Here is a 96,300-nt window from a genome sequence, read left to right on the forward strand (position 1 = left end):
TAATTTATCTATTTTTGTCTAATAATCTGTATCGATTATTTAGGACTAGTCATTTATTTTTTAATCAAAAATCTCAAAATTTTCACCATCAAAACTGGCAAAAACCATACTAGGGTATGAGTCTTGATGAAACATATTTCCCAAATTATCAATAGCTATAGCACCGGCAAAACCATCGTACGGTTTTAACTCCGAAAAAGTTTTGTTGAAAGCCATTTCTAAAGTAAATCCATCGGTTACACGAGTTACGATTTTGGCTGCGGTTGCATTACTCACGATGTCCTCGCCTACTCCAGTTAAACTAACACCACAAAATTCATTGACATAATTTCCAGCTACCGTTGCAGAATCTGATATTCGACCTGGTATTTCAAAGCCTTTCCCTCCAGTAGAAGTTCCAACTGCAAGTTTACCCTCTTTATCAAAAGCCACACAGCCTACAGTTCCCGTTCCTAAAGATTTTAATTTAGCTTCATATTCTGCTTTTCGTTGAGGGATTTCTGTTGTGAATTTCTCAAAACCGTGTTGTCTTGCAAAATTTGTCGCTCCACTTCCACCCAAAATTCTATCATCAAATGGCAGTAATGTAGCAGCAACTTGAATAGGATTTTTCACTTCTTCAATATTGATTACGCCACTCATTTTTTGGGTTGAACCGTCCATTAAAGCAGCACTCATTCTGATTTTTCCGTCACTTTGGATTTGGGATCCAATTCCTGCATTGAACAATTCATCGTCTTCCAATTGAGAAACTGCAAAAACAACCGTTTCCAGGGCAGAATGTGACTTTAAATAGTCAAAAGAATTCTTCACAATTCGCTCTAAAGCCTTTTGTTTGGCTGCCTTCGTTTCAGCATTTGTAGAAGATTCAGAGAAAAAACCACCGTGAATAATTAGTTTCATAAGATATAATAATTAGTATTCTTACGAATTAATATATTGAGAACTTTGAATCGTCATTTTATAAGTATCTAAATCAAACGTGTCGTATTTACTCATAACATGCGTTACCAAATGCGAAATTGAAATGGGTTGCCCCAGTTCTACTTCTGTTAAATTGGTATCTTTAATCTCCCGTCCGTCAACCAAAATAACCAATCCAGAACCAATTGCTTCCATTCGATTATTATGAGTTATCAACAATCCTGTATCTTCTCCAAGACCAATTCCTAATACTTTTGGATTTCCCACAACCGATTGAAATAACCTTCCAATTCTTCCCCGTTGGACGAAATGGGTGTCAATTACTACGTTGTCAATAAAACCCAAGCCACTTGTAATTTTAACTTCTCCTTTTAATAATGCTTCGGAACTACTACCTTGATAAATCATAGTATTTGATGCCGCAGCAGCTCCGGCAGAAGTTCCAGCGTAAATAAATTCTTCATTTAAATATTTATCCAATAAAATATCGTGAAAAGGAGTGCCGCCAAGAATGGAGGTCAATCGAAGTTGATCACCACCGGTTAACATCACTACATCGGCAGCTTTCAAACGTTCAAGAACTTCAGGATCCATGGCTTGTTCCCTTTTTTCAATATATAAAACATCGACATTAAAAGCTCCTAACGAGTTGAATGCTTTTACATATTCGGGTCCAATTTCTTTAGGAATTTTGGAAGCTGTGGTAATTATTTCGATTCTAGATAATTCCTTATGTTTGGATTCTACTAAAATTCTTTTCAGAATTCCAGTTTCAAAAAAGTTTAAATTGATTCTCGCATTTTTATCTAATTCCGTTTCTGTGAAACTTCCTTTATCAACAGCACCTCCTATTATTATTAATTTTCCTTGTATGTTCATTTGGTAAAAATAACCAAAAAATGAAATATTGCAAATCAAAATCAACATTTAAAATTATATTTTTAAATGAAATTTAATATTACAAAGAATTATTATCGTAATTCAACAAATACTACTTACATTTAGAAAATAAATTACCAAAGCAATTAACATTCCTAAATAAATATTATGAAAATATTAAAAATACAAGCACTTCGTGGTCCCAATATTTGGAGTGTTCAACGAAAAAAACTAATCCAAATGCGTTTGGATTTAGAAGAAATGGAAGAATTTCCAACCAACAAAATTGAAGGTTTCAGAGAACGAATCGAGGCGCAATTCCCAACAATGATAGAACATCGTTGTTCAGAAGGTTGCCGAGGTGGTTTTTTTACAAGAATTGATAAAGGCACTTGGATGGGACATGTTATAGAACATATCGCACTCGAAATTCAAACTTTAGCCGGGATGGAAACTGGTTTTGGAAGAACTCGCGAAACCAAAACTCCGGGAACTTATAATGTAGTTTTTAGTTATAAAGAAGAAAATGTAGGACTTTTTGCTGCTGAATCTGCAGTTGCAATTGCCGAAGCATTAATTGCAGGAACCGAATATGATTTGCAATCCGATTTACAAAAAATGCGCGAAATTCGAGAGCGTGTTCGCCTTGGGCCAAGTACAGGAAGCATTGTTGAAGAAGCTGTTGCAAGAGATATTCCTTGGATTCGATTGGGAACTAATTCCTTAGTTCAACTTGGATATGGAATTAATCAAATGCGATTTCAAGCAACTATTACCTGTAAAACATCAAGTATTGCAGTAGATATTGCTTGCAATAAAGAGCTAACAAAGAAAATGTTAGACATGGCATCTATTCCCGTGGCAAGCGGAAGTATTTGTGTTGACGAGGAAGATTTGGCTGCGACCATAGAAAAAATTGGATACCCAATTGTTTTAAAACCTTTAGATGGAAATCACGGAAAAGGAGCTTCTATTAATGTCACCAATTGGGAAGACGCAGTTTCTGGACTGGCCTTCGCAAAAGAATATAGCAAACGTATTATTGTAGAAAAATTCATAACTGGTTTCGATTTTAGAATTTTAGTTATCGATAATAAATTGGTAGCTGCTGCCAAAAGAGTTCCTGCACACGTTGTTGGAAACGGAAAAAACAACATTCAAGAGCTAATTGACATCACAAACCTTGACCCAAGAAGAGGTTATGGACATGAAAATGTGTTGACACAAATTGATGTCGATCGGGATACCGAAGATTTATTGGAGCGATTGAATTACACTTTAGAAACAATTCCTGCAAAAGAGGAAATTGTATTCCTAAAATCGACTGCTAATCTTAGTACTGGCGGCACTTCCGTAGATGTAACCGATATGATGCATCCAGAAAATATATTCCTTGCAGAACGTATTTCAAGAGTCATTGGACTTGACGTTTGTGGCGTGGATATTATGGCAGAAAATCTAACACAACCTTTAAAAGAAAATGGTGGTGTTATTCTTGAAGTCAATGCGGCGCCCGGATTTAGAATGCACCTTGCCCCTTCTGAAGGATTGCCACGAAATGTTGCTTCGCCAGTAATCGATATGCTTTATCCTCCAGGAAAATCGTGTCGAATTCCTATAATTGCGGTTACAGGTACCAATGGAAAAACTACCACTACCCGACTTTTGGCTCATATTGTAAAAAATAATGGTTATAAAGTTGGATTTACAACATCTGATGGAATTTATATTCAAAACCACATGATGGAAAAAGGCGATACCACAGGACCAATAAGTGCCGAATACATACTTCGTGATCCCACAGTAGAATTTGCTGTTTTAGAAACCGCAAGAGGTGGAATTTTACGCTCTGGATTAGGATTTAGTAAATGTGATATTGCAATTATCACCAATATTCAAGAAGACCATTTAGGATTAAGCGATATTCATACACTGGAAGATTTAGCACGAGTAAAAGCCACAGTTGTGAAAAGTGTTCGAAAAAGTGGCTGGGCAATTTTGAATGCTGATGACCAACATTGCGTAAAAATTGGGGGAGAATTAAGTTGTAATGTGGCGTATTTCAGTTTATCGGAAGACAATCCATTAATCAAAAAATTATGTGCTGAAGGCAAAACAGTCGCCGTTTATGAAAATGGTTTCATAACCATCAAAAAAGGAGAATGGAAAATCAGAATTGAGCGAGCCACTCACGTGCCTTTAACTCTTGGCGGAAAAGCCAAGTTCATGATTGCCAATGTTCTTGCGGCAACTTTAGCCAGTTATTTGTATGGTTTCAAAACCGAAGATATTAGTTTGTCTCTTAAAACATTTATTCCAAGTGCCGCTCAAACGCCGGGAAGAATGAATATTTTTGAGTTTAAGAAATTCAAAGTATTGATTGATTTCGCTCACAATCCTTCTGGATATAGAGGTGTTGAAGAATATTTACAAAGTGTTTCTGCAACCAAAAAAATCGGAATTATTGCTGGTGTTGGCGATCGTCGTGACGAAGACATCAAAGAATGTGGCTTAATTGCGGGCAGAATGTTCAATCACATCATAATTCGTCAAGAAAAATATTTGCGAGGTAGAACCGAGCAAGAAATCATAAATCTAATACTTAAAGGCATCTCAGAAAGTGGAAAAACGGTAACGCACGAAATCATTTCTATTGAAACCGAAGCGATAAAACACGCCATTGACAATGTTGAAGACGGCAGTTTCATTACTGCTTTAAGCGATGTGGTAACCAATGCTATTGAAATTGTTCAAGATTATTTGGACAAAGAAAGTCAAGAGGGAACGTTATAAATATTAAAAAAAGTACGTATTATTTGGAGCGAATTGTCCTCTTGCATTTGGAATTGTAATTCCCGCTTTCGGCTCAATCTCTTCGCTTCGCTGCGAGGATACCGCCTTAAATGAAATTCACTGAACTCCAATTAAAATAAAAGTGTAGTGAAGTAATCGGGGCTAACGGAAGAATTGTTTTGATAATTTTTATATTTAGGAAAACAAAGCCATTTTTGAATATTTAAAACTACATTTGAAGATAAATAAAGTCTATCTGTTGTCAGACAAAGCCACCCAATTTTGGGTTGATAAGTCTGGCTTTGTCAGACCTATTAATAAGTTAGCGGTTATTCCAAAAGAAACAACTATGAAAAAAGCAATCAAAATTTTTTCTTTCTCTATTTTTCTTGTTTGCATTTTACCAATGTTTCAAACATGCGCGGATAGTACAATTCTCAAATTGCAACTTCATCATGAAGTAATTGCGGATTCCACAGTAAGCAAAGAAGTTTTAAAGCAAATGAATGATTCATTAAAAAGAAAAAATAAACCCGAAAAAGATTTACGTTTAGCAGAATTAAGAAAAGAATATACAGCTAATGCTTATGAGTTAGGTTTCTCAACTTATAAAGAATTTGAATTGAAGTATTTTAGAGATTGGACATTTTATCCATCTTTATGCTTTACAATTTCGATCATTATTTCTTTAATAATATTGGTCACTGCTTTAAAAGAAAACGTTAAGCAAGTTTTTAAACTTTCAATTCTAAACTTTTCCTTATTAGTATGCTCTATGCTAATTTTTGTATTAAAAGTTGGTATCGAAATTATTGATCAAATTAGATATGGATATTACATACTTATTCTGAACGTATTAACTTTAATAGTGTTATCTAAAATACAAATCAACAGGAACAACCGCTAACAGCCAATAAGCGCACTTGCTAACTTTTGGGTTTCGGGAACGTTTTTTTTCGTATTTTCGTTTTGCTTTAATGGAAAGATTTCTTTCCATTAGCCGCAAATCCGCCTATTGGCGGAACGTTAGCAAAGATTGCCACCAACTATAACTCAAGAAAAAATGCGAACATTATACATTCTTACGCTATTAATGATATCAAGTGTTTCCAAATCACAGAATTTAACATGTAGTGATTTTAAAATCGGTACGTTTAAGATGATATGCACAAATTATAAACTTCCTGCTTGGACAATAAATAGGACCGAAAAAATTCAAAAGGAATTAACTGAAGGTTCAGACAAAGAACTTGAAGGCTCAATTGAATGGAAATCAGAATGCAGCTATGAATTGATTTATTTGAACGCATCACCAGAAATGAATGGAAAGAAAATAACAACTTAAATAAATAAAATAGAAGGAAGAAAAGGTTTTTGCAAATCCACATTTGAAGGCTTACCTGGAATTACATTGGAACTCGAAATAGAAAAATTGAACTAGCAACGTTTGCTAACAGCTGTTTCTCGCAATTTCGAATTTTGTGGTAAGTTCACGTTTGCGTTCCACAAAATTTTTACCCGCTCTTCGAAGTATATTAATAATAGTTGGGATTGCTGTGCGAAGTCTCATATCTTTGCAATGATGATAAAATCATAACTTTACAAAGTAAACAAAAATAATTGTGATGAGATTGCCGCGTGCCTCGCAATGACATTCTAACACGATTTCGGATGCAATAACTAATTACACTCGATACTAAAATAAAAATAGAATCTGAAATAAATTCAGATTGACAAATCAAAGGTGAAATTCACATAGACAAATCAAAGGTGAAATTCAGATTGACAAGTAAAAGGTAAAATTCAGATTGACAAAACAAAGGTGTAATTCATTTGAGTTTAGACGCTTTTGGTTTAATACCCGTGGTTGGTGAAGTTGCCGATTTAACAAATGGAGTTTTATATACCATAGAAGGAGAAGGTTTAAATGCTACATTAAGTTATGCAAGTGCAATACCAATAGTTGGATGGGCAACGGCAGGAACAAAGTTTGGAATAAAAATAGCATCTACAGTAACTGGAACTACAAAATTCGTCTGGAAAGTTACTAACGGTGTTATTGAATTTGGAAATAGAGGACAATTAAGAAAAGTTCTTAATCTAGCCGTTGGTAATCCATTGATAGCACATCACATAATTCCATGGGCGAAAAGTACAAATGAAGTAGTTCAAAAAGCAGCCAAATCCGCAAACGCCTTTCACATGAATGAAGCGTTAAATGGTATTCCTTTGAGCACTGCTGTGCATAATGGAAGCCATGCTGCTTATGACCAAAGAGTTCTAGATAGACTACTTGAAATTAAAAATCAATATGGACCTAATATGACACCTGAACAAGCGTATAATGGCTTAACTATTTTAGTAAACGATATAAAAACGGCAATACTTAACAACCCAACTACGCCAATTAATCAAATAATTTTTTAGATTATGAACTTTTACTCTATAAGAACTTCAAGTAACAATAAAATAGTAGGTCATTATAATCAAGTAATTAATGCAGTTCATCATTGTGATATTTGGGAAAATCCAAAATTTATAGATAGAATTGATTTTATGAAAATTGATTTTGAGCCAATTGTTTCAAATGCAATTCTTGAAAAAAAAGCAAAATTAACAGACTTGATTAATGCAAGTTGTGTTGGTTTTGGTTTAAGGTTACTAATTAGTGATAAGTTAAAAAATATTCTCCATAATGAATCAAATAATAAATGTCAGTTTTTTAAGTCTCCAGTCATATTCAAAAATGAGACAATTGAAAATTATTGGATTTCTCATCCATATTTTTTTAATATGGAGTATATAAATTTTAACAAAAGTATTGTAAGTGTTCGTGTTAGAAATGCGGGAGGCGAAACAGAAAAAAAATCTATAAAAATTAATTCATTAACTCATTTTATTGAAGTACTCAATTTTCATAAAGAAAGAATGGAAATAGTCACAATAAGTAATATTTATATAAATGATACCGTTAGTGAAGATTTTTTCATGTTCCGTTATGTTGAAGGCGGTGTTAAATACATCGTTTCCGAAAAACTAAAAAAAGAAATTGAAGATGTCGGTTGTACTGGCGTCGAATTTCAGCCAGTTGAATTATCATTAAATGAATGGATGAGTCCCGATGGGAAAAGAGAAAAAATATATGGTAAATTGTAAATTAAAATTTAATTTACTTAAAAAGCAGTTTTGGCTTCGCCAAAACTGCTTTTTTTATTCTTTCAATTTATATCTTAAGAAAAAATTATTAAATTTGAAAATAACTTTAAATTTTAATAACCATGGCATCTGCATCAGAAGTAGGACATGCAAAAAACATTGCAAACCTGACCGCTCGGATATGTCCTCAAAAATGTCTCGTCCTAAAAAAAGTTTACATATTTATACTTAATCCTAAAATAGATTGACAAAACAAAGGTAAAATTCTGTTTGCCTAAGGGTTAATTCGGTTATTCGTTGATTTGGTTATTCGGAACATCTGTAGTCGAATTGTCCATAACTCATGATTCATAACTTGTAATTAAAATGCTGTTACGTTTTCTGCTTTTTCTTCTTAGCCGCAGGAAACAAAACATTATTCAAAATCAATCGGTATCCCGGAGAATTGGGGTGCAAATCTAAAACGGTAGGTTCGTCGCCTACTTTATGCTGGTAATCTTCGGGATCGTGACCACCATAGAACGTGAAAAATCCTTTTCCTTTTTGCCCGTGAATGTAGCGTGCCTCGCTGTTCAATAAATTTTCGCCTAAAACCAATACGTTCGTTTTGATTAATTCTCTGTCAAAAGCGGTAGTTTGTCCCATAAATCCTTTCACTAATTGCGTGTGATTTTGGCATAACATACTGGGGATTACGTCCCATTTTGCTGAAAATTCCATTAAAGTGAAATAATCTTTTTCCATAGGAAGTTGCCGTTTTTCGGTCATATCAATTGATGAGAACTCATAATGATCTGGTTTTCTATCCAAAATATAATCCTTGAAAGCAAATGTTTTAGAGTAATCAATTCGGGATTGGTAATTGCCATCGCTTGGATCTCCGTCGAACATTGGCTCACAAATGTCAACGCCATCGGCTGATAACGCAATATCAAAACTGTCTGTTGCAGAACACATGGCAAACATAAATCCTCCACCAATTACAAAATCTCTGATTTTTTTGGCTACTGCCAATTTCTCTTCTGAAACTTTAGAATATCCCAATTTAGTTGCCAATTCCTCGGCTGCTTTTTTTTGTTCTATATACCAAGGAGCATTTCTGTAGGCACCAAAAAACTTTCCATATTGTCCCGTGAAATCTTCGTGATGCAGGTGCAACCAATCATAAAGTAACAAGCCGTCAGAAAGTACTTCTTCGTCATAAATAGGGGTAAATGGGATTTCGGCATACGTCAAAACTAAGGTTACGGCGTCGTCCCAAGGTTGTTTTCCTTTGGGTGTATAAACTGCAACTTTAGGGGCTTTTTCCAAAATTACGTTTTCCATATTTTGGGAAGGACTTGAGATTTCGTCTAAAATTGATTTGGTTTCTGTATCCGAAAGTACTTCAAAACTAACGCCACGAATTTTACATTCTTTACGAATTTCTTCGGCGTCGGGTAATAAAAAAGAACCGCCACGGTAATTTAGCAACCAACTGGCTTTGTATTTTTTGTCTAAACACCAATAGGTAATTCCGTATGCTTTCAAGTGATTTTGCTGCGTGGTTTCGTCCATTGGCAACAAAATAAAAGATGCTTTTGCTGAAAAGGTGATTAAAAAAAGAAGGGCTACTATTGAATTTTTGAAGTTCATTAACATTAATATTTTTCCAAAGATAAAAGATTTTACACAAAAAAAGCACCTAAATTTGATAGTAAATTTAGATGCTTTTGATGAATTGGAAGCAAAAATGATTATTTCTTACTCCATTCTAAAATATTATCTTCGTTCATTTTTACATAATCATTATTTTTAGCCGCTTTGGCTGCTGCCAATGACAATCTAGCTGTTTCAATAGCCCCTTTTTTATCACCTAATTTTGCTTGAATTAATGACTTTAATTTAGTGTACCAATACGGATTTTCTTTATTCAATTCCAATGCTTTGTTCACATAAGTCAATGCTTTCGATAAATCTCCATTTGATTGATAATAAAATTGTCCCGCAGAAAAATAATCTCCTCCTGATGGACCAGCCAAAATTTTATCAATACTTGCCATTGTCATTTTTTGAGTAGGAACTTCAAATTTCAATGAAACTAAAGTCTTTTCCCAAGATAAATTTAAAGTGGCAAAATTATTGTCTAAATTATTAATATCGATAGTGAATGATTCTAAACTTCTATTCAACATTTCAGGTACTACTGAGGCCCGCAAAGCTACATCTGCTTCATTCCATACTCCCGGATTTCCCCAATTATCCGTTTTTGAATAAAAGATTATATCCCAACTTTCGACTTTCGGCAAAGTATATAAAGCATATTTTCCTTTCTTTAAAGTTTTCCCATCTATAACAACGTCTTCACTAAAACTAATAGTAGTATTTGAGTTGGCACCCGTTCTCCATACTTTTCCAAAAGGAACTAAATCACCAAAAATATTTCTACCTCTAGTACTTGGCCTAGAATATTCAATTTCCACATCTGTTAAACCAACTATTTGATTTAAAGTACATTTAGGACTTGGTTGTGGTGCTAAAACCTGTGCTTTAGAACCAAAAGAACTCAAAATAACGGACAATATTAAAAGTGTTTTTTTCATAATTTTATAATTTATACAAATTTACAAATTCATTATAATAATATTGTTAATTATTACTTAATTTGAATATAAACTGTTTAACTATTTAATTTAAAAGATAAACATTTGTACTTTTACAAAAAATTATTATGAAAATATATACGTATCACGCAAAGCAGAATTTACCAATATCCCTTGATGAAGCATGGGAGTTTTTGTCAAATCCAAAAAATTTAAAAGTAATAACTCCAGATTATATGGGATTTATTACGCTTTCTGGCGATGACAGACCGATGTTTGCAGGACAAATAATTCAATATATTGTAACTCCTATATTAGGAATTCCTACAAAATGGGTAACTGAAATCACACATGTCATTGACAAAAAATATTTTGTTGACGAACAGCGTTTTGGTCCTTATTCGCTTTGGCATCACAAACATTTCATCAAAGAAATTCCTGGTGGTGTAGAAATGGAAGACATTATTGATTATAAAATCCCAATGGGAATTCTCGGACAAATGGTTCATCCAATTTTAGTTAAACCAAAATTAAATGAAATATTTGAATACCGAAGAAAGAAATTAATGGAACTTTTTGGCGAATTTAAAACTGTTTAAAAATGAATATATTTTGGTTTAGACGTGATTTGAGAGTTGATGACAACAAGGGTTTTTTTGAAGCTTTGAAAAGTAAATCCGAAGTTTTACCGATATTTATTTTTGATAAAAACATATTAGACGAACTTCCAAAAGACGATGCACGTGTAAGTTTCATTCACGAACGATTAGATTTTATTGATTCTGAACTTCAAAAATTCGGAAAGAATTTGGCCGTTTTTTATGGTGAACCAATGACCATTATAGAAAAATTAATATCAGAAAATAAAGTTGAAACACTCTTTACAAATCACGATTATGAACCGTATGCTAAAACTAGAGATGCCGCAATCACTTCTTTATTAGCATCAAAAAACACATCCTTTAAAACGTTTAAAGACCAAGTTATTTTTGAAAAAAGTGAAGTCGTAAAAGACGACCAAACTCCGTATGTAGTTTTTACACCATTTTCAAAAAAATGGAAAGCATTGTTCCAAACCACAAAAGTTGAACACTTTGAATCCGAAAAATTACTCGCAAATGTTGTCTATCACTCCTACCCTTTTTTGAGTTTGAACGACATCGGTTTTGAGCAATCTAAAATTAAAGTCGCTCCTTTTAATACTTCCGAAGAATTAATTCAAAACTATGAAGATACTCGGAATTTTCCTGCTGTTGCTGGAACTTCTATGATTGGAACTCATTTGCGTTTTGGTTCTGTAAGCATTCGAAAAATAGTTGAAAAAGCAGCCTCGCAAGAACGTGAAACATTTCTGAATGAATTGATTTGGCGAGAATTTTTTATGCAAATACTTTGGCATTTTCCCCATACCAATACCAAAAGTTTCCGACCAAAATACGATGCTATAAAATGGAATAACAACGAAACTGAATTCAAAAAGTGGTGCGAAGGCAAAACTGGTTATCCCTTTGTAGATGCAGGAATGCGAGAATTAAATGCCACGGGGCACATGCATAATCGAGTGAGAATGGTGGTTGCCAGTTTTTTATGCAAACATTTACTAATTGATTGGCGCTGGGGCGAAACTTATTTCGCAACAAAATTATTGGATTACGAGCAATCAAGTAATGTTGGGAATTGGCAATGGGCGGCTGGAAGTGGCGTTGACGCAGCTCCATATTTCCGAATTTTTAATCCAACAGAACAAGTCAAAAAATTTGATAAAGATTTAATTTACATCAAAAAATGGGTTCCTGAATTGCAAGATTTCAATTATCCTCAACCCATTGTTGACCATAAATTTGCTCGTGAAAGATGCCTTCGAGTTTTTAAAGAGGCTGTTGGTTAACCAATTACAATTCTGAAATAATATCAAAATTTAAATCATTAAAGTGGTTTATAATCATATCCGCCTTTGATAAATCTTGAAGTTTGGAATGAATACTGTTATAACCAATACAATATATTTCAGCTGCTTTTGCAGCTAAAACGCCGTTAGTGCTGTCTTCAATTACGATGCAATTTTCCTTTGGTGCTATTGATAAAGAAGCAGCAAATTCAAAAATTGCAGGATGTGGTTTGGATTTTGGAAAGTCTTCACCGCTCACAATATGAGTGAAATAGGGATACAATCCAAAACGTCGAAAAACACGCTCAATAGTAACTTTTGATGCCGATGAAGCCAATATCAATTGCATTCCGTTTTGGTGCAAGTCTTTAATTAATATTTCAACACCTTCCAATAATTCTAAATCTTCTTTGTGATCAAAAGCATCATTAAAAAGTGAGCGTTTTCTTAAAATTAATTCCTCAACATCATCCTCTAAATTGAAAATTGTTTTCACTCTTTGGAATACATTTCGAGTTGAATTACCAGTGAAGGAGGTAAACATTTCTTCAGTAACGTCAATATTTAACTCGGAAAAATGTTGGAAATAGGCATATCGATGAACGGGTTCCGTGTCAACAATTACACCATCCATATCGAAAATTACTGTTTGTATCATTCTATTATCTGTATAATTATTCCTTTTTTAATAAATACCGAATCACGGTTTCTGCAGCATACAATCCAAATAATCCTGGCATATAACTGTTAGTTCCGTAAAATGATTTTTTATAATTAGAACCATCTGTCATTTTTAAACTTGCGTCGTCTTGAATTTCTGAAGAAAAAACAACTTTCAATTTGTCAATTTTCACTTCTTTCAAGCGTTTTCTTATTGTTTTCGCCAAAAAACAATTTACAGTATTCGTAATATCAGCCACTTTTACTTTGGAAGCTTCCATTTTTCCACCTGCACCCATACTGGAAATTATTTTTACTCTTTTTCGCTTGGCGCCAATAATCAAATTTAGTTTTGGTGTTACGCTATCAATGCAATCTATTACATAATCAAATTCATCGGTTACAATTTCAAAAGCCCGCTCTGGAGACAGAAATTCTTGAATACGTGTCAGTTTTAATTCGGGATTAATATCCATCAACCGATCCCCAACAACGGTAATTTTAGCTTGACCAACAGTTGAGTGTAACGCAGGTAGCTGTCTGTTAATATTTGTAATATCTACTACATCACCGTCAACTATTGTCATTGTTCCCACTCCTGCTCTCGCCAAAAATTCGGCAGCAAAAGAACCCACGCCACCTAATCCAACAACCAAAATAGTTGCGTTTTGCAACTTATTTAACCCTTCTGCTTTAAACAATAATTCTGCTCGTTCTGTCCATTTTGCCATTTTATTCTCTTTTATTTAATGCCTCGAAGCGTTGCTTATTTTTCTTTTTTTGCCACGAATTACACTAATTTTCACTAATCAATTCGTGCTAATTAGTGTAATTAGTGTTTAAAAACAGTATCGAAATTAGCATTGATTATTGCCCTCATTTCTCCCATTTCTATGTTTCTGTATTTTGCTGCCAATGCATACACAGCAGCTATTTCTTCTTCAATTGTATCGGTTTCCAAAAACAAACGCTCTTTGGGAATACTCTTAAAAACCAATTCTAATTCAGGATTTCTCAGTAAATATTTACCAAATGAAATATAAAATCCATTGGCAATCAATTGCTCCGCAGTTTCCTTGTTTTTTGAAAATCCGTGAATAAGTATCGGAACAGAAATAGCCATTTTCTTTTTGACTGCAATTACCTCTTGAAAAGCAGCAACACAATGAACAACAACTGGTTTTCTGTATTTTTCGGCTAAAGCCAATTGTTTTTCGAAAACCATTTGCTGCAAAGCCATTGGAATATCAATTCTTTTATCCAATCCACATTCGCCAATAGCAAGACAATTATCGTCCTTTAATTTACTTTCAATAATTTCTAAATCAGCGTCAATAGTATCTTCAACGATATGCCAAGGATGAATTCCAATAGAATAATTGGGAATTGACGCGTCAAATTCTTGTGGATATTGATTCACTAATTCCAAAACATCTGACTGATTTGAAAAATGATGTGTATGCAAATTGAAGTATTTCATAGTGCAAAAATAGTTTAAAAGTTACAATGACGCAAAGTTGCTATGCCACAAAGTTTTTTACCTTTGCAATAATGAAAATTCATCTATGCTAAAAACCGCTTTTTATCGCTATGTCAATAATTTCAAAGGATTCACAAGAGAAATTTGGATACTTGCCATCATCACTTTTATCAATCGTGCGGGAACAATGGTACTGCCCTTTTTATCTAAATATCTGAAAGAAAATTTACACTTTTCCTACAGCGAAGTGGGTTGGATTATGGTTTCTTTCGGATTTGGTTCCATGTTGGGATCTTGGCTTGGCGGAAAATTAGCAGACAAAATTGGGTTTTACAAAGTGATGATTTTCAGTTTATTCACCAGTGGAATTGGATTTCTGTTCCTTCAATTTGTCACTTCATTTATAGGATTGTGCATCGGAATGTTCAGTATCATGGCTTTGGCAGATATGTTTCGTCCCGCTATGTTTGTTTCGCTTGGCGCCTATGCGAAACCCGAAAACAGAACACGAGCCCTTTCTTTAGTTCGCCTTGCAGTAAATCTTGGTTTTGCCGCTGGCCCTGCTGTGGGAGGTTTAATAATTATGGGAATGGGTTATAAAGGATTGTTTTGGGTAGATGGTTCCACCTGCATTCTTGCCATTTCAATTTTTGCTTTATTGGTAAAAGAAAAGAAAAAACCAACAATTATTGGCGAATTAAATCTAGGAAAAATAGAAGTAGTTTCTGTTTTCAAGGACAAAATATTCTGGATTTTCTTATTTGTAAGTTTTGTTACGGCAATGATATTCTTCCAATTATTCACCACACTTCCACTCTACCACCACGAAATGTTTGGCTTAACCGAATTTCAAACAGGATTATTAATGACCTTAAATGGATTGTTAATTTTTGCTTTAGAAATGCCATTCGTAAGTTATTTTGAAAGAAAAAAGGTTCATAAACTAAAAATTATCCTTTGGGGAACGCTATTAATGTCGTTTGGATTCTATTTGTTGCTCATCAACTTTTGGGCAGGAATATTAATTGTCAGCATGATTTTCATTTCCATGGGAGAAATATTCGCCTTTCCATTCTCGAACGCATTTGCTTTAAGCAGAGCACCCATAGGACATGAAGGTCGGTATATGGCTATGTACACCATGAGTTTCAGCACCGCACACATAGTGAGTTCTAAAATGGGAATGGAAATTATTGGGCATTTTGGTTACCAATGGGATTGGATAGTCATGGGAACTTTTGGCGTACTTGCTGCATTTTGTTGTATTTGGATACAAAAATTATTGAAATTAGAAACCAAATCAAATACCTAATATCTTAAGAAATTGATTAGTTTTACAGTATTAAATTAAAATTGAATTACGATGGCGAAAGGAATACACACAGGAATTATAGAACTGGATGAAAACGGAAATTACTTTTGTGGTGATTTTTTACTTGATTATCAAATGGTTGCAAAGAGTTTTAAAGTAGGTGACGAAATTACAATTAAAACTGTAATTGTAAATCCAAGTGATAAATCGTATGCTACTTATGAAAAAAAATCAAGGAATTTTGCTATTTCAAATGAAAAACAAGACAAAGACTAAATGAATAGGTATAAAGTTCTCGCCAAAATCAACTCACTTTTATTACCAAGCTTCACGAAGCAACGATTGGATTTAGCCAAAGCTACCAATTGGCAAAAAGCAATAATTGGCTATCGCTACTTTGTAACTACAAGAGCATTAGGATAATGCAATTGCCATCAAATAATTTTTAGATTTATTTTAGTTTTAGATTTGCTAATTACACAATTATAGCTATATTTGCACTCACAAAAATGGCCACGTGGCGCAACTGAATAGCGCACTTGATTACGGCTCAAGAGGTTGCTGGTTTGAATCCAGCCGCGGTCACAAATTAATCCTTAAATACCAATAAAATTGGGGTTTAAGGATTTTTTATTATATTTGTGTGTCCATTTTTAGTTATCGAATGCCTTATTCATTTTTAACTTAATTTCTTCCAAACATAAATTATTTATGCTGCCTTCGTGGGTGTGTTTTGTAGCTTTTGGAGATTGGAAAGTCCCATTTTCTAGTTGTTCCGAAACCGTTTTATAAGCGTCTCTAAAAGGAATTCCAGCAACAACCAACTCGTTCAATGCATCCACCGTAAAGAGATAATCGTATTTTTTATCGTTTAAAATGTGGTCTTTTACTTTGATATCTTTAATAGCAAAAACCGCAATGTCCAAACACGCTTTTAAGTTTTCAATTGCCGGAAACAAACCTTCTTTGAGGAGCTGCAAATCGCGATGATACCCACTTGGAAGATTGTTGGTTATCAAGGTGATTTCATACGGCAAGGCTTGAATTTTATTGCATTTTCCACGAATTAATTCAAAAACATCTGGGTTTTTTTTGTGTGGCATTATACTAGATCCAGTAGTTAAATGCGATGGTAAACTAATGAAATCAAAGTTTTGGCTGGTATATAAACACACATCCATAGCGAATTTTGATAAAGTCGCGGCAAGACTGCTCATAGCAAAAGCGACGGTTTTTTCAGATTTTCCACGACTCATTTGAGCAGCAATAGGGTTGAATTTTAGGGTTTCAAATTCCAATTCTTGAGTAGTGAAAGTTCGGTTAATTGGAAAGGAACTACCATAACCCGCAGCCGAACCCAAAGGGTTTTGATTGACTACTTTTAGAGCTGCATTTAGAATGGTAATGTCGTCAATTAGAGTTTCGGCATACGCAGAAAACCACATCCCAAATGAGGACGGCATTGCGATTTGAAGGTGCGTATATCCTGGTAATAAGACGTTTTGATGTTTCTTAGCAGAAGTCATTAGCAAATCAAAAAGATCTTTTACTTGCTGTTTAAATGCGATTACAACATCTTTTAAATACAAATTCACATCAACTAAAACTTGGTCGTTTCGGGAACGTGCGGAATGTATTTTTTTCCCTGTATCGCCTAATTTTTTTGTAAGTAAATACTCAATTTTGGAATGTACATCTTCAAAACTATCTTCTATCGTGAATTCGCCTTTGGCAATATCTGATAGAATTTCGTTTAAGACATTTACTAATGAATCGGCTTCGGAAGAAGTTATAAGTCCCGTTTTTGCTAACATTTTTGCATGAGCAATAGAACCAATTGCATCGTATTTGGCTAAAACTAAATCTAATTCTCTGTCGTTTCCAACAGTGAATTGTTCGATTTTTTTGTCTGTTGGTATTCCTTTTTCCCAAAGTTTCATAGTGCTATACTTTTAATTTTAATCTAAAAAATTTCTAATTACCAAAATGCCCTAGCCCAGATAGCAGTGGAAATCCCACGGTAGTGGGAGGCACGAACACTATCGTGGATTGTAACGAATAGCTGGAAATAGCTCCAAAAACTAAGGCTTTAAAAAAGCATTTAATATATTAATATAAATTTTTATACCTTCATCAATTTCAGATAGATATATAAATTCATTTGAAGTATGAGAACGCAATGAATTGCCAGGTCCTAACTTCAAAGATTGACAATCTAAAACCGATTGATCGGACAGCGTTGGCGATCCATACGTTGTTCTCCTTAAAGCAATTCCTGCTTGAACAAGCCCATGATTTAGAGAGATAGAAGACGATTTCAAATTCATTGAACGAGGCTTTATAATGGCATTGACATTTTGATTTATGATGTCCACAATTTCTTGATTGGTGTATTTTTCATTGACACGAATATCAACCACCAAATTACATTCTGAAGGTACAACATTGTGTTGTTTTCCAGCGTTTATTTGGGTTACAGTGGCTTTTACAGGGCCTAATATATCTGAAATTTTGTTGAATTTGTAATTTTTAAACCATTCTAAAATTGCAACGGTTTTCATAATTGGATTGTCTAAATTCTCGTGGGCGGCGTGACTTGCGGTTCCAAGAACTTGAATATCAAGGACTACCAATCCCTTTTCGGCTATAGCCAATTGCATTTGCGTAGGCTCACCAACGATGGCACAATCTATTTCAGGAAGGAATTTAAGCACGCTATTAAGACCATTTTCACCACTACTTTCCTCTTCTGCAGAAGCTACAATTACAATATTATGCGATAAATTTTCTGTTTTATAGAAGTGGGTAAAAGTTGCAATCAAGGAAACCAAGCAACCGCCGGCATCGTTACTGCCAAGTCCAAAAAGTTTATCGTCTTCAACAATTGCCGAAAACGGGTCAATAGTATATCCTTGATTTGGATTCACGGTATCGTGATGAGAATTTAATAAAAGGGTAGGTTTTGATTTGTCAAAATGCAAATTATAAGCCCAAATATTATTGTTATTTCGCTCGAAAGGGATTTCATTGTTTATAAACCAAGCTTCAATTAATAGCGCCGTATTCTGTTCTTCACTCGAAAAAGATGGCGTTTCAATAAGTTTTTTTAATAACTCAATTGCCTCTATTGTAATATATTCTATTGATTTCATTAAATTTATAGTTTAATAGTAGTAAAAATTGAATTTCTATTTGAAAGCAACGATTGATTTCCAATAACAACCTTATCAACGCCCTTTTTTAAGGCATAAAAACAATTGTCCATTTTTGGAATCATTCCTGAGTAGATTGTTTTTTCTTCTAATAATCTAACGTAATCTTGTTCGTTTATTTGCTGAATAACTGAATTTTCATCTTCTGAATCTGCTAGAACACCTTGTTTTTCAAAACAATAAATAAGAGAAACTTCAAAGATTGTACTCATAGAAATTGCGATTTCACTTGCAATTGTATCGGCATTTGTATTTAGCAATTGTCCTTTTTTATCATGTGTAATTGCACTAAAAACTGGAATTAATCCTAATGAAATCAATGAAATTAAAAGCTCGGAATTGATTTTTTTTACATCGCCAACAAACCCATAATCAATAGTTGGATGGTTTCTTTTTTGGGACTGAATTAAATTCCCGTCAGCACCAGAAAATCCAATCGCATTGCAATTGTGCGCTTGCAATTTTGCGACGATATTTTTATTAATTGTCCCAGCATACGTCATTACAGCAACATCCAGCATTGGCGCGTCGGTAATTCTTCGACCATCAATTAATTGCGGTTTTAAACCAATGCTTTCCGCCATTTTTGTAGCCAATTTTCCACCTCCATGAACAACTATTTTATGACCTTCAATAGAAGAAAAATCAGATAAAAACTGATTTAATTCAGACGGATTGTCAATTATGTTTCCTCCTATTTTTATGACTGTTAATAGTGTTTTATCTTTCATTTTTCAAAATTTTTTGTAATACTAATTGAGCCGAATAGGTTCTGTTATTAGCCTGATTCATTACAATAGAATTCTCACTGTCAATTACTTCATCGGTAACAATTACGTTTCTTCTAACAGGTAAACAATGCATGAATTTTGCGTTATTGGTCAGTTTCATCTTATCGGTAGTCACAGTCCAATTTCGGTCTGAATTGGTTATTTTGCCGTATTCATTATAATTGCTCCAATTCTTAGCATAAATAAAATCGGCGTTTTCAAAGGCTTTGTCTTGGTTGTATTCTATTTTAGAATCCTTTGTGATTTCTGGGTTCAACTCGTACCCTTTTGGATGCGTAATTACAAAATCGGCATCTTGAAGTTGCATCATTTCCACAAAAGAGTTCGGAACAGCCTGTGGCAACGCTTTTGGATGTGGCGCCCATGTTAGCACTACTTTAGGTTTATGATTTGGTTTAAATTCTTCTATTGTAATTGCATCTGCAAGAGCTTGTAATGGATGTACCGTAGCGCTTTCCATATTGATTATTGGTACAGTTGCATATTTTAAAAATCCTGAAATTACAACTTCAGAATTGTCTTTTTCTTTGTCAATTAATTCCGCAAAAGCACGAATTGCAATAACATCACAATATTGAGAAACCACCTCTGCAGCTTCTTTTATATGTTCAGACGCCCCTTGATTCATTATGGCACCGTCTTCAAATTCTAATGTCCAACCTTCATTCGTAAAGTTCATAACCATAATATTCATTCCTAAATTCAAAGCTGCTTTTTGAGTACTCAAACGCGTTCTTAAACTTGGATTAAAAAACAACATTCCTAGAGTTTTATTTTTCCCTAATTTCTTATTTTTTAAAGGATTTTTCTTTATTTCCAGGGCTTCAGAAACCCATTTGCTTAAGGAATCGATGTCTTTTAAGGAGGTGAAATTCATTATTTATGATTTTAATTCTTCTAAAGCTTCTCTCAAAACTTTTATAAAATGATTGATAGCTTCTTTCGTTATTGTTAATGGCGGGAGAATTCGAAGTAGGTTCTTATTACTTGAATTTCCTGTAAATACATGCTTTTCTAAAATTAATTTTTTTCGGAGTTCACTTACATCAAAATTAAATTCCAACCCTAACATCAATCCTTTTCCTTTTATTTTTTTGACATAAGGCATGTCTTTTATAACTTCCAAAAAGTGATTGTAGATTTGCATAGCATTTTCTTGTAACTTCTCGTTTTCGATAGTCTCTAATACAGCAATTCCTGCTGCACAAGACAAATGACTTCCTCCAAAAGTAGTTCCTAACAATCCATAACTTGCTTTGATTTTTGGCGATATTAGTATGCCACCAATTGGAAATCCATTCCCCATTCCTTTCGCAATAGAAATAATATCTGGTTTTATATCGTGGTATTGATGTGCAAAAAACTTTCCGCTTCGCCCGTATCCCGACTGAACCTCATCTAAAATAAGAACTACATGGTACTTTTCACAAACTTTTTCTAATGATTGAAAAAAATCGGTTGTACCTTCATCTAATCCGCCAACTCCTTGAATTCCTTCGATTATTACACAACAAACATCACCCTTTTCGAGTTCGTTTTCAACCAATTCAATTTTATTTAAAGGTAAAAAAGTTACGCTTTGTTGCGCATTCATTGGAGCTACAATTTTTTTATTATCCGTAGCTGCAACTGCTGCTGAAGTTCTTCCGTGAAAGGAATTTTCAAACGCAATAATTCGTGATTTTTCGGTATAAAAAGAAGCTAATTTTAATGCATTTTCATTTGCTTCAGCACCCGAACTACACAAAAACAAACTATAATCTTCATATCCAGAAAGTTCTCCCAATTTTTTCGCCAATTCCACTTGAAGTGGATTTTGAATTGCATTGGAATAAAAGCCAATTTTATCCAACTGATTTTTAAGCTTATTTACATATTCAGGATGGCTGTGGCCAATGGAAATTACTCCGTGACCGCTATATAAATCTAAATATTCAACACCGTTTTCGTCTGTGATAATGCAGTCTAAAGCCTTTACAGGAGTTATTGAATATAATGGGTAAACGTCAAATAAATTCATTTTTTGTATGTTTTATAAATTAAAAACCGCTTGATTTTAATACTATTCCTTCTGTTTCATCAAATCCGAACATCAAATTCATATTTTGAATTGCTTGACCAGAAGCACCTTTCAAAAGATTATCAATTATAGAGGTAATTAAAACATACTCGCCTTTTTTCTCTATACTGATGATACATTTATTAGTTTGAACGACTTGTTTCAAATTAATTTCTGAGGTCGTAACTACCACAAATGGGGAACTTTCATAAAATTCTTCAAAGATTTTTACAAGGTTTTCTATTGATAATTCCGTTTTAGTGTAAGTGGTTACAAAAATCCCTCTGGTGAAATCCCCACGATTAGGAATTAGAAGTACTTCTTGGTCAAAATCCTTTTGAACTTCTATCAAATTTCTGTGAATTTCACCTAAATGTTGGTGCTCAAAAGCTTTGTAATGAGACATATTATTGTTTCTCCAACTGTTATGCGTTGTTGCACTTGGTTGAACGCCAGCACCCGTACTTCCTGTTGTGGCATTAATATGAATGCTATTCTGTAACTCATTTGCGGCAGCTAAAGGCAACAAAGCCAACTGAATTGCCGTGGCAAAACAACCTGGATTTGCAATACAATCAGCTGATTTAATTTCCGATTTATTTAATTCCGGCAAACCATAAATAAAGTTTTTATCTTGGAATTTAGCATCATTCAAAAATCTGAAATCGTTTCCTAAATCAATTATTTTGGTAGTTTTATCAAATTGATTATCAGATAAAAACGCTTTTGATTTTCCATGTCCCAAACATAAAAAAACAAGATTTACTTTTGGATTTATTGTGTCTGTAAACACAAGATTTGTATCTCCTAAAAGGTCTTGATGAACACTTGCAATTGATTTTCCAGCATTTGTTGTACTGTAAACAAAATCAATTGTTACCATAGAATGATGCACTAACAAACGAATTAATTCGCCTGCCGTATATCCTGAACCACCAATAATTCCTATATTAATCATAATCCAAGTGATTTATTTGAGTGTAAATATTTTGTGCATTTCCCATAATTTTTATAAATCCTTTTGCATCGTCTGCAGTCCAAGCATTGTTCATTTCGCCGTATTGCCCAAATTTAGAATTCATTAAATCGTGCTCCGATTCAATTCCATCTAAAGAAAAATGATACGGTTGAAGCGTTACCGTTACTTTTCCAGTGACCGTTTTTTGAGTATCCGCCAAAAACGTTTCTACATTTCGCATCACAGGATCTAAAAATTGCCCTTCGTGAAATAACATTCCATACCAATTTCCCAGTTGTTCTTTCCAATATTGTTGCCATTTTGACAACACATGTTTTTCCAGTAAATGATGTGCTTTGATAATAATTAATGGAGCTGCAGCTTCAAAACCCACTCTTCCTTTAATTCCAATAATGGTATCACCAACATGAATATCTCGACCAATGGCAAATGCACTTGCGATGGCCTCTAATTTTTGAATATTCACAGACGGTTTATTGAATTCGTTATTTAATGCTACAAACTCTCCATTTTTGAATTCTAAAACTACCTTTTCAGGTGTTATGTTCTTTAATTGAGATGGAAAAGCTTCTTCTGGCAAAGGAAGATTTGAAGTCAATGTTTCTTTGCCACCAACACTCGTTCCCCAGATTCCTTTATTGATTGAATATTGCGCTTTTTCCCAAGAATAGGAAACGCCATTTTCTTGTAAAAAAGCAACTTCTTCATGGCGTGTCAATTTTAAATCTCTAATTGGTGTGATAATTTCAATTTCGGGAGCTATGGTTTGGAATATCATATCAAAACGAATTTGGTCGTTTCCAGCACCCGTACTTCCATGAGCGATGGCTGTTGCCCCAACTTTTTTAGCATATTTTATAACTTCTAAAGCTTGAAAAACACGTTCAGCGCTAACCGATAATGGGTAGGTATTATTTTTCAGTACATTTCCAAAAATCAAATACTTAATCGCTTTTTCATAATATTTCTCAATAATATCAAGATTGGTGTGTTTTGAGCTTCCCAATTCATAGGCTCTGACTTCGGTAGCTTTCAATTCCAAAGAAGAAAAACCACCTGTATTTACAAGAACGGTATCCACTTCAAATCCTTTTTTTACCAAGTATTTAAGGCAATAGGAAGTGTCTAAACCGCCACTGTAAGCTAATACTACTTTTTTCATATTTATTGTTTCTTTAAGAAAAGTGCTTGTTTGATTGATTTTAATCTGTTGAAAACTTTAAGATTAAAAGGATGTTTTTGAACAACGGTTGGTTTTTCTTTCGCATCATATAACATTCCTGTACACAAACACATTTTATTTTCTTTACTTTTTAGAATTTCAAAATTGGCACATGTTTTACATCCTGACCAAAAACTTGGGTCAGTTGTTAATTCAGAAAAAGGAACTGGTTTATAGCCCAAATCAGAATTAATTTTCATTACTGCCAAACCGGTAGTTATTCCAAATATTTTGGCATCTGGATATTTTTTTAAAGAATAGTCAAAAACCTTAGATTTAATTTCTTTGGCCAATCCTAAATTTCTATAATCGGGGTGTACAATAAGTCCTGAATGGGCTACGAATTTTCCGTGTTGCCAACTTTCGATATAACAAAAGCCAACAAATTTCCCTTTGTCTAAAGCAATCATAGCATCGCCCGATTCCATCTTTTTCTGAATGTATTCGGGAGTTCGTTTTGCAATACCTGTACCTCGTAATTGCGCAGATTTTTCAATTGTATCGCAAATTTCTTGCGAATAGCAATAGTGTTTCTCTTGTGTTATTTCTATAGAAATATTCATTTCAAAGGTTGATTTTTGATTTAATTAAATTTTTAAGAATGGAATTTATTCTTTCTTGGATATAAAATCCAGTAAAATATTGTGTTGATTTCAAAATGATAATTTAATATATGAATAAAAAATACGAAAAGTGGAACTATAGTTATAGTGTCCGAACTCCGGGTGAAGCCATGGGTGTATTTTTCCGAGAAAATGAAGTTATATGTAAACTCGATTTATTCATAATGCAATAGTACATAATTTTAAAGGTATCGAAATCCTTTTTTAAAGATAAAATTTCACTTTTACGAATATCTATTTTTTTGTACTTTAAAAAAATGAGTATTACATTTTTTTTGGTATTTTTTTAATAAATTCAAAATTAAAGTTCATTGAATATTATTTATTTCAAATAAAAAAAGCCTAACAGATTGAAATCTATTAGGCTTAAATTGTATAATTATAAAATTATTTTCTAACGAATGGCGGCAATAACTTGCTTGAAACTTCTCCAAAGCCAATTCTTACATGGCTATTTTGACAAAATCCCTTCATAATTACCGTATCATAATCGTTGATGAATTTACGTTCTGTTCCATCTTTTAGTACAATAGGATTTTTGCCTCCCCAAGTTAGTTCTAACATCGATCCAAAACTGTCTGCTGTTGGTCCTGAAATAGTTCCTGAACCCATCATATCGCCTGAATTTACGCGACAACCATTGGAAGTATGATGTGCTAATTGTTGGCTCATCGTCCAATACATATATTTAAAATTAGTTTTAGAAACTACGGTTAAATGACCATTTTCAGGTTGAATCGCAACTTCTAAATTTATATCAAATGAATGTTTCCCTTTTTGTTGCAAATACGGAAGTGGTGTAGGCTCTTGCTTTGGACTTTTAGTTCTAAAAGGTTCTAATGCATCCATTGTTACAATCCATGGAGAAATTGAAGATGCAAAATTCTTAGCTAAAAAGGGACCTAGCGGAACATATTCCCATTTTTGAATGTCGCGTGCGCTCCAATCGTTTAACAAAACCATCCCAAAAATATAATCTTCGGCTTCGTGAATTGGAATATTTTCACCCATAATATTTACGTCTGTAGTAATAAATGCTGTTTCCATTTCAAAATCTATTAATCTTGATGGCCCAAAAACAGGAGAAGTTTCGCCTGCTGGCAAGGTTTGCCCCATTGGTCGGTGAACAGGAATTCCCGATGGAATAATAGTAGAACTTCGTCCGTGGTAACCAACTGGAATGTGAAGCCAATTGGGTAACAAGGCATTTTCGGGGTCCCGAAACATTTTTCCTACGTTGGTAGCGTGTTCTTTACTGGAATAAAAATCGGTGTAATCCCCAATTAATACTGGCAATTGCATTTCAACTTCATTAATATTGAAAATAATAACTTTTCTATGTTTTGGATTGTCACGCAATTTCGGATTTTCAGCATCAAAAATATCTGCTATTCGATTCCGAACCAAGCGCCATGTTTTTTTACCATCTGAAATGAAGTCATTTAAAGTGTCTTGCATGAACATATCATCGGTTAATTCTATGTCTTCAAAATAATTTAATTGTTGTAAAGCACCTAAATCAATGGCAAAATTTCCTATTCTAGTTCCAACAGTAACTACATTTTCACGTGTTAAAAAAACTCCAAAAGGAATGTTTTGAATTGGAAAATCACTTTCTTTAGAAACTTCTAACCAAGATTTTCTTTTAGGATCGTTTGCTGATATTGGCATTTTTTTTGTTGATTATATTGTTGAAAAATATGTACCAAATATATCATAAACTAAAATTTATACAAACCTTTTTTTTGTAAATTTGCATAAAAATTAACATATACAACAAGATGCAACACGACAACCAAATTTTTGACCTTATTTTAGAAGAACAAGACAGACAAATTCACGGATTAGAGCTTATTGCCTCAGAGAATTTTGTAAGCGACCAAGTAATGGAAGCAGCAGGTTCTTGTTTAACCAATAAATACGCCGAAGGATATCCAGGAAAAAGATATTATGGTGGCTGTGAAGTGGTTGATATTGTAGAGCAAATTGCGATTGATAGAGCAAAAGAACTTTTTGGCGCTGAATATGCAAATGTGCAACCACACTCAGGTTCACAAGCAAATACAGCAGTTTATCATGCGTGTTTGAAACCTGGAGATAAAATTTTAGGTTTTGATTTATCGCATGGAGGACATTTAACGCACGGTTCTCCTGTGAATTTTTCGGGACGTTTATATACACCTTCTTTTTATGGTGTTGAAAAAGAAACAGGTTGTTTTGATTATGATAAAATTCAAGAAATTGCTACAAAAGAACAACCAAAATTAATTATTGCAGGAGCATCAGCTTACTGTCGTGATATGGATTTTGAACGTTTCAGAGTCATTGCGGATAGCGTTGGTGCACTTTTATTGGCCGATATTTCTCATCCTTCTGGGTTAATTGCAAAAGGATTGATGAATGATCCAATTCCTCATTGTCACATTGTAACCACAACCACTCACAAAACATTGCGAGGTCCAAGAGGTGGATTAATTATGATGGGAAAAGATTTTGAGAATCCATTTGGTTTAACTACTCCAAAAGGTGAAATTAGAATGATGTCGTCTTTATTAGATTTAGCAGTGTTTCCAGGAAATCAAGGTGGTCCTTTAATGCATATTATTGCGGCAAAAGCAGTGGCATTTGGAGAAGCATTAACAGATGAATTTTTCCGTTACTCTCTACAAGTTCAAAAAAATGCAAAAGCCATGGCGGAAGCATTTATGAAAAGAGGTTACGATTTAATATCTGGTGGAACTGACAATCACATGATGTTAATTGACTTAAGAAATAAAAATATTAACGGTAAAGAAGCCGAAAATGCATTGGTGAAAGCCGAAATTACTGTAAATAAAAATATGGTTCCATTTGATGATAAATCACCATTTGTAACTTCAGGAATTCGTGTGGGAACACCAGCAATTACAACTCGTGGATTGGTAGAAAGTGATATGGAAACGATTGTTGAATTAATTGACAGAGTTTTGATGAACCACACTGACGAAGCTGTAATTGAGCAAGTTGCAGATGAAGTTAATGAAATGATGGGAGAAAGAGCAATGTTCGTTTTCTAAAAAAGAGTGCAGTTTTAAGGTTTAAAGTTATAGCAATTTTAAACTTTGAACTTTAAACTTTAAACTAAAATATATGTCAGTTTTAAGATTAAAATTACCAACAGATCCTCGTTGGGTTAATATTGTGGAAACCAACATCGAAGAAATCCTTTCTGACCACGCTTGGTGCGAACAAAAAGCAGCTTCAAATGCCATTACAATAATTACCATTAATTCTGAATATCCTGATTTGGTTTCGGATATGTTGGCGTTGGCCAAAGAAGAAATCGAGCATTTTCAGATGGTTCACAATATTATTAAAAAGCGTGGATTGACATTGGCACGGGAACGAAAAGACGAATATGTTGGCGAATTAGCACAATATATGAAGAAAAGCAACAACGGAAGTCGGGTTTCTGGTTTTGTAGAAAGGATGTTGTTTTCGGCGATGATTGAAGCCAGAAGTTGCGAACGATTCAAAGTACTTTCAGAAAATATTAAAGACGAAGAATTGTCTGTTTTCTACAGAGAATTAATGGAAAGTGAAGCGGCACATTATACTACTTTTATTACCTACGCTCGAAAATACGGACACGGAATTGATGTTGAAAAAAGATGGCGCGAATGGATTGAATTCGAAGCTTCTGTAATAGCAAATTATGGAAAACGAGAAACAATGCACGGATAAATCTAAATTCAATTTCTAAAATGATTTCAATATCTGAAGCCAAATCTACTGACTTTCCTGTGATTCGAGAAATTGCAAAAACAACTTGGCCTGTTGCTTATGGTTCTATTTTATCAAAAGCTCAATTAGATTATATGTTGGAGAAATTCTATTCGGATGCTGCTCTAAATGATAATTTCAGTACTAAAAACCATCGTTTTTTATTGGTTAAAGAAGAAAACATTTGCTTGGGATTTGCATCTTATGAACATCATTATTTGGGTGGAACTAAAACCAGATTGCATAAAATTTACTTACTTCCTGAATCTCAAAGAAAAGGTGCTGGAAAATTACTACTTGCCGAAGTAGAAAAATTAGCCTTTGAAAACGATGATACTATCATTTCATTGAATGTAAATCGGTTCAATACTGCTTTCAATTTCTATAAAAAATTAGGTTTTGAAAAAGTGGGCGAAGAAGATGTTGAGCTAGATTTTGGCTATTTGATGGAAGATTATATTTTAGAGAAAAAATTGAAGTGATTCCAAATAAGTAGTAAGTTTGATAAAGTGTCGTTTTCTATAAATATGAAATTGAGTATAATTATCAAATTTTGATAGTTTTTTTATAGACTTTTGACTTTACGACATTATAACTTTCGACTTACTTATCTCACAATAATATCATACTTATAAAGCAATCCTTTTACGCCTTCTAAAGAGAAAATTGCTTTCTTAATTTTAGTTTTTTCTGGATTGATTGTATAATTGTAACTCGTTTTGAAATTTGTTTTATTGGCAATGGCTTTATCAAATTCACTTCGATACAAGTCACAGTTTTCAAATACCACTTCACTTAAGTCAGTTCCCATAAAGTCAACAGCCACAAGACTTGTATCGGTAAATGTAAAACCTTTCATCTTCAAAGCATAGAATTTTGAAAAGTCTAAAATGCAATCTTTAAAGTGAATTTCAAAGATAAGCTTATCAATCATTGCAAAATTGACATCGCTAATTTTACATTTATTAAAAAACACCGTTCTCAAACAAGTGTGATTAATTTTGGCAGCATTAAAGTTGCAATTATTAAAATTACAATCTATAAAAGTCGAAGCCATAAAGATACAATTTGTAAAATCACAGTTTGTAAAAGTGCAATTTTCAAATTCTTTATAACTGATTTCGTTTTCACCAAAAGTAATTCCATTGTGCTCGACATCAAGAAAATAGTCACTCATTAAATCCTTTGGATAAATAGTAAAATTACGATGCGTTTTTTATATTTTAGATTTCAATTCGTCAGCATCAATAGCACTGTGGGAAACATCATAAACCGATTTCCCTCCAACTATTAATATTAATTGCGGCGATTGATGAACGACATCAAAACGAGAAGCAATTTCATTAGAAATATCGCGAAAAGTAATTAAATCTAAAAAATAAGGCGTGACTTGATCTGACAAATCAAATTCTTTTTCAAAATTCTTCAAAGCCATTCGGCTAATACTACAGCGGGTGCTGTGTTTGAAGATCACCACCGGTTTTTTATTTGAAAGTTGGCTGATTTCATTGAGTTGTCCCAAATCTGAGAGGGAAACCCAATTTATTTTTGAAGGATTTGTAGTGTTTTCTGAAGTTTTAAAAATTGAATTAAAAATACTCATAGTGAATTTAGATGAATTAATGATTTTGCAAAGTTATCTAAATATCTGTCAAATAATACGACTATAAATATAAATTTACAATCGAAACTTAAGAAGGTCTTCCTCTTTCATAGTAAATGTTTATTTGGTGTAAATCCATTTAACTCTTTTAAATCTCTGATAAAATTCATTCACTTTCAGCAACTGGGGGCAAAAAAAAAATCGAAAGTTAAACTTTCGATTTTTATAAGAACTATTATTTCTTTGATTTTTTCTTTTTGCTTGCAGCTTTTTTCTTAGCCTTTTTTTCTTTCAATTTCTTTTTGGCTTTTTCTTTTTTGGCTTCATCTTTTTTCTTTTTATTCGCTTTTTTCTCTTTTTCTTTTTGCTTATCTTTTGCTTTTTTCTCTTTTTCTTTCGTTTTGTCTTTCATTTTTTTTAATTTTTTAAGGTTCTTTTTATCCAATTTCTTGGAGTTTTGATAGGTAATACTTTCTACTTCAACTAATAAATCTGTTAAGAGAATTTCGCTATTCACTTCTAATTCAGTAGCAATAGTTGTAACTTCAATTGCTGGTTTTCTTACTGCTGGTTTTCGAGGAGCAACCACTTTTTTTGTTGCTGACTGATCGTTTATAACTGCTCCTTCATTTTCAGGAGTGCTATTTTCTGTTTGTTCATTCACTTCCATTTTTAAATATATTTGATTAATAGTATGTTAATTTAATGTTATACAAATGTAATTCAATTGTAAACAAATCCAATGTTAAGTTTTTAGATTCGATGAAAACTTAACATTGGAAATTAAAATTCACTACTGAAATTAGGGTTTAATCGGTTAATCGATCATTTAGTTATTCAAAATCTGTTTAAATCTGTTTTGTAAACTTATCTGAAAGGATACTATTTAAAAAAGCAATAACATTTAATTAACTTTGTTTTATCTATTAAAAGATAGATTTTCTTATTTCTCTATACACCGCTTGACTTCTATAATTTGAACACAAAAATCATCTAAAACTCCTAACAAATGTTTGTTAAAGCTAAATTACAGCGTCAATTTATGTAATAAATTTGTTGAATAATTTAAAAAAAAAACATGAAAACATTTAAAAATTTAGTAGTAGCATTTATTTTAGTAACGAGCTTGGCAACTTATGCACAGAATACAAAAACTGTAGTAGAAAACGCCATTGCATCAAAAGACCACACTACACTTGTAGCAGCTGTTAAAGCAGCAGGATTAGTAGAAACTTTGTCTGGAAAAGGACCGTTTACAGTTTTTGCACCAACAAATGCAGCATTTGCAAAATTACCAGCGGGTACAGTTGAAACATTGTTGAAGCCTGAAAACAAAGCAAAATTACAAGCAATTTTGACTTACCATGTTGTTGCAGGAAATTTAGATAGCAAAGCGGTAACTGCTGCTATAAAAGCTGGGAATGGAAGCGCAACACTTACAACGGTTCAAGGGGGAAAATTAGTTGGAAAATTTGTTGGAAAAAACATCGTGCTTACGGATGAAAAAGGAAACAAATCAACAATTACTGCGGTAGATATTAAATCTACTAATGGTGTTATCCATGTGATTGATTCGGTAGTATTACCAAAATAATTTAATGCATTATTGATTAGAAATCCCGCTATTGCGGGATTTTTTTTTGCATAATAGTATCAAAAATAACATTTAAAATTATTCTTGAACTTAGTTGGGGAGTTGGGAACGCTATCCTCTCCATACATCTTTCAATTTTGTTAATCTGAATTTATTTCAGATTCTAACTTTCATTTAGATGCTGAAACAAGTCATAACAAATATAAATAATGATGGTGAATTACAGAAACTACTACTCCTATGCAAAACTTCAAGACTTTCGATACATTTTTTTAAGTACTATTTATAAAAATAACTATTTTTGCAGTCTAAATACTTAGCGATGCCAGAGAATAAATACAAAATAGCGGTTATTCAATTGAATTTGAATGATGTTGCGGAGAACAACCTTAAAAAATGTTTGTCTTGGGTTCGTGAGGCCGCAAAAATGGGTGCCGAGGTTATTTCGTTGCCGGAATTGTACAGCAGTCATTATTTTTGTCAGAGTGAAGATGTTGATAATTTTGCTTTGGCAGAGCCACTTTACAGTACTTCGTTTGTGGCTTTTAGTGCTTTGGCAAAGGAATTGGGCGTGGTGATTGTTGTTCCTTTTTTCGAGAAAAGAATGGCTGGAATTTATCATAATAGCGCTTATATTATTGATACTGATGGTTCGGAAGCAGGATTGTACCGCAAAATGCACATTCCAGATGACCCTCATTTTTATGAAAAATTCTATTTTACGCCTGGAGACTTGGGTTTCAAAGCTTTTCCGACGAATAAAGGAAAAATTGGAACGCTAATTTGTTGGGATCAATGGTTTCCAGAAGCAGCACGATTGACGGCTTTGAAAGGGGCTGAAGTGTTGTTTTATCCCACTGCAATTGGTTGGCATCCGTTGGAAAAGGAGCAATATGGCGAAAATCAGCACGGTGCTTGGATGAATGTTATGAAGGGGCACGCTGTTGCAAATGGCGTTTATGTTGCTGCTGCAAACAGAATTGGATTAGAACAATACTTGCCAAATACTTCGGGAATTCAATTTTGGGGTTCTTCGTTTATTGCAGGACCACAGGGTGAAATATTGGCGCAAGCCTCGCACGATAAAGAAGAAATTCTGATTGCAGAAGTGGATTTGGAATTACAAGAAAATGTGCGTCAGAATTGGCCATTTCTACGAGACAGAAGAATTGACGCTTTTGGGGATCTTACTAAAAGAGCCATCGACTAATGACAAATTCAAGAAGATTTCCAGCAGAATGGGAAAACCAACAAGGGATTTTGCTTTGTTTTCCTAATAATGGCATCGATTGGCCGGGGAAATACGGAGCGATTCAATGGGCTATTGTAGAATTTATTAAAAAAGTTACCACTTTTGAAGAAGTAGTTTTGGTAGTTGCCGATGAAAATCTGAAAGCAAAAGTCATAGGAATGCTTGAAACTGCAGCAATTAATTTGAAAGTAGTTTCGTTTATAATTCATAAAACCAATAGAAGTTGGATGCGCGATTCAGGACCGATTATCGTGAAAAACGGTTCTAAACGAGAAGCCTTGAATTTCAATTTTAACGGTTGGGCGAAATATAAAAACTTTCAATTGGATAAATTTGTTCCTTCAAAAGTTGCAGAAGCACTGAAACTTCCCTTAACACAAGTTACTTACAAAGGAAAACCAATGATTTTAGAAGGTGGTGCGATTGAAACCAACGGAAAAGGAACACTTATTACGTCGGAAGAATGTTTGATGCATCCTACGATTCAAGTTAGAAATCCTGATTTCACAAAAGCAGATTACGAAGCTATTTTTAAAGAATACCTTGGAATTACAAATGTTATTTGGTTGGGAAACGGAATTGAAGGCGACGATACGCATGGTCATATTGATGATTTATGTCGATTTGTAAATGAAAATACGGTGGTTACTATCGTTGAATCGGATACAAAAGACAGCAACTATAAACCTCTTCAAGACAACTTAAAACGATTGCAAAACGCAAAATTAGAAGATGGAAAACCATTGAATATTATTGCATTGCCAATGCCGAAACGCATTATTTTTGATGGATTGGTTTTGCCAGCAAGTTATGCGAACTTCTTAATATTAAACAATTGTATTTTGGTTCCTACTTTCAATGATGTCAATGATAGAATAGCTTTGAATGTTTTGGCAGAATGTTTCCCAAACCGTGAAGTCATCGGAATTAGTGCCATTGATTTGATTTGGGGATTTGGAACATTGCATTGTTTGAGTCAGCAAATACCGGCTTGAAAAAATATATTTCATAAAAAAACACCAACTTTTCAGTTGGTGTTTTCATTTGAATCAATAATTAAAATCTTATTTGTCTCTAGTAAACAGAATTGTTTGCCCGTTGATTAACAAATTAAATTCGCTTTTACTTTCGTTAAATTGAATTGTTAAACCTGCTTGTTCAAACGTGAATTTATCTTTACCAGCAGCTGCTAAAGGTAATTTTGGTTGCCCAGTTGCATTGGCTACAAGTGAACCGTCTTCTTCCGTGAAATTAATTTTAATAGGCATTAATGCACTTGAAAAGTTTCCTAAATAAGAATCTAAAATTACATCTTTTTCTAATTCTCCTTTGTCGGCACTCCAAATATTGTTGGCGCTATTTACGTCAGGGAAAACGTGATCTGGATCTAAAGTGATGGTTTCAATTTCTTCAGTAGAATTATTTTTGAAAGACCAATCGGTATTTTTCTGCCATATTTCGACAGGTAATTTTACACGAGTAACGGTTCCGCTTTTAAATTTAATATCTAAAACAACAGGAAGTGCCATTTTTTCAAGGTTTTCCATCGAAATAATAGCGCCTAATTTAGGGTTGTTTTTCACATATTTAACCTTCGTAATTGCTTGGTCAAAACGCCAGTTGTTTACAAACCAACCTCTCCAAAACCAATTTAAATCTTCACCAGCAACATTTTCAATGGTCCTGAAAAAGTCATCTGGCGTTGGATGTTTGAATGCCCAACGTGCTACGTAGGTTTTGAAAGCAGTATCAAAACGTTCTTTTCCAAGAATTTGTTCGCGTAACATTACCAATCCTGAAGAGGGTTTGTAATATCCTAACATTCCCATATTCGCTTCTTTAAAACCATCAGGCGCCGTCATAACTGGTTCCATTGAAGGTTTAGTAAAGGCTTCAGACATTTGGTGCATGTCTGTAACAGGCGATTTATATTCTCCATTATTGAAATCAACAGAGCTTAAAGAATTTATAAAAGTATTAAACCCTTCGTCCATCCAAGCAAATAAACGCTCGTTAGAACCTACTATCATTGGAAACCAAATGTGTCCAAATTCGTGATCTGTAACTCCCCACAATCCTTCTCCTTTAGATTCCCAACCACAGAAAACGATTCCAGGGTACTCCATTCCACCTTCATTACCAGCAACATTTGTAGCGGCAGGATAAGGATATTCAAACCATCTTTTTGAATAATTTTCAATTGATGTTTTTGTGTATTCAGTAGAACGTCCCCAAGCAGAATTGCCATCACTTTCAACTGGATAAGCTGATATTGCAAGAGATTTTTTACCACTTGGCAAGTTAATTTTAGCCGCATCAATAATGAAAGCAGCTGAAGAAGCAAAAGAAACATCACGAGAATTTTTAATTTTATAATGCCAGTTTAATGTTGGTTTAACCAATGGTTTTGAAACTGCATTTGCAACATCTTCCGCAGAACGAATTACGACCGTTTTATCACTATTTGCTGCTTCTGCCCAAAGTTTTTGTTGTGCAACAGAATAGACTTCTTTTGGATTTATTAATTCCCCCGAACAAACTACAACATGATTTGAAGGTGCCGTAATTGTTACATCGAAATCACCGTATTCTAAGTAAAATTCACCAGCTCCTTGGTACGGTAGCGTGTTCCAACCTCTTACATCATCATAAACACACATTCTTGGATACCATTGGGCAATGGTGAAAATTTTACCGTTTTTAGTATCTAAAACACCCGTTCTATCCGAACCGTATTTTGGTGAAATATAGGAGAACTCTATTTTTACTTTTAATGAAGCACCGTTAGCATTCAAATCTTGTGGAAGAACAATTTTCATTCTTGTGTCATTGATTTCAAATTTAGCTTCTTTTTCAACTGATTGTCCACCAATTACAGCAACTATTTTAACGGATTTAATTTTGTGACCGCCATCAAATTTCTCTCCAGCTGCTCCGTTACGACTACCACTTACAGGAATTACAGCATTTCCACGAGAATCAGTTTTGAATAGATTTTGATCTACATTCATCCATAAAAAAGACAATTTATCAGGACTGTTATTGGTGTAGGTTAAGGTTTCTGTACCAATTATTTCACTTGTTTTATCATTTAAATTTGCTGTCAATTGATAATCGGCTCTATTTTGCCAATATTTTTCTCCTGGCTGACCACTTGCAGAACGCGTTGCAGTTCCATTTTTGGTATAAAAATTGGGTGAAAAAGCATCATGATAATTGTAATTTGAAACTGATTTGGTTTCAGTTGCTGGGGCTTGTTGCGCATTTGCAATTACTGTTCCGAAAAATAAAGCCGAAAATAAAATGGCTTTTGTGAAATGGTTTTTCATTTATTTTTTTTTTAGGTTTTAGATAAAACGAATCATTTAAATATATGTTACAACCAATAAGATTAAAACATTTAAATAAGTAAACAATACGAATTTCAAAGTTGCTACTTTTTATTGAAATAGGAATATTTTTAACAAAATTTAATGAAAATTAGAGTTCAATCGCTCGGAATTAAATACTTTTACAAAAAATAAAACATTGAATACAACTATTTCAAATTCTAATTTGACTGTAATAATAAATCCGTTAGGTGCAGAATTAATATCGCTAAAAAACTCCAATTGCAAAGAATATATTTGGGAAGGAAATCCTGAATTTTGGGGCAAACATTCGCCTATTTTATTTCCAATTGTTGGTTGTTTAAAAGACGATACATATTCCTATAAAGGCAACTCATATTCTTTATTACGACACGGATTTGCTCATAAAATGGAATTTAATATTATTGAAAAATCAGCAGATAATGTTGTTTTTTCAGTAACAAATGATAAAGAAACTTTAGAGAATTATCCGTTTGAATTTGAATTGCAGATTAGTTATACGCTTGTAAATTCAGAATTAAAAATTGGTTATAAAGTCATCAATAACAATGATTTTGAAATGCCATTTTCAATTGGCGGACATCCAGCAATTGCATTGCCAAATGAATTTGATAATTATTCATTGGAATTTGAGGAATCAGAAATTTTAATCTGTTCGCAACTTGAAAACGATTTAATTTGCAACGAAACTATTTCATTACCAATGAAAGAAAATCGTTTGCCTCTCTCATATTCTTTATTTGAAAATGATGCTTTAATTTTTAAAAAATTAGAATCTAAAGCAATTATAATTTCTGAAAATAACGTTCCATTTCTGAAAGTTAAATTTGAAGGATTTCCATCTTTAGGGATTTGGACAAAACAAAAAGCACCTTATATTTGTATAGAACCGTGGTTTGGATATGCCGATACAATGAAAAATTCAGGGGAATTATCAGAAAAAGAAGGAATTCAAATGATTGGAATTAGTGAACAATTTCAATCCGAATATTCAATTGAAATTTTATAAAAGTAAAAACCATGTTAGTTCTTAATTTCAAACCATTTCCGAATATAGATAGCGAACGTCTATTGCTTCGACGCATTGATAAAAATGATGTGCAAGAAATTTTCGAGATGCGTTCTGATGCCGAAAATATGAAATACATTCCCAGACCTTTGGTAAAAAACCATGAAGAAGCTTTGGAACACTTGGCAATGATTGATTCTGGAATAGAAAAAAATGAAGCAATAAATTGGGCAATAACTATCAAAGGAAGCTCAAAATTACTTGGTATTATAGGTTTTTATAGAACCAAACACGAACATTATCGTTCAGAAATTGGGTATATGCTACTCCCAGAAATTCACGGAAAAGGAATTGCTTCAGAAGCAGTTGCAATTGTTGTGAAATTTGGATTTAATGAAATGAAGTTGCATTCCATCGAAGCCGTAATTGACCCTGAAAATGCTGCTTCTGAAAAAGTTTTACAAAAAAATGGATTTGTTAAAGAAGGACATTTAAAAGAAAATGAATTTTATGATGGTAAATTTTTAAACTGTTTTATTTATTCTCGGTTGAATACTAAATCGTAAATTAAAAAAAGCAGACCTATAAGCCGGGTTCTGTCTCCAATTAATCGGAGCCTTATCATTTATCTAGTTCCGATATTACTATCGAAATCCATCTTTCTACCCTTCAACAACAGACGAGAAGCCCTTGACTATTGATATACTTGAAATTTCACCGCATAGAGTTTACCTGGTTTCACTACAGCCTTACCTGTACATACTTTCTGTTGCACTTGTCCTCTCTCGATTGCTCGAAATGACGGGCGTTACCCGCTATGCTTCTCTTTGGTGTCCGGACTTTCCTCCCCGATTAAATCGCGGCGATAAGGCGGTCTGCACTGCAAAAATACTATTTAATATGAAGTTTAGCACCTTTATCAAACTTATTTTTTGGAGCTATTTCCTGCTCTTCGCTGTATCCACGCTAAAAAGCGTGGGATGCCGCTTCGATCAGGGCTAGGTTCCCCATCTCCAAATGACAGTCTTAATAAGTTATTAATATCTTTCAATATTTATATTTTTCAATCACTAAATTTAAACCTATATTTGCTTTAATTAGAATAATGTCATGGAACAATTTGTAGTATCGGCTCGTAAATACCGTCCTAAAACATTTAAAGATGTTGTTGGGCAAAAAGCCATAACCAATACTTTATTGAATGCCATAGAAACCAATCATTTGGCTTCAGCCCTATTATTTACAGGTCCTCGTGGTGTTGGAAAAACTACTTGCGCACGAATTTTGGCACGAAAAATCAACCAACCAGGTTATGATGATCCAACGGAAGATTTTGCATTTAACGTTTTTGAATTGGACGCTGCATCCAACAATTCTGTTGACGACATCAGAAGCCTGATTGACCAAGTGCGTATTCCGCCACAAACGGGACAATACAAAGTTTATATTATTGATGAGGTTCACATGTTGTCTTCAGCTGCTTTCAATGCTTTTTTGAAAACATTAGAAGAGCCACCAAAACACGCCATTTTTATATTGGCAACGACCGAAAAACACAAAATTATTCCAACGATTTTATCGCGTTGTCAGATATTTGATTTCAAAAGAATTACTGTTAAAGATGCAAAGGAACATTTGGCAGAAGTAGCACAAAGTCAAGGCGTTTCTTTTGAAGACGATGCATTGCATATTATTGCTCAAAAAGCTGATGGTGCTATGCGTGATGCTTTATCAATTTTTGACAGAGTGGTTTCTTTTTGCGGAAATAACCTTACGCGTCAGGCAGTTACCGAGAATTTGAACGTTCTTGATTATGAAACGTATATCAATATTACCGATTTATTATTAGAAAATAAAATCCCTGAATTATTATTGGCTTACAATGAAATCCTTTCTAAAGGTTTTGATGGCCACCACTTTATAGCTGGATTAGCTTCTCATTTTAGAGATTTATTGGTTAGTAAAACACCATCAACTTTATTGCTTTTAGAAGTTGGTGAACAGGCGCAACAATTATATGGAATTCAGTCGCAAAAGGCATCTCAAGAATTTTTATTGAAAGGAATTGAAATTGCAAACGATTGTGATTTGAAATATAAAGTAAGTCAAAACCAGCGTTTACTCGTGGAACTTTGTTTGATGCAATTGGCCTCTATCACTTTTGATGGAGAAAAAAAAAAGTTGAATCCTATATAATTCCACCCACAAATTTTCGTAAAAGTGATTATTCAATTACTGATAAATCTACAGCTGTGGAACCGCTTCTAGAAAGTGTGGCAACTGAAAGTACCGTAGAAATAATTCCTGAAATAATTGAAATTTCCGAACCTCAAACAGCCGTTGAAACTACAATTTTAATTCCTATTAAAAATATCGTATCTAATTCAAATATAAATTCTTATGATATTTTATCTGAACCTAAAGTTTCGGCTTTTTCATTGGCAAGTATTCGAGCCAAAAAAGAACTTTTGGAAGCTGGGAAATCAATCGTAAAAGAAGAAGTTCATTTGCCAACAGAAGCATTTAACGAAACTGACATGTTGTTGCATTGGAATAAATATGCACAACGCTTGGGTGATAAAGGCTATAAAATTATGGAATCGTTATTGTTAATTAATGACCCTATTTTAAATGGAACGAGCATTACTTTGGAACTACCAAATCAAGGTTCTAAAATAGATTTTGAAACCGAAATAAATGGGCTTTTAGGCTATTTAAAAGGACATTTACACAACCACAACATCACAATTGAAGTTAATGTAAATGAAAAAGTAGCAACCAAACAAGCTTTTACAGTTCAGGAAAAATACAATCGTTTGAGTGAAAAAAATCCTAACTTAGATTTACTTAGAAAAATTTTTGATTTAGATTTATAGAAAATAAATTATATTTTTCCATAATACAATGCCTTCACTATCCCATCAGAAAGTCCGATTTTAGGAACATAAATGCTTCTAGCACCGCTCCATTTCATGGCATTCAAATATATTTTTGTTGCCAAAACAATAACGTCAGCTCTATCGGCATTCAATCCTAAATCGGTAACTCTTTGCTCGTAAGTCATTGAATTTAAAAATGCATATTGGGAATTTACATACATATAAGACAACGGTTTATCTTGCATTTTCCCCGACATTTTAAATAATTTATTGATATTACCGCCAGAACCAATTAAGGTTACCTCATCAAAATCTTCGGTATTTAATTTTATCCATTTTTCAATTTCAAGCCAAACTAAATCACTTACAACTTCATTCAATAAACGAACTGTCCCAACTTTGAATGATTTAGAAACAATCATTTTTCCATCTGAAAACAATGAAAACTCGGTACTTCCTCCACCAACATCAACATATAAATAAGTTTTTTCAGTTTTTAATAGATAATGTAAATCCGTTGAAGCGATAATTGCCGCTTCTTTTTTGCCATCAATAATTTCGATTTTTATATCCGCCTTTTTCTTGATTATTTCTACAACTTCCCTTCCGTTATAAGCTTCTCGCATTGCTGAAGTTGCACAAGCCATATATTTTTCTACTTTATGAACTTTCATCAATAATTTGAAAGCTTTCATAGCATCAACCATTCTATCGATGTTTTCTTCCGAAATTTCGCCAACCGTAAAAGCATCTTGACCCAAACGAATTGGCACCCGAACTAATGCACTTTTGCTAAATTGGGTTTCCTTTCCCTCTTCTTCAATAATATTTGCCACCAAAAGCCGCATCGCGTTTGAACCAACATCAATTGCTGCATATTTTCTTATTGTAATCATTAAAATGCTTATTTTAGGCTAAATTAATATTGTAATTATATATTTTCTGAAATAACATTCAACCTATTCAAATAATAATTATAGGTTTCTTGTTGCGCTCTGAAAACTGGGTTACTTCCACGAACTCTATATTTATTATCTAATTTTTCTGAATGTAATCGGGCTTTTACGTTTCCTTTCCATCCAATATTAAAATTATCAATTAGTTCGTTTTTAATTCGTTCATCATAAATTGGACACGTCACTTCTACTCGACCGTCAATATTTCGGGTCATTATATCAGCTGAAGAGATATAAACTTCGGGATCATTTTCATTGCTAAAAATGTAAACTCGAGAATGTTCCAAATAATTATCGACTATACTAATCGCTTCAATATTGGCACTCATGCCTTTAACTCCAGGAATTAAAGAACAAATTCCTCTAATTTGAAGTTGGATTTTCACACCCGCATTGCTTGCATCGTATAATTTATCAATGAGTTGAATATCTGTTAAACTATTCAATTTAATTTTTATAAATGCTGTTTTTCCCTCTTCAGCATTTGAAATTTCTCTTTCAATTAATTTACTAAATTTTGAACGCATGTAATGTGGCGAAACAATTAAATGTTTATACCTATGAACTCTATAATTAACATTGAAAAACTCAAATATTTTAGAAACATCTTTTAAAATTTGTTGATGGCTTGTAAAAAGTGTGACATCGGTATAAACTTTTGCTGTAGATTCGTTAAAATTTCCAGTAGAAATAATTCCATAACGAACTAATTTTCCTTTTTCAATTCTTTCAACAAGACAAATTTTACTGTGAACTTTCAATCCTTTAATTCCGAAAATTAGTTCTATTCCTTCGGTTTGCATTTGTTCCGCATAAAAAATATTACTCGCTTCATCAAAACGAGCTTGAAGTTCAATTTGCACGGTTACTTTCTTACCATTTTTGGCAGCATTTATAAGCGAACTAATTACTTGAGAATTTTTTGCTAATCGGTACAATGTGATTTTAATAGTGGTCACATTTGAATCTAAAGCAGCTTCTCTAAGGAATTTAATTATATATGAAAAAGACTGATACGGTGCATTAACAAGGTAATCTTTCTTGGCAATTTTATTCAAAATACTTCCGTCAAGACTCAAGCCCTCAACTGGTAAAGGAATTTTGGGAGCATATAATAAATCAAATCTTCCAAGGTTTGGAAAATCCATAAAATCGCGTCGGTTGTGGTATCTTCCTCCAGGAATAATACTGTCTGAGGCATCAATTCCCATATTGGTAAGGAAAAATTTCAAAGTATCTTTTCCTATAGATTGGTCGTAAATAAATCGAACAGGTTCTCCAATTCTTCGGTCTTTTACACTGGTCGCAATTTTCTCTAACATACTCTTACTCATATCACTATCAATGTCCAATTGGGCATCTCTAGTGATTTTTATCATGTGTGCAGAAACACTTTTGTAATCAAATATATTGAACAAACTTGAAAGATTATGTCGAATTACATCATCTAATAATATTACATATTGCTTTTCATCGATTGATGGAAGTACGACAAAACGATTGATAGATTTTGGAATTTCAATAACAGCATACCGAACTTCTGATTTTTGTTTTACAAATCCTAAAATTTTGGATTCTATTTCTGGTTTCATTACTAATTTTACAGCCAAATACCCAGAAGTATCTTTTAGAATTGGGAATTCCGCCAAATCATTTAAGATAATTGTAACCAATGCTGGACTCACTTTTTGGATGAAAAAATCTTTAATAAAATTTTCCTGCTCATTTGAAATTTGATTTTCATTGATAATAAAAATATTTTCCTTTTGAAGGTTGTTCTCAATAATATTTAATATTCGTAAACTTTCGGATTGTTGTTGGATTACAATTTCCGTAATATCTTTTACCAATTGATGGGCGCTAATTCCACCTAAAACTTTCTCTCCCGAAACCCCTGACAAACTTAATCTACGAATTGCAGCGTAACGAACGCGGAAAAATTCATCTAAATTATTAGAAAAAATACCTAAAAAACGCAATCTGTCTAATAAGGGAACATTTTCATCTGCCGCTTCTTGTAGTACTCTGGCATTGAAGGCGAGCCAACTTTTTTCTCTATCTATATATTTATACTCTATAGGTCTAATCATAATTTTAAATCTCTTGGAAAAAGTGTTTTTTCCGTCTTTCCTTTGCTTAATAAATTCCAATTCTCGAAATCAAAATTAATTGAAACTAAACCAGAAGTTGGTACATTATCAATTAAAATATCGCCAAATTTATTAACAAAATTTGTTATTGCAGCATTATGTCCGAAAAGAATAACATTTTCATAATCATTGTTGCACGATTTTATAGTTCGTTCTAACTGATTTTCATCAAATGTGTATAAATCATCCAAAAAAATAATGCTTTCAAATGGGCACATCCAATTTTGAGCAAAAATTGTAGCTGTTTCTGATGCTCGTTTTGCATTACTGCTAAAAATAACGAATTTTTTTGGTAAAAATTTCAAAATATTCAAAGATAATAAATGAGCATCTTTTACACCTCGATTAGAAATATGGCGGTCTTTATCATTCACAGGTGCGTCCCAACTGGATTTAGCATGTCTAATTAGTATTAAATTTTTCATAGAAAAGTAATTTATTGACAATTTGAAATGGCATTTCCTTAATTCACTTACAATTTACAAATAAATAATTATTTAAAGCCACTATTTATGTATTTATGATTAAAATTTAAATTTGTTAACTATTTATGTGCCATTTATCTACTAATATTAGAGTTCAAAAATTTCTTTTTATTTAAAATATTTTACGAGATAATTATTTTAAATGTCTTAAGTTGAAATAAAAGATTAATTTTAAAACTAATTTTGGCATGTACAGTATTTGTACTAATTATTCTTATTAAAATGGCATATAGTATGCTATAAATTGTAAAAAAAAATGAATTTGCAACTTTGAAAATAATTATCTTGTCAATAATAATTTTAAAGCCATCGAAAAACTTAGAAAAAAACATAAAAACAATGAAATCAAAAATAGTGTTTTTCGTTTTGATGTTGACTGGAATTGTAAGTTTTGCGCAACAAGACGCACAGTTTACACAATACATGTATAATACAATCAATATTAATCCTGCTTATGCGGGGTCGAGAGGGTTTCTGAGTGTGTTTGGGCTACATCGTACCCAATGGGTAGGCTTGGACGGAGCACCTGTCACAAATTCATTTTCGATAAACACACCTATAGGAAATAGTAATTTGGGCGTTGGAATTTCATTTATAAATGACAGAATTGGACCAACAAATGAAAATACAATTTCGGCAGATGTATCGTATTCGATTCCAACATCCGAAAGTTTCAAACTTTCTTTTGGAATAAAAGCAACTGCAAATATCTTTAATTTAGATGTTACAAAACTAAATCCAGTGAGTCAAAATGATCCGCAATTTCAAAATTTTGATAACTCCTTAACGTCAAATTTTGGTGGTGGTTTGTATTTGCATTCTGAAAAAACTTACATAGGATTATCCGTTCCAAACTTCATTGAATCCAATAGATACAATTCAAATTCAGTGTCAATGTTTAAGGAAAAAATAAATTATTATTTGATTGCTGGTCATGTTTTTGACATTGGTGAAAACCTTAAATTCAAGCCTACTTTACTGACAAAATTAGTAAATGGTGCGCCACTGCAAATTGATATTTCGGCCAATTTTCTAATCAATAAAAAATTTGTACTTGGTGGCGCTTTCAGATGGAGCGCGGCATTTAGCGCAATGGCTGGATTTCAAATTTCAGAGGGAATATTCGTAGGTTATGGTTATGATAAAGAAACTACCAATTTAGCAAATTATAATTCTGGTTCGCACGAAATATCCTTACGATTTGAATTATCAAGATCATACAACAAAATTACAAGTCCAAGATTCTTCTGAAAAATAAAGTTATGAAAACGAAAATAATACTATTCGCAGTGGTTTTAAGTAGCTTAACTTTCAAAGGATTTGCTCAAAAAGATGCTGAAAAAATTGCTGATAAAAATTATGAGCAGTTTGCTTATATAAATGCTATAATAACCTACGAACGAATTGCAAAAAAAGGATATAAATCGGTTGAGATGTTTAAAAAATTAGGGAATTCCTATTATTTCAATGCTCAATTAGAAAAAGCAGAAAAATGGTATGAGGAATTATTTTCTATGACGCAAGATGTTGAACCAGAATACTATTATAGGTATTCCCAGGCATTAAAAGCAAAGGGACTATATGTTAAAGCAGATGAAATGTTGCTTATATTCAGTGAAAAATTGGGTTATGATTCAAGAGCCAAATTATTCAAAACCAATAGAGATTATTTATATGAAATTAAAGCTAATTCTGGTAGATATAAAATTCAAGAGGCAGGAATAAATACGAAATATTCTGAATATGGAGCGGCTTATTACGGTAATAAATTAATATTTACGTCTGCTAGAGATACTGGATTTTTATTTCAAAGAAAACACAAATGGAGCAATCAATATTTTACAAAATTGTATGCTGCAGAAATGGTTTCGGATACAACACTTGGAACACCTGTGAAATTTGCTAATAAAATTAGAATACCATTTCACGAAGACACACCAATTTTTACCAAAGATGGTCAAACAATGTATTTTACACAAAATAATTATCTGAAAGGTAAAAAAGGAAAAAATTCTGAAAAAATAACATTATTTAAAATTTACAAAGCCAAATTAAAAGACAATGAATGGGGCAATGTTGAGGAACTTCCCTTTGATAGTGACAATTATAGCGTGGCACATCCTGCATTAAGTCCAGACGAAAAAACCTTGTATTTTGCTTCGGATATGCCGGGAACCAAGGGGCAATCAGATATTTTTAAATGTAAAATTGATGCAAATGGTAATTATGGGACTCCCGAGAATTTAGGGTCAAAAATAAATACAGAAGGTAGAGAAAGTTTCCCATTTATTTCTGATGAAAACGAATTGTATTTTGCTTCTGATGGGCATCCTGGACTTGGTGGATTTGATATATTTGTATCTAAAATCACAAAAGATGGTTTCTTCGAAAAAGTAAAAAACATAGGAGAACCTGCCAATTCTTCCAATGACGATTTTGGTTTTTTAATTGATTCAAAAACTAGAAGAGGGTTTTTGACTTCAAATAGAGAGGGCGGAAAAGGATTGGATGATATTTACCAGTTTTTAGAAACTAAAAGTCTGAGATGCGATCAGGAATTATCAGGGATTGTTACTGATTTGGAATCGGGAATTATTTTGCCAAATACTAAAGTTTCCCTTTTTGATGATAAATTCAACCTTCTGACTACTATTTTATCGGACACAAATGGGCATTATCATTTTGAAGTAGAATGTGAAAATGATTATTATATACGAGCTGAAAAAGTAGAATATACAACATTTGAAAAAAGAATAAACATTCCAAATGAAACTGGGAAAACAGAAATACCAATACAATTGGAAAAAACCATAAAAGAGGTTAAAAATGGAGATGATTTGGCAAAAATATTCGGAATAAAGTTAATTTACTTTGATTTAGACAAATCAAATATTCGGGAAGATGCCGCTATAGAATTAGAAAAAATATTAGATGTAATGGTTGAAAATCCAACTATAAAAATCAATATAAAATCACACACAGACAGCCGCGCTTCATTAGAATATAATGACCAATTATCAGAAAAAAGAGCAAAATCAACAATGGAATGGCTGGTTAAAAATGGAGTTGATTCAGGTCGATTAACCGCAAAAGGCTGTGGTGAAAGGGAATTAGTAAACAAATGTTCCGATGACGTACCTTGTTCGGAAGAAGAACATCAAGCAAACAGAAGAAGTGAATTTATAGTAGTGGGATTGAAATAATAGAAAACCGACTCAATTCCTTTTTATTAGAAAAAAATTGGATTTGTTTTTTTTAAATGTACCTTTGCAGAAAATTTGTCGATTTTAAAAACAAAAACAAATGTTTTTATCTTAAAAGACAACGAGTTAAGTAATTTATGAAAAAAATAGTTGAATACAGAAAGTTATTAAATGTAGATAAAACTGCAGAATTAAAAGATTTGAAAACCATCTATCGTAATGCCATGAAGGAGGCACATCCAGATAAATTTCAAGGTGATGAAGCGGGTTTAAAAGAAGCTGAAGAAAACAGTAAAAAAATTATAGAAGCCTACCACTTTTTGGTAAGTATCAATCCTGAAACTACAAAACAACTTTTACCAGAATACACAGAAACTATCTCAACTTCAACAATCTCAGATTACAAATTTGTAGATGGTCGTTTAATCATTAACTTTTCTAATGGTAGTGTATATGAGTACATTAGCGTTCCGAAAGCAACTTATGTGAAAATGGTAAATGCTGATTCTCCAGGAAGATTTGCTAAAAGACACATATTAAATTCTTTTACTTGGAGAAAAACAATCAACCAAGATTAAGTTTTATTTTCTATAAAAAAGGGGTTTAGATTATTGTCTAAACCCCTTTTTTATTACAATTTATTGATGTAATTTCCATAAATATCACTGAATTGATACCCTTGAGAAATTCTATCTTTGCTTAATTTATCATATTCTACTAATGCCCATAAAATAAATTCTTTCATAAAATAGACATCCTCTTTTGCAAGTTGTGGTTGGTATTTTTTTATTAAAATAGATAGCGGCGTAATCGAATCTAATATAGATTTGTATTCTTCATCAGAACAATCATCTAATAATTCAAAACCACTTTCCGAGAAAAACCATTCTATTAAATCAGAATAGGCTGTTTTTTCATCTTGTTTTTCCAATTTTTCAATTTTAGGGAAATAGGCCGGAAAAAATGTATGAATTGCATCGCCAATTAAATGTTGTGCTACAGTTGCAGCTCCTTCTTGTTCTCCTTCATAAACCAATTCGACTTTACCCGTAATTGCTGGAATAATTCCCATAAAATCTGATAATCTAACGGTAGTTTTTTCAACTCCTGATTTTAATGCACGACGTTCGGCAGTACTCAACAAATTCTCATAAGCGGTGATGCTCATTCTCGCACTTACCCCACTTTTATTGTCAATGTATTCACTTTCACGAGCTTCAAAACTAATTTGCTCTAATAAATCTTTGGCTAATGAAGGAACATAAACGGCATCGCTTTGAAGCAAATCCAACTTGGCTTCTTGCTCGGTAATTGTTCTTGCAATTTTAATTGTGTCAGGATAATGCGTCAGTATTTGCGAACCAATTCTATCTTTCAAAGGCGTAACGATACTTCCTCTATTAGTAAAATCTTCTGGATTTGCAGTAAATACAAATTGCATATCCAAAGGCATTCTTAATTTGAAACCACGAATTTGAATGTCCCCTTCTTGCAAGATATTGAATAATGCCACTTGAATTCGGGCTTGTAAATCAGGTAATTCGTTGATTACAAATATGCAACGATTGGCTCTTGGAATCATTCCAAAATGAATTACACGGTCGTCAGCATACGATAATTTCAAATTTGCAGCTTTAATTGGATCGACATCACCAATCAAATCCGCAACCGTAACATCGGGTGTTGCCAATTTTTCAAAGAATCTTTCACTTCTATGAACCCAATGAATTGGGGTTTTATCGCCTTCACTTACTATTAAATCTTTAGCAAAACGAGAAATTGGTTTCAATGGATCGTCATTGATTTCAGAACCTGCAACAATAGGCATAAATTCATCTAATAAATCAATCATCAAACGCGCCAATCTTGTTTTGGCTTGACCACGAAGTCCCAGTAAATTGATATTGTGGCGCGATAATATAGCACGTTCTAATTCTGGAATTACGGTATTTTCAAACCCGTGAACACCATCAAATACTGGTTTTCCAGATTTTATTTTTTCCCTAAGGTTATTTCGTAATTCGTCTTTTATACTTTTACTTTGGTAACCCGCAACTTTTAATTCTCCTAAAGTAGTAATGGTATCTATTTTCATATTGGTAAATTATCGTTCTATTTAATTTATATTTAAATCCTATTTAATTCTCTTTTTTCTATTCGTTTCATAATCCTCAAATATCATTTCTCCAAGCCCTTTTAATCCTGTATAAAATGCTTTTCCTTGATTTTCTTCTGTAAATCGATTGACAAATTTTTGTAAATACGAATCATTTGCAATCATAAAAGTCGTTATTGGAATGTGTAATTTTCTGGCTTGTTGCGCTTGACTATAGCATTTATTTACAATATATTCGTCCAATCCGTTGCTGTTCATGTAATAATCACCATCTTTCTCACGAACACAACTTGGTTTTCCATCGGTAATCATAAAAATTTGCTTGTTGGTGTTGCGCTTTCGCCGAAGTAAATCCATCGCTAATTGCAAGCCAGCAACTGTATTAGTATGATAAGGACCAACTTTCAAATACGGCAAATCACGAATGGCAATTGTCCAAGCATCATTACCAAAAACCAATATATCTAAAGTGTCCTTTGGGTATCGCGTCGTGATTAATTCAGCCAATGCCATTGCCACTTTTTTGGCTGGTGTAATTCGGTCTTCACCATAAAGAATCATACTGTGACTGATGTCAATCATCAAAACGGTGCTCATTTGAGATTTGAATTGGGTATCTTCTACAACCAAATCTTTTTCGGTCAATTGAAAATCTTCAACTCCATTATTAATTTGTGCGTTTCGCAAACTTTCGGTCAGAGAAATTTGTTCTAATCCATCACCAAAATGAAATTCTCGCAATTCCCCAGTATGTTCGTCGCCAGTTCCTGTGTGTTTTGTCTTGTGATTTCCATTTCCAGACCGCTTTAAATTACCGAAAATTTGGTCTAAAGCTTGTTGGCGGATTGCACGTTCGGTTTTCGCAGTTATTCCAGTACCCGATGAACCATCTTCTTTTAGTTCTTCCCGAATATATCCTTTTTTCTTTAAATCTTCAATAAAATTATCAATCGTATAACTTGAATCAGTTAGTTTGTATTCTTTATCCAATTCTCGCAACCAATCGATTGCCTCATCAAAATCGCCTGAAGTATGAGTTATTAACTCTTTAAATACTCCAAAAAGTTTATCAAATGGCGATTGAAATGATGCTTCATATTGCTTAAAATAAAAACCCTTTCTAAATACATTTTTCATAAAAATAAAATTAATATAATTTATATTTAATGAAACAAAACGAGTACTAATTTTTAGTTAAAGTATTTTTGAAAGTTATTAATTTAAACTGAAATATTTTCATAAATTTGAGGTCTTGAAATTTAAGTATGATTGAATTTATTGAATATTTTTGTGCATTGTTAATTGGAGTTTTACTTGGTTTAACAGGTGGCGGTGGTTCCATATTGACGGTTCCTGTTTTGGTGTACATATTAAATTTTAATCCAATTATAGCTTCAGCTTATTCTCTTTTTATCGTTGGAATGACTTCTTCGTTTGGAACTTTAATAAATTTCAAAAAAGGAAATGTGATTTTTAAAACAGGGGTTTTGTTTGCATTACCATCCCTCATTTCTGTTTATATCACTCGTAAATACATTGTTCATGCAATTCCAGAGGTGCTTTTTAAATATGGTTCAGTTACTTTAACAAAAAATACTTTTTTAATGGTTTTGTTCGCAGTTGTAATGTTTTTTGCATCGCTTTCAATGCTTAAAACCCCAAAAATGGTTGCAGTTTCTGTAGAAGAAAGAAAAAAAAATTTGTATATTATTATAGTACAAATTTTTTGTGTAGGAATTTTAATCGGACTTATCGGCGCTGGCGGTGGCTTTTTGATAATTCCCGCTTTGTTTCATTTTGCTAAATTACCAATTAAGAAAGCTATTGGCACCTCATTATTTATCATTGCAACCAATTCTTTAATAGGATTTTCTGGAGATGTTCAAAACATAAATGTTGATTGGATTTTCTTATTTCGCTTTGCTGCTGTTGCAATGTTTGGTATATTTGTAGGGATTTATTTGAGTAAGTTTTTCAATGAAAAAAGCCTTAAAAAAATATTTGGATGGTTTGTTTTAGTAATGGCTGTTTTCATTTTAACCAAAGAACTTATTTTCTAATTTCAATTTTTCAATCATTTGCATAACAATAATTATCTAATTCTAATCCGATGAAAATTCAACAAATTTATACGGGCTGTATTGCACAAGCTGCATATTATATTGAAAATAATGGCGAAGTTGCTATTTTTGATCCACTAAGAGAGGTGCAACCTTATATTGACAAGGCATTAGCAGATCATGCTAAAATTAAATATATTTTTGAAACACATTTCCACGCTGATTTTGTTTCAGGACATCTTGATTTGGCTAAAAAAACAGGCGGTCAAATTGTTTTTGGACCAACAGCAAAACCCGAATTTGATGCAATCGTTGCAACAGATAACCAAGAGTTTAAAGTTGGCGATTATACCATAAAGACTATTCACACGCCGGGTCATACGATGGAAAGCACTTGTTATTTACTTATCGATGAGAATGGAAAAGAACACGGAATAATCACGGGAGATACTTTATTCATTGGAGATGTTGGTCGTCCAGACTTGGCACAATCATTGGAAAAAAATTTGACTCAAGAAAAATTAGCTTCTTATTTATATGATTCTCTACGCAATAAAATCATGCCATTATCCGATAATTTAATTGTATATCCAAGTCATGGCGCTGGAAGTGCTTGCGGAAAAAACATGAGTAAAGAAACCACGGATACTTTGGGAAACCAAAAGAAAACGAATTATGCTTTACGAGCAAATATAACTCGTGAAGAATTTACTACTGAAGTTTTGGACGGATTGGGGTTGCCTCCTGCCTATTTTCCTCAAAATGTTATGATGAATATTAAAGGTTATGAAAGTTTGGATTCAATTATTGAAAAATCATCAAAACCTTTAAAACCGACTGAATTTAATGCTCTAGCAAATGAAACCGATGCTGTTATTTTAGACGTTCGTCATGAAAATGATTTCGTAAAAAGTCATATTCCACGTTCCATATTTATTGGAATTCAAGGAAATTTTGCGCCTTGGGTTGGCTCCTTAATTATGAATACCAAACAACCTTTGCTTTTAATTACTCCTAAAGGAATGGAACAGGAAACAATTACTCGCCTTTCAAGAGTGGGATTTGACAATGTTCTAGGCTATCTTGATGGTGGAATTTCGGCCTGGAAAAATTCAAATTTTGAAACGGACTGTATAAATTCTATAACGCCAGAGCAGTTTGCTACAGAATTATCAAATCGAGGTATTGTTGTAGATGCTAGAAAACCAAGTGAATTTGAAGCCGAACATGTTGAAAACGCCGTAAACCTTCCTTTAGATACTATAAATTCACATTTAGATTTAGTTCCTAAAAAAGAAGATTTTTATTTGCATTGCGCAGGAGGTTATCGTTCGGTTATAATGGCTTCCATATTAAAATCTCGTGGATTTCATAATTTGATAAATGTAGAAAAAGGCATTAGTGGCATTCGAAACACTTCAGTTCCGATGACTTATTTTGTTTGTCCTTCAACATTAAAATAGCTAAATAGGAAACTATAACAAAAAATTAAGTTTCAAAATACAAAATTCAAAACTTTTTTTAAATACTTTTGCATTCGTAAATCAAAAACAAATTAAAATGAAAAGATTATTATTATTACTAACTGTTTCTGCAGTTTTGTTTTCTTGTAATAAAGCAGGACAAAATGAATACATCATTTCTGGCACTGTAAAAGGTGTAGCAGATGGTAAAACTGTAGTTCTTGAAAAACAAGATGAAACAGGTCAGTTGAAACCAATTGATACCGTTAAAATTAAAGATGGTAAATTTACAATTAAAGGTTCTGCAAAAGAGCCAGAAATAATGTTGTTACAGGTTGAAGCTTTGCAAGGTAAAGTTCCTTTTATTCTTGAAAACGGAGACATTGAAGTAATTGTTGATAAAGATAGTATTCAAAAAACCAAACTTTCTGGTACATTTAACAATGATGTTTTTTCTAAATTCAATGTTGATGTTGTAAAATTCCAAAAAGAATCACAGAAAAAAATGATGGCTTTTCAAAATGCTAATATGGCAAAAATGAAAGCTGCTCAAGAAGCGAAAGACACAGTTACTATCAATAAATTGATGAAAGAGTATCAAGTAATTCAAAAAGAAGGAATGGACTTTTATGTAAAATTTGCTGAAACAAATCCAAAAGCATTAATTTCTGCTTTGATTGTTGACAGTATGTTAAACGATCCTGCGGTAGATTTAGTAAGAGCTAAAAAGATATTTGCAAGTTTTAGTCCTGAATTAAAAAAATACAAACCAGGGAAATCTATCCAATCTAAATTAGACAAAATTGGAAAACCTGTTGTTGTAGCAGCTGCAACAGAAATAGGGAGTGTGGCTCCAGACTTTTCTGCACCAAACCCTGATGGGAAGTCAATTTCTTTAAAAGAATCTTTAGGAAAAGTAACTATTATCGATTTCTGGGCATCATGGTGCAATCCATGTCGTGCAGAAAATCCAAATGTTGTAGCTATTTACAACGAGTTTCACGCTAAAGGTTTAAATATTATAAGTGTTTCTTTAGATAAAGAGGCTTCAAAATGGAAAGAAGCTATTGCAAAAGATAAATTGACTTGGAATCAAGTTTCTAACCTCAAATTTTGGGAAGAGCCAATAGCACTAACTTACGGAGTAAAATCAATTCCTGCTACTTTTTTACTAGATGCAAATGGAACTATTGTTGCAAAAGATTTACGTGGAGCGGAATTAAAAGCTAAAATTACATCACTTTTAGCTGCTAAATAGACATTAAAATACATAAAATATAAAATCTCCCTTGTGGAGATTTTTTTATTTAATTCAATACCAACACGTTAAAAATAGTACCGAAATTTAGTTCTAAATAAGTTTGGTAAGCTGAAAAGTGTTGCTATATTTGCAACCGTTTGATAAGAATAGATTACTATTCCCTTTCATTTGGGGAGATACTCAAGCGGCCAACGAGGGCAGACTGTAAATCTGCTGTGTGAACTTCGCAGGTTCGAATCCTGCTCTCCCCACAAACTTTCTGATAAGAAATTATCCGAAAGTTTACTTTCGAGTAATTTTTTTGAAAGATTGAGTTAGGCACCGCCTTAAAGAATCACGGAGAGAAAAGGAGTAATCCTACTCTCCCCACAAATTAAACCCGAGTTATTGTTCGGGTTTTTTTATTTAATCTCATTTACTCCAATAGAAAACTCACATTTACGGTTGCGGTAATATTAATCTCTCCGATTGCTAATGTTTCTCTTGGTGTTTCTGCTTGATTTGTCATCATCATTTTATCCGCAAACATTGGTTGCGGATAATAATTTTGGGTGTTATCAGTAATTGTAATGGCTTTTCCCACTTTTTGTCCTAAAACAGATACATAATCTTCGGCTTTTGATTTTGCTTCTTTCATAGCTAATTTTCTTGCTTCGGATTGGTATTCTGTCAATTTTGAAGTTTTGAATTCTACGGAATTAATTCTATTTATTCCAGCATCTACAAGACCTTCCATCAAAGCATCATATTGAGATGTATTTTTCAAAAGAATTGCAATTGTTTGCGTTGCATTGTAATTCCGCTTTTTCTTTTCATAATCATATTGCGGGTTCAAAGAAATACTTTGCGTTTGCACATCACTTTTTGGAACTTTAAATTTTGTAATAAACTGAAGTACCTTTTCAATTGTAGCGTCATTTTGTTTTTTTACATCTGTGGCATTCGTTCCTTTTGTTTCAACTGCAATTGAAATAAAAACCTGATCAGGAACTGCTTTTATTTTCCCTTCTCCCGAAACAGAAATTTGAGGAACAAGCTTTAATTCTTGGGCTTGAGAAGCAACAGAACAAAAGAAAATCATAATTAAAAGTGCTTTTTTCATGGTATTAAAATTTAAGTTTATTCTTATTTTATTTCAAATGTTGTGCCAATTATAACTTTCCTAATTTCGCTAATACAAATAGCAACACAATTGGAATTGACAGCAAAATAACCATTCCAAGATTATCAGTGAACATATGTGGTTCTATTACCAAAGTAATCAAATAACCGCCAATAGCACCTCCAAAATGAGCGGTATGTCCAATATTGTCTCGCTTGACTTTCATTCCATAAATAGAATACAATAAATATCCAATTCCAAAAATATAGGCAGGAATAGGAATGGGTATAAAAAACAAATACAAATCCATATCTGGTCTCAATAATATGGCAGAATACAAAACGCCCGTTACCGCTCCAGAAGCACCAATGGCACGATAAGAATAATCATTGGAATGGAAAAACAACGTGAGCAAACTTCCTAAAATTAAACTTCCTAAATAGATTAATCCAAAAGAAAAAACGCCTAAATAGCCATAAACGACTGGTGCAAAAAAGTATAATGTCAGCATATTAAATGCCAAATGACCAATATCTGCATGCAAAAATGCCGAAGTAATCATACGGATTTGTTCCCCTGCACGAATGCTTCCAATATGAAATTCATATTTTCTAAAAAAAGTTATATCTTCAAAACCCTTGAAACTAACAATGATATTTAGGACAATAATGACAATTAATAGTACATTCATCTTTATAAATTTATATTCAACTGTAAAAGTAAAGATACTTTCCGTAGCTTTTGGCAATCAAGTTCGTCAAAATAGGATTTAAATGTATATTTGCATAAAATCTTCAAAAATGCAGTTTTTACTTTATATTTTACTCTATCCGATTTTATGGTGTATTTCCATACTTCCTTTTCGGATGTTATATTTAGTTTCCGATGGAGTTTATGTGCTAACCTACTATATTATTGGTTACAGAAAAAAAACAGTTCGGGAAAATCTGGCATTGGCTTTACCAAATCTTTCAAAAAAAGAACGTTTAATCATTGAAAAAAAATCTTTTCGACACATGTGTGATGTCTTTTTAGAAATGATAAAAACATTAACAATTTCTAAAATCGAAATGGACAAACGCTATGTTTTTAATAATCTTGAAATATATTCTGATTTAGAAAAAAAAGGAAAAAGTATTGCTTTATTATGCGCACATTACGCAAGTTATGAGTGGGCAGTTTCGATGAATCGCAAAATTACTTTTGAGGGATATGCTGTTTACAAAAAAATAAATAATCGCTATTTCGATAAATTAGTTCGTGATATTCGTTCTAAATTCAAAGCTACTTTAATTACTACAAAAGAAACTATCCCAGTAATAGCAGCTAATTTCCGAAACAATAAACTTGGACTTTACGGTTTAATCAGTGACCAATCTCCAAAATTAGGCACGTTTTTTCATTGGAATAAATTCATGGGGATTGAAGTCCCAATTCACACTGGCGGTGAAATGCTTGCCAAAAAATACGATTTGAATGTCATTTTTTTACGAACAAAAAAAGTAAAACGAGGCTACTACGAAGCCACATTTGAAGTGATTTCAGAAAATGCTAATGAAGTTCCAAATTATGAAATCACAGATAAATTTCTAACACTCGTAGAACAGCAAATTTATGAGCAACCAGAATTTTATTTATGGTCTCATAAACGCTGGAAACACAGAAAATTATCGTAGCGATTTAATATACAATTCCTCTACTTTTTTTCTTGCCCAATCTGTTTTTCTAAGAAAGGTAAGACTTGATTTTACACTTGGATTGACTGTGAAACATTTAATTTTTATCAATTCTCCTAAAGTGTCGAAACCATAAAAAGCAACTAATTGTTCTACAATTGATTGAAGTGTAATTCCGTGAAGAGGATTATTTACTTGATTTGACATTTATTATTTAGTATAAATTATAAAAAAAACCGCACTAAAAAAGGAGTTGTTTTCCAACAAAAATAATAAATTGTTGTCGTACATTTGCAACCCTATGCTAAAAACTATAAACATATTAAATAAGAGAGCACGATTTGATTATGAAATAATCGAAACCTTCACTGCTGGAATTGTTTTGGCTGGTACTGAAATTAAATCCATTCGACTTGGAAAAGCTAATATTACAGAAAGTTTTTGTGAATTTAGTGGTATCGAACTTTTTGCGATAAATACCTATATCGAAGAATATACTTATGGAAATCAATTCAATCACAAAGCACGAAGCGAAAGAAAATTGCTTTTAAACAAAAGAGAATTAAAAAGCTTAGCGAGAAGTGTTCAGGCAAAAGGACTGACAATCGTTCCTTTGAAATTGTTTACTAATGAAAAGGGAATGGCTAAATTAGAAATCGGACTTTGTAAAGGAAAGAAGACCTACGACAAGCGAGAATCCTTGAAAGAGCAAGATACAAAAAGAGATTTAGATCGAATAAAAAAAGAATATTAGAAAAAGGTTGTAAAAGTTTTTTTTACGAATAAAAATGACTAAATTTGTCTTGACAATTAAATACTAATTATTATGAAACAATTATTAAAAAATGCAAGAGATAAAAAAAACTTAAAAACTCGTGAGGTAGCACAAATCATTGGGATTGATCAAGCACTTATAAGTAAATTTGAAAGCGGTTCAAGAAAACCAACTAAAGATCAAATAATAAAATTAGCTTCAATTCTTGAGATCGATTTAGAAACTTTAATGGTTGCTTGGCTTAAAGAAAAAATTCTTTATGAAATTGGTAACGATGATTTTGCACTAAAAGCGATGAACATAGTTCGGGAAGAAGTCGAGAATACTTATGGAATTGCAAAGAAAAAATTATCAAAAAGTTTAATTATAATATTGGCTGAAATAGATACTCTAAAAGATAAATTAGACACTTTTAGAAAATTAGATAGCTATAAAATTGTTCAGGCTTTAGAATTAGAATATACCTTTGAAAGCAATAGAATCGAAGGGAATACGATGACACTTCGTGAAACTGATTTAGTTATTAATGAAGGTCTTACTATTTCAGGAAAAAGTATGCGAGAGCATTTAGAAGCTATAAATCATCAAGAAGCTATCGCTTATATTAAACAATTAATGGCACGAAATACGTTGTTGAATGAACGTGAAGTTTTGTGTATTCATAATTTAATTTTGAGAGGAATTAATCCTGAAGATGCTGGGAAATATAGAAAAGTTCAAGTAATGATAAAAGGAAGTTCTCATTTGCCGCCACAACCTTTTATGGTTGCTAAGGAAATGGAAGATTTTTTCATTTGGTATGAAACCTATAAAAAAAGGCTTCATCCAGTTATTTTGGCAGCAGAACTTCACGAGCGTTTGGTTACTATTCATCCATTTATTGATGGAAACGGAAGAAGTTCTCGCTTAGTAATGAATCTTATTTTGTTACAACACGGTTATGTTATTGCCAATATAAAAGGTGATTACGACAATAGAATGCAATACTATAATGCTCTTGAAGTTGCCCAAACTAAAAACAACAAAGATGATTTTTTGATGTTTATTGCGCAAATAGAAAAAGAAAGTTTAGAGCGTTATCTAAATATTATTGGACAGTAAACCTCGATTATTCGGGGTTTTGGTTTTAGTTTTTATCTTCTAAAAGAGGAACAAATTTAAAATCACCAAATTCGTGTTTTTCAAATTGGGTTTCGTTTTTTCTGATTAACATCGTCATTATTTGATTTTTATCTCCAACAGGAATTACTAACCTTCCTCCTATTTTTAACTGCGCCATTAGAGGCTTTGGAATTTTCGGAGCACCCGCAGTTACGATGATACTGTCAAAAGGGGCGTGATTTGGTAACCCTTTATAGCCATCTCCAAAAGAAAGATGTTTGGGACGAATTCCTAATTTTGGCAACAATGCGGAAGTCTGTTTGAACAATTCATTTTGTCGTTCTACACTAAATACTTTTGCTCCCATCAAACATAAAACTGCTGTTTGATAACCAGAACCTGTTCCAATTTCCAAAATTTTATCTTCTTTTTTAATTTCCAACAACTGGCTTTGAAAGGCAACAGTATAAGGTTGTGAAATAGTCTGACCAGCTCCAATTGGAAAGGCTTTGTCTTGATAGGCATAGTCTTCAAAACTTGAATTTAAAAATAAATGGCGCGGAATTTTATTAATTGCATTTAGAACGTTTTTATCAACAATTCCTTTTTCTTGCAAAAGTTTTACGAGCTGATTTCTAAGTCCTTGGTGTTTGGCAGTGTCTTTCAAAACTAAATTTTATTTAATCTGTAAATTTATGAAAGTAAATGTAAATTTAATTGTTGGATTTTAAATTTTAAATGCTTTAAATAATAATCATTTTATTGCTATTTTTGTTGAAAATACATTTATATGTTAAAAGTAGGCGTTTTGGGTGCTGGACATCTTGGAAAAATACATTTACGATTATTACAACAATCAGATAAGTACGAATTGGTAGGCTTTTATGATGAAAATCAAGAAAATGGTGCTAAGATTGCAAAGGAATTTGGTTACAAACAATTTCATACTATTGCAACACTAATTCACGCAGTTGACGTAATTGACATTGTAACTCCTACACTTTCCCATTACAAATGTGCAAAAGTGGCAATCAAATCTGGAAAACACGTTTTTATTGAAAAACCTATTTCAAATACTGTCGCTGAAGCAGAAGAAATTATAGTTTTAGCCAATGAATATAAGGTAAAAGGGCAAGTTGGTCACGTTGAAAGATTCAATCCCGCATTTATCGCTACAAAAGATATGATTGAAAACCCAATGTTTATTGAAACCCATCGATTGGCAGAATTTAATCCTCGTGGTACTGATGTACCCGTGGTTTTAGATTTGATGATTCACGACATTGATGCTATTTTGAGTGTTGTTCCTTCTAAAGTTAAACTTATAAATGCAAGTGGTGTTTCTGTAATTAGTGATACGCCAGATATTGCAAATGCTCGAATTGAATTCGAAAATGGGTGCGTTGCCAATTTGACGGCGAGCAGAATTTCATTGAAAAATATGCGTAAATCACGATTCTTCCAAAAAGACGCTTATATTTCTGTAGATTTCCTTGAGAAAAAATGTGAAGTTGTAAAAATGAAAGATGCACCAGAAATCCCTGGAGATTTTGATATGATTTTACAAAATGCAGAAGGTGTAAAAAAACAAATTTATTTTGCAAATCCTGATGTAGAACAGAATAATGCCATTTTAGACGAATTGGATTCTTTTGCAGATGCCATAAATAACAATACAACTCCTGTCGTTACTTTGGAACAAGGAACAAATGCTTTGCGAGTTGCTTATCAAATAATTGATTGTTTTAAAAAATAATAATAATATGAAAACAATAGCTGTAATTGGAGCTGGAACAATGGGTAACGGAATTGCTCATACCTTTGCTCAAAGCGGATTTACCGTAAAATTAATTGATATTTCAGAGAAATCATTGGATAAAGGAATGGCTACAATTGCTACGAATTTAGACAGAATGGTTGCAAAAGGAACAATTACTGAAGAAGATAAATTCAAAACCATTTCCAATATTATCACTTATACTGATATAAAAGATGGTATTACAGGTGTTGATTTAGTGGTTGAAGCTGCAACAGAAAACGTAGCATTAAAACTCAATATTTTCAAACAACTGAATGAGGTTTGTTCGCACAATACGATTTTAGCAACCAATACTTCTTCTATTTCAATTACTCAAATAGGCGCCGTTGTTGCTCATCCTGAAAGAGTTATAGGAATGCACTTTATGAATCCTGTGCCAATTATGAAATTGGTCGAAATCATTCGTGGCTACAACACATCGGATGAAGTTACGAAAATCATAATGGATTTATCAGGAAAATTAGGTAAAACTCCCGTAGAAGTCAATGATTATCCTGGATTTGTTGCCAATAGAATTTTGATGCCAATGATAAACGAAGCAATTGAAACCTTATACAATAAAGTTGCAGGTGTTTATGAAATTGATACCGTAATGAAATTAGGAATGGGTCAACCGATGGGACCATTACAATTAGCTGATTTTATTGGACTTGACGTTTGTTTAGCTATTTTAAATGTAATGTATGACGGTTTCAAAAATCCAAAATATGCTCCTTGCCCGCTTTTAGTGAATATGGTTCGCGCAGGAAAATTAGGTTCAAAATCTGGTGAAGGTTTCTATGATTATAGTGGAAGTAAAAAAGCTGAGAAAATTTCAAAACAGTTTATTTAATATGTCCATAAAAGAAAATTTACTCAAAATAAAATCGTCTTTACCTAAAAATGTAACACTTGTTGCTGTTTCAAAAACCAAACCCGTAGCTGATTTAATGGAAGCTTATAATGCTGGCCAAAGAATTTTTGGAGAAAATAAAATCCAAGAAATGACTGAAAAATGTGAACAAATGCCAAAAGATATTCAATGGCAAATGATTGGTCATATTCAAACAAATAAGGTGAAATTTATGGCTCCTTATGTCAATTTGATTCACGGAGTTGACAGCATGAAATTATTAGAAGAAATAAACAAACAATCCTTAAAAAACAATAGAATTATTGATTGTTTGCTTCAAATTCACATTGCGGAGGAAGAAACCAAATTTGGTTTAAATGAAGATGAATTAAATGAATTATTAGCTTCTGAATCCTTTAAAAACTTAAATAATATCAAGATTATTGGTTTAATGGGAATGGCGACATTTACAGAAAACCAAGACCAAATCAAGAAAGAATTTGAACATTTGAAATCGATTTTTGATACTTATCAACAACTGAAACCTGAAAACTGTCAACTGAACACTTTATCAATGGGAATGTCAGGCGACTACCCACTTGCAATTGCGTGCGGAAGTACAATGGTTCGCATTGGAAGTAGTATCTTTGGAGAAAGAAGCCCCCTGACCCCCGAAGGGGGAAACTCATAATATGGAAAAATATATTTTTAATAACATTTATAATTCCCCCTTAGGGGGCTAGGGGGCTGACTTATGTACGCTATACTCGACATAGAAACTACTGGAGGACAATTCAACGAAGAGGGAATTACAGAAATTGCCATTTATAAATTCGACGGACACGAGATCGTGGATCAATTTATAAGTTTGGTCAATCCTGAAATTCCAATTCAGCCCTTTGTTGTGAAATTAACAGGCATAAACAATGCAATGTTACAAAGCGCTCCGAAGTTTTTTGAAGTTGCAAAACGCATTATTGAAATTACAAATGATTGCGTTTTGGTTGCTCACAATGCCTCTTTTGATTATCGAATTTTAAGAACAGAATTTCGTCGTTTAGGATACGATTTCAATCAAAGAACACTTTGCACCGTTGAATTATCACAACAATTATTGCCCGAACAGACTTCTCACAGCTTGGGAAAATTAGTTCGTGCCCTTGGAATCCCAATGATAGATAGACATCGCGCAAGTGGAGATGCATTGGCAACTTTAAAATTATTCCAATTGCTATTGGCAAAAGATACCGAAAAGGTAATTGTAACCGAATTAATTAAAACAGAAATCCAAAAAGGAATTGCTCCTAAATTATACATTATTGTTGAAAGTTTACCGTCAAGAACAGGCGTTTATTATATTCACAATGAAAATAGTAAGTTAATTTATATTGGTAAAAGTAAAAATATAAAAAAGCGAATCAACCAACATTTCACAGGTGTTGATATTAAATCGTTGAAAATTCAAGCAGAAGTTTACTCGGTAACGTATGAAGAAACTGGAAGCGAATTAATTGCATTATTGAAAGAAAGTGAAGAAATTAAAATACACAAACCCATATATAACAGAGCACAACGGAAAAGTGTTTTCAATATCGCATTATATGTCGAAACCGATAAAAAAAGTTATTTGAATTTAAAACTTCAAAAAACAGACGGCAGGAGAAAAGAAATTACTTCTTTTTCAACTATGCAAGAAGCTCAAAATGCCTTATTCAGAATTACATCTGCTTATAAATTATGCCAAAAATACACCGGTTTATATATCACAAAAGAAGCTTGTTTTCAATATAAAATAAAGGAATGCGACGGTGCGTGCATTGGCGAAATTTCCCCTGAAGAATACAATTCAAGAGTTCAGGAATTCGTTACAAAAAATAGTTTTGAAAATCAAAATATGGTCGTCACCGATAAAGGTCGGAATATAAGCGAGCGAAGTGCCGTATTAATTGAAAATGGCGTCTATAAAGGATATGCATTTTACGATTTAAATTATCAAATTCACAACATCGAAATTCTCAAAAATATCTTAATTCCGATGCAAAATAATCGAGATACCAGAAACATTATACAAAGCCACATTCGAAAAAATAAGTGTTTGAAGATTATAAAATTTTAATTTTTGGAGCTATTTCCAGCTTTCCACTTCAAGTCCTCATTCAAAAAGTTGTTTTTCTAAGCCAAAAAAGGAGCTTCCTTTGGTCGCTCTTTTTTGCCAAGAAAAACTACCTTTTTTCATTCCGGGCTTTTCGTTGCAATCTGGGCTAACACACAACTAATGAAGTATTTGATAACCATCGTAGGTCCAACAGCAATAGGAAAAACTTCCTTAAGCATTGCTTTGGCACAACATTTTGGCTGTGAAATTATTTCTTGCGATAGTCGTCAATTTTTCAAGGAAATGTCTGTTGGTACAGCTGTTCCCAACGACAAAGAACTTTCCGAAGCGAAACATCATTTTATACATAATAAATCAATATTTGAAAATTATACTGTTGGCGATTTCGAAAAAGAAGCCATTTCAAAACTTGACGAGCTCTATATAACATCTGATTTTGCAATTCTTGTTGGTGGTTCCGGTTTATATGTAGATGCCGTTTTAAAAGGATTTGATGCATTTCCTGAAATTGAAAATTCTGTACGGGAACAAGTAAATGCTAATTATGAAAAACTTGGAATTTCTTATTTGCAACAAAAACTTCAAGAATTAGATTCCGATTATTTTGATACAATTACAATAGAAAACCCGCAAACATTACAAAATCCACAACGAATGATGCGTCTTGTGGAAGTTTGCATTGGCTCTGGAAAACCGTATTCTTCTTTTATGAATAAGAAAAAAAATACGAGAAACTTTACTCCAATTATTATTGGTTTGGAAGCGGATAGAGAAAAAATTTACGAACGAATCAATCAGCGTGTTGAAATTATGATTAACGAAGGTTTATTGGCGGAAGCCGAAAAAGTATTTCCAAATAAAAATTTAAATGCATTACAAACTGTTGGTTACAGAGAATTATTTGATTGCTTCGAAGGAAAAACAACCTTGAAATTTGCAATTGAAGAAATTAAGAAAAACACCCGAAGATTTGCAAAACGGCAATTGACATGGTTTAAAAGAAATGAAGCTACAAAATGGTTTGATTATCTTGAAAATCAAAACAAAATCACTGATTACATAGCTTCAATAATTAATAATTAATAATTATTTTTATGCCTATTTCAACAAATTTCACATCCATATTCAGCAAAGATTGGGAAATCAACTTCACACAATGCACACCAAATGGGTATTTAAAATATACTGATTTATGCAATTTATTACAATTAACTGCTGCTGCACATTCAGAATTGGGTGGAATTAGTTTTTCGGATATGCAGGAATTCAACCAAGCTTGGGTTTTGAGTAGAATGCGTGTTGAAATATCAAAACTACCAAAATGGAAAGACACGGTAACTATAAAAACTTGGATCAATACACTTGAAAATTCTCGTTCAATTCGTGCTTTAGAAGTATATATAAATGGAGTAAAAGTAGTAAGTTCAGAAACTTTTTGGGCGGTTATTAATACCGAAAAAAGACGCTCCGAAGCTTTGGCTTTACCTTTTGAACATTTTGAAATTTTTCCAGAGAAAAAGGCTACTGAAAAAAGTTTTTCTAAAATTCAACTCCTTGAAAACAAAGAAGAAATATTTGACAAAGTCGTTGTTTTATCCGATTTGGACATTGTAAACCACGTCAATAATGTCAAATATTTAGAATGGTGCTTAGATTTTGTACCTTCTGAATTGATTATAAATCAAGAAATAGATAGTTTTGAAATGAATTTCATGAAGGAATTATCATTACATGATGTGGTAAAAATTCACGAAAGTGTAATAGAAAATAAAACCATTTTCAGTGTTACAAAAGACGAAAAAACAAGTTTTGCATTAGAGATAAATTGGAAATTAAAAAAGCTCTGATTTATCAGAGCTTTTTAGTTATTATAATGCTTCTACAACTGGTACTTTATTTTTAACTACTAGTCTAAAGCCTTCTCCGTGAATATTAAGTATTTCTACATTGGGATCTAATTTTAAATATTTTCTTAATTTAGCGATGTAAACATCCATACTTCTTGAAGTAAAATAATTATCATCTCTCCAAATTTTAGTTAAAGCTAACTCTCTAGGCATTAAATCATCTTCATAAAGCACTAACAATTTCAGTAATTCGTTTTCTTTTGGAGAAAGTTTAATCACTTCCCCTTTATTGAAAGTCAAAAATCGTAATTTAGAATTAAGATGAAAATTTCCGAATATAAATTCAAACTTAGTTACTTCTGTTTTTGAATCTGAGGATTTTCTCTGAATAATTGCTTTTATTTTCATCAATAAAACTTCTGAATCAAACGGTTTATTCAAGTAATCATCTGCGCCAACCTTGTACCCTTTAAGCACATCTTCTTTCATCGATTTTGCGGTTAAGAAAAATATTGGCACTTCTTTATTTTTTTCTCTAATTTCTTTAGCCAAAGTATATCCATCTTTATAAGGCATCATAACATCTAAAATACATAAATCGTAAGAATCTTTTTTGAATTTTTCAAAGCCCTCCATACCATTTTTTGCCAATGTTACATTAAAATCATTTAAAATTAAATAGTCTTTCAGAATAGCTCCGAAATTTTGATCGTCTTCTACTAGAAGAATTTTTTTGTTGTCTGTTTCCATATTAGTTAATTAATTAGTGGTAATTTTATAATAAATATACTTCCTTTTCCTTTTTCACTTTCAACATAAATTTCGCCATTGTGATCTTCAACTATCTTTTTCACATAGGCCAAACCTAGTCCATGTCCTTTAACATTATGCAAATCTCCTGTGTGTTCTCGATAAAATTTTTCAAAAATTCGCTTTTGAGCTACTTTACTCATTCCTGATCCTTGATCTTTAATTTTAATAATTATAAAATCTTTAACGTTTTCTGTATAAATATCAATTAATGGAATTTCTGGCGAATATTTAATAGCATTATCTAAAACATTGACTAATATATTAGTGAAATGAAAATCATTTAATAATACTGTTGTTCTGTTAGCGTCAAAATGTTTAGTAATTATGCCTTTTCTATCTTCAATAATTAAATTAATATGTTCTAAAGCTTCATTTATTATTTTATTTATATTATTGGAATCTTTACTAATGTCTATCTCTCTTTTTTCTAATTTTGAAATTCGAAGCACATTTTCAACTTGCGCATGCATTCTTTTATTTTCATCCCTAATCATCTGAAGATATCGATGTACCTTCTCTTTGTCATCTATGATTTTAGGGTTTTTAATAGCATCCAAAGCTAGATTAATTGTAGCTATTGGAGTTTTAAATTCATGTGTCATATTATTTATGAAATCTGTTTTAATTTCTGAAATTTGACGCTGCCGAATCAACTGGTTCAAAGCACTCGAATAAGCAATTATTATTATTAATGTGAAAATTATTGATAAAACAGTAATTCCTAACAATTCTGAAAATAAAAATTTCTTTTTTTGAGGAAAACTTACCAATAACTTATTGGGGTTAGACCCTTCGTTGTTCGAAAAAACCGGAATAGAATAAGTATTGTATTTATCATACTTAAATTTTTCTGATTTAATTTTGGTTGCTAGACCATTACTGTATATGCCATATTCAAAAGGTGTTTTAACTCCGAATTCTTCCAATTCATTTGTCAATAATTTTCGAACTGCTTCTGTAGAAACCCTTTCCTCAATTGGCATTGTGGCGGCAATGTCTTTAAAAAAAATTTCAAACTGTGCATTATTTAAAATATCTAAATTTCCAGATTTCTGTATTTTTGAATCTGGAATTAAATTATTTTGAACTGTCGAATTATCAATTTTATTGTTATTGTAAACTTCTGTTGTTCTTTTTGATGAAAAATTTTTCAATTTTACACTATCGACTTTCTTTTTAAATAATGAAGACGAAACAGAATAATCTTCAGCAATGATGCTATTTGAATAAATTAAGGTTTCATTTGTACTTGTATTTTTTTGTACATAATAAAACTCTAGTAAATCATTTCTTTGCGGGGCCTTTCCTGTACTGTCTTTGTAATGATTATATTTGTCATAAAACTTATAGGCTTCCTGTTTTTGCAACTTATTTGACACATTACTAATTGCTTCTTGAACATGATAACGAAATTGTTCATCATTATTTTGAAATGAAGAGTTGAACCAATATACTTGAACCAAAATAATCCCTATTAGGGACAAACTCATTAAAACTATTAATAATCTGAAAAATAATTTATTCATCTCTACAAATTTAACATTTTAACATTTACATCATCAATATATTAACCAAACATTAACAAATGATACATTTATTATTGATTTGATAAAATTTTAAGTATGTTTTTAGTTTGCGCACACGAAATTTTAATATCTTCATTTTCAATCACATAATCACTTTTTTCCATTCGCATTTCGTCTGTCCATTGATTATAAATCCGACTCAAAACTGCTTCAGAATTTACACCATCTCTATCAATTACACGTTTGATTCTAGTTTCTAATGGTGCTACAATTGTAATAATTATATCACAATCTTTATAACTACCACTTTCAAATAAAATAGCAGCTTCTTTGACAACTATTGGAGAGTTTTTATTGGCTATAAGCCAATTATCAAAATGTCTTTTTACGGCGGGATGTATAATTTGATTTAACTGTTTTAACATTTCGGGATAGTTAAATACAATAGTTGATAATCTATCTTTATTTAAGGTATCATTGTCAAAAATTGTGTCACCAAAAATTAATTTTAAAGATATTAAAGTTTCTGGCAACAGCAGAATTTTTTTAGCTTCGTCATCCGCAATATAAACTGGTATTCCCAACGATTTAATGTGTTTTGCAATCGTAGTTTTTCCACTTCCAATTCCGCCTGTTAAACCGATTATTTTTGTCATAACTTAAAGAATAATTCGGGAAAAGCTACTTCTGGTTTTTGCTTAAGAATAATGATTTTAAAAAATGACTCCATAAATCCTATTCCGTAACCTAAAAATTGTTTCCAAGTTGCACGTACTGTTAAATAACCAATTACAATACTTCGGTTTTTAATTGATGCGGTCACAAACAATATGAAAAAATAGATGAAATATAATTTTAATGGTAGATCTTTTGAGAAAATCAAAAGAAATATTGAAGAAAAAAATCCTACTATAAATAGTGATGGAAAAAAATAAGTTAATTTATTGTGTTCTGGATACCAACTATTTAAAATCGGACGTGCTTTTCCAAATTTATTAACTTGGATGTAAAATTTCTCCCAATCAATTCGTCTTTTATGGTAAACAAAAGCATCGGAAAATAATTTTGTTTCAAAACCTAAATTCCAAAGTCGAATTGATAAATCAGGGTCTTCTCCCGGATGAATATTTCCAAAACCGCCTGAAGCTTGGAATGCCATTTTAGACAATCCCATATTGAAACTTCTAGGCTGAAAGCGATTAATCTTTTCTGAACCACCACGAATTCCTCCTGTTGTCAAAAAGGAAGTCATCGAAAAATTAATTGCTTTTTGTATGTTTGAAAAAGACGCTAATGCTTTATCAGGACCTCCAAAACAATCTACATATTGGAGTTTTAATTGTTTTGAAACTTCAGATAAATAATTATTTGGAATAATACAATCGGAATCAAAAATTAAGAAGTAATCTCCTTTAGCTAAATTCATTCCGAAATTTCTTGAATCGCCGGGGCCTGAATTGTATTTAAAATAATACGAAATATCCAATTTATTTATATATGAATCAACTACACTTTGACAAGTTAAACTAGAGCCATCGTCAACGATTACTATCTCGAATTCTTCTTTAAAATTAGAATGCACCAAACTTTCTAGAAGTTCTTTTACTTCATTTGGGCGATTGAAAACAGGAATAATTAAAGAAAAATACATCGTTTTTAAATCTATGTTTATACTTATAATTTAACAAAGATAATCTTTATAAATAATAAAACTAAAACCGTTTTAAAACTTCCTGACTAACCCCCATATTTGAAAATCCACCGTCATTGTATAAATTTTGCATGGTCACTCGTTTTGTCAAATCAGAAAACATAGCTACAGTATAATTGGCACAATCCAACGCCGTTGCATTTCCAAGTGGTGCCATTGCTTCAGAATAGGAAATAAATTCATCAAAACCTTTTACTCCATGCCCAGCTTTTGTTGGTGTTGGCGATTGCGAAATAGTATTCACCCTTACTTTTTTATCTTTACCAAAGAAATAACCAAAACTTCGCGCAATAGATTCTAAAAACGCTTTATTATCTGCCATATCATTGTAATCTGGAAAAACCCGTTGCGATGCCATATAAGTCAATGCAACAATACTCCCCCACTCGTTCATCGCTTCTTTTTTGTACAAAACCTGCATCACTTTATGAAATGAAACTGCCGAGACATTCCAACCTTTTTCGGTATAATCATAATTCTGATTGGTGTAATGATTTCCTTTTCTGACATTTACAGACATTCCGATAGAATGCAATACAAAATCAATTTTCCCACCTAATATTTCAATTGCTTTGTCTACCAAATTCTCTAAATCTTCAACAGAAGTAGCATCAGCAGGAATAATCTGTGAATTTGTTTTTAGTGCTAAAGCATCAATTGTTCCCATTCTAATTGAAGCGGGCGCATTGGTTAATACAAAAAATCCACCTTCTTCATGAACCCGTTCCGCCGTTTTCCAAGCGATAGAATTTTCATCTAATGCTCCAAAAATAATTCCTCGTTTTCCTTTTAATAAATTGTACATCTCTCAATTATTAAAGCCACAAATTCAAAGATTATATTTCTAAAAATCAGTGAATTTGTGGCTAATTGTTATTTATTCTATTTAAACAATACTTGAAATGCTTACCATTTCATTAGAATCTGCTTCGTAATTTACGCCTTCAAATCCAAATCCAAAAAGGTTGTGAAAATCTTTTCTATATCCATCTAAATCACCAATTCCTGGCAAAGTTTCTGTTGTTGCTTGCTCCCATAATTTAGCCACTTTATCTTGAACATTGGCTCTCATTTCCCAATCATCAATTCGAATTCTTCCTTTTTCATCCGTTGGAATCTTCGTTCCTGAATACAAGCTGTTTTGAAACAAACGTTGAATTTGTTCGATACAACCTTCGTGAATTCCTTCTTCTTTCATTATTTTATACAATAAAGAAATGTACAACGGAATAACTGGAATTGCTGAGCTTGCTTGTGTTACCAATGCTTTATTTACAGAAACATACGCAGTTCCACCGATAGATTTCAAACTGTCAGTTATAGAAAAAGCGGTTGCTTCCAAGTGATCTTTTGCACGTCCAATTGTTCCTTTTCTGTAAACTGCTTCAGTTAATGAAGGTCCAATATAGGAATAAGCAACCGTTTTTGCGCCTGGTGCCAATAAATTAGCTGCCTTTAAATCCTCAATCCACATCGACCAATCTTCACCTCCCATAACCGCAACCGTATTCTCAATATCTTCCTCATTACAAGGCTCAATACTAATATTCGATACAATTCCTGAATGAAAATCAACTGTTTTATTGGTAAAAGAACTTCCAATCGGCTTCAAAACAGAACGGTGTAAAACTCCTGTATTTGGGTTCATTCTAACTGGCGAAGCCAAACTATAAATCACCAAATCAACCTGACCTAAATCGGATTTTATCAAATCTAATGTTTGTTTTTTTATTTCATTTGAAAACGCATCACCGTTTATACTTTTTGCATACAAACCAGATTCGTGTGCCAATTTTTCAAATGCTGCAGAATTATACCAACCTGGTGAAGCCGTTTTTCCTTCAGAAGGTGGCTTTTCAAAAAACACTCCTATAGTTGAAGCGTTTGATCCAAAAGCACCCGTGATTCTTGATGCCAAACCAAAACCAGTTGAAGCGCCAATTACCAAAACTTTTTTAGCTCCTTCAATTGCACCTTTTGATTTAATATATTCAATTTGATTTTTGACACTTTGCTCACACCCTTTTGGATGGGCCGTCAAGCAAATAAATCCTCTCATTCTTGGTTCTATAATCATTTTTTTAATTTATTCGTTTAGGTGCTTTTTGTTGATTTGTAATAATGCAAAAGTAAAAAATTATTTAATTTAACAGGGCTTTTGCGTGATTTAAAGCAGAATCAGAAATATCTTTTCCAGAAAGCATTTCTGCAATTTCTACAATTCTTTCTTCCGTTGTGAGCAATTTTAATTCTGAAATCGTACGTTCTCCTTGAATTGATTTAAAAACTTTGTAATGAACATTTCCCTTGGCGGCAATTTGTGGCAAATGTGTAATTGAAAATACTTGCATTTTAGCACTCATTTCTTTCATTATATTTCCCATTTTATTAGCAATTTCACCCGAAACTCCCGTGTCAATTTCATCAAAAATGATAGTTGGCAAATTAGAATATTGTGCCAAAATCGCTTTTGTAGCCAACATAATTCTCGATAATTCTCCTCCAGAAGCTACTTTTTTTAACAATCCAAAATCAGAACCTTTATTTGCAGAAAATAAAAATTGTAATTCATCTTTTCCATTTGCAAAATAAGTATCCGATGGCTTTAATTCCATATTAAATCGAACATTTGGCATTCCTAATTGTTCTAAAATAAAAATTAATTTTTCTGATAAAACAGGTACTGCTTTCAGACGATTTTCTCGAATTATTGTTGCAAAATTGTCTAATTCAAAAGTCGTTTCCTGAATTTTAGCTGTTAATTTATTTATTTCAATTTCCAATTCTCCAACAGAAACTACCTTATTATCCAAATCATTTTGAATTTCAAGCAATTCTGAAACTGTAGAAACTTGGTGTTTTTTCTGTAAATTATAAATAGTTTGCAATTTCTGATTGACTAAATCCAATTGTTCAGGATCGTTAATCAAATTTTCCGAAAGCTGATTCAATTCAGTTGCAATGTCATCAAATTCAATGGAAACGCTATTTATTCTTTCAAATAAAGATTTATAATCCGAGGAAAAACCAACTGTTTTTTGCAAAGCAATTTTCAATTCCTTCAAATTTTGTAGAATCCCAAACTGTTCTTCATTGGCTAAAGCCATAGATTTATCAAGACTTTCTTTTATGAATTCAACATTATTTAGTTGCTCATAAATTTGCTCTAATTCTTGTTGTTCGTTCAATTTCAAATTTGCCGCAAGCAATTCTTCTAATAAAAATGTATTATAATCCTGCTCTTTCAAAACCAATTGAAGTTGGCTATTTAAAATCGTAAGTTGAGATTTATCTTTTTTGTAAGATTTCAAAATGGTTGAATACGAGACAATGACGTCAACATTATTAGCAACAGCATCTATAATTTGAAATTGAAAAGTCTCTTGAGAAAGTTCTTGAGTTTGATGTTGCGAATGAATATCTATCAAATACAAGCTCAAATCTTGCAATTCTTGAAGATTTACGGGACTATCATTTATGAAAGCGCGCGATTTTCCAGAAGGCAATATTTCTCTACGAATGATTGTTTCTGAATCATAATCTAAATCATTGGCTTCAAAAAAAGACTGTAAATTGTAATTTGAAATCTGAAAATGAGCTTCAATAATACACTTTTCGTCTTTATTTTTTAGGGAAGTTAAATCAGCTCGTTTTCCTAAAACTAATCCTAATGCACCTAATAATATTGATTTTCCAGCTCCAGTTTCACCCGTAATGATTGAAAAACCATTGGAAAAATCAATTCCTAATTTATCAATTAAGGCAAAATTATTAATAGAAAGTGACGTTAGCATTTATAGTTATTAAGTGAAAATTTTATAAATTGTAAGCTTCTAATACTTAATCCCAGCCCATTTACTAGAATTGATTGGTGAAATTGTATTTAAATTTCCTATTAAATCACGAATATCCATTGATGGTCCTGCAGAATATACAGATACTATTTCCTCTGATTTTGCATCAAAAAACACTCGTGTTAAAAAAGCATTAGGACGGGTTTCATTTATCTTCCCAAGGGTAATTATAGCGTCTTTAATTTTAAGTTTTGCAGCATTCAAATCTTTGTGCATCAAATCTAAACCTTCGAAATGATACTCGTACATTGCATCCCGAAAAGGGCTAAAAGTATTAGAAAGCATATCGTTTATCAAAAAATAACGATTTTGATTTCCATCGGTTTGAGTCCAGCCTTTATAACCGCCAGAAATTGCAACATTGGCAACGTCTTGAGCAGTTTCCAAATATTTACTACCACCCTGTTTTGAAAAAGTATCGCTATCCATTCCAATTATTACATAACTATAAAATGCAATAACGGAAATTAAGTTAGAATCAAAATTGGTAGGATTGAAGGTCAAATTTTCAAATTCTGTATATCTAAATGAAAAATCCTTATCGTTAAAATTCAAAACAGGAGATGAATAGGAAGAATTATAAATTGGTCTAGAAGATTGTACTTGAATTGTTGCTGTAAATTGATCTGAATCATACGCCGTAACGGTTATAAACATTGAACAATTTATTTTTTCATCTTGCTTATACGCAACTCCTGTCCAATCTGTTTTATTTACAAATTCAGATAACGATTTTTCTAACGTTTTAAATATTTGTTTGTTGGTACTTGCCGCCTTATCAGCATTGACATTAATAGTGCAATTTAATTGTTGCGCTTGTACAATTCCAAAATATAAAAATAGTAGTAAACTGAATGTATTACGCATCATAATGGGCTATTATTTTATTTAAAATATCATTCGCAACGGCTTCTTTTGATTTTAATTCCATCGGTTCCACCTTTAAATTTTTATCAATAAAAGTAACTTTATTTGTTAAAAAACCAAATCCAGCACCTTTATCCTGCAAAGAATTTAGAACTATCAAATCTAGGTTTTTTTTCTGAACTTTCAACTTTGCATTCTCAATTTCATTTTCTGTTTCCAATGCAAAACCAATTAAAAACTGATTTTCTTTAATTGAACCCAATGAAGCCAATATATCTTTAGTTTTTTCTAATTCAATAGTTAACGTATCTTCTGACTTTTTTATTTTGTGAACAGCGCTATTTTTTGGTTTGTAATCTGCAACAGCCGCTGCACCAATAAAAACATCTGAAGTTGCAAAATATTTATGACATTCCTCATACATTTCCTGAGCAGAAACTACGCGAATCAATTGCACTAAATTATTTTCAATTGATAAATGAGATGGACCTGAAATTAAAATTACAGATGCACCAAAATTAGCTGAACTTTGCGCTAAATCAAAACCCATTTTTCCTGAAGAATGGTTGCCAATAAATCGAACTGGATCAATAGCTTCATACGTTGGACCTGCTGTAATGATTATTTTTTTACCTAATAAAGGCAACTTTTTTTCTAAATCTTTTTCTAAAAAAGCAACAATATTTTCAGGTTCCGCCATTCGACCTTCGCCTGAAAGTCCACTTGCTAATTCCCCACTTTCGGCTGGAATTATGGTATTTCCGAACAAATTTAATTTAGAAAAACTTTCAATTGTTGAAGGATGTTTGTACATATCCAAATCCATTGCAGGTGCAAAATAAACAGGACAATTTGCAGATAAATAGGTTGCTATTAAAATGTTATCACAAATTCCATTTGCCATTTTCGACAACGTATTTGCAGTAGCAGGAGCAATTACAATCAAATCCGCCCAAAGCGCAATTTCAACGTGATTGTTCCATTCTAAATTTTTATTAATGGTTTTAACTTGAGAAGTTGAATCCTCAGCTTCTTTATAAAAACTGGAAAAAACAGGTCTCTTGGAAAGTGTTGACAACGTCAAAGGCGTTATAAAAACCTTAGAAGCAGGTGTCATTATCACTTGGACATGTGCATCTGCTTTTATAAATAGCCGAACTAATGAAGCAGTTTTATAAGCAGCAATTCCACCAGAAATTCCCAGTACTATTTTTTTACCGCTTAAAACTGACATTAGTACTTATTTAGTTGAATCTCTGTAATAGATTTTATCATCCAGCCACTCTTGTACTGCAAGAGCGTGTGGTTTAGGTAATTTTTCATAAAATTTAGAAACTTCAATTTGCTCCTTATTTTCAAAAACTTCTTCTAAACTGTCATTGTAAGTTGCAAATTCTTCCAGTTTTTCGGTCAATTCTTTTTTGATTTCAGAATTAATTTGGTTTGCTCTTTTAGCCATAATTGTTATAGCTTCGTAAACATTACCAGTAGGCTCTTCTATAATACTCTTATTATAAGTAATTGTATTTACCGGGGCATTCGTCTTTTTTAAATTCATGACATTCTATTTATTTTGAAAATTGTTTTAAATCTGTGTCTATTCTCACCAACATTACGTCAGCTTTTTGTTTGTATTCTGAATTTGAATTAAATTTCACCAAATTAGAATATGCTGTTTTGGCAACATTCAAACGGTCTTGCATTTTTGTTGTAATACTATTAATAGCCAGTTGATAGGCAGAATCAAACTTATAAAACAAAGCTTTTTCTTTAAATGGCGTTCCTGGATAGTCAATGATAAAATTATCAAGAGCAATTATTGCGGACTTAAAATCAGAGATTTTGTTATATCCAAGTGCATTTTCGTATGCTTTTTTCTCTAATTTTTCTCTTAAACCTTTAACAACTATGTTAGCTTCAGCTAAATACGATGAATTAGGATACGTATCTATAAAATCTTGTAATTTTTGAATTGCTTTGTCTGTATCTGTTTGGTCTAAACTGTAAACTGGCGATAACATTGAATAACTTTTCGCTCCCAAATAAGATGCTTCTTCTATTTTATCACTTTTAGGATATCCAGCCGCAAAACTTTCAAATTGGTATCCAGACAAATAATATTGTTTTGTTTTGAAATAGCACTGTGAAAACATGTAAAACATTTTCTCAGCTTGGGGTTTTCCTCTAAAAGTTGGAGCAATTTGTTCAAAAAGACGAATTGCTTTTGAATATTTCCCATTTTCATATTGCTTTGTTGCAGCATCAAATTTAACTCCAAGATCTTCTGATTTTAAAGCCTTTTGATATTCACTACATGATGAAAAACCAACAACAATTAGAACTATAATTATAAATTTATTCATTTTTTTATTGAATTTTTGCAGATTTAATGGTATTTCAACCCTTTAAAAATCAATTGCAAATTTAGTTATTAATTTAACGACTACAAAATATTTTTTCTATTATTAAAAAACCTATTTATTGCTTATTTACTCTCCGTTTTATTTACAAATTCAGCAATCCTTGAAGCCAAATCAGCATCAACATTTACCAATGGCAAACGAACAGTATTTTCTGACAAACCCAGTGATTTAAATACCTCCTTAATCCCTCCAGGATTACCTTGCTCAAAAATCATATCTATGCTATTTGACAAAAAATAATGCAATTTATAAGCTTCATCGACTTTTCTATCCAACCCTAAATGAATTAATTCAGAAAATTGTTTTGGAAAACCTTGACCAATTACAGAAATTACACCGCTTCCGCCAGCCAAAACAATTGGTAAAGCCATCATATCATCGCCAGAAATAACCAGAAAATCCTTCGGTTTATTCTGAATTAATTGCATTGCCTGAACTAAATCTCCGGCAGCTTCTTTAATAGCAATAATATTATTGAAATCGTTTGCCAAACGAATCACAGTTGAAGGTAAAACATTGCTTCCCGTTCTTCCAGGTACATTATAAAGAATCACAGGAATTGGAGAAACATCTGCAATCGCTTTAAAATGCTGGTAAATTCCTTCTTGTGTGGGTTTATTATAATAAGGAGAAACCGAAAGAATAGCAACGAAATTTGAAAAATCTCTAGTTTGTAATTCCTCAATTACTTTTTTAGTATTATTTCCACCAACTCCCAAAACGAGGGGTAATCTTCCTTTATTTGCAGCAATAACCGTTTCAATTACCAATTCTTTTTCTTCTTGGTTTAAGGTCGCACTTTCAGCAGTAGTTCCAAGAATAACAAGATAATTAATCCCATTTTCAACTTGATAATTAACAATTTTAGTCAAGGATTCCACATCAACCGAAAAATCTTTTTTGAAAGGAGTAACAAGTGCAACTCCTGTCCCTATTAATGATTGCATATTATTGTTTTTATATTTTGTTTAATATTTTAAGATATTTAAATAATTCGTTAACGAACACTTGGCAATTTTGCGCATTTGCATCAATCATAAAGTGATTTACTCTTTTATCAATTGCTGCAAAGCCAACTTTAAATTTTGCTTTAGATTGATGTGAAACTAAAAGCAAAGGTGCTTTTTCAATATCATAATAATTAATTAGTAAATCAAATTCCGTAGCAACAAAAGATTGTATTACTGGTTTATCGAAATTAGCAGACCAACTCACCTCTTTATAGCTAAAAACCGAATAATTAAACACCTCTTTTTTCTTTACATTATCCCTAAAAACCAATACTTTAATAGCACTTTCTTCAATCCCGTATTTAATCAAATTCAATATCAAATCCTCTCTCTCAGATAAATTACTTTCATCATAAATAATTCCAACAGTTTTGATTAATCCATCTGAAGCAACAGACTTAACGTTTGATAACGATTTACTAACGATTTTTTTTATTAATAAATTCTTTATATTGTTCAAAAACATAGTACTTTTACTTAAATTACAAATTTAATTAAATAAGTTGCATTTCCGATGGTAAATCTAAAAAAGTATAACGTTGTTTTGAGGTTTTTTGTTTTATTCTTAACATTTCTTTTATCCGTTTCATGTGTTGAACAAAAATACTATGTCACAAAAATAGAAGGAAAGGATATTGGGATTACAAATGTAAATAGAGATGTTGCTGAAATTGAAGCTTTTGTTAAACCTTACCGGGAACACATTGATAAAGATTTAAATACTCCTATTTCGTATACGTCAGAAACATTAGATAAATCAGGACAATGGCAAACAACCATTGGTAACTTACTAGCTGACATGACTTTACAAAGAGGGAATACAATCTTTAATTCTCGTGAAAATAAAAAAATAGACCTATGCATACTTAATAATGGCGGAATTCGATCCATAATTCCTAAAGGAAATATTACCCTAAAAACAGCTTTTGAAGTTATGCCTTTTGAAAACACATCCATAGTTGTTGCTTTAAAAGGAGAACAAATATTAGAAATGGTAAATTATTTTATTTCCGAGAAAAAACCACACCCAATATCAGGAATTCAATTCACAATTGATAAAAATAATAAGTCAAAAAACATCCTAATTCAAGGGTTACCATTAGATATTGAAAAAATATATTATGTAGTTACCTCCGATTACCTATCAAACGGAGGAGATAGGATGGATTTCTTCAAAAAAGGAATAGCGACTTATGATTTAAATTATAAATTGAGAAACATCTTAATAGATTACTTAAAAGAGACACCAAACTTACCAATTTTAAAAGACAAACGAATACTAATCGAATAATATTTTGGAGCGAAAAGGCAATAATAATCAGCAAATATAATTCATGCCTTCCTTCCAATCAGCGCTAAAAAGCACAGGATTTTCCCTCCAGTCGGGGCTAAATAATAAATCATAAACCTTTTGGAATTTACCTAAAAAAACAAAAATGAAAAGAAGAGAATTCATACAAAAAACAGCAGCAAGCACAGCATTAATGGGATTAGGATTGTCCTTAAGCAGTTTCAAATCATCCGATAAAACGGATATAAAACACTTAACAATTCTTCATACTAACGATGTTCATTCCTATATAGACCCGTTTCCAGCAGATCATCCTCGAAATCCAAATATGGGTGGCGTTGCCAGAAGAGCCGCATTAATTGAAAGCATTCGTCAAGAAAATCCAAACCTATTATTGCTCGATGCAGGCGATATATTTCAAGGTACACCCTATTTTAATTATTACGGTGGCGAATTAGAATTGAAATTAATGAGCATGATGAAATACGACTTGGGAACAATGGGAAATCACGATTTCGACAACGGAATTGACGGTTTTTATTCTCAAATGCACAATGCCAATTTTGATTTTGTAACTTCAAATTACAACTTTGAAAATACTGTCCTTCAAGGAAAAACAAAACCGTTCAAAATATTTAATAAAAACGGAATTAAAGTTGGAATTTTCGGAATTGGAATTGAATTAGCCGGATTAGTTGATAAAAAAAACTACAAAGAAACTATGTATTTAAACCCTGTTGAAACCGCTCAAGAAATGACTAGAATTCTAAAACAGGAGCAAAAGTGTGATCTTGTAATTTGTCTTTCGCACCTTGGTTACAAATACAAAGACGAACCAGAAAAAATTTCTGATGTAAAATTAGCAACGCTAACCAAAGACATCGACCTCATTATTGGCGGACATACCCATACCTTTTTAGACAAACCAACAGTTCTGAAAAATAGCGAAGGAAAAGAAGTAATTGTCAATCAAGCAGGTTGTTACGGGATAAATTTAGGACGTATTGACTTTTATTTTGATAACGATAAATCAAAATCTCATAATGGAAAAAGTATCATTGTTTAATATAATACCATTAATCCTTTTCTAACATTATAATAAAATCATCCTCCGAAATAATTGGGATCTTCAATGAATTTGCTTTTTCAAGTTTCGCAGGTCCCATATTATCTCCAGCAACAACGTAATCCGTTTTAGCGGAAATAGAACTTCCTACTTTACCGCCATTATCTTCGATGGCTTTTTTCAAATCATCACGTGAAAATTTCTCAAAAACACCAGAAACCACAAAGGTTTTTCCAGTTAATTTGTCGGTTGCGTTAGGATTAATTTTTTCAATAATTTCAAACTGAACTCCTTGTATTTTTAATTTTTCAATAATCTCTTTATTAATTAGATTCTCAAAAAAGTCAAGTACGCTTTGCGCAATTCGCTCTCCAATTTCATCCACCAAAACCAAATCCATAAAACTGGCTTTGCTTAAAGCGTCAATATTTTTGTAATGTTTGGCTAATTTTTTGGCTACTGTTTCTCCAACAAATCGAATTCCAAGAGCAAATAATACATTTCCAAATGGCACGTTCTTAGAATTTTCAACGCCTTTAACCAAATTCTCTGCTGACTTCTGAGCCATTCTTTCCAATGGCAAAATCTGTACAACTGTTAAATTGTACAAATCGGCATAATTATGAACCAAACCATTATTGAATAACAACGCAACCGTTTCACCCCCAAGTCCTTCAATATCCATCGCTTTTCGAGAAATAAAATGCTGAATTCTACCAATAATTTGAGGTGGGCAACCATAATAATTTGGACAATAATGATTGGCTTCACCTTCAGAACGCACTAATTCTGTTTGGCATTCTGGACAATGAGTGCTATATAGTGTAGGAATTGAATTTATCGGACGCTTACTTAAATCAACTGCAATAATCTTAGGAATAATTTCACCCCCTTTTTCAACAAAAACTTCATCGCCAATACGAATATCCAATTTTTCAATTTGATCCGCATTGTGCAAAGAGGCTCTTTTTACAATAGTTCCCGCCAATTGAACAGGTTCTAAATTGGCAACAGGCGTAATTGCACCCGTTCGACCAACTTGATATGAAATCGAGTTCAATCGGGTGGAAACTTGTTCCGATTTGAACTTGTATGCCATTGCCCAACGAGGCGATTTTGCAGTAAAACCTAATTCATCTTGGTGTTGAAATTGGTTGACTTTTACCACTACGCCATCCGTTTCATAAGGCAATTTATGTCTGTGGACATCCCAAAAATCTATAAACTCAAATACTTGGTCTAAATTCCGAGCTAATTTAGGCTCGTTTGGAACTTTAAAACCCCAACTTCTTGCACTTTCTAAACTTTCTATTTGAGAACGAAAGGACAAATTCGGACCTATTATAAAATACAACAAACAATCCAAAGGACGTTTTGAAACTTCTGCACTGTCTTGTAATTTTAAACTCCCAGATGCGGTATTTCTCGGATTAGAATACGGCAATTCGCCAATATCCATAAGCTCTTGGTTCATCTTTTCAAAACCAGAAAATGGCAAAATTATTTCTCCACGAACATCAAATTTTTCAGGGAAATTGCCTTTTAATTTTAACGGAATTGACTTAATCGTTTTGATATTATTGGTAACATCATCGCCTTGAAAACCATCGCCACGAGTTACTGCCCGTTTTAATTCTCCGTTTTCATAAGTAATACTTATTGATGCACCGTCATATTTCAATTCGCACACATATTCCAAAGGAACATCGCCCAAAACTTTTTGGATTCGTTTTTCCCATTCAATCAAATCTTCTTTGGAATAGGAATTATCCAAAGAATACATTCTGTAGTCGTGTTGAACGGTTTTAAAGTTTTTTGTAATAGTTCCACCAACGCGCTGTGTTGGCGAATTTTCATCAAAAAAATTAGGATATTTATGTTCTAAATCTTGAAGTTGTTTTAGTTTAAAATCAAATTCAAGGTCAGAAATCGTAGGTTTATCCAACACATAATAGTTATAATTGTGTTGGTTTAATTCTTCGCGAAGTTGATTGATGGTTTGTTGAACGGACATTTGAAAAAGACTGTTTTTAGTTTCTTAATTAAAGTACTAAAATAATCAAATTAATGAATTAAAGTTAGCACGGAATAACATTTTTTAAACTTTGCCTAAATAAAACGGGAGGGAAATTCCCAATGCTGTCAATTCCTTTCTTTTCTTGTTATGAAATTGAAGAGAAAAAAGATCAATTCCTTTATTTAGATGCTCTTCACTATTGTGGGCTTCATTATATTCTTCCTCTGTGTAGGTATTATATTTTTCAAGTAAGTCTTTTTCATGTTTTCGATAGGAAGTTACGAAATCAAATACATATAGCATTAACAAATTAAGAAGATTGTTAAAAACAAACAATAGCTATTTAATATCCATAATGATTTGTAAATATCTAATGTATTTACTTTTAAAATTTTGATTATAGTCAATACATTTTTATTATTCCTTCATAAAAATGTAGAAAACAACATTTTTTCATTTGAAAAAGTGTGTATTATTCCATTTATTCAAATGGAAAAAATGTACATTTGCAATTATTTTGACATTAAAAATTTAATTATGAATAGAATACTAATTCAAGAGCTGGTTCTTTGGAAAAATTCCAAAAATAGAAAACCATTAATTATTCAAGGCGCAAGACAAGTAGGAAAAACTTGGTTGATGAAAGCATTTGGAAAACAAGAATTTGAACAAGTAGTGTACCTCAATTTTGAAAGTAGCAGCCGATTAAAAAATTTATTTACCGTTGATTTTAACATCGAACGAATCCTATCGATTATCGAAATAGAATCCGGTCAAAAAGTGATTCCAGAAACTACTTTACTCATTTTTGACGAAATTCAAGAAGTAGAAAAGGGATTGACTTCTTTGAAATATTTTCAGGAACAAGCACCACAGTATTATATCGTTGCTGCAGGTTCATTGCTTGGTATTTCGTTGCAAAAAAACAATTCTTTTCCTGTTGGAAAAGTTGATTTTATGAAATTGTACCCCTTGAGTTTTATGGAGTTTTTAGACAATAATAGCGAACAATCATTAGCAAAACAACTACGAAATAAAAATTGGGAGGTAATTGATGCTTTTCACGAAAAGTTGACGGATCAATTGCGCTTGTATTATTTTATTGGAGGAATGCCTGAAGTTGTTGCAAATTATTTGGAAAACAAAAATTTAGAAACCGTAAGAAGATTGCAACAAAAAATAATCATTGGCTATGAAAATGATTTTGCAAAATATGCACCCAATACAATAGTTCCAAAAATAAAACTCGTATGGAATTCTTTAATTAGCCAATTAGCCAAAGAAAATAGAAAATTTATTTATGGTCAAATTAAGAAAGGTGCTAGAGCAAATGATTTTGAAATGGCAATTAATTGGATGGTTGATGCAGGTTTAGTTTTAAAAATAAACCGAATTGAAAAGCCCACAATGCCATTAAATGCATACACTGATATTGATTCTTTTAAATTATTTTTAGTCGATATTGGTTTGTTAAATGCTATTGGCAATTTGGACAAAAAAATACTATTGGAGAAAAACACTATTTTAAGTGAATATAAAGGCGCGTTAACTGAACAATTTGTTTGTCAGCAATTAAAGATTAAAACAGAAATTTATTATTGGGTGGCGCCAAATGCAACGGCCGAAATAGATTTTGTATTACAATTTAGAAACGAAGTTATTCCAATAGAAGTCAAGGCAGAAGAAAATCTAAAATCAAAAAGTTTAAAGGTTTTTGTGGGAAAATTTGAAAACAATAACGCCATAAGAACCTCGATGAGTAAATTCAGGAGAGAAGACTGGCTGACAAACATTCCTTTGTATGCCATTGACGGAATTATCAGTTAGGGTTTTCTATTTACACGATAATTCCGTTATTTCATCTAAAACAAAACAACAAATTTAAAAGAAATAACATTTTAATTACGATTCAATAATTGTATCAATTTGTTTGAACAATTGTCATTAATTAAAAAAGTTATTTAAGACTCAATAATAGAATTTACTTGTTTGAATAATTGTCCGTCACTCAAGAAAGAACCTTGCTGAATCAATTCAAAAAGCGATTGATTTCTATCTTCTGTAAATTCTTTTTTGCCAATTTTCATTTCAATTGTATCGGTAAACATGTTGTCGCTCAACCATTGCAAACCTTCTTTTGTCAAAAAATTAGTTTCGGAAACCAATGATTTCAAGACAATCGATTTTACGTATGTATCAAAACAGTGAAAAAGGAAAATATGATTTTTTGAGAAATGCTCTAAATATTCTGTTTTCGAAAGTACGCCTTCCCAAACCAAATCTGAGAAAACGTCTAATTCTTGTTCGGCAATTTGAGGTTGTTCTATTTTAATTTTGTCCCATTCGGCTTTATCAATAGCTTGAGTAGAAAGAAAATTAATGAATTCGGAGTGCATTTCTTCAAATTGCTCTTTAGTAAGTCGAGAGTATTTCATGTCATTACGAGGAACGAAGTAATCTGTTCCTATATTTTAGTTAATATATATTACAAATTTTTAGATGAGATTGCTTCGTACCTCGCAATGACATCAAACAAAAAAATCCCGATTTTCATCGGGATTCAATTATATGAATTTAGAAATTATGCTTTTTCAGCAACAATTTCATAAGCTAATTCAACTATTACATCTCTGTGTAAACGAACAGAAGCAGTATATTTTCCTGTTCTTTTTACGATTCCACTTGTGATAAATTTTCTGTCAATTTCTTGACCACCTTTTGCTAAAGCTGCAGCGATATCAATATTCGTGATTGAACCGAATAATTTTTCTCCACCTGCTTTTGCAAACAGTTTAATTTCGATTGCTTTCAACGCTTCTGCTAATGCTTTGGCATCGTTAACAACTTTAGCTTCTTTGTGAGCTCTTTGTTTTAGGTTTTCAGCCAATACTTTTTTTGCAGAGGCTGTAGCTAAATGTGCGTGACCTTGAGGTATTAAAAAGTTGCGACCATAACCATTTTTTACAGTTACCACATCATCTTTAAAGCCTAAATTTTGTACGTCTTGTTTTAATATAAGTTCCATGTTGTTGTCCTTTGTTATTAGAAGTTAGTCCCGATTTTTATCGGAACAACAACTGTTAATTTTTAATTATTTTAGTAAATCCGCCACATAAGGCATTAAAGCTAAGTGACGCGCTCTTTTCACAGCTACTGACACTTTTCTTTGGTATTTTAATGAAGTTCCTGTTAAACGACGAGGAAGAATTTTCCCTTGCTCATTAACGAATTTCAATAAGAAATCTGCATCTTTATAATCGATATATTTGATACCAGATTTTTTGAAACGACAATATTTCTTTGCCTTATTTGTTTCTATGTTCAAAGGCGTAAGATATCTGATATCCCCGTCTTTTTTTCCTGAAGCTGATTGTTGTAATGTTGACATAATGATTACGCTTTAGATGATTTTAATTTTGTTCTTCTTCTTTCAGCCCAAGAAATAGCGTGTTTGTCTAAACTTACAGTTAAGAAACGCATGATTCTCTCGTCACGTCTAAATTCAGTTTCAAATGCAATAAGAACTTCTCCTGCAACTTTGAATTCGAATAAATGGTAAAAACCACTTTTCTTGTGTTGGATTTCGTAAGCCATTTTTTTCAGGCCCCAATCCTCTTTTGATACCATTTCTGCTCCTCTGGATGTAAGAAAATCTTCGAATTTGCTTACTGTTTCCTTTACCTGAACTTCAGATAAAACGGGATTTAAAATGAAAACAGTTTCATAATGATTCATAAAAATATATTTTATTGTTAATTTGGATGCAAAAGTAGCTTAAATTATTGAATTCACAAACAAACTTTGAACTTTTATTCAATTAAGAAAAGGAAACCCAAAATATTGAGTTTCCTTTCCCTTTTTATTATTAAAAATGATACTTGAGATTTAAACCCGACCAAAAATAAGCTTTGCTTGAACCTGGATTTACATCTGTTTTCATTCTAGGGAAATTACTTCCAGTATCCACATCATTAATATTACCTCCTAAAAACAAAAAGGTGTAATTCGTTTGATTGGTCAAATTATTTCCTGCTACAAATAAATCCAAACTGTATTTCTTGTTTTTAGAGGACAATTTATATCCCAATTTTGCATTTAACAAGCCAAAACCTTTAACCAAATTCGTATTTGCGAAATCAGAATACACATCACTTAAATAATTATAGGTTGTATTCAAATAAATTCCTGAAGGCGAAACAAAATCAACTCCTACAGAATATTTTTTCGCAGGAACCCCTACAACAGTTTTATTTGAAAAATCAGTTAAAACACCACTGCCAACTTTCGTAGAAAAATCAGTGTATTTGAAATCATAATAAGAGAAATTTACAAACGAAGTCACTTTTGAAATAATTGAATTTGATTTTGTTTCATATACATATCCAATACTCGCTTCCAAACCTTTATTCAATTGATTTCCTGTATTTGCAGTGTAATTATAACTTCCTCCAGCTAGATTTGCGGCACTTAATTGGGTTAGTTTATTATTAATATTCATATTAAAAAGTGATACTTGATAATCAAATCGGGTATTGAATAGTAAACCCTGAGCTGAAACTTCATACATTTTAGCTTTTTCAGGAAGCAATTCATCATTTGTTTTGTTAAGATCTTTTATATATGATGTTGAAGCCGTTGGTGCATTATATCCTTCACTGTAAGTAATATTAAAAATTTGATTTTTATATGTTTTTTGAACCGCAATATGAGGATTTAAAGATGTTTTAAATGATTTATTAAATGATGTGTTTTTTGTATTTCCAACAATTAGTCCTGGCAAAGCCAATAAATCAACTCGGTCATAGTCAATGTGATTTCCACTTATACCAAGAATAACAGATAAATCTGCCTTTATGAAATTGATTCTATCGTGAATAAAAACAGATTGCTGGTTGGTTGTATATTTGTAATAAGCACCATCCGCAATAGCAGTTACCAACAACGGGTTCGTGTCGTCAGTTCCAGTAAATCTGAAGCTTGACGCTAACGATTTACATTGTTGAATTTCTGTTCCAACATTCAACACATTTTCAATAGAAGAAGAAAGATCGTTTGACTTGGTAAAAACAGAACGAATTCCATAATTTGGTGAATTTGTTTGTCCAGAAGCTCCTGCAGAAACACTTTCTATATCAGTTCCAGAGTAAAAAAGCACCGTAGAATTACTAAATGATTTGGTAAATTTAAAGTTATTAGAAACACCAAAACGAGTAGATTGCATATTTAAATGCGCGTTTTTCTTAGCATAAGCATCATTCCCAGGGTCATTATTGGCATAATAATCAGCGTATGGAATTTGACCAGAAATTCCTTCGTGTGAAAAATTATGACTTAAAAACACAGAAACAGTTTGCTTGTCAGAAAATTTAAAGTCGCCTTTGTAGGTAAAAAAATTCTTTAAACTTTCACCGTGAGGGCGATATCCATCCGATTGAAGATGTCCATAATTCAAAAACATTGAAGCATTATCAGTTACATAATCCAAGCGAGTATTGGTTTGCAATAACCCAAAAAAACCCGCAGTTGTATTCTGACTCAATGAGGTTCCTTTTTCTTCTGAATTTTTCAAATAAAAGCGAACAACTCCACCAACACCGCCACCATACATCGTAGCCGCTGGTCCTTTTATCACTTCAATATTATCGACAACAGAAAAATCTACATCGTCTAAAATCGTAACTCCTTCTGCATTTGTCAAAGGAAATTGATTGTAATAGGCTTTAATTCCCCAATTGTTGAATTTTTGATCGTTACCATAACCTCGAATAACAATTCGTTGCCCTCCAACTTGCGTTCTTTTATCGACTTGTACACCCGCCATAACACCTAAGCTTTGTTCTAAAAAAGCAGGATTGTTCCGGTTCAATTCCTCCGAAGTTAATACCTCGGCCATTTGCCCGTGTCGTTTAAATTCTGCCCGTTCTTTTAATGTTTTTTTACGAGCTTTGACTGAAACATTTTTTAAATTGTTGATAGAATCTTGCTTTGTTTGCGCTTCAATTTCAAACGAAAGCAACGTAGCTATTAATAGTATAACTATTTTAATTTTCATCTTTTTGTTTTTATTATTAATAATGATTGTAAGGCAAAATTTGCCTTGAATTAAATGGTTTCTTCTAAGATTAAATCGCTTAAAGCAAATTTAAAACCCAAACGAAATTGCCACTACTTTATAGGTGTAAATCAGAAATTGAATTCCGAATTAAGCACTATAAATTAGTAGTTTCACTTAAAACTAATTTAATATTAATTATGAAAAACGGGTTGGTGGCGATACAACAGACAAAGTTCTATCGGAATTACGAATGATTAATCTATCGAAAATAGAAGTCGTTGAAATACAATAACGTTGTGGGATTACAATTTCTTTAGAAGGCAGAAATAAAGCAAAAAATAAGGAATTTATAGTTTGCATTGATTTTTTACCATTTGAGTTTTTTTCAAAAAAATCATTTACATAACTTTCTAAATTTTGAAATAATTTCTTTTCTTGAATGTCATCAATGCATTTTAAAATACCTGATTTTTCTATTTTTACAATATCATATATTCTGCCATTGTACCAAAATTCTTTGTCACTTTCTTCCCATTTAAAAGACTTTTCCTTTGAAATTATAATAAAATTAAAAAACTGGTATTCATTGGCATTTAAACTTTTCTTGATTTTTATTTTCATTTCTGACTTAATACTATATTTCATAATACTAAAACCGATGAAGTATCCACCAATTTGGTATATGAAAATAGAAAAAAGTAAGTAAAAAATGATTTTTTTCATATCAGGAAAACATTCCTATTGTAAACTGTGATACGAAAGTAGTTTATTTTAATAAACAATCAAAAAACGAAATAAAATCAACATTAAATATGAAAAAAAACCTAAAATAAAATTTGTAAACATTAATAAAAATCGACATTTAGAATCACTCGAATAGAACGATACGAAGGAACTGCTTCAAAACTATTGAGCATTTTCTGAATTGTTTTTTTTGTATTTACAATAGAAATATTCAACGGAATTTTCACCATTATCGTTCGGATATATTCATTGCGAATCCTGCTAATTGGCGGTTCTTCAGGACCTAAAACAGGCATTGGAAGATTTTGCTGCATCACTTGATACAGCCACATGGAGCCTTGTTTGAGTTTGTCGAAATCTCGATGTTTTAAAGTCAGTTTGACCAATTTAAAATACGGCGGATATTTATAAATTTGTCGTTCATACAATTGCTCGTTGTACATTCCCACATAATCATTTTTGGTAACTTGCTGAATCGTATTGTGCAATGGCGAATAGGTTTGAATGATAACTTTACCTTGTTTTTCTGAACGTCCAGATCGTCCTGAAACCTGCGTCATCATTTGAAAACTTCTTTCAAAAGCCCTAAAATCGGGATGATACAGCATATTATCGGCATTCATAATTCCTACCAAAGTTACATTATCAAAATCCAAACCTTTTCCAAGCATTTGGGTCCCAACCAATATATCAATTTCCCGGTTCTTGAAACTGTCAATTATTTTTTCAAAACCAAATTTCCCTCTTGTCGTATCTTGATCCATTCGTCCAATTTTATGACTTGGAAAAAGTTCTAATAATTCTTGCTGAATTTGTTCCGTTCCAAAACCTTTCGTCGTTAAATCTACACTTGAACAAGCGTGACAATTGGTAGGTTTCGCAATAGAATACCCACAATAATGACACCGCAATTGGTTTTTATGTTTGTGATATGTCAAACTCACATCACATTGTTGGCATTGCGGCACGTGTCCACAAGTCATACATTCCAATAATGGCGAGTACCCGCGTCGGTTTTGAAACAAAATCACTTGTTCACCTAAAGCTAATGTGTTGGTAATTTTTTCAATTAAAACATCGCTGAAATGTCCCACCATTTTTTTTCGAAAGTACTTGTCTTTCAAATCTACCAATTCAATTTCTGGCATCAGTACATTTCTGTAACGCTCAAAAATTTCCACAAAACCATATTTCCCTGATTTTGCATTGTAATAGGTTTCCATACTTGGCGTTGCAGAACCTAAAAGCACTTTCGCTTTTTGCAAATTTGCCAAAACTATTGCCGCATCTCGGGCGTGATATCGTGGCGCAGGATCAACTTGCTTGTAGGTTTGTTCGTGTTCCTCATCGACAATTATGAATCCTAAATCTTGAAATGGCAAAAACAAAGCCGACCTCGCTCCTATAACAATTTGCGCTTTTTCAGAATTTTCTAAAACCTGATTCCAAACTTCTACCCGTTCATTATTGCTGTATTTAGAATGAAAAACTGCCACTTTATTTCCAAAATGCGCTCGCAATCTTCCTACTAATTGTGTGGTTAAAGCTATTTCTGGCAACAAATACAAGACTTGTTTTCCTGTGGCAATATATTCTTCTATGAGTTTGGTGTAAATTTCAGTTTTCCCGCTGGAAGTAACTCCGTTCAAAAGACAAACTTCTTTTTGCTTTAAATTTTCCTGAATTGCTTCAAATGCGGTTTGCTGCGCAACACTCAATTTTAGTTGGTTTTCACTCGATTTTCCTTTAAAATTCACGCGGTCTTCCTGAAGATAATATTCTTCAAATATTTCTTTGTCAATTAATGCTTTTACAATTGCGGTTGTGGAATTGGCTGCTTCTGTAAGCTTTTTAACTGTGATTGGTTTTTTTTCTGTTGCCGATAATTGAAAATAAGAAAGTACAATTTCCTTTTGTTTCGTAGCATTTTTCAATGTTTCAAGTAATTCGCCTAAACCTTCATTCGAATCAAATTTAGCATTTAAGCGAACATAACGCACTAATTTAGGTTTGTAGTTTTCCAACATTTCTTCTTGTAAAACCAAGATATTTTTGTCAATTAATTTTTGAAGAATTGGAAAAATATTTTTCTTATTCAAAATGGCAATAATATCTTGAACTTTCAACGAACTTTGTTGTTGCAAAGCCTGATAAATCAAAAATTCATCATCAGAAAGTTGGCTTTCATCAACAAATAAATCTTGTTTTTGAGAAATTACGGTTTCACTTTCCAGTAATAAAGCACTTGGAATTGCACCCCGATAAACATCACCAATCGCACACATATAATAAGACGCAATCCATTGCCAATGCGCGATTTGAGTTTCGGTAACCAATGGTTTTTCATCCAAAATTTGATGAATTTCTTTGGCTTCATATAAGGTTGGGGCGTTTTGATGCAATTCGATTACCAACGCCGTGTAGATTTTACTTTTCCCGAAAGGCACCGCCACTCGAATTCCTTTTTTTATATAGTTGAATTCTGCTTCAGAAATCCTATAGGTAAAGGTTTTGGCGAGGGAAAGCGGTAAAATTACTTCGACGAAAAACTGCATTTATATTTGGTTGTAAGTTATAGAGAATTGATAAATATTATTATTTTTTGAAGCTACCTGCCTGACGGCAGTCAGGTTTCCCGCTTTCCGTTTCAATATTTTTTGTTTCTAAAGAAAAAACAAAAAAGGATTTCCACTTCAATCGGGGCTATTCCAATAGTATGTAATCATAAATAAAATCGTTAATTTGTTCACATTTAGAATCAAATTTCAAAACGATTCTTGAAGTTAATTTATTTATCCAATTTTCAATTTCTTCAAATGAATTTAAATTATTTAAAAAGTTTAAAAGATTATTTTCTCCTGTAAAAACATCAATAAAAAGTATAATATCTTCTTTGAAACTATCTGCATAATTTTCTTCAGTCTTGTTCAAACTGTTCTCAAAATAGGATATTTTTTCTTCAAAACTTAACATATGTCTTTTGATAAATGATATTCTTTTGTTTCTTTTGAATTAATAGTTTTTTCAATAAAAATTAAATTGTTTACAGGGTTTTCAATAGTTAAAAATACAGGTAAATCATTCATATTTAAAACTAAAGTAACGATATAATCATTTTTATATTCAGAAGCCATTAAAAACTCTTTTTCAGTTAATCTAAATCTTCCTTTTTCCTCTCTAATTCCTTTAACTTCGGCTAAATAAGAACTTTCATTAACACTAATTTGAAAATCATATCCGTCTCCATATAATCTTGCATCTTCTAAAATTCCATTATTAAAAGTTGAAATTTCGTTGAAATTATTCATAAAATACAGTTCGGCTTCCAATCCTGTTTCTTGAAGTTTTTTAAATCTTGATTTCACAATGGGTTTAACTTCAACAAAAAGTTCATTTATCTTATAATTTTCTTTCAAATATAATTTTACAATATCTGAATATCCTTTAACATTTTCATTTCCAAATAAACTATCAATCAATTTTTTTCTATGAATATAAGCATCTCCTTTTTGCCACCAACCTTTTCTACCGTTGTTTGGGAAAAATGGGTCAAATAAATCCATTCTATTTTTTACAACACTTCCTGTTTCAACTATTCCAATTTCTACGAAATAGTTAAAAAAATTAGTTTTGGTATTAAAGCCAAATTCCTTTATAAATGAGTTATCAAATTTGGATAATCCATAACCAAGCAAGTTTAGAATTTCATAATTTTCGTGTTTATTTGCTTTTTGCTCCATAAATTAAGCAATAAATTTAAAAGCATAGTTTTCTTGAGTTGGAAAAGGAATATTTTCTACTTCAAAAAGTAGTTGTTGCAAAGCATCTTCGGCAACAATATTTACTTGTTCTTCGACTTGTTTGTATTCTACAAAGTTATTTAAAACTTTTATTGCATCCTCTTCGTAATGCTTTGAAACTCCGTTTCGATAATTGTGTAAATAATGAGTAATCAAAGCCTTGTCGAAAGGTTCAACAAATTTAATTTGATATTTTTTATCATCAAATTCTTCAATACTCACTGTTTGCTTACCTACTATCATTTACTTTTTATGCTTTAGGCAAAATTACAATTAAATTTTCAAAATTCGGAAGTTAATGTTTTGCGATTCGGTTTGTCTAAATGACAAGTCTAGTTTTATGTGATTCTTCTTGAATCGGAATGAAAACATATTTAAACACCTCAAATTATTTTATTCGTTCCCAATATTGTGTTCTCCCGAAGAGTGAAATCCCTATGTAGCCTCGCACTTTGAGCTTATCGGCTCCTTCAAGTGTGATGTAGCATTTATATAATTTTCCGCTTTTAGGGTCAAGAATTTTCCCGTTGCAATATTCATCTCCTTCTTTTACAAGCCCTTTGATTACGGTTAATCCTAATATGGCTTTGTTTTTATCGTCACCAGTGCAGTTTTCACAAACGCGGTTTCGACTTTTAGGATTGAAAATCTCGTTGACTTTTCCGTAAATTTTATTGTTATGCTCAAAGATTTCCACAACAGAAACTATTTTTCCTGTTACGTCGTCAATAGTGTTCCATTTTCCAATAACGCCGTGGGATTGCCCGTGAAATTGTGTGGAAAGGAGAAGTAAAATAAAACATACAATTGTCTTCATACCGTAAACGTTTTTAGCCCTGATAGCAGCGGCATCCCACGCTTTTGGGCGTGGATATAGCGGATAGCAGGATTAGCTTCAAAAAAAAATACTTATTCTAATTTTTTAACTTTTAATTTGCTGATTATTGAATTCAACTCAAATCCGAGCAATAAAATCATGCAATTTATCCAAATATAGAACATCATTATCAATAATGTGCCAATGGAGCCATAAAGTTCGTTGTATTTTGAGAATTTGATTACCCAAATCCCAAAGAAATACGAAGAAATTATGACAAGAATAGTTGTGAATACAGAGCCTATCGTAATAAATGGCGGTTTGTTTTTTTGTTTGGTTCCAAATCGAAACAGAACAGAAATTGTAACCAAAATCATCAAAATTACAAAAGCATAGCGTCCTAAAATAATGAGTGGAATTCGGTCGCTGAGCATGTCTTGAAGCATTGTTTTTTGGATGAAAACTTCAAAGACTACAATGGCGGAAACCGTTATAATCAGTAGGAAAGACAGCAATAACGACATCGCCAAAGCTATTAAATACTGCTGAAAAAATCCTCTTTTTTCCAAAACGTGGCGCGACGATTCAAAGCCTCCAAGGATTCCGTTGAGACCGTTTGCCATCAAGAAAATCGACAATAAAAACCCTGTAGAAACCAATCCCGAGTGGCTATTATTGAGAATATCGTTGACAATATTGGCAATGGCATCGTAGGTATTTGGGGGCACGCCTTCCTTGACAAATTGCAAAAAATCAGCTTGAAAACCTTCAATTGGAATGTAAGGAATGAGGTTCAAAATGAACAATGCAAAAGGAAATAATGCCATGAAAAAGCTGAATGCAACGGCACTTGCGTGATAGGACAAGGCGCCTTCCAAGATTCCAACAGAGTACAATTTTATCAAATCAAAAAGCGATAAACCATGTAACCATAAGGGTTTTATCCGTTGCAAAACGTGAACAATATTCCGAAGTACTGGTATTTTTTCTATTTGCATTAAATTTATAATTATTTTTTAAACGCTTTCAAACTCAAATCCATATTATAAATCGAGTGCGTTAATGCCCCCGAAGAGATATAGTTTACGCCACATTCGGCATAATTTCTAATGGTTGCCTCGTTGATATTTCCAGACGATTCCGTGAGGCATTTATCGCCAATCATTGCCACCGCTTTTCGAGTATCATCGTAATTAAAATTATCAATCAAAATCCTGAAAACGCCATCGTTCGTCAAAATTTCTTCTATTTCATTGAGGTTTCTTGCCTCGACAATTATCTTTAAATCCAATGCATTTTCCTCCAAATACGCCTTTGTTTTCATGATTGCAGCCTTAATTCCTCCAGCAAAATCGTTGTGATTGTCCTTGATCATAATCATATCGTACAATGCAAATCGGTGGTTTTCGCCACCTCCAATTTTCACCGCCCATTTTTCACACGCTCTAAAACCAGGTGTCGTTTTGCGCGTATCCAAAATCTTGGCGTTGGTTCCTTCCAAAAGCCGTACGTATTTTTGCGTTTTCGTAGCAATAGCGCTCATTCGCTGCATCGAATTCAGTACCAAACGTTCCGCTTTCAATATAGATTGCGAGCTTCCTGAAACGTGAAAAACCACATCGCCTCTTTTTACGGGTGCACCGTCATTGATGAAAGTTTCGATTTCCAAGTCAGAATCTACATATTCGAAAATCATTTTTGCAAACGCAACGCCCGCAATTATGCCTTCGTCTTTCACCAATAATTTTGCTTTTCCCTTTGCAGATTTGGGAATACAAGCCAATGAACTAAAATCGCCAGCACCCACATCTTCCCGAATGGCGTTGGAAATTATCAAGTGTAACTCGTTTTGAAACTGTGATTCGCTAATCATTTTTCTGAAATTTACAGAATGCTAATGTAGAATTTATTTCGGGAATTTGAAAGTTTGAAATTAATAAAAATAGAATCAAACCATTTTAGGGAAATTCAATCTTAAAAATAAAATAGTTTATTATCTTTGAAAAAAAAATCCCATGAGCCAAAACATCATTCTCAACAATCAAGAAATTGAACACAAAATCACAAGAATTGCGTACCAAATTTTTGAGACTTTCGTTGACGAAAAAGAAATTGTGATAGCTGGAATTGCTTCTAATGGATTTGTATTTGCAAAGAAAATCGCTAAAGAATTAGAACGGATTTCAACAATAAACATACTACTTTGCGAAGTTTTAATAAACAAACAAAACGTAAACGCGCCAATTACTACTTCGTTATCTAAAGAAAAATACGAAAATAAAGGATTGGTATTAGTAGATGATGTTCTAAGTTCAGGAACTACATTAATATATGGTGTAAAGCATTTTTTAGATGTTCCTTTAAAGAAATTAAAAACAGCTGTATTAGTTGATAGAAACCACAAGAAATACCCAGTAAAAGCCGATTTCAAAGGGATTTCTCTTTCTACTTCATTACTAGAACACGTGCAAGTTGTTTTTGATGAAAAAGGTGATTATGCCTATTTAAGCTAAAATAGTTTCTATTTCGGCAAGAATAACCTCAACAGATTTATCGTCTATATTTATTTTATGTTGCGCTTGATTGTAATAAAAACTTCTATCAAATAGATTTTTCGCAATAAATTCCTTCATTTCCTCCGTGCTTTTATTGGCAATTAAAGGTCTTTGAGTATTTTCGTTTTTTACTCTTTCATATAATGTTGAAACCGAACCCTTCAAATAAATTGAAAAAACATTCTCGCCTTTCAATAATTCATGATTATTTGCATAGCAGGGTGTTCCACCACCTAAACTTAAAATAAAACTATCTTGATTTTTTATTAATTCAGTAAAAATATTGTGTTCTAATTTTCTGAAATAGATCTCCCCTTTATCGGAAAATATTTTTTTTACGGTAGAATTTTCTCTTTTTTCGATAATTTCATCCAAATCTAAATAGGGCAAAGTACCTTTTTCGGCGAGTAATTTTGCAATAGTTGACTTCCCACAACCCATATAACCTAACAAAATGATTTTTTTCATAGCAACAATGCCTTATAAACTAAGGCGTTAAGATTATTTGATTAAAAAAGTAAATTTATAAATAAAATACCTTTGAAAAATAAATAATAACGCCTTATATTTGCACCCGCATTGAAGGAATAAAATTGACTCGATAGCTCAGTTGGTAGAGCACATCACTTTTAATGATGGGGTCCTGGGTTCGAGCCCCAGTCGGGTCACAAAATGACTTTAAATTTTTTATAACTTCTTGCACAGACTCGATAGCTCAGTTGGTAGAGCACATCACTTTTAATGATGGGGTCCTGGGTT

The 96,300-nt window shown here is 32.3% G+C and carries 97 protein-coding genes, 4 tRNA genes and 1 other RNA gene (1 of these 102 only partly in view); 43 read left to right on the forward strand and 59 right to left on the reverse strand.

Going from position 1 to position 96,300, the window contains the following annotated elements:
* Positions 1–60: 60 nt before the first annotated feature.
* Together AC9UEH_RS01635 and AC9UEH_RS01640 are read right to left on the reverse strand one after the other, a co-directional pair.
* A complete protein-coding gene (locus tag AC9UEH_RS01635; protein ID WP_509527856.1) occupies positions 61–903 on the reverse strand; it encodes an isoaspartyl peptidase/L-asparaginase in 843 nt (280 codons plus the stop codon).
* Between the two features lie 21 nt (positions 904–924).
* A complete protein-coding gene (locus tag AC9UEH_RS01640; RefSeq protein WP_509527858.1) occupies positions 925–1,803 on the reverse strand; it encodes a cyanophycinase in 879 nt (292 codons plus the stop codon).
* Between the two features lie 168 nt (positions 1,804–1,971).
* Between AC9UEH_RS01640 and cphA the strand changes: the two genes are divergently transcribed.
* The 5 genes from cphA to AC9UEH_RS01665 all read left to right on the forward strand — a co-directional run bounded on the left by cphA (position 1,972) and on the right by AC9UEH_RS01665 (position 7,752).
* A complete protein-coding gene (cphA, locus tag AC9UEH_RS01645) occupies positions 1,972–4,596 on the forward strand; it encodes a cyanophycin synthetase (RefSeq protein WP_509527859.1) in 2,625 nt (874 codons plus the stop codon).
* Positions 4,597–4,855: 259 nt separating this feature from the next.
* Positions 4,856–5,503 (forward strand): hypothetical protein, encoded by a 648-nt coding sequence (locus AC9UEH_RS01650; protein WP_509527860.1) that lies wholly within the window; start codon positions 4,856–4,858, stop codon positions 5,501–5,503.
* A gap of 252 nt (positions 5,504–5,755) precedes the next feature.
* Positions 5,756–5,941 (forward strand): hypothetical protein, encoded by a 186-nt coding sequence (locus AC9UEH_RS01655; protein WP_509527862.1) that lies wholly within the window; start codon positions 5,756–5,758, stop codon positions 5,939–5,941.
* 488 nt (positions 5,942–6,429) lie between these two features.
* Positions 6,430–7,023, forward strand: a complete 594-nt coding sequence (locus tag AC9UEH_RS01660) for an AHH domain-containing protein (protein ID WP_509527864.1) — start codon at positions 6,430–6,432, stop codon at positions 7,021–7,023.
* A gap of 3 nt (positions 7,024–7,026) precedes the next feature.
* On the forward strand, positions 7,027–7,752 hold the full coding sequence (locus tag AC9UEH_RS01665) for an imm11 family protein (protein ID WP_509527865.1): 726 nt from the start codon (positions 7,027–7,029) through the stop codon (positions 7,750–7,752).
* A 372-nt stretch (positions 7,753–8,124) separates the two neighbouring features.
* On the opposite strand, the gene AC9UEH_RS01670 is transcribed toward AC9UEH_RS01665, so the two are convergent.
* Positions 8,125–9,387: an asparagine synthetase B gene (locus AC9UEH_RS01670; protein WP_509527866.1), complete on the reverse strand. Its 1,263-nt coding sequence runs from the start codon at positions 9,385–9,387 to the stop codon at positions 8,125–8,127.
* Between the two features lie 101 nt (positions 9,388–9,488).
* A complete protein-coding gene (locus AC9UEH_RS01675) occupies positions 9,489–10,334 on the reverse strand; it encodes a DUF2911 domain-containing protein (protein ID WP_509527867.1) in 846 nt (281 codons plus the stop codon).
* 128 nt (positions 10,335–10,462) lie between these two features.
* Here AC9UEH_RS01675 and AC9UEH_RS01680 point away from each other — a divergent pair, with 128 nt between their 5' ends.
* Together AC9UEH_RS01680 and AC9UEH_RS01685 are read left to right on the forward strand one after the other, a co-directional pair.
* Positions 10,463–10,933, forward strand: a complete 471-nt coding sequence (locus AC9UEH_RS01680) for an SRPBCC family protein (protein WP_509527868.1) — start codon at positions 10,463–10,465, stop codon at positions 10,931–10,933.
* Positions 10,934–10,935: 2 nt separating this feature from the next.
* On the forward strand, positions 10,936–12,222 hold the full coding sequence (locus AC9UEH_RS01685) for a cryptochrome/photolyase family protein (RefSeq protein ID WP_509527870.1): 1,287 nt from the start codon (positions 10,936–10,938) through the stop codon (positions 12,220–12,222).
* A 4-nt stretch (positions 12,223–12,226) separates the two neighbouring features.
* On the opposite strand, the gene AC9UEH_RS01690 is transcribed toward AC9UEH_RS01685, so the two are convergent.
* The 3 genes from AC9UEH_RS01690 to AC9UEH_RS01700 all read right to left on the reverse strand — a co-directional run bounded on the left by AC9UEH_RS01690 (position 12,227) and on the right by AC9UEH_RS01700 (position 14,362).
* Complete coding sequence (locus AC9UEH_RS01690; RefSeq protein ID WP_509527871.1) at positions 12,227–12,880, reverse strand: HAD family hydrolase; 654 nt, start codon at positions 12,878–12,880, stop codon at positions 12,227–12,229.
* A 16-nt stretch (positions 12,881–12,896) separates the two neighbouring features.
* Positions 12,897–13,613, reverse strand: coding sequence for a tRNA threonylcarbamoyladenosine dehydratase (locus AC9UEH_RS01695; protein ID WP_509527873.1), 717 nt, complete (start codon positions 13,611–13,613; stop codon positions 12,897–12,899).
* A gap of 101 nt (positions 13,614–13,714) precedes the next feature.
* Entirely contained in the window at positions 13,715–14,362 is a 648-nt protein-coding gene (locus AC9UEH_RS01700; protein WP_509527874.1) for a TatD family hydrolase, read from the reverse strand.
* An 85-nt stretch (positions 14,363–14,447) separates the two neighbouring features.
* On the opposite strand from AC9UEH_RS01700, the gene AC9UEH_RS01705 reads away from it, so the two are divergent.
* From AC9UEH_RS01705 to AC9UEH_RS01720, 4 genes are all read left to right on the forward strand, one after another.
* Positions 14,448–15,674: an MDR family MFS transporter gene (locus tag AC9UEH_RS01705; protein WP_509527876.1), complete on the forward strand. Its 1,227-nt coding sequence runs from the start codon at positions 14,448–14,450 to the stop codon at positions 15,672–15,674.
* Between the two features lie 51 nt (positions 15,675–15,725).
* Complete coding sequence (locus AC9UEH_RS01710) at positions 15,726–15,950, forward strand: hypothetical protein (RefSeq protein ID WP_509527877.1); 225 nt, start codon at positions 15,726–15,728, stop codon at positions 15,948–15,950.
* Positions 15,951–16,097, forward strand: a complete 147-nt coding sequence (locus AC9UEH_RS01715; protein WP_509527879.1) for an SsrA-binding protein — start codon at positions 15,951–15,953, stop codon at positions 16,095–16,097.
* 88 nt (positions 16,098–16,185) lie between these two features.
* Positions 16,186–16,259, forward strand: a tRNA-Arg gene (locus AC9UEH_RS01720).
* A gap of 68 nt (positions 16,260–16,327) precedes the next feature.
* On the opposite strand, the gene argH is transcribed toward AC9UEH_RS01720, so the two are convergent.
* From argH to fahA, 9 genes are all read right to left on the reverse strand, one after another.
* On the reverse strand, positions 16,328–17,614 hold the full coding sequence (argH, locus tag AC9UEH_RS01725; protein WP_509527880.1) for an argininosuccinate lyase: 1,287 nt from the start codon (positions 17,612–17,614) through the stop codon (positions 16,328–16,330).
* Between the two features lie 141 nt (positions 17,615–17,755).
* Positions 17,756–18,826 (reverse strand): M20 family metallo-hydrolase, encoded by a 1,071-nt coding sequence (locus AC9UEH_RS01730; protein ID WP_509527881.1) that lies wholly within the window; start codon positions 18,824–18,826, stop codon positions 17,756–17,758.
* A 5-nt stretch (positions 18,827–18,831) separates the two neighbouring features.
* Complete coding sequence (gene argB / locus AC9UEH_RS01735; protein ID WP_509527883.1) at positions 18,832–19,617, reverse strand: acetylglutamate kinase; 786 nt, start codon at positions 19,615–19,617, stop codon at positions 18,832–18,834.
* Entirely contained in the window at positions 19,607–20,554 is a 948-nt protein-coding gene (locus AC9UEH_RS01740) for an N-acetylornithine carbamoyltransferase (protein ID WP_509527884.1), read from the reverse strand. Before AC9UEH_RS01740 ends, argB begins: the two co-directional genes overlap by 11 nt.
* Positions 20,555–20,557: 3 nt before the next feature.
* On the reverse strand, positions 20,558–21,697 hold the full coding sequence (locus tag AC9UEH_RS01745; RefSeq protein ID WP_509527885.1) for an aspartate aminotransferase family protein: 1,140 nt from the start codon (positions 21,695–21,697) through the stop codon (positions 20,558–20,560).
* 19 nt (positions 21,698–21,716) lie between these two features.
* Positions 21,717–22,694 carry an N-acetyl-gamma-glutamyl-phosphate reductase gene (gene argC, locus AC9UEH_RS01750; RefSeq protein ID WP_509527887.1) on the reverse strand — a complete coding sequence of 326 codons (978 nt, stop codon included), beginning with the start codon at positions 22,692–22,694 and terminating at the stop codon, positions 21,717–21,719.
* Complete coding sequence (locus AC9UEH_RS01755; RefSeq protein ID WP_509527889.1) at positions 22,687–23,877, reverse strand: argininosuccinate synthase; 1,191 nt, start codon at positions 23,875–23,877, stop codon at positions 22,687–22,689. Before AC9UEH_RS01755 ends, argC begins: the two co-directional genes overlap by 8 nt.
* 2 nt (positions 23,878–23,879) lie before the next feature.
* Positions 23,880–24,500 carry a GNAT family N-acetyltransferase gene (locus AC9UEH_RS01760; RefSeq protein ID WP_509527890.1) on the reverse strand — a complete coding sequence of 207 codons (621 nt, stop codon included), beginning with the start codon at positions 24,498–24,500 and terminating at the stop codon, positions 23,880–23,882.
* Between the two features lie 447 nt (positions 24,501–24,947).
* The gene (gene fahA / locus AC9UEH_RS01765) at positions 24,948–26,231 is read right to left on the reverse strand and encodes a fumarylacetoacetase (protein WP_509527891.1); all 1,284 of its coding nucleotides are present in this window, start codon (positions 26,229–26,231) and stop codon (positions 24,948–24,950) included.
* A 110-nt stretch (positions 26,232–26,341) separates the two neighbouring features.
* Between fahA and glyA the strand changes: the two genes are divergently transcribed.
* From glyA to AC9UEH_RS01780, 3 genes are all read left to right on the forward strand, one after another.
* Entirely contained in the window at positions 26,342–27,616 is a 1,275-nt protein-coding gene (glyA, locus tag AC9UEH_RS01770) for a serine hydroxymethyltransferase (RefSeq protein WP_509527892.1), read from the forward strand.
* Positions 27,617–27,689: 73 nt separating this feature from the next.
* Complete coding sequence (locus tag AC9UEH_RS01775; protein ID WP_509527893.1) at positions 27,690–28,283, forward strand: MiaE family protein; 594 nt, start codon at positions 27,690–27,692, stop codon at positions 28,281–28,283.
* 20 nt (positions 28,284–28,303) lie between these two features.
* On the forward strand, positions 28,304–28,804 hold the full coding sequence (locus tag AC9UEH_RS01780; protein WP_509527894.1) for a GNAT family N-acetyltransferase: 501 nt from the start codon (positions 28,304–28,306) through the stop codon (positions 28,802–28,804).
* Between the two features lie 125 nt (positions 28,805–28,929).
* Here AC9UEH_RS01780 and AC9UEH_RS01785 read toward each other — a convergent pair whose 3' ends face one another.
* The 3 genes from AC9UEH_RS01785 to AC9UEH_RS01795 all read right to left on the reverse strand — a co-directional run bounded on the left by AC9UEH_RS01785 (position 28,930) and on the right by AC9UEH_RS01795 (position 30,595).
* On the reverse strand, positions 28,930–29,499 hold the full coding sequence (locus AC9UEH_RS01785) for a pentapeptide repeat-containing protein (RefSeq protein WP_509527895.1): 570 nt from the start codon (positions 29,497–29,499) through the stop codon (positions 28,930–28,932).
* Between the two features lie 39 nt (positions 29,500–29,538).
* Complete coding sequence (gene ytxJ / locus AC9UEH_RS01790; protein WP_509527896.1) at positions 29,539–29,925, reverse strand: bacillithiol system redox-active protein YtxJ; 387 nt, start codon at positions 29,923–29,925, stop codon at positions 29,539–29,541.
* A 235-nt stretch (positions 29,926–30,160) separates the two neighbouring features.
* A complete protein-coding gene (locus tag AC9UEH_RS01795) occupies positions 30,161–30,595 on the reverse strand; it encodes a hypothetical protein (RefSeq protein WP_509527897.1) in 435 nt (144 codons plus the stop codon).
* Positions 30,596–31,003: 408 nt separating this feature from the next.
* Between AC9UEH_RS01795 and AC9UEH_RS01800 the strand changes: the two genes are divergently transcribed.
* The 3 genes from AC9UEH_RS01800 (at position 31,004) to AC9UEH_RS01810 (ending at position 33,766) form a co-directional block, all read left to right on the forward strand.
* Positions 31,004–31,519, forward strand: coding sequence for a fasciclin domain-containing protein (locus tag AC9UEH_RS01800; RefSeq protein ID WP_509527898.1), 516 nt, complete (start codon positions 31,004–31,006; stop codon positions 31,517–31,519).
* Positions 31,520–31,841: 322 nt separating this feature from the next.
* A complete protein-coding gene (locus AC9UEH_RS01805) occupies positions 31,842–32,729 on the forward strand; it encodes a carbon-nitrogen hydrolase (RefSeq protein ID WP_509527900.1) in 888 nt (295 codons plus the stop codon).
* Positions 32,729–33,766 carry an agmatine deiminase family protein gene (locus tag AC9UEH_RS01810; RefSeq protein WP_509527902.1) on the forward strand — a complete coding sequence of 346 codons (1,038 nt, stop codon included), beginning with the start codon at positions 32,729–32,731 and terminating at the stop codon, positions 33,764–33,766. The genes AC9UEH_RS01805 and AC9UEH_RS01810 overlap by 1 nt, the downstream gene beginning before the upstream one ends.
* Before the next feature lie 69 nt (positions 33,767–33,835).
* On the opposite strand, the gene AC9UEH_RS01815 is transcribed toward AC9UEH_RS01810, so the two are convergent.
* Complete coding sequence (locus AC9UEH_RS01815; protein WP_509527904.1) at positions 33,836–36,100, reverse strand: M1 family metallopeptidase; 2,265 nt, start codon at positions 36,098–36,100, stop codon at positions 33,836–33,838.
* 199 nt (positions 36,101–36,299) lie between these two features.
* On the opposite strand from AC9UEH_RS01815, the gene AC9UEH_RS01820 reads away from it, so the two are divergent.
* Both AC9UEH_RS01820 and AC9UEH_RS01825 read left to right on the forward strand, forming a co-directional pair.
* Positions 36,300–37,151, forward strand: coding sequence for an aldose 1-epimerase family protein (locus AC9UEH_RS01820; protein WP_509527906.1), 852 nt, complete (start codon positions 36,300–36,302; stop codon positions 37,149–37,151).
* Between the two features lie 11 nt (positions 37,152–37,162).
* Positions 37,163–37,717 carry a GNAT family N-acetyltransferase gene (locus tag AC9UEH_RS01825; protein ID WP_509527908.1) on the forward strand — a complete coding sequence of 185 codons (555 nt, stop codon included), beginning with the start codon at positions 37,163–37,165 and terminating at the stop codon, positions 37,715–37,717.
* 3 nt (positions 37,718–37,720) lie between these two features.
* Here the strand turns inward: AC9UEH_RS01825 and rnpB are convergent.
* Positions 37,721–38,033: RNase P RNA component class A (rnpB, locus tag AC9UEH_RS01830), an RNA gene on the reverse strand.
* Between the two features lie 228 nt (positions 38,034–38,261).
* On the opposite strand from rnpB, the gene dnaX reads away from it, so the two are divergent.
* Positions 38,262–39,347, forward strand: a complete 1,086-nt coding sequence (gene dnaX / locus AC9UEH_RS01835) for a DNA polymerase III subunit gamma/tau (protein ID WP_509527910.1) — start codon at positions 38,262–38,264, stop codon at positions 39,345–39,347.
* Positions 39,348–39,403: 56 nt separating this feature from the next.
* Positions 39,404–40,027 carry a DUF8439 domain-containing protein gene (locus tag AC9UEH_RS01840; RefSeq protein ID WP_509527911.1) on the forward strand — a complete coding sequence of 208 codons (624 nt, stop codon included), beginning with the start codon at positions 39,404–39,406 and terminating at the stop codon, positions 40,025–40,027.
* A gap of 8 nt (positions 40,028–40,035) precedes the next feature.
* Here the strand turns inward: AC9UEH_RS01840 and AC9UEH_RS01845 are convergent, their stop codons facing one another.
* From AC9UEH_RS01845 to AC9UEH_RS01855, 3 genes are read right to left on the reverse strand one after another with little or no spacing between them, the layout of a single operon-like run.
* Positions 40,036–40,926 (reverse strand): Ppx/GppA phosphatase family protein, encoded by an 891-nt coding sequence (locus AC9UEH_RS01845; RefSeq protein ID WP_509527913.1) that lies wholly within the window; start codon positions 40,924–40,926, stop codon positions 40,036–40,038.
* A gap of 35 nt (positions 40,927–40,961) precedes the next feature.
* Positions 40,962–43,076 (reverse strand): polyphosphate kinase 1, encoded by a 2,115-nt coding sequence (gene ppk1, locus AC9UEH_RS01850; protein WP_509527915.1) that lies wholly within the window; start codon positions 43,074–43,076, stop codon positions 40,962–40,964.
* Positions 43,073–43,561, reverse strand: a complete 489-nt coding sequence (locus AC9UEH_RS01855) for a SixA phosphatase family protein (RefSeq protein ID WP_509527917.1) — start codon at positions 43,559–43,561, stop codon at positions 43,073–43,075. Before AC9UEH_RS01855 ends, ppk1 begins: the two co-directional genes overlap by 4 nt.
* 399 nt (positions 43,562–43,960) lie before the next feature.
* On the opposite strand from AC9UEH_RS01855, the gene AC9UEH_RS01860 reads away from it, so the two are divergent.
* From AC9UEH_RS01860 to AC9UEH_RS01870, 3 genes are all read left to right on the forward strand, one after another.
* The gene (locus AC9UEH_RS01860) at positions 43,961–44,872 is read left to right on the forward strand and encodes a PorP/SprF family type IX secretion system membrane protein (protein WP_509527919.1); all 912 of its coding nucleotides are present in this window, start codon (positions 43,961–43,963) and stop codon (positions 44,870–44,872) included.
* 11 nt (positions 44,873–44,883) lie between these two features.
* Positions 44,884–46,824, forward strand: coding sequence for an OmpA family protein (locus tag AC9UEH_RS01865; protein ID WP_509527921.1), 1,941 nt, complete (start codon positions 44,884–44,886; stop codon positions 46,822–46,824).
* A 137-nt stretch (positions 46,825–46,961) separates the two neighbouring features.
* Entirely contained in the window at positions 46,962–47,402 is a 441-nt protein-coding gene (locus AC9UEH_RS01870) for a KTSC domain-containing protein (RefSeq protein WP_509527923.1), read from the forward strand.
* A 53-nt stretch (positions 47,403–47,455) separates the two neighbouring features.
* On the opposite strand, the gene AC9UEH_RS01875 is transcribed toward AC9UEH_RS01870, so the two are convergent.
* Together AC9UEH_RS01875 and AC9UEH_RS01880 are read right to left on the reverse strand one after the other, a co-directional pair.
* On the reverse strand, positions 47,456–48,919 hold the full coding sequence (locus AC9UEH_RS01875; protein WP_509527924.1) for a magnesium chelatase: 1,464 nt from the start codon (positions 48,917–48,919) through the stop codon (positions 47,456–47,458).
* 39 nt (positions 48,920–48,958) lie between these two features.
* Positions 48,959–50,077 carry a vWA domain-containing protein gene (locus AC9UEH_RS01880; protein WP_509527926.1) on the reverse strand — a complete coding sequence of 373 codons (1,119 nt, stop codon included), beginning with the start codon at positions 50,075–50,077 and terminating at the stop codon, positions 48,959–48,961.
* A gap of 128 nt (positions 50,078–50,205) precedes the next feature.
* Here AC9UEH_RS01880 and AC9UEH_RS01885 point away from each other — a divergent pair, with 128 nt between their 5' ends.
* The 4 genes from AC9UEH_RS01885 to AC9UEH_RS01900 all read left to right on the forward strand — a co-directional run bounded on the left by AC9UEH_RS01885 (position 50,206) and on the right by AC9UEH_RS01900 (position 53,975).
* The gene (locus tag AC9UEH_RS01885; protein WP_509527927.1) at positions 50,206–51,000 is read left to right on the forward strand and encodes a sulfite exporter TauE/SafE family protein; all 795 of its coding nucleotides are present in this window, start codon (positions 50,206–50,208) and stop codon (positions 50,998–51,000) included.
* Between the two features lie 50 nt (positions 51,001–51,050).
* Positions 51,051–52,463 carry an MBL fold metallo-hydrolase gene (locus tag AC9UEH_RS01890; protein ID WP_509527929.1) on the forward strand — a complete coding sequence of 471 codons (1,413 nt, stop codon included), beginning with the start codon at positions 51,051–51,053 and terminating at the stop codon, positions 52,461–52,463.
* A 97-nt stretch (positions 52,464–52,560) separates the two neighbouring features.
* Entirely contained in the window at positions 52,561–53,721 is a 1,161-nt protein-coding gene (locus AC9UEH_RS01895) for a redoxin domain-containing protein (protein WP_509527930.1), read from the forward strand.
* Between the two features lie 173 nt (positions 53,722–53,894).
* Positions 53,895–53,975, forward strand: a tRNA-Tyr gene (locus tag AC9UEH_RS01900).
* A gap of 164 nt (positions 53,976–54,139) precedes the next feature.
* Here AC9UEH_RS01900 and AC9UEH_RS01905 read toward each other — a convergent pair.
* Together AC9UEH_RS01905 and AC9UEH_RS01910 are read right to left on the reverse strand one after the other, a co-directional pair.
* Entirely contained in the window at positions 54,140–54,826 is a 687-nt protein-coding gene (locus AC9UEH_RS01905) for an SIMPL domain-containing protein (protein ID WP_509527931.1), read from the reverse strand.
* 49 nt (positions 54,827–54,875) lie between these two features.
* Entirely contained in the window at positions 54,876–55,517 is a 642-nt protein-coding gene (locus tag AC9UEH_RS01910; RefSeq protein ID WP_509527933.1) for a rhomboid family intramembrane serine protease, read from the reverse strand.
* Between the two features lie 109 nt (positions 55,518–55,626).
* On the opposite strand from AC9UEH_RS01910, the gene AC9UEH_RS01915 reads away from it, so the two are divergent.
* Positions 55,627–56,502 carry a lysophospholipid acyltransferase family protein gene (locus AC9UEH_RS01915; protein ID WP_509528032.1) on the forward strand — a complete coding sequence of 292 codons (876 nt, stop codon included), beginning with the start codon at positions 55,627–55,629 and terminating at the stop codon, positions 56,500–56,502.
* Here the strand turns inward: AC9UEH_RS01915 and AC9UEH_RS01920 are convergent.
* Positions 56,494–56,709 (reverse strand): VF530 family protein, encoded by a 216-nt coding sequence (locus AC9UEH_RS01920; protein ID WP_509527934.1) that lies wholly within the window; start codon positions 56,707–56,709, stop codon positions 56,494–56,496. The genes AC9UEH_RS01915 and AC9UEH_RS01920 overlap by 9 nt on opposite strands.
* Positions 56,710–56,803: 94 nt before the next feature.
* On the opposite strand from AC9UEH_RS01920, the gene smpB reads away from it, so the two are divergent.
* Positions 56,804–57,256, forward strand: a complete 453-nt coding sequence (gene smpB, locus AC9UEH_RS01925; protein ID WP_509527935.1) for an SsrA-binding protein SmpB — start codon at positions 56,804–56,806, stop codon at positions 57,254–57,256.
* Positions 57,257–57,328: 72 nt separating this feature from the next.
* Complete coding sequence (locus tag AC9UEH_RS01930) at positions 57,329–58,378, forward strand: Fic family protein (protein WP_509527937.1); 1,050 nt, start codon at positions 57,329–57,331, stop codon at positions 58,376–58,378.
* A 25-nt stretch (positions 58,379–58,403) separates the two neighbouring features.
* Here AC9UEH_RS01930 and AC9UEH_RS01935 read toward each other — a convergent pair whose 3' ends face one another.
* The gene (locus tag AC9UEH_RS01935) at positions 58,404–59,045 is read right to left on the reverse strand and encodes a protein-L-isoaspartate(D-aspartate) O-methyltransferase (RefSeq protein WP_509527939.1); all 642 of its coding nucleotides are present in this window, start codon (positions 59,043–59,045) and stop codon (positions 58,404–58,406) included.
* Positions 59,046–59,168: 123 nt separating this feature from the next.
* Here AC9UEH_RS01935 and AC9UEH_RS01940 point away from each other — a divergent pair, with 123 nt between their 5' ends.
* The 6 genes from AC9UEH_RS01940 (at position 59,169) to AC9UEH_RS01965 (ending at position 64,992) form a co-directional block, all read left to right on the forward strand.
* Complete coding sequence (locus AC9UEH_RS01940) at positions 59,169–60,134, forward strand: Gfo/Idh/MocA family protein (RefSeq protein ID WP_509527941.1); 966 nt, start codon at positions 59,169–59,171, stop codon at positions 60,132–60,134.
* Positions 60,135–60,141: 7 nt separating this feature from the next.
* Positions 60,142–61,029 carry a 3-hydroxyacyl-CoA dehydrogenase family protein gene (locus AC9UEH_RS01945; RefSeq protein ID WP_509527942.1) on the forward strand — a complete coding sequence of 296 codons (888 nt, stop codon included), beginning with the start codon at positions 60,142–60,144 and terminating at the stop codon, positions 61,027–61,029.
* A gap of 1 nt (position 61,030) precedes the next feature.
* On the forward strand, positions 61,031–61,720 hold the full coding sequence (locus AC9UEH_RS01950; RefSeq protein WP_509527943.1) for a YggS family pyridoxal phosphate-dependent enzyme: 690 nt from the start codon (positions 61,031–61,033) through the stop codon (positions 61,718–61,720).
* Positions 61,721–61,783: 63 nt separating this feature from the next.
* Positions 61,784–63,145 carry an exonuclease domain-containing protein gene (locus AC9UEH_RS01955; protein ID WP_509527945.1) on the forward strand — a complete coding sequence of 454 codons (1,362 nt, stop codon included), beginning with the start codon at positions 61,784–61,786 and terminating at the stop codon, positions 63,143–63,145.
* A gap of 159 nt (positions 63,146–63,304) precedes the next feature.
* Entirely contained in the window at positions 63,305–64,228 is a 924-nt protein-coding gene (gene miaA / locus AC9UEH_RS01960) for a tRNA (adenosine(37)-N6)-dimethylallyltransferase MiaA (protein WP_509527946.1), read from the forward strand.
* Between the two features lie 11 nt (positions 64,229–64,239).
* Complete coding sequence (locus AC9UEH_RS01965; protein WP_509527948.1) at positions 64,240–64,992, forward strand: acyl-[acyl-carrier-protein] thioesterase; 753 nt, start codon at positions 64,240–64,242, stop codon at positions 64,990–64,992.
* Between the two features lie 21 nt (positions 64,993–65,013).
* On the opposite strand, the gene AC9UEH_RS01970 is transcribed toward AC9UEH_RS01965, so the two are convergent.
* The 13 genes from AC9UEH_RS01970 to AC9UEH_RS02030 all read right to left on the reverse strand — a co-directional run bounded on the left by AC9UEH_RS01970 (position 65,014) and on the right by AC9UEH_RS02030 (position 77,662).
* A complete protein-coding gene (locus AC9UEH_RS01970) occupies positions 65,014–65,742 on the reverse strand; it encodes a response regulator transcription factor (RefSeq protein ID WP_509527949.1) in 729 nt (242 codons plus the stop codon).
* Positions 65,743–65,747: 5 nt separating this feature from the next.
* Positions 65,748–67,331 (reverse strand): sensor histidine kinase, encoded by a 1,584-nt coding sequence (locus tag AC9UEH_RS01975; protein WP_509527951.1) that lies wholly within the window; start codon positions 67,329–67,331, stop codon positions 65,748–65,750.
* Positions 67,332–67,402: 71 nt separating this feature from the next.
* A complete protein-coding gene (gene coaE, locus AC9UEH_RS01980; protein WP_509527952.1) occupies positions 67,403–67,987 on the reverse strand; it encodes a dephospho-CoA kinase in 585 nt (194 codons plus the stop codon).
* Positions 67,984–68,982: a glycosyltransferase family 2 protein gene (locus AC9UEH_RS01985; RefSeq protein WP_509527953.1), complete on the reverse strand. Its 999-nt coding sequence runs from the start codon at positions 68,980–68,982 to the stop codon at positions 67,984–67,986. Before AC9UEH_RS01985 ends, coaE begins: the two co-directional genes overlap by 4 nt.
* Positions 68,983–69,043: 61 nt before the next feature.
* On the reverse strand, positions 69,044–69,847 hold the full coding sequence (locus AC9UEH_RS01990; RefSeq protein WP_509527954.1) for an enoyl-ACP reductase FabI: 804 nt from the start codon (positions 69,845–69,847) through the stop codon (positions 69,044–69,046).
* An 81-nt stretch (positions 69,848–69,928) separates the two neighbouring features.
* Positions 69,929–71,119 carry an enoyl-ACP reductase FabV gene (gene fabV / locus AC9UEH_RS01995; RefSeq protein WP_509527956.1) on the reverse strand — a complete coding sequence of 397 codons (1,191 nt, stop codon included), beginning with the start codon at positions 71,117–71,119 and terminating at the stop codon, positions 69,929–69,931.
* A gap of 64 nt (positions 71,120–71,183) precedes the next feature.
* A complete protein-coding gene (gene recN, locus AC9UEH_RS02000; protein WP_509527957.1) occupies positions 71,184–72,836 on the reverse strand; it encodes a DNA repair protein RecN in 1,653 nt (550 codons plus the stop codon).
* 39 nt (positions 72,837–72,875) lie between these two features.
* Positions 72,876–73,763 (reverse strand): type IX secretion system protein PorD, encoded by an 888-nt coding sequence (gene porD / locus AC9UEH_RS02005; protein ID WP_509528033.1) that lies wholly within the window; start codon positions 73,761–73,763, stop codon positions 72,876–72,878.
* On the reverse strand, positions 73,756–74,997 hold the full coding sequence (gene coaBC / locus AC9UEH_RS02010) for a bifunctional phosphopantothenoylcysteine decarboxylase/phosphopantothenate--cysteine ligase CoaBC (RefSeq protein ID WP_509527958.1): 1,242 nt from the start codon (positions 74,995–74,997) through the stop codon (positions 73,756–73,758). Before coaBC ends, porD begins: the two co-directional genes overlap by 8 nt.
* 6 nt (positions 74,998–75,003) lie before the next feature.
* A complete protein-coding gene (locus AC9UEH_RS02015) occupies positions 75,004–75,321 on the reverse strand; it encodes a DNA-directed RNA polymerase subunit omega (RefSeq protein ID WP_509527959.1) in 318 nt (105 codons plus the stop codon).
* A 10-nt stretch (positions 75,322–75,331) separates the two neighbouring features.
* A complete protein-coding gene (locus tag AC9UEH_RS02020) occupies positions 75,332–76,126 on the reverse strand; it encodes an outer membrane protein assembly factor BamD (RefSeq protein WP_509527960.1) in 795 nt (264 codons plus the stop codon).
* 122 nt (positions 76,127–76,248) lie between these two features.
* Complete coding sequence (gene dapA, locus AC9UEH_RS02025) at positions 76,249–77,133, reverse strand: 4-hydroxy-tetrahydrodipicolinate synthase (RefSeq protein WP_509527961.1); 885 nt, start codon at positions 77,131–77,133, stop codon at positions 76,249–76,251.
* Between the two features lie 10 nt (positions 77,134–77,143).
* The gene (locus AC9UEH_RS02030; RefSeq protein ID WP_509527962.1) at positions 77,144–77,662 is read right to left on the reverse strand and encodes a DUF6913 domain-containing protein; all 519 of its coding nucleotides are present in this window, start codon (positions 77,660–77,662) and stop codon (positions 77,144–77,146) included.
* A gap of 48 nt (positions 77,663–77,710) precedes the next feature.
* On the opposite strand from AC9UEH_RS02030, the gene AC9UEH_RS02035 reads away from it, so the two are divergent.
* A complete protein-coding gene (locus AC9UEH_RS02035) occupies positions 77,711–78,487 on the forward strand; it encodes a 5'-nucleotidase C-terminal domain-containing protein (RefSeq protein ID WP_509527963.1) in 777 nt (258 codons plus the stop codon).
* Between the two features lie 145 nt (positions 78,488–78,632).
* Positions 78,633–79,553 (forward strand): bifunctional metallophosphatase/5'-nucleotidase, encoded by a 921-nt coding sequence (locus AC9UEH_RS02040; RefSeq protein ID WP_509527964.1) that lies wholly within the window; start codon positions 78,633–78,635, stop codon positions 79,551–79,553.
* Positions 79,554–79,563: 10 nt separating this feature from the next.
* On the opposite strand, the gene ligA is transcribed toward AC9UEH_RS02040, so the two are convergent.
* Both ligA and AC9UEH_RS02050 read right to left on the reverse strand, forming a co-directional pair.
* Positions 79,564–81,567, reverse strand: a complete 2,004-nt coding sequence (ligA, locus tag AC9UEH_RS02045) for an NAD-dependent DNA ligase LigA (RefSeq protein ID WP_509527965.1) — start codon at positions 81,565–81,567, stop codon at positions 79,564–79,566.
* 84 nt (positions 81,568–81,651) lie between these two features.
* Positions 81,652–81,873 (reverse strand): hypothetical protein, encoded by a 222-nt coding sequence (locus tag AC9UEH_RS02050; protein ID WP_509527967.1) that lies wholly within the window; start codon positions 81,871–81,873, stop codon positions 81,652–81,654.
* Positions 81,874–82,107: 234 nt separating this feature from the next.
* Between AC9UEH_RS02050 and AC9UEH_RS02055 the strand changes: the two genes are divergently transcribed.
* Positions 82,108–83,397, forward strand: coding sequence for an ATP-binding protein (locus tag AC9UEH_RS02055; RefSeq protein ID WP_509527969.1), 1,290 nt, complete (start codon positions 82,108–82,110; stop codon positions 83,395–83,397).
* 134 nt (positions 83,398–83,531) lie between these two features.
* Here AC9UEH_RS02055 and AC9UEH_RS02060 read toward each other — a convergent pair whose 3' ends face one another.
* The 13 genes from AC9UEH_RS02060 to nadC all read right to left on the reverse strand — a co-directional run bounded on the left by AC9UEH_RS02060 (position 83,532) and on the right by nadC (position 94,859).
* Entirely contained in the window at positions 83,532–84,005 is a 474-nt protein-coding gene (locus tag AC9UEH_RS02060; RefSeq protein ID WP_509527970.1) for a DUF6495 family protein, read from the reverse strand.
* 146 nt (positions 84,006–84,151) lie between these two features.
* Positions 84,152–84,595, reverse strand: a complete 444-nt coding sequence (gene rplI, locus AC9UEH_RS02065) for a 50S ribosomal protein L9 (RefSeq protein WP_509527971.1) — start codon at positions 84,593–84,595, stop codon at positions 84,152–84,154.
* A gap of 66 nt (positions 84,596–84,661) precedes the next feature.
* On the reverse strand, positions 84,662–84,958 hold the full coding sequence (gene rpsR / locus AC9UEH_RS02070; protein ID WP_126743063.1) for a 30S ribosomal protein S18: 297 nt from the start codon (positions 84,956–84,958) through the stop codon (positions 84,662–84,664).
* A gap of 5 nt (positions 84,959–84,963) precedes the next feature.
* The gene (gene rpsF / locus AC9UEH_RS02075; RefSeq protein WP_509527973.1) at positions 84,964–85,305 is read right to left on the reverse strand and encodes a 30S ribosomal protein S6; all 342 of its coding nucleotides are present in this window, start codon (positions 85,303–85,305) and stop codon (positions 84,964–84,966) included.
* 130 nt (positions 85,306–85,435) lie between these two features.
* Entirely contained in the window at positions 85,436–87,622 is a 2,187-nt protein-coding gene (locus AC9UEH_RS02080; protein WP_509527975.1) for a TonB-dependent receptor, read from the reverse strand.
* A gap of 198 nt (positions 87,623–87,820) precedes the next feature.
* Positions 87,821–88,348 (reverse strand): hypothetical protein, encoded by a 528-nt coding sequence (locus AC9UEH_RS02085; protein WP_509527976.1) that lies wholly within the window; start codon positions 88,346–88,348, stop codon positions 87,821–87,823.
* A gap of 122 nt (positions 88,349–88,470) precedes the next feature.
* A complete protein-coding gene (gene priA, locus AC9UEH_RS02090) occupies positions 88,471–90,924 on the reverse strand; it encodes a replication restart helicase PriA (protein ID WP_509527977.1) in 2,454 nt (817 codons plus the stop codon).
* A 148-nt stretch (positions 90,925–91,072) separates the two neighbouring features.
* Positions 91,073–91,342 carry a hypothetical protein gene (locus tag AC9UEH_RS02095; RefSeq protein WP_509527978.1) on the reverse strand — a complete coding sequence of 90 codons (270 nt, stop codon included), beginning with the start codon at positions 91,340–91,342 and terminating at the stop codon, positions 91,073–91,075.
* Positions 91,336–92,109 (reverse strand): protein NO VEIN domain-containing protein, encoded by a 774-nt coding sequence (locus tag AC9UEH_RS02100; protein WP_509527979.1) that lies wholly within the window; start codon positions 92,107–92,109, stop codon positions 91,336–91,338. The genes AC9UEH_RS02095 and AC9UEH_RS02100 overlap by 7 nt, the downstream gene beginning before the upstream one ends.
* 3 nt (positions 92,110–92,112) lie before the next feature.
* Complete coding sequence (locus AC9UEH_RS02105) at positions 92,113–92,412, reverse strand: hypothetical protein (RefSeq protein WP_509527980.1); 300 nt, start codon at positions 92,410–92,412, stop codon at positions 92,113–92,115.
* 145 nt (positions 92,413–92,557) lie between these two features.
* On the reverse strand, positions 92,558–92,986 hold the full coding sequence (locus AC9UEH_RS02110) for a DUF2147 domain-containing protein (protein ID WP_509527981.1): 429 nt from the start codon (positions 92,984–92,986) through the stop codon (positions 92,558–92,560).
* A gap of 92 nt (positions 92,987–93,078) precedes the next feature.
* Positions 93,079–93,984 carry a YihY/virulence factor BrkB family protein gene (locus tag AC9UEH_RS02115; protein ID WP_509527982.1) on the reverse strand — a complete coding sequence of 302 codons (906 nt, stop codon included), beginning with the start codon at positions 93,982–93,984 and terminating at the stop codon, positions 93,079–93,081.
* 11 nt (positions 93,985–93,995) lie between these two features.
* A complete protein-coding gene (gene nadC / locus AC9UEH_RS02120; RefSeq protein WP_509527983.1) occupies positions 93,996–94,859 on the reverse strand; it encodes a carboxylating nicotinate-nucleotide diphosphorylase in 864 nt (287 codons plus the stop codon).
* Between the two features lie 142 nt (positions 94,860–95,001).
* Between nadC and AC9UEH_RS02125 the strand changes: the two genes are divergently transcribed.
* Complete coding sequence (locus tag AC9UEH_RS02125) at positions 95,002–95,499, forward strand: phosphoribosyltransferase domain-containing protein (RefSeq protein ID WP_509527984.1); 498 nt, start codon at positions 95,002–95,004, stop codon at positions 95,497–95,499.
* Here AC9UEH_RS02125 and AC9UEH_RS02130 read toward each other — a convergent pair.
* Entirely contained in the window at positions 95,491–96,009 is a 519-nt protein-coding gene (locus AC9UEH_RS02130; RefSeq protein ID WP_509527985.1) for a shikimate kinase, read from the reverse strand. The genes AC9UEH_RS02125 and AC9UEH_RS02130 overlap by 9 nt on opposite strands.
* A gap of 127 nt (positions 96,010–96,136) precedes the next feature.
* On the opposite strand from AC9UEH_RS02130, the gene AC9UEH_RS02135 reads away from it, so the two are divergent.
* A tRNA-Lys gene (locus tag AC9UEH_RS02135) sits at positions 96,137–96,209 on the forward strand.
* Between the two features lie 36 nt (positions 96,210–96,245).
* Positions 96,246–96,300: transfer RNA gene (locus tag AC9UEH_RS02140), tRNA-Lys, on the forward strand (it continues 118 nt past the right edge of the window).

It is taken from the genome of Flavobacterium sp. (genome assembly GCF_040402835.1).
Taxonomy (GTDB): Bacteria; Bacteroidota; Bacteroidia; order Flavobacteriales; family Flavobacteriaceae; genus Flavobacterium.

Excerpts from the sequence above, each read along its gene's own strand:
- AC9UEH_RS01635 (WP_509527856.1), bottom strand. The coding sequence starts at position 903 with ATGAAACTAATTATTCACGGTGGTTTTTTCTCTGAATCTTCTACAAAT.
- AC9UEH_RS01640 (WP_509527858.1), bottom strand. The coding sequence starts at position 1,803 with ATGAACATACAAGGAAAATTAATAATAATAGGAGGTGCTGTTGATAAA.
- cphA (WP_509527859.1), top strand. The coding sequence starts at position 1,972 with ATGAAAATATTAAAAATACAAGCACTTCGTGGTCCCAATATTTGGAGT.
- AC9UEH_RS01655 (WP_509527862.1), top strand. The coding sequence starts at position 5,756 with ATGATATGCACAAATTATAAACTTCCTGCTTGGACAATAAATAGGACC.
- AC9UEH_RS01665 (WP_509527865.1), top strand. The coding sequence starts at position 7,027 with ATGAACTTTTACTCTATAAGAACTTCAAGTAACAATAAAATAGTAGGT.
- AC9UEH_RS01670 (WP_509527866.1), bottom strand. The coding sequence starts at position 9,387 with ATGAACTTCAAAAATTCAATAGTAGCCCTTCTTTTTTTAATCACCTTT.
- AC9UEH_RS01675 (WP_509527867.1), bottom strand. The coding sequence starts at position 10,334 with ATGAAAAAAACACTTTTAATATTGTCCGTTATTTTGAGTTCTTTTGGT.
- AC9UEH_RS01680 (WP_509527868.1), top strand. The coding sequence starts at position 10,463 with ATGAAAATATATACGTATCACGCAAAGCAGAATTTACCAATATCCCTT.
- AC9UEH_RS01685 (WP_509527870.1), top strand. The coding sequence starts at position 10,936 with ATGAATATATTTTGGTTTAGACGTGATTTGAGAGTTGATGACAACAAG.
- AC9UEH_RS01690 (WP_509527871.1), bottom strand. The coding sequence starts at position 12,880 with ATGATACAAACAGTAATTTTCGATATGGATGGTGTAATTGTTGACACG.
- AC9UEH_RS01695 (WP_509527873.1), bottom strand. The coding sequence starts at position 13,613 with ATGGCAAAATGGACAGAACGAGCAGAATTATTGTTTAAAGCAGAAGGG.
- AC9UEH_RS01700 (WP_509527874.1), bottom strand. The coding sequence starts at position 14,362 with ATGAAATACTTCAATTTGCATACACATCATTTTTCAAATCAGTCAGAT.
- AC9UEH_RS01705 (WP_509527876.1), top strand. The coding sequence starts at position 14,448 with ATGCTAAAAACCGCTTTTTATCGCTATGTCAATAATTTCAAAGGATTC.
- AC9UEH_RS01710 (WP_509527877.1), top strand. The coding sequence starts at position 15,726 with ATGGCGAAAGGAATACACACAGGAATTATAGAACTGGATGAAAACGGA.
- AC9UEH_RS01715 (WP_509527879.1), top strand. The coding sequence starts at position 15,951 with ATGAATAGGTATAAAGTTCTCGCCAAAATCAACTCACTTTTATTACCA.
- argH (WP_509527880.1), bottom strand. The coding sequence starts at position 17,614 with ATGAAACTTTGGGAAAAAGGAATACCAACAGACAAAAAAATCGAACAA.
- AC9UEH_RS01730 (WP_509527881.1), bottom strand. The coding sequence starts at position 18,826 with ATGAAATCAATAGAATATATTACAATAGAGGCAATTGAGTTATTAAAA.
- argB (WP_509527883.1), bottom strand. The coding sequence starts at position 19,617 with ATGAAAGATAAAACACTATTAACAGTCATAAAAATAGGAGGAAACATA.
- AC9UEH_RS01740 (WP_509527884.1), bottom strand. The coding sequence starts at position 20,554 with ATGAATTTCACCTCCTTAAAAGACATCGATTCCTTAAGCAAATGGGTT.
- AC9UEH_RS01745 (WP_509527885.1), bottom strand. The coding sequence starts at position 21,697 with ATGAATTTATTTGACGTTTACCCATTATATTCAATAACTCCTGTAAAG.
- argC (WP_509527887.1), bottom strand. The coding sequence starts at position 22,694 with ATGATTAATATAGGAATTATTGGTGGTTCAGGATATACGGCAGGCGAA.
- AC9UEH_RS01755 (WP_509527889.1), bottom strand. The coding sequence starts at position 23,877 with ATGAAAAAAGTAGTATTAGCTTACAGTGGCGGTTTAGACACTTCCTAT.
- AC9UEH_RS01760 (WP_509527890.1), bottom strand. The coding sequence starts at position 24,500 with ATGAATATTTCTATAGAAATAACACAAGAGAAACACTATTGCTATTCG.
- fahA (WP_509527891.1), bottom strand. The coding sequence starts at position 26,231 with ATGCCAATATCAGCAAACGATCCTAAAAGAAAATCTTGGTTAGAAGTT.
- glyA (WP_509527892.1), top strand. The coding sequence starts at position 26,342 with ATGCAACACGACAACCAAATTTTTGACCTTATTTTAGAAGAACAAGAC.
- AC9UEH_RS01775 (WP_509527893.1), top strand. The coding sequence starts at position 27,690 with ATGTCAGTTTTAAGATTAAAATTACCAACAGATCCTCGTTGGGTTAAT.
- AC9UEH_RS01780 (WP_509527894.1), top strand. The coding sequence starts at position 28,304 with ATGATTTCAATATCTGAAGCCAAATCTACTGACTTTCCTGTGATTCGA.
- AC9UEH_RS01785 (WP_509527895.1), bottom strand. The coding sequence starts at position 29,499 with ATGAGTGACTATTTTCTTGATGTCGAGCACAATGGAATTACTTTTGGT.
- ytxJ (WP_509527896.1), bottom strand. The coding sequence starts at position 29,925 with ATGAGTATTTTTAATTCAATTTTTAAAACTTCAGAAAACACTACAAAT.
- AC9UEH_RS01795 (WP_509527897.1), bottom strand. The coding sequence starts at position 30,595 with ATGGAAGTGAATGAACAAACAGAAAATAGCACTCCTGAAAATGAAGGA.
- AC9UEH_RS01800 (WP_509527898.1), top strand. The coding sequence starts at position 31,004 with ATGAAAACATTTAAAAATTTAGTAGTAGCATTTATTTTAGTAACGAGC.
- AC9UEH_RS01805 (WP_509527900.1), top strand. The coding sequence starts at position 31,842 with ATGCCAGAGAATAAATACAAAATAGCGGTTATTCAATTGAATTTGAAT.
- AC9UEH_RS01810 (WP_509527902.1), top strand. The coding sequence starts at position 32,729 with ATGACAAATTCAAGAAGATTTCCAGCAGAATGGGAAAACCAACAAGGG.
- AC9UEH_RS01815 (WP_509527904.1), bottom strand. The coding sequence starts at position 36,100 with ATGAAAAACCATTTCACAAAAGCCATTTTATTTTCGGCTTTATTTTTC.
- AC9UEH_RS01825 (WP_509527908.1), top strand. The coding sequence starts at position 37,163 with ATGTTAGTTCTTAATTTCAAACCATTTCCGAATATAGATAGCGAACGT.
- dnaX (WP_509527910.1), top strand. The coding sequence starts at position 38,262 with ATGGAACAATTTGTAGTATCGGCTCGTAAATACCGTCCTAAAACATTT.
- AC9UEH_RS01845 (WP_509527913.1), bottom strand. The coding sequence starts at position 40,926 with ATGATTACAATAAGAAAATATGCAGCAATTGATGTTGGTTCAAACGCG.
- ppk1 (WP_509527915.1), bottom strand. The coding sequence starts at position 43,076 with ATGATTAGACCTATAGAGTATAAATATATAGATAGAGAAAAAAGTTGG.
- AC9UEH_RS01855 (WP_509527917.1), bottom strand. The coding sequence starts at position 43,561 with ATGAAAAATTTAATACTAATTAGACATGCTAAATCCAGTTGGGACGCA.
- AC9UEH_RS01860 (WP_509527919.1), top strand. The coding sequence starts at position 43,961 with ATGAAATCAAAAATAGTGTTTTTCGTTTTGATGTTGACTGGAATTGTA.
- AC9UEH_RS01865 (WP_509527921.1), top strand. The coding sequence starts at position 44,884 with ATGAAAACGAAAATAATACTATTCGCAGTGGTTTTAAGTAGCTTAACT.
- AC9UEH_RS01870 (WP_509527923.1), top strand. The coding sequence starts at position 46,962 with ATGAAAAAAATAGTTGAATACAGAAAGTTATTAAATGTAGATAAAACT.
- AC9UEH_RS01875 (WP_509527924.1), bottom strand. The coding sequence starts at position 48,919 with ATGAAAATAGATACCATTACTACTTTAGGAGAATTAAAAGTTGCGGGT.
- AC9UEH_RS01880 (WP_509527926.1), bottom strand. The coding sequence starts at position 50,077 with ATGAAAAATGTATTTAGAAAGGGTTTTTATTTTAAGCAATATGAAGCA.
- AC9UEH_RS01885 (WP_509527927.1), top strand. The coding sequence starts at position 50,206 with ATGATTGAATTTATTGAATATTTTTGTGCATTGTTAATTGGAGTTTTA.
- AC9UEH_RS01890 (WP_509527929.1), top strand. The coding sequence starts at position 51,051 with ATGAAAATTCAACAAATTTATACGGGCTGTATTGCACAAGCTGCATAT.
- AC9UEH_RS01895 (WP_509527930.1), top strand. The coding sequence starts at position 52,561 with ATGAAAAGATTATTATTATTACTAACTGTTTCTGCAGTTTTGTTTTCT.
- AC9UEH_RS01905 (WP_509527931.1), bottom strand. The coding sequence starts at position 54,826 with ATGAAAAAAGCACTTTTAATTATGATTTTCTTTTGTTCTGTTGCTTCT.
- AC9UEH_RS01910 (WP_509527933.1), bottom strand. The coding sequence starts at position 55,517 with ATGAATGTACTATTAATTGTCATTATTGTCCTAAATATCATTGTTAGT.
- AC9UEH_RS01915 (WP_509528032.1), top strand. The coding sequence starts at position 55,627 with ATGCAGTTTTTACTTTATATTTTACTCTATCCGATTTTATGGTGTATT.
- AC9UEH_RS01920 (WP_509527934.1), bottom strand. The coding sequence starts at position 56,709 with ATGTCAAATCAAGTAAATAATCCTCTTCACGGAATTACACTTCAATCA.
- smpB (WP_509527935.1), top strand. The coding sequence starts at position 56,804 with ATGCTAAAAACTATAAACATATTAAATAAGAGAGCACGATTTGATTAT.
- AC9UEH_RS01930 (WP_509527937.1), top strand. The coding sequence starts at position 57,329 with ATGAAACAATTATTAAAAAATGCAAGAGATAAAAAAAACTTAAAAACT.
- AC9UEH_RS01940 (WP_509527941.1), top strand. The coding sequence starts at position 59,169 with ATGTTAAAAGTAGGCGTTTTGGGTGCTGGACATCTTGGAAAAATACAT.
- AC9UEH_RS01945 (WP_509527942.1), top strand. The coding sequence starts at position 60,142 with ATGAAAACAATAGCTGTAATTGGAGCTGGAACAATGGGTAACGGAATT.
- AC9UEH_RS01950 (WP_509527943.1), top strand. The coding sequence starts at position 61,031 with ATGTCCATAAAAGAAAATTTACTCAAAATAAAATCGTCTTTACCTAAA.
- AC9UEH_RS01955 (WP_509527945.1), top strand. The coding sequence starts at position 61,784 with ATGTACGCTATACTCGACATAGAAACTACTGGAGGACAATTCAACGAA.
- miaA (WP_509527946.1), top strand. The coding sequence starts at position 63,305 with ATGAAGTATTTGATAACCATCGTAGGTCCAACAGCAATAGGAAAAACT.
- AC9UEH_RS01965 (WP_509527948.1), top strand. The coding sequence starts at position 64,240 with ATGCCTATTTCAACAAATTTCACATCCATATTCAGCAAAGATTGGGAA.
- AC9UEH_RS01970 (WP_509527949.1), bottom strand. The coding sequence starts at position 65,742 with ATGGAAACAGACAACAAAAAAATTCTTCTAGTAGAAGACGATCAAAAT.
- AC9UEH_RS01975 (WP_509527951.1), bottom strand. The coding sequence starts at position 67,331 with ATGAATAAATTATTTTTCAGATTATTAATAGTTTTAATGAGTTTGTCC.
- coaE (WP_509527952.1), bottom strand. The coding sequence starts at position 67,987 with ATGACAAAAATAATCGGTTTAACAGGCGGAATTGGAAGTGGAAAAACT.
- AC9UEH_RS01985 (WP_509527953.1), bottom strand. The coding sequence starts at position 68,982 with ATGTATTTTTCTTTAATTATTCCTGTTTTCAATCGCCCAAATGAAGTA.
- AC9UEH_RS01990 (WP_509527954.1), bottom strand. The coding sequence starts at position 69,847 with ATGTACAATTTATTAAAAGGAAAACGAGGAATTATTTTTGGAGCATTA.
- fabV (WP_509527956.1), bottom strand. The coding sequence starts at position 71,119 with ATGATTATAGAACCAAGAATGAGAGGATTTATTTGCTTGACGGCCCAT.
- recN (WP_509527957.1), bottom strand. The coding sequence starts at position 72,836 with ATGCTAACGTCACTTTCTATTAATAATTTTGCCTTAATTGATAAATTA.
- porD (WP_509528033.1), bottom strand. The coding sequence starts at position 73,763 with ATGCGTAATACATTCAGTTTACTACTATTTTTATATTTTGGAATTGTA.
- coaBC (WP_509527958.1), bottom strand. The coding sequence starts at position 74,997 with ATGTCAGTTTTAAGCGGTAAAAAAATAGTACTGGGAATTTCTGGTGGA.
- AC9UEH_RS02015 (WP_509527959.1), bottom strand. The coding sequence starts at position 75,321 with ATGAATTTAAAAAAGACGAATGCCCCGGTAAATACAATTACTTATAAT.
- AC9UEH_RS02020 (WP_509527960.1), bottom strand. The coding sequence starts at position 76,126 with ATGAATAAATTTATAATTATAGTTCTAATTGTTGTTGGTTTTTCATCA.
- dapA (WP_509527961.1), bottom strand. The coding sequence starts at position 77,133 with ATGCAATCATTAATAGGGACAGGAGTTGCACTTGTTACTCCTTTCAAA.
- AC9UEH_RS02030 (WP_509527962.1), bottom strand. The coding sequence starts at position 77,662 with ATGTTTTTGAACAATATAAAGAATTTATTAATAAAAAAAATCGTTAGT.
- AC9UEH_RS02035 (WP_509527963.1), top strand. The coding sequence starts at position 77,711 with ATGGTAAATCTAAAAAAGTATAACGTTGTTTTGAGGTTTTTTGTTTTA.
- AC9UEH_RS02040 (WP_509527964.1), top strand. The coding sequence starts at position 78,633 with ATGAAAAGAAGAGAATTCATACAAAAAACAGCAGCAAGCACAGCATTA.
- ligA (WP_509527965.1), bottom strand. The coding sequence starts at position 81,567 with ATGTCCGTTCAACAAACCATCAATCAACTTCGCGAAGAATTAAACCAA.
- AC9UEH_RS02050 (WP_509527967.1), bottom strand. The coding sequence starts at position 81,873 with ATGCTATATGTATTTGATTTCGTAACTTCCTATCGAAAACATGAAAAA.
- AC9UEH_RS02055 (WP_509527969.1), top strand. The coding sequence starts at position 82,108 with ATGAATAGAATACTAATTCAAGAGCTGGTTCTTTGGAAAAATTCCAAA.
- AC9UEH_RS02060 (WP_509527970.1), bottom strand. The coding sequence starts at position 84,005 with ATGAAATACTCTCGACTTACTAAAGAGCAATTTGAAGAAATGCACTCC.
- rplI (WP_509527971.1), bottom strand. The coding sequence starts at position 84,595 with ATGGAACTTATATTAAAACAAGACGTACAAAATTTAGGCTTTAAAGAT.
- rpsR (WP_126743063.1), bottom strand. The coding sequence starts at position 84,958 with ATGTCAACATTACAACAATCAGCTTCAGGAAAAAAAGACGGGGATATC.
- rpsF (WP_509527973.1), bottom strand. The coding sequence starts at position 85,305 with ATGAATCATTATGAAACTGTTTTCATTTTAAATCCCGTTTTATCTGAA.
- AC9UEH_RS02080 (WP_509527975.1), bottom strand. The coding sequence starts at position 87,622 with ATGAAAATTAAAATAGTTATACTATTAATAGCTACGTTGCTTTCGTTT.
- AC9UEH_RS02085 (WP_509527976.1), bottom strand. The coding sequence starts at position 88,348 with ATGAAAAAAATCATTTTTTACTTACTTTTTTCTATTTTCATATACCAA.
- priA (WP_509527977.1), bottom strand. The coding sequence starts at position 90,924 with ATGCAGTTTTTCGTCGAAGTAATTTTACCGCTTTCCCTCGCCAAAACC.
- AC9UEH_RS02095 (WP_509527978.1), bottom strand. The coding sequence starts at position 91,342 with ATGTTAAGTTTTGAAGAAAAAATATCCTATTTTGAGAACAGTTTGAAC.
- AC9UEH_RS02100 (WP_509527979.1), bottom strand. The coding sequence starts at position 92,109 with ATGGAGCAAAAAGCAAATAAACACGAAAATTATGAAATTCTAAACTTG.
- AC9UEH_RS02105 (WP_509527980.1), bottom strand. The coding sequence starts at position 92,412 with ATGATAGTAGGTAAGCAAACAGTGAGTATTGAAGAATTTGATGATAAA.
- AC9UEH_RS02110 (WP_509527981.1), bottom strand. The coding sequence starts at position 92,986 with ATGAAGACAATTGTATGTTTTATTTTACTTCTCCTTTCCACACAATTT.
- AC9UEH_RS02115 (WP_509527982.1), bottom strand. The coding sequence starts at position 93,984 with ATGCAAATAGAAAAAATACCAGTACTTCGGAATATTGTTCACGTTTTG.
- nadC (WP_509527983.1), bottom strand. The coding sequence starts at position 94,859 with ATGATTAGCGAATCACAGTTTCAAAACGAGTTACACTTGATAATTTCC.
- AC9UEH_RS02125 (WP_509527984.1), top strand. The coding sequence starts at position 95,002 with ATGAGCCAAAACATCATTCTCAACAATCAAGAAATTGAACACAAAATC.
- AC9UEH_RS02130 (WP_509527985.1), bottom strand. The coding sequence starts at position 96,009 with ATGAAAAAAATCATTTTGTTAGGTTATATGGGTTGTGGGAAGTCAACT.